The sequence below is a fragment of the Rhodophyticola sp. genome, from assembly GCF_965284195.1.
In the GTDB taxonomy this organism is placed as follows: Bacteria; Pseudomonadota; Alphaproteobacteria; order Rhodobacterales; family Rhodobacteraceae; genus Rhodophyticola.
Genome location: NZ_CBDIRM010000001.1, coordinates 2355467 through 2467502 on the forward strand (window position 1 = coordinate 2355467; position 112036 = coordinate 2467502).

The following is a 112036-nucleotide window of genomic DNA, read 5'->3' on the forward strand; positions in this document are numbered from 1 at the left end:
GTTCGCGGACCCAATCGCGGGGGTGATCGGGGCCGCCCATGCCGGGTGGAAAGGCGCCCTGGACGGTGTGCTTGAACGCACGATCGAGGTCATGGTGGAGACCGGCGCGCGGCGCGAGGATATTCGCGCGGTGATCGGCCCCACGATCAGCCAACGCGCCTATGAGGTCGGTCCGGAGTTCATCGACCGGTTTCTTGACGACGATCCGGAAACCGCGCGCTTCTTCATCAACGGGCCGGGCGACAGGTATCTGTTCGATCTTCCGGCCTACGGGCTGATGCGTCTGCGCGCGGCAGGCATTGCGCAGGCGGAATGGACGCGGCATTGCACCTATTCCGACCCCTCGCATTTCTACTCCTACCGCCGGGCGACCCATGAGGGCGCGGCCGATTACGGCCGCCTTATCTCGGCGATTCGGCTTTAGCCCTTAGTGACCTCATCGGCCCATCTCTTTTGGCGGCCAGGCATCGCCGATTTGGGCAAGGTATGGGCAGGCCCTGCCGCGGCTCTGCCTCAAACCGGCCAGAGCGATCCATCGAATTTCATGAAAACCGAGTTGAAACGCACGGCGACGGGGCCACATTTTCGCCACGGATTTTTACGGGGAATTAGGATAAAAGTCGCAAGACTGCCCCATTGAATGTGCAGATTGTTGCAAGACGGGCAGCGCGCCCGGGCAAGCCACAAGATCTGCACAAAGGAACTGGGACATGGAAACGCGGCGTTGGATGACATCGGTTCTGGCTGAAAGCCGGAAAGACCTGATCCGGATGCCCTGGGAACGACAGGTCCGGGCAGAAAAGCGGGCGGAGACGGGCGAATTGCTCGACAAAGCCAGCTGAAACCATCGAGCGGAATGCTTGCAAGAGAGGGCGGCTAGAATGGCCGCCTTTTCTCTGTTCTGCGGCCGGGTCAGAGCGTGATCTCTGTTTCCAGCGCCTTGATCAGAGGTTGCAGATCGTTCTCGAACCGTCGCCACGCCTGTACGGAGCCGCGATTGATCGGCTGACGGATCTGCGCCACGCTCAGGGTCTTGACGGCCCGCCCGGTCCGCTCGGGATTGAGACAGGCAGGGTCCCAGCTCAACCCGCAGAAATCCAGAAGCTCGCGGATCTGCGGCTCCGGATCGTCTGTCAGCGCCTCGTACGAAATCACTTTCACACGGCCCGGCAATCGCTCCTGCCAGGCGGCGGTTACCGTCTCGAAAAGCCGAATGTACCGGCCGATCTCGGCCAGATCATAGGCGTAACGATGCAACCCGTCGGGAAACAGGTTCTTGTAGATAGACAGGCCCACATCGCGCGGGTCGCGGTCCAGCAGAATGAATTTTGCGTTCGGAAGGGCGCGGGCCACATGGCCCATCTGCGCGAAGGTAGAGATGGATTTATCCGTCGGGCGCCTCGGGCCCAGCCTGGCCCGCACCTTCTCGGCCCAGGCTGCGCCCGCCTTTTCCCAGGCCTCCGGAGAGGGGTGTCGCCCGGCGCTCTGCGCCTCGACCAATGGCGTGATCGTATCCCTGAACAAAGCCATTTCCCCGCCCGGGGTGACACCGGGATGGGCACCCAGAATCGTCTCCACCAGCGTTGTCCCCGACCGGGGCAGGCCGGTCACGAAAATCGGTGCGATATCGGAATACCCGTCGAATCGATCGGGCCCAAAGCTCCGCAGCCGTGACCGCGCCGTTTTCAGATCGCTGTCAAATCCATACGGAAACTTCCTCGCCGTGATCCGGTTGGCGACATTGAGATGGGCGAAAACCTCGTCATAACGCCCCTGATCCTCCAGCGCCTTGGCCAGGGCAAAACACATCAGCCGCCTGGCTTCCGGATCGCTGACCCCGTCGGCCAGCCGCGCCTCCAGCTCGGTCACATCCGGGGCACCCTTTGCCTGCTTGCGCCCGCGCATGAGCGCCAGCCACGCGCCGCCATGGGCGGGTGCGGATTGCAGCGCCGCGCGCAGGTCGGCCTCGGCCCTGTCCAGTTGGCCCAGGGTCTGAAACAAGGCCGCGCGGGCAACCCTGGGCACCGCAGCCGTCGGGGCCAGCGCAATGGCTTCGGTGAGGACGGACAGGGCGCCGTCATGGTCATCGGCATCGCCAAGCCGTGTTCCCATATGGGTCAGAACCTGCAGGGCCGGCCCGCCCGCCTTGATCGCGGCGCGATAGGTCTGTCTGGCTTTCTCGCCCTGCCCGGCGGCCAGCAGATCGTCGGCCCTGGCCACCAGCTCCGCCGCGGTCGATCTGAGGGGCACCCCCGCCGCCTTCGCCTGACGCAAGACCTTTTCGCGTTCCCCCTCGCGGCTGACCCGCGCAGGAGCCTGCCAAAGCGCGGGCTCCCTTGGCTTCAGCTTGAGCGCGCGCCGATACCATTTGGCTGCACCGGGCAGATCGCCCGTTCTGGCGCTGATCTCGCCCATCTGGAACATCGGCTCGGCCAGCGGTTTCTGCTTGAGAATATCCAGATAGCCTTTTCGGGCGTCGGCGAGCCGCCCGGCCTGCTGCGCCTTGAGCGCGGCCTGATACGCCTCGGATATGGACGGTTGCTTCGGCGGGAGTACCGGCTTCTTCATGCCGACTGGCTCAACCGATCCTCCATGACGTCAAAAGGCACACCCGGGTCGTCCTTGGCACCGCGGATCACCAGTGACGTGCGGACCGATGCGACATTGGGCGCCGAGGTCAGATGCTCGGTCAGGAAGGTCTGGAAGCTGCTCAGATCAGGGGCCACGCATTTCAGGATGAAGTCGATCTCGCCATTCAGCATGTGGCATTCGCGCACCAGCGGCCAGGACCGGCACAGGCTTTCGAAGGCGACCAGATCGGCCTCCGCCTGGCTGTGCAGCCCGACCATCGCGAAGACCTGCACCTCGAAGCCCAGTTGACGGGCATCGACATCGGCGTGATACCCCTTGATGTACCCCGCCTCTTCCAGCGTGCGAACCCGGCGCAGACAGGGCGGCGCGGAGATGCCGACGCGCTTTGCTAGTTCCACATTGGTCATGCGGCCATCGTCCTGCAGCTCGGCCAGAATCTTCCTGTCGATCGGGTCGAGCTTGCTGCCTGCCATGGATAACGCCCCTTTTCGCTTCGCCGGATGTCAGAATCATCCCGATTCAAGACAGGTGACGCAACAATATTTCGCATCTGCGCAACATATGGAAGAGCCCAGACCCAATTGCAAGGCTTTCCACGGCGGCATTGGCAAACCCTTTATTCCACCCGCGGTGATCGTTATATCGCGGGAACCAAGGCTCGTGCCATCCTCTGTCGAAAGCTGCCATCCCATGTCCGACACCCGCCATTCCCCCGTTCTGATCATCGGTTCCGGCCCTGCAGGCTATACCGCCGCGGTCTATGCCTCCCGCGCGATGCTGAAGCCGGTACTTGTGCAGGGCATCCAGCCCGGCGGACAGCTGACGATCACGACGGATGTGGAAAACTGGCCCGGCGACAGCAGTGTGATGGGCCCCGATCTGATGGTGCGGATGGAAAACCACGCCAAGGAGATGGGAACCGAGATCGTCAGCGATCACATCATGTCTCTGGATCTGTCGGCCCGGCCCTTCACCGCCGTCGGCGACAGCGGCACGACCTACACCGCCGATGCGGTCATTCTGGCCACCGGCGCACAGGCGAAATGGCTTGGCCTCCCGTCTGAGGAGCATTTCAAGGGGTTCGGCGTGTCGGCTTGCGCCACCTGCGACGGGTTTTTCTACCGTGGGCAGGAGATCGTGGTGATCGGCGGCGGGAACACGGCGGTCGAAGAGGCTCTGTTTCTGACCAATTTCGCCTCCAAGGTGACCCTGATCCACCGCCGCGACAGCCTGCGCGCGGAAAAGATCATGCAGAACCGGCTGTTCAAGAACCCCAAGATCGAGGTGCTCTGGAACCATACCGTCGAGGAGATTGTCGGCACGGACGAGCCGCGGGGCGTCGAGGGCGTGCGCGCGAAACACGTGGAGACCGGCGAGATCACCGAGATCCCGTGCAAGGGCTTTTTCGTCGCCATCGGCCATTCGCCCGCGACCGAACTGGTCAAGGATCAGCTTGAGATGCACAATGGCGGCTACGTGAAGGTGGAGCCCGGCTCCACCCGCACCTCCATTCCCGGCGTGTTCGCCGCCGGGGATCTAACCGATCACATCTATCGTCAGGCGGTAACCAGCGCCGGGATGGGCTGCATGGCGGCCCTGGACGCCGAGAAATTTCTGGCCGAGCAGGATGGCGAGACCGTCACCGACGCCGGTGTCTACGCCGTTGCGACCGACGCGGCCGAATAGGCGAACGCACGTCCCCCCGGCGGGTTTAAAACAACACATTTCGTCCCGATTTCGCCGACGCGACACCGGATCGCTTGAATATGGCCATATTCCAGCACTAGAGAGCGGGGTCAGGGGCGGCTCCGGGGCCGTCTCACGTGTGTTGTCCCGTTCAAATTCGGAAGCCAGAGTATATGCCCATCCAACCGCTTGCCCCGATCCCCGAGCTTTTTGTCTCCTACGAGTCCGCCCTGAAACTGAAAAACGAGGCGGCCGATCTGCCAAGCTGGGATATGACGCCGCGCCAGATCTGCGATCTGGAACTGCTCATGAATGGCGGGTTCAGCCCGCTCAAGGGCTTTCTGACCGAGGAGGATTACACAAGCGTCGTGGAGACGATGCGCCTGGCCGATGGCACATTGTGGCCAATGCCGATCACCTTGGATGTCAGCCAGGGTTTCGCCGATGGCATCGAACCCGGGCAGGATATCGCGCTGCGCGATCAGGAAGGTGTGATCCTCGCCATCCTCTCTGTCGGCGACAAATACACGCCCGACAAGGCCCGCGAGGCCGAGATGGTCTTTGGAGCCGACGATATCGCGCATCCGGCCGTGAACTATCTGCACAACGTCGCGGGCCCGGTCTATCTGGGCGGCGCGATCACCGGCATCCAGCCGCCTGTGCATTACGATTTCCGCGCCCGCCGCGATACGCCGAACGAATTGCGCGCCTATTTCCGCAAGCTTGGCTGGCGCCGTGTCGTTGCCTTCCAGACCCGCAATCCGCTCCATCGCGCGCATCAGGAACTGACCTTCCGCGCGGCAAAGGAAGCGCAGGCAAACCTGTTGATCCACCCGGTCGTCGGCATGACCAAGCCGGGCGATATCGACCATTTCACGCGGGTCCGCTGTTACGAGGCGGTGCTGGATCAGTACCCCTCCGCGACCACGACGATGAGCCTTCTCAATCTGGCCATGCGCATGGCCGGCCCGCGGGAAGCCGTCTGGCACGGGCTGATCCGCAAGAACCACGGCTGTTCGCATTTCATCGTCGGGCGGGACCACGCGGGCCCCGGAAAGAACTCCCAGGGGGAGGACTTCTACGGGCCCTATGACGCGCAGGATCTGTTCAAGGAATATGCCGACGAAATCGGGATCGAGATGGTCCCCTTCAAGCACATGGTGTTTGTGCAGGAGCGTGCCGAGTATCAGCCCGCGGACGAAGTGGCCGAGGACTCCACGGTTCTCAACATCTCCGGCACCGAGTTGCGCCGTCGCCTTGCCGAGGGGCTGGAAATCCCCGACTGGTTCAGCTTCCCCGCCGTTGTGGCCGAATTGCGCCGCACCCGTCCGCCCCGATCGCAACAGGGTTTCACCGTGTTCTTCACCGGGCTTTCCGGGTCGGGCAAATCGACCATCGCCAACGCGATGATGGTGAAGCTGATGGAAATGGGCGGACGCCCGGTGACACTTCTCGACGGCGATGTGGTGCGCAAACACCTGTCTTCCGAACTGGGATTTTCGAAGGAGCACCGCGATATCAATATCCGCCGGATCGGCTATGTCGCGTCGGAGATTACCAAGAATGGCGGTATCGCGATCTGTGCGCCCATCGCGCCCTACACCGCAACGCGCCGCTCCGTCAGGGAAATGGTGGAAGCCTACGGCGCCTTTGTCGAGGTGCATGTGGCCACCAGCCTCGAAGAATGCGAACGCCGCGACCGCAAGGGGCTCTACAAGCTCGCGCGGGAAGGCAAGATCAAGGAATTCACCGGAATTTCAGACCCGTATGAAGCCCCCGAGGCCGCCGAACTTGTTGTCGACACCGAGGGGACGGAAGTCGATTTCTGCGCGCAGCAGGTTTTGCTGAAGCTGGAAAGCATGGGTCTGATCGCGGGCTGACCGCAGAAGGCGGGGGTGCCCCCCCAATCACCCTTCGGCACCTCCCGTGGGCCGCGCAATCCCAAACGGCAGACGGCGGACCGGGGGCTCCCCGCTACTGGTCTGCGGCGGGCTCGGTCGTGCCCTCCGGCGCGGCCTCGGTCGTGTCGGGCTCGGCGGCAGGTGCCGGTGCGGGCGTGGCGGCGTTTTCGGTTGCCTCCGACAACCTGCCATCCTGCCATTCGCCTTCGACCACCTGACCGGTTGCATAGGTCATCGTGCCGATCCCCTGACGCCGGCCATTCACGAACACGCCTTCATAGACATCGCCATTGGCATAGGTCGCGACACCGGTTCCGTTTATCTCTCCATCCGCCCATTCCCCGGTGTAGGAGAACCCGTCGGGCATCCGCAGGGTTCCCGTACCCGAACGCTGACCTTCGGCAAACCCGCCGTCATAAATGGTGCCGTCGCCATAGGTGGCGATCCCCTGCCCGTGGCGCAGGCCGTTTTCCCACGCGCCTTCGTAGCGGTAGAGAAACTCGGGCACGTCATACCCCGGCCCCGCCGCCGCGGCGGCCTCGGCATCATATTCGGGATTGGGCTGCGTCATCACGCCTTGCCCGTGCTGACGGGCGTTCAGGAACTGACCTTCGTAAACCAGCCCGTTGGCATAGCGTGCAATCCCGAACCCCTGGATGACGCCGTCGACCCAGTCTCCTTCATAGCTGGACCCGTCTTCATAGGTGATGGTGCCGCGCCCGTGTGCCAGATCGTTGCGGAACATACCCTGATAGATCGATCCGTCCGGGTAGGTAACCTGCCCTTCGCCTTCGATCCGGCCTTCGGTCCATTCACCCACGTAAAGATATCCGTCGGCCCCGGTAAACGTGCCCTGACCGTGGCGGCGGTCATCGGCAAACTCGCCTTCATAGACATCGCCGTTGGAATACCGCACCACGCCCCGGCCCTGTCGCTGGCCATTGATCAGCGTGCCTTCGTAGACATCTCCATTGGGTTGGGTCAGCACACCCTCGCCGTTGATCTGCCCGCCGGCCCATTCCCCTTCGTAAACGACACCATCGGCCATCTCCAACCGGCCGGTTCCTGCCCGCTGTCCGGCCTCGAACTCGCCTTCATAGACCGCGCCATCGGGATAGGTGATCGTTCCGCGGCCCTCCTTCAGGCCGTTGTTCCATTGACCCTCGAACCGGTAGCCATTGGGGCTTTCCATCACGCCCGTCCCGTGATGCAGCGCATTCTGAAATCCGCCCTCATAGCGCACGCCATTTGCATAAAGCGCCACACCCTGCCCGTTGATCAGGCCGTCCGACCACTCCCCCTCATAGGTGGACCCGTCGGCAAATGTGATCATCCCGAAGCCTTCGGGCCGTCCGGCGGCGAAGGTGCCCTGATAGATCGACCCGTCGGGAAAAACCGCGCGCCCCTGGCCGCGGATCTCGCCGTCGACCCATTCTCCGGTGTATTCATACCCGTTGGGCAGCCGATAGGTGCCCTGCCCGTGCTGAACGCCGTTGCGGAACTCGCCCTCGTAGATCCCGCCATTGTCGTAGATCTCGATATCCACCTGCGCGGCGGCGGCACCAGACAGCACCAGACCAAACGCTGCTGCCCCGGCCAAATGTCGGATCATGCCCCACCCCGGCTTATGCACGTTACGCTCTCCCCGTTTCGATCTTGTTGTCCTGATCCGTCCCAAACCTAGGTGAGGACCCGGGGCCTCGCAATGCATTTCACGGGCAAGAGCTGCACCATGGCTTGGCCCTGCGCGCCGTTCTGCTAAACCAGCCCCATAGAGATTGCCGAAAGTGTGACCCCGATGGCCCAGACCTTCCGCCTGACCCTGGCGCAACTGAACCCCACCGTGGGGGACCTTGACGGCAACGCCGCCAAGGCGCGCGCGGCATGGCAGGAGGCAAAGACGGCCGGCGCCGACATGATCGCCTTTCCCGAGATGTTCGTCACCGGCTACCAGTTGCAGGATCTGGTGCGCAAACCCGCCTTCGCCGCGGATGTGCAGCGCGTGCTGCAGCAGCTCGCCGAGGATTGCGCCGACGGCCCGGCGATCGGCATCGGCGGCCCGCTGCCGGCTGCCGACAAGCCTTTCAACGCCTACTTCATTCTGCAGGATGGGCAAATCAGCGCCCAAGTGCTCAAACATCACCTGCCGAATTCGAATGTCTTCGACGAGAAGCGGTATTACCACGCCGGCGACCCGGCGGGACCGGTCAGGATCGGTCCGGTGCGGATCGGCGTGCCCATATGCGAAGATGCGTGGTTCGAGGATGTCACCGAGACGCTCGCCGAAACCGGGGCCGAGATCCTGCTTGTCCCGAACGGCTCGCCCTACCACCGCGGCAAGTTCGCGCTCCGTCAGATGTTGATGGTGTCCCGCGTGGTCGAAACCGGGCTGCCGCTTGTCTATCTCAATCTGCTTGGTGGCCAGGATGATCAGGTCTTCGACGGCGCCAGTTTCGTGCTGAACCCCGGGGGCGTGCTGACCCATCAGATGCCCGCCTTCGAGGAAGGGCTCTTCCACGTCGATTTCGAAGAAACCGATGCAGGCTGGCGCGCACTGGATGCAGACAAGGCCAAGCTTCCCGATGCCTGGGAATCCGATTACCGCGTGATGGTGGAGGCGACGCGCGATTACCTCGCCAAGGCCGGGTTTTCCAAGGTCGTCCTCGGGCTCTCGGGCGGGATCGACAGTGCGATTGTCGCGACCATCGCCACCGATGCGCTTGGCGCGGAGAATGTGCGCTGCGTCATGCTGCCCTCGGAATACACCTCCGAAACCTCGCTGGAAGACGCCGCCGATCTGGCGAAACGGCTTGGCACCAAACTCGACACCGTTCCGATCTCGGGGCCCCGCGCCGCAGTGACCGAGGCCCTGGGCCCGCTTTTCAACGGGACACAGCCGGGCATCGCAGAGGAAAACATCCAATCCCGCCTGCGTGGCGTGATCCTGATGGCGCTGTCGAACAAGTTCGGCGAGATGCTGCTGACCACAGGCAACAAATCCGAGGTCGCGGTGGGCTATGCGACGATCTATGGCGACATGGCGGGCGGCTATAACCCGATCAAGGATCTCTACAAGACGCGGGTGTTCGAGACGTGCCGATGGCGCAACGCCAATCACCGGCCATGGATGAAGGGCCCCGAGGGCGAGGTGATCCCGCCACGCATCATCGAGAAGCCCCCAACGGCGGAGTTGCGCGAGAACCAGAAGGACGAGGACAGCCTGCCGCCCTACGAGGTGCTTGACGACATTCTGGAGATGCTGATCGACAAGGAAGCCTCCGTCGCCGATTGCGTGGCCAAGGGCCATGACCGGGAGACGGTGAAGAAAGTCGAACATCTGATTTATATCAGCGAATACAAGAGGTTCCAGTCCGCACCAGGCGCCCGCCTGACCGAGCGCGCCTTCTGGCTCGACCGGCGGTATCCGATCGTCAACCGGTGGCGCGACGACGGACAGGGCTAGGCTTGGGTCGGGAAACAGAGGCTGTTGGGGGCGGACCAATCGGTGCGGCCCACCCCGTTTTACTCTTCTTCAGGCTGCCGCGGGCAAGGGCTCGGGAGATCACGCCGCCCCGCAGCCGGTGTGATGGCCGCGGGGGGAAAGCCGGTTTCGCGCGCCTCGGGCGCGTTGGTCAGAAGGTGAAGGTTGCCGAGATCTCAAGCGTCCGTCCGGGCTGCGACAGGCCGTTGGGATAGATCTGATAGGTCTCGTCGAAGAGGTTGTCGACGCCGATGCGGAACGTGCCATTGGCCAGCGGGCCGCGGTCGGGAGAGAAGGTCGCATAGAGATCCAGCACCTCGTAGGAGGGTCCTACCGACCCGCCCGCCGGCACCCGGTCCTGCTCCGCGGCGAATGTCGCGCGCGCGCCGAGTTCCCAGGCATCATTCGGCCGGTAGCCGCCATGCAGCGTAAGCCGGTCCTGCGGGATCGAGCCGAGCCAGTCACCGTCATCGCCCTCGCCACGTGCGATGCCGATGCCCGCGCCAAGGAACCATGTTTCAGCGTCATACTCAGCCTCCGCCTCGAAGCCCCAAAGCTGGGCATCCACATTGCTGCTGCTGGTCGTGCCGCCAGGTACATCGACGATCTGCTCGATGTAGTTCTCCACATCCGCGAAGTAGACATTCGCCGCGAAACTCAGCCGGTCGTTTGACTGCCAGACGCCGCCACGCTCAAACCGGGCGCCAAGCTCCACTTGCGTGGACTCCTCCGGCTTCAGATCGGGGTTCGGCACGAAAAAGTTGTTCGGACGGCCCGGAAAATGCAGCCCCGAATTGTAAAGCTCGCTCAGCGACGGCGCACGGAAGGCCCGGGCAAGATTTCCGTAAACCTGCCAGTTTTCGACCGGCCGATAGCTGAACCCGATCCGCGGCGAGAAGAATGTCTCGGACACCTCGGCCAGCGCCGGATCATCCGGGTCGCGTTCGTACTGGTCGAATCGCAGGCCGGCGATCAGGTCGAATTGCGGGCTCAGTTCCATCGTGGCTTCGGTGAAGATGCCGATGGTCGTGGCCTCCGCATTGGGGAAGGACCCGCGCGGCGCGCCATCGCGGAGCCCCTCCTGCGTATCCCGGAACACTTCGAAACCGTAAACCAGATCGACGGGCACACCGAAATCAAGGCGCGATCGGTTGGTGACTTCCAGCCCGATCGTGTCATAGCGCGTTTCGTCCAGACGCGAGACGTCGACACGGTTTTCGGTGATATCGAGTTGTTCACCATAGAGCAGAACCGACAGGTCGACGGCATCCGAGCCGGAAGGTGCATAATCCCAGCTCAGCCGAAAACTCCGGACGCTTGCCTCCCGCTCTACGGTGGGGTTGCCAAGGCCCGGATTTCCACTGGAATTGGCCGGCGTCAGTCCCTCGTCCTCGAAGGCCGAGAAGCTCAGTTCGATCCGGCTGTCGGCGCTTGGCTCGAACCCGACCTTGATCAGGCCATTGACGAGGTCGATCTCCGAAAACGGGATCTCAACGCCGCCGCCGGACTCCATGTTTTCGCCAAGCTGGCGCGCACCAAGGAACAGCATCGCGTCCCATGCGCCCCAATCCGCGAAGACGGTCGAACTGGCGTTGACCGCATCCCCGTTCGACGAATAGCCAAGGCTGAGGCGGCCGCCCATGGTCTGCCCGGGCGCCAGCAGATCCGAGACATCGCGGGTTTCGACCGAGATGACGCCGCCAAGCGCCCCCGATCCGAACAGGGTCGAGCCCCCGCCGCGGATCACCTCGACCCGCTGCACCAGATCGGGGTCGATGAAGAACCGCCCCCGATGGGCCTGCCCGAAATTGAACCGCCCGCCATCGAAACGCAGCACGATCTGTTCGTCACGGAACCCGCGGATGTTCGGCTCCTGCGAGATGCCGCGCGGGCCACCATCTATCGACAGGCCGGGCACATCGCCGATCAGTTCCTGAAAATCGCCGGCCTGCCGGTTGTCCAGCGTCTCGCCTTCCACGACCGATACGGACACGGGCGTATCCAGAAGCGCGCGTTCGTCCCGGAAAGCGGAATTCAGCAGGATCGGATCGAGTGTGAAACCGTCGTCCTGCGCCTGTGCCTGCCAGGTGATCCCGGTTGCCACAAGTGCGGTGGTCATCGTCAATATGCCGCGATGCATCATATTCCCCCATGTGTTGACTGTCCCTGTCGCGGGACCTGCCATGGGGTGGGTCGCGAGCCTTGTCTGTCCTTTAAAGAATCCCGACAGATTAAGTCAAGTATTTGAGTGATGATATAGCCTACTCCGATCAACGCCTTCCGATCAGGACGTTAAATGTGCGTTGCGCCCCCGGCGGCGGGGCGGGAAAAGGGGTCACATTGCGCACAAGGTTCAGCGCCAGCCTGTCAAACTCCGCATTGCCGGAACTGTGCCGCACCGAGATAGCCGAGAGAGCGCCGGTATCGCCCACGGTGAAGACGATCATCGCTGTTCCTTCGAACCCCGTCGTGGGCCGGCGCAGTTGGCTCAGATGGCGGTTGATGAGGAGCGGATACTGAGCGGCCCCCTGGCCCGGCCGCGCGTTTTGGCCGGTGCCGGCTTCGCGACTTTGCGCGGAACGGCCCCGGGCTTCGCCGGCGGACTGACCGGCCCGGGCATTGGCGTCGGCATTACCTGGCGATGCCATTGCCGCGGGCGGCGGCGTGCGTGCAGGCTCCGGGGCCGCCGGGGCCGGTATGGGCGGGCGTTCGGCGCGCGGGATCGGACGCGGTGTGTCTGCGCCTGGGGTCTGTCCGACCGGCGCGATGCGGCCAGTCACCCGGTCCGGAACCGGCGCAGACGCCACCATCATCTCTGACGAAGGCGCAGCCGCCACCACCGTTTCCGGACGGGGGGCTGTGACCGGCGTGACGGGCAGAACCGGGATTGCCTCAGGGACAACCGGAGCAGAGCGTGCGCGCGCGACCTGTTCCGGCGCGGTCGGGCTTTGAGGGGTCGCTGACTGGACCGCGGCACGCGCAAGCGGCAAGGGAGCCGCCGCCCTGATACGATCCGCCACGGGTCCCATCGGGATCGTTTGCGCCCGATCCGGAGCGCGATGGGCCATCCCGGTTGCGGCATCCCTGAAATTGTCGCCGATCATGGCGATCTGTGCCGGGCCGCCGCCCGGCATGGAGACAGGTGCGGCCGGCGCGACAAGCAACCCCAGACCGTGGACAAAAACCGACGCGGCGCCCGCGAGCCCCGCCACCCAAAGCGTCCGGCCCCTCATCTGAGCCCCCGTTCGGTCACGATCCGGATATCCGATGCCCCGGCTGCGCGGAGTTCGCCCGCGATTTCGATCAGCCGGATGGCGGGCAGGTCGCGATCGGGGATCAGCCGCAGCGCGACCGCGTCTTCCTGCTCCGACAGGCGCGCGGCAAGATAGGCCTCCGAGGTGATTTCGGCGCCCCGGAACATCAGCGTGCCATCGGCCCGGATAACCGCCGCGTCGGGCGGTGAACGCCCCTCAAGCTGATCGGTTTTCGCCAGCCGGACCTCCCGGTCAAGGGGCGGCGCGACGGAGGCCGCGACGAGAAAGAAGATCAGCATCAGGAAGACGATATTGATCAGCGCAATCATCGGTTCGGCGCGGCGTCGTCTGCGGGGTGGGGCAAGGGCCATGGCCGCTATCCCAACACGCTGACGGCAAGCCAGGGTTCTGCCCGGAGCAGCACCAGAAGATCGACAAGACCTTGGGACGAGACCTCTTCGCTCACGGCCAGAAGCAGGGTGACGGTCTCGCCCGGCGGTCTGCGCTCGGACAGCGCGGCGGGCAACGTGTCCAATGTGACCGCATCACCGTTCAGGCTCAGCCTGTCGGGCTCCAGCCGCAGGAAAACCGGCGGTGATGCCCCCGGCTCGGCGCCGCCGCCTGCATTCTGCAACGGCAGTTCGGCAAAGCGGGTGAAGGTGGAACTGAGCATGAAGAACAGCAGGAGCAGAAAGATGACATCGATCAACGGGGTCAGCGCCGCCGGTCGCCGCCGGAACGCGGCCCCCCTAATGGGCATCGGCGAAGTCCATGCGCCCGTGATGGCCCTGCACCGCGGGTTGGGGGTTTCTGCGCGGGGATAGCGGCCTGAACAACGCCTCCAATGCCAGATCCGCGCGGGCCCGATCCCGCGCCGCGCGGCTTTCCAGCCAGGTGAGTGCCAGCGCCGTCGGCATGGCAAGAGCCAGACCCGCCGCCGTGGTCAGGAGCGCCACCCAGATCCCACCGGCCAGAACGGACGGGTCGACCGCATTGCCGGCGGCCTGCAGCGCACGGAACGCATCGATCATGCCAAGCACGGTTCCGAAAAGGCCCAGAAGCGGCGCGACCTGAGCGATGCTGTCGAGCAGACGGAAGCCGCTTTCGACCCTGGCCAGCCGCGCCTCCGCCATGGCGGCAAGCCGGGGTTTGAGCTCCGGGTCGCCCGCCAGTGCCTCGGCCAGAACGGGGGCAAGATGGTTGCGGCTTTCCGACAGCAGCATCGCGGCCTGTTCCCTCTGGCCCGCATCCCACGCGGCCATTGCCCCGTCTATCGCGCGATGCCGTCCGACACCCAATGTCATGAACTGCCACAGCTTGTAGAAGATCACCGCAAGAACCAGAACCGACAGGGCCAGCAGAAGCGCGATGACCGGCCCGCCCAGATCAAGCAGATCGGTCAGACGGTCGGTGGTGAATTGCAGGCCTGTCATCCGATCAGCTCCAGCTCGGTGCGTGTTTCGAACCGCAACCGTTCGGCGCAATCGGCAGGCCCGGCACATTCCGCGACACCGTTGATCAACACCCGGCCAAGCGTATCGCAGCGCAGCTCCGCCAGATCGAATTGCCGGACACGCGGCGTGCCGGCCGGCAGCGCCCCGAAATCGAACACCGTCAGTTGCGCCACCCGGCCCTCGGCATCGATCAGGACCGTTTCCAGCGCAAAGCTCCCGATATCCTCCGCAAGACCGTTCCGGGCCATGAAGGTCAACCGGCAGGCGCTGTCGATCTGGTCGACGCGGTTGAGCTCAAGCAGGACATCGGCGGCTGCGTCCTGTGCCTGCGCGGATGTCGCGGACGCAAACAGCGCCAGAGCGAACGATAAGGGAGAATAGGGTGAAAGCCGGGTGAGCATGTCCGCTCCTGCATCTGGAAACAGGGTTATGGTCAGGCTGGCACCAAACGGGCTTGCGCGATTTCGGGTCGATCGGGTCGGGGTTTTCATATCCCGACTTGATCCTCCTACGAAAACCGATAAAAACTGTCAAGAATAGCCAGGCCCGGTCTGCACAGACCGACACCCCGCATCTTTCGACTTTCATGCAAGAGGATACGGCCATGGCTTCCCCCGATACGATCGACGTCTCGATGTCTCCCGCAGCACTTCGCGACGCGATGGCTGAAAACACCGGCCTGCGCGCCCGCGATCTGGCAACAAAGCTGCGCGTCACGGAGGCGGAACTGGTCGCGGCGCAAGTTGGACACGGCGCAACCCGGATCGAGGCGCATCCCGACAGGTTGATGCCGGCGGTCTGCACCCTCGGGGAGGCTATGGCGCTCACCCGCAATGACAGCGCGGTGCACGAACGAACGGGCCGCTACGAAACATTTCATCCCGGCGCCCATGCCGCGATGGTTCTGGGCGCCGAAATCGACCTGCGGATCTTTCCATCAAGCTGGGTTCATGCCTTTGCCGTCACCAATCAAGGCGATACCGGCCCATCGCGAAGCCTGCAGGTGTTCGATGCAAGCGGCGACGCGGTTCACAAGATCTACCCGCGCGACGGGACCGATCTGGCCGCGTGGGACCGTCTGGTGACCGCGCTTGCCACCGGCGATCCCTCTGACCGGCTCATGCCGGTGGCACGTCAGGATGTCGAGCCTCCGCGCAGCCGACCGGAGAAGGCGGAGGAACTGCGCACTGCCTGGGCCAGAATGACCGACACACATCAATTCCTGCGTCTCGTTTCAAGGATGAAGATGAACCGTCTTGGCGCCTATCACATCGCGGGCGCGCCCTTTGCCGAAGCGCTGGCCCCCGGTGCCCTGAACGACGCGCTGATCGCGTGTTCCGAAAGCGCCATACCGGTCATGGTTTTTGTCGGAAACCGCGGCTGCATTCAGATCCACAGCGGCGGGATCGAGACGCTGAAAGCAATGGGGCCATGGCAAAACGTGCTTGATCCACGGTTCAATCTGCATCTGCGGCTGGATCATGTTGCCGAGACATGGCTGGTGGAAAAGCCCACGAAACGCGGGCCCGCTCTCAGCATCGAGGCATTTGATGCCAAGGGCGGCCTGATCCTGCAGCTTTTCGGGATGCGCAAGGAGGGCGCGGAAGATACTGACGCGTTTGGCGACATGACCCGCGCGCTTCCCCGCCTGCCGAAATCACCCGATAAGGCCTGAGGCGGCGGCGCCTCACGCAGGATGCGCCGTTTTGGCGCCGGCAAGCGGGACGTGCATGCCGGGATGGGCCCGCGGCCCGTCCCCTCAACTGAACTTCCGAAACAGCCGCGTCATGTCGAACAGTTCGTCCAGCTGGTCGAACCGCTTCTTCGTGTCGGGCCAGCAGTTTTCCTGCGTGGCGGCGATCAGGGCCTCCACAAGCATCATCGTTGCGATGTTGCTGTCCCATGCTGAGGGGATTTCGGCCCAGCAATTGAAGACGAGCTTCGCCCTTTTCGACACGGGCGAGGCCCACTGATCGGTGATCAGGATGATGTTCACATCGCGCGGCGCCACCAGTTCGGCCAGACGCTCGACATTTGTCTCGTAGCGGCGGACGTCGAAGACAAGCAACGTATCGCCGGGCTCCATATCCAGAACGTAGTGCGGCCATGTGGCCGAAGACGAGGTCATGTGGGTGACACGTTTTCGAATGGCCTGAAAATGGGTGAAGGCGTAATCGGCCAGGGCCCGCGTGATCCGCCCGCCCACCACATAGAGCCGGCCATCGGTATCCGACAGCATGTCGACCGCCTGATCGAACTGACCCAGATCCACATTGGCGAATGTATGTTCAAGATTATGGGTCACCGCTTCCGCGAAGCGGTTCAGAATATGGGAGTCGGGCGCGGCAGCCGCCCAGTTGGCACGGCGTTGCGTCGGGCCAGAGGCGCGCGCCTCAAGCTCGCGCAGAAGCGCCTTGTGGAACTGCGGAAATCCCTTGAAGCCCAGTTTCTGAACCATCCGCGTGACCGTTGGCGTTGAAACGCCTGCGTTTTCCGCCACGGCGGTGATCGAGGCCAGCCCGCCAGACGGATAGTTTTCAAGCAGCGCCTTGGCGAACTTCCGTTCCGATTGCGTCAGCGATGCATATTGCTCGTGGATCCGTTCACGCACTGTGACATCGGGTTTCGGCACCGATCCGTCATCCTTTCTCTGCTGTATTCTCAGGCAAACTGCCCCGGTCCAAGATGCTCTGCCCGGCCCGTCCGGTCACGACTGAAAATATATTGACACAAAGATATTGGTGAGGAAAGATTTTTCCAACTGCCGGGAATCCTCCATGTCCGCCCTCGTCGAAACAGAACAAGACAAGGTTGTCGAAACCTTCAACCCGACGCGGTCAGGGCCCGTCGTGCTGCTCTGTGAACATGCATCCCACCATATCCCCGCGCAATTTCAGGACCTTGGTCTTACCGAGGCGTCCCGCCACAGCCACGCGGCGTGGGATCCGGGCGCGGTTGGCGTGGCGCTGAACCTGTCCGAGCTCTTTGATGCGCCGCTGGTGGCCGGGCGGGTGTCGCGCCTTGTCTATGACTGCAATCGTCCGCCGGAGGCCGTCTCCGCGATGCCCGACCGGTCCGAAGCCATCGACATCCCCGGCAATCGCAACCTGACGCCCGAAGACAGATTGGCGCGCGAGCGGTCGATCTACCGCCCGTTTCTGGCGGCGGTGGACACCGTGCTTGACCGCAGGCGGCAGGCCGGAACCGATACGGCGCTGGTCACGGTGCACAGTTTCGCGCCCGTTTTCCACGGCCGGCCCCGCGATGTCGATATCGGGATCGTGCATGACGCCGACGCGCGGCTTGCCAATGCGGTGCTTGAGCGGGCGCCGTCGCTGTCACATCGCAAGATCGGCCGCAACGACCCCTATGGCCCCGAGGACGGGGTGACCCATTCGCTCAAACTCCACGGGATGGCCCGATCGCTGCCCAATGTCATGATCGAAATCCGAAATGACCTGATTGGCACCCCGGCGGAACAGCGCCGGATCGCCGCGGAGCTTCACAGCATCCTGGCCCCCGCCCTGACAGAGGTGGGGCTGCAAGCCGGGGGACCGCCCCATGCCTAGGATCATCCTGGCCTATATCCGCGCCATCGACGGCATGAACCGGTTTATCGGACGGATCGCGATGTATTTGATTTTCGTGCTGGCGGGCATCCTGCTCTGGAGTTCGATCTCCAAGACGTTCTTCACCCCCGTGCACTGGACGTTGGAGACGGCGCAATTCGTGATGGTCGCCTATTATGTGCTTGGCGGCCCCTACTCCGTACAGCTTGGCGCAAATGTCCGGATGGATCTGTTTTACGGCAACTGGTCGCTGCGCACCAAGGCCTGGGTCGATGCATTCACGGTGATGTTCCTGATCTTCTACCTCGGCGTCCTTTTCACCGGCGCGGTCAGCTCCACCGCTTACTCTCTTGGCTATTTCGGCACCGAGCCGTTCGGGTTCTTCCGGGATCTGCTGGTCGCCTTCGTGACCGGCGGGCCCGGTGCCGCGGCGGAGATGCTCGGCTTTCTGGAGCGCAGCCCGACGGCCTGGCGCCCTTATCTCTGGCCCATCAAAGTCACGCTTTGCATCGGTGTCTTCCTGATGCTGTTGCAGGCGCTGGCCGAATTCTTCCGCGATATCGGCCGCATTCGCGGGGTGGCGCTCTGATGTCCTACGAGATGATCGCCACACTCATGTTCGCATCGATGATGCTGATGCTGTTCACCGGGCAGCGTGTCTTTGCCGCGATCGGTTTCGTGGCGGCCCTGTCGAGCGTCCTGCTCTGGGGGACGGGTGGCGTCGAAATCCCGTTCTCCTCGGCCATGAAACTGATGCAATGGTATGTGCTGCTGACGCTGCCGATGTTCATCTTCATGGGCTATGTCCTCAGCGAAAGCCGGATCGCCGACGATCTCTACCGGATGTTCCATGTCTGGATGGGGCCGCTGAACGGCGGGCTGGCCATCGGCACCATCGGCCTGATGGTTCTGGTCTCGGCGATGAACGGGCTGAGCGTGGCGGGCATGGCGATCGGCACGACCATCGCCCTGCCCGAACTTCTGCGCCGGGGATATGACAAGATCATGGTCACCGGCGTAATCCAGGCCGGGTCGTCGCTTGGCATTCTGGTGCCGCCCTCGGTCGTGCTGGTGCTCTATGCGCTGATCGCCCGGCAGCCGGTGGGACAGCTCTGGCTCGCCGGTGTCCTTCCGGGGCTGATGATGGCAGGCATGTTCATACTCTACATCTATGTCCGCTGCCGGTTGCAGCCCGATCTGGGCCCGCCGATCGACAGGGAGGAACTGAGCAAGGTCACCCTGGCCGAAAAGCTCCGGCTTCTGCGCGCCGGCCTCCTGCCGCTTGGCATCTTCGTCGCGATGATGGTGCCTTTCGTGAATGGCTGGACGTCGCTGGTCGAAAGCGCCGCCGTGGGGGCGACGACGGCCTTTCTGGTGGCCGTGGTCAAGGGGCGCATGACGCGGGAGGTTTTCGAAAATTCGGTCCGCAAGACGCTGATGATTTCGTGCATGTTCATGTGGATCATCCTTGCCGCGACCGGCTTCGGCGCCGTTTTCGACGGGCTCGGCGCAGTTCGGGCCATTGATGCGCTCTTTACCGAACAGCTGCATCTGAGCCCCTGGACGATCCTGATCCTGATGCAGCTCAGCTTCATCATCATGGGCACGTTTCTGGACGACACGGCGATGCTGGTGATCGTGGCGCCGCTCTACGTGCCGCTGGTGGGCGAGCTTGGTTTCGACCTGATCTGGTATGGCGTGCTTTACACGATCACGACGCAGATCGCCTATATGACCCCGCCATTCGGCTACAACCTGTTCCTGATGCGCGCGATGGCCCCGCCCGAGATCAGCCTTGGCGACATCTATCGCTCGATCATTCCCTTCGTGCTCGTGATGGCGCTGGCGCTGACCCTCGTGATGGTCTTTCCGCAGATCGCACTGTGGCTGCCCGGATATGTATACGGCCAATAATTCGACAGATCCCGTGAACCGGGGCGCGATGTTCAACAAGGAGAAAACCAATGACCACCAGACGTAAGTTCCTCACCACAACCACGGTGGGCGCCGCCGCCGCAACCCTTGCGGCCCCGGCAATCGCGCAATCCACCATCCGCTGGCGCATGCAGACCTATGCCGGCGCGGCCCTGGCCGAGCATGTGATCACGCCTGCGATCGACATGTTCAACAAGATCGCCGGAGACCGGATGCAGATCGAGCTGTTCTACGCCGATCAGCTTGTCCCCACCGGGGAGCTGTTTCGCGCGATGCAGCAGGGCACGATCGATGCCGTGCAGTCCGATGACGACTCGATGGCCTCGCCAACCGAGGTGACCGTATTCGGCGGGTATTTTCCCTTCGCGTCGCGGTATTCGCTCGATGTGCCGGTGCTATTCAACCAGTACGGGCTGAATGAGATCTGGGACGAGGCCTATTCCGCCGTGGGTGTGAAGCATATCTCGGCTGGCGCTTGGGATCCCTGCCACTTCGCCACCGTCGACCCGATCCGGTCACTGGCCGATCTGCAGGGCAAGCGGGTCTTCACCTTCCCCACCGCGGGCCGCTTCCTGACCCAGTTCGGGGTCGTGCCGGTGACGCTGCCATGGGAGGATATCGAGGTGGCCGTGCAAACCGGCGAACTCGACGGCATCGCGTGGTCCGGCATCACCGAAGATTACACCGTCGGCTGGTCGAACGTGACCAACTATTTCCTGACCAACAACATCTCCGGCGCATGGGCCGGATCGTTCTTTGCCAATATGGACCGCTGGAACGAGTTGCCCGACGATCTGCAAACCCTGTTCCGGGTCTGCACCGATCAGTCGCACTACTACCGTCAGTGGTGGTACTGGGGCGGAGAGGCCCATCTGCGGGTTCATGGCGAAGACCTCGAACTGACCACGATACCGGACGAGGAATGGGCCCAGGTGGAAGCCGCGGCCCAGGTATTCTGGGAGGAGATCGCGGCGGAGTCGCCCACCAAGGCCCGTGTGGTCGAGATCATCCGCCAGTACAATGCCGATATGGAAGCCGCAGGCCGGCCCTATCGCTACACCTGATCCGGCGGCCCCGGCGCCAGGGTGCCGGGGCCACCCAATCCTCTGCAACGGAACACGTATCATGCAAGCGCCTTTGAGTTTTGACGATCTGAAATCGCGGGTTGCCGCAGGGGATATCGACACCGTGCTGGTCTGCCTTGTCGATATGCAGGGCCGGCTGATGGGCAAACGCTTTCACGCGGCGCATTTCATTGCCTCGGCCTGGGAGGAGACCCATTGCTGCAACTATCTTCTGGCAACCGATCTGGAGATGGCGACGCCGGGTGGCTATGCCGCCACCAGTTGGGAAAAGGGCTATGGCGATTACGTGATGAAGCCCGATCTGTCCTCGCTGCGGCCGGTGCCATGGCTTGACGGCACGGCGATGGTGCTTTGCGACGTGCTGGATCACCACACCCATGAGGAAGTCCCCCATTCCCCGCGCGCGGTTCTGAAGAAACAGGTCAAACGGCTTGAGGCGATGGGCTATCAGGCGATGATGGCGACCGAACTTGAGTTTTTCCTGTTCGAGAAAAGCTTCGACCAGATCCGCAAGGAGAAGTTCCGCGATCTGGAGCCGATTTCGGGCTATAACGAAGATTATCACATGCTTCAGACCACCAAGGAAGAACATGTGATGCGCCCGATCCGAAATCACCTGTTCGCCGCCGGCATTCCCGTCGAGAACTCCAAGGGCGAGGCCGAGACCGGACAGGAAGAGATCAACATCAGATACGCGTCCGCGATGGCAACGGCGGAGCACCACAGCATCGCGAAACACGCGATCAAGGAAATCGCCTTTCAGCAGGGCCATGCCGTGACCTTTCTGCCGAAATGGCACCATGACAAGGTCGGCAGTTCCTCCCACGTGCATCAATCGCTTCGGATGGATGGGCAGAACGCCTTCCACGATCCGAACGACGCGCTCGGCATGTCGGATCTGATGAAAAGCTACATGGCCGGGCTGATCGCCCATGCGGGTGACTACACCTATTTTCTGGCCCCCTATATCAACAGCTACAAGCGCTTCCAGAGGGGCAGCTTCGCGCCCACCCGCACGGTCTGGTCGGTGGACAATCGCACCGCGGGTTTCCGGCTCTGCGGCGAAGGGACCGGCTCGGTGCGCGTCGAGTGCCGGATCGGCGGATCCGACATGAACCCCTATCTTGCGATGGCCGCTTTGCTGGCGGCCGGGATATGGGGCATCGAACAGGGTTTGCCGCTCAGCCCGCCGTTCAAGGGCGATGCCTATGAAGGCGATCTCAGCCATATCCCCGGCACCCTCCGCGACGCGCGGTGCGCGCTCCACCGCTCCGCCATGCTCCGCGAGGCCTTGGGCGACGAGGTGGTCGACCATTATGTGCGCGCCGCCGATTGGGAGATCGAGGAGTTCGACCGTGTCGTGACCGATTACGAGATCGCGCGCGGGTTCGAACGCGCCTGAATGAAGGCACCGCATCGGGGCCGTCCGGAAGCCGCAAGCCAGTTTGAAAGCGCCAACATGACAAAGACACTCACCTGCCTATCGCCCATCGACGGGTCGGTCTTCGCCGAGCGGGAGACGCTCGACATGGACACGGCCCGCGCCCGCATCGCCCGCGCCCGCGCCGCGCAATCCGCCTGGGCGGCGCGCCCGCTGCAGGACCGTATCGATCTGGTCATGGCAGGCGTCGCCGCCGTGGGCGCGATGAATGACGATATCGTCCCGGAACTGGCATGGATGATGGGGCGCCCCGTTCGCTATGGCGGGGAGTTTGGCGGCTTCGACGAACGCGCGCGCCATATGGCCGGGATCGCCGAGGCGGCGCTTGGCGATATCCACGTGGGCGAGGATGCCGGTTTCAAGCGGTACATCCGGCGCATACCTCATGGGGTCGTCTTCGTCGTGGCGCCGTGGAACTATCCCTACATGACGGCCATCAACACCGTCGCCCCGGCGCTCATCGCGGGCAATACCGTTGTCCTGAAACACGCCACACAGACGCTTCTGGTTGGCGAACGAATGGTCCGCGCCTTCCGCGAGGCCGGTATGCCCGAAGACGTGTTCGTCAATGTCTTTCTTGATCATGACACGACGGCGGGCCTGATCGCGGAAAACGCCTTCGATTTCGTCAATTTCACCGGTTCGGTCGGCGGCGGGCGTGCGATGGAACGGGCGGCCGCGGGCACCTTCACCGGCCTTGGGCTGGAGCTTGGCGGCAAGGACCCCGGCTATGTCATGGAGGATGCAGATCTCGACGCGGCGGTCGACACACTGATCGACGGGGCAATGTTCAACTCCGGCCAATGCTGCTGCGGGATCGAACGGATCTATGTGCATGAAAACCTGTTCGACACTTTTCTGGAAAAGGCCAAGACGGTGGTGGAAGCCTATGTCCTCGGCAATCCGCTCGACCCGGCCACGACACTCGGGCCGATGGCCCATAGCCGCTTTGCCGACGTCGTGCGCGACCAGATCGCCGAGGCCGTGGCCCGCGGCGCGACCCCGGTCATCGACACCGGCCGGTTCGACGATGACGGCGGCGCCTATCTTGCGCCGCAGATCCTGATCGACGTGGATCACGCGATGACCGTGATGCGGGAGGAAAGCTTCGGGCCCGTCGTCGGGGTCATGAAAGTCTCCTCCGACGCCAAGGCCGTGGCCCTGATGAATGACAGCGCCTTCGGCCTGACCGCCAGCCTCTGGACCCGCGACCTCGACCGCGCGGTGCGGGTGGGCGACCGGATCGAAACCGGCACGGTCTTCATGAACCGCGCCGATTACCTCGATCCCGGCCTCTGCTGGACGGGGTGCAAGAACACCGGGCGCGGCGGCGGGCTGTCGATCATCGGATACCATAACCTGACGCGACCCAAGTCCTACCATCTGAAGAAGGTCACCTGAGATGAACCTGACAGGAAACTGGTCCTACCCCACGACGATCAAATTCGGTGCAGGGCGTATCGCCGAACTGCCTCAGGCCTGCCGTCAGGCTGGCATCTCCAAGCCGCTTCTCGTGACCGACAAGGGTCTTGCCCGTCTGCCGATCACGGCCGCTGCGCTGGACATCCTCGATGCTGCCGGGCTGGGGCGCGCGCTGTTCGCGGAGGTCGATCCGAACCCGAACGAAAAGAATCTGGATGCCGGCATCGCGGCCTACAATGCCGGGGCGCATGACGGTGTGATCGCCTTTGGCGGCGGCTCGGGGCTCGACCTTGGCAAGATGGTCGCCTTCATGGCGGGCCAGACCCGGCCGGTATGGGATTTCGAGGATGTGGGCGACTGGTGGACCCGCGCCGACACCAACGCCATCGCCCCGATCGTGGCCGTGCCCACCACCGCAGGCACCGGTTCCGAGGTCGGGCGCGCCAGCGTCATCACCAATTCCGAAACCCATGTGAAGAAGATCATCTTTCACCCGAAAGTGCTCCCGAGCGTGGTGATCGCCGACCCGGAACTGACCATCGGCATGCCCGGTTTCATCACCGCCGGGACCGGCCTCGATGCCTTCGCTCATTGCGTAGAGGCCTTCAGCAGCCCGCATTACCACCCGATGAGCCAGGGCATCGCTCTCGAAGGCATGCGTCTGGTCAAGGACTATCTGCCACGGGCCTATGCGGATGGCACCGATCTGGAGGCCCGCGCCAACATGATGAGCGCCGCCGCGATGGGCGCCACGGCCTTCCAGAAAGGATTGGGGGCGATCCACGCGCTGAGCCATCCGATCGGGGCGATCTACGACACCCATCACGGCACCACGAATGCGGTATGCATGCCCGCCGTTCTGGAATTCAACGCCCCCGCGATAGAGGCGCGTTTCGACATGGCCGCCGCATATCTGGGCATATCCGGCGGGTTTGCCGGGTTCTGTGCCTTCGTGCAGCAGATGAACGACAGCATGAACATCCCGCGCGGCCTGCGCGAACTCGGCGTCGACGACACCGAACTCGACAGGCTGACCGAGTTGGCGCTCGCGGATCCAAGCTGCGGCGGAAATCCGATCCCGCTCACGGCGGAGAACACGCGCCAGTTGCTGCTGAACTGCCTCTAGCAGGGCCGGCTGTGTCGCAAATGCCGCGACAGGCGCGCGCTGTGGCGCGGGGTCCTTGGAGGAGGATCGCGCGGAAACGCAGGATCCCGGCCCGCGCCCCCAACAGATCAGGGGGCGGGGCCGGGGTTCTGCCGGCAAAGGCGTTGTGGGCTGGGGGGTCCCGGTTTCAGCGCTCTGCCAGCAAGAAGCGTGCTTCGAAAGCCTTCAGGGTCTTGCGCGCCGCGTGGTAGCCCGACACTCCATCTTTCGTCGCAAGCTCGGGGAACAGCTCGAAAATCTCGTTCCGCTGGCTTTGGTCGATGCCCTTCAGCGTGTAGTCGCCGGGCTGGAAGCTCTCGGTCCATGCGCCGTTGGACAACACCACCTGATGCTGCTCGAACATGAAGTGCATATAGGTCGTTTCCGCGACGGGGACCTGTTTGATGCCATTGGCACCCACCATATGCTTTGCCGCCACCAGAACCTCGCGATTGTCGAAATGGACCTGTGCGATCTCGTTCGCGATGAGAAGCCGGTGGTTCGGGCTGACCAGCATGTCCCGCTCGGGCAGGTCGCCTCCCAGAGAGCCGGCCCTGATCAGGATCGGTCTGAGATGCGGATTGGCTGCAAGGGCTTTGCCGTTCAGACCCTTCTGCCCAACCCAGGAGATTTTCTGAATGCCGTTGTCACGGGTGATGACCCGGTCACCGACCTGCAACTCCTCCACCAGCCGTTCGCCGCACGGGGTCATGATGGTGGTGCCCGGCGTGAAGCAGGGAATGACCTTCTCGATCTCCTCGAAGGTCATGGTCGACCCGTCCGCGAAGAACACCGTCCCCTTTTCGGAATTGTTCGGATCGTACTCGATACGCTCCACGTTTTCGCCCGAGACGTCCAGCACATCGGTGTCGTCGGAAAAGCCGTCACCGTCCAGATCCGGGTCTTCACCGCCGACCACATGGTCGCCGCCGCTGCCGCCGACGAACAGATCGTTGCCCAGACCGCCGGAAAGCTGGTCGGCGTCCTGCCCGCCGGTGATCGTGTCGTCACCGGCGCCGCCTCTGATCGTGTCGGCGCCCTGACCGCCAAGCAACCGGTCGTCGCCCTCGCCGCCATCGATGCTGTCTTCGTCGACGCCGCCGTCGATCAAATCGTCGCCCGTGCCGCCAGACAGCACATCGTCGTCATCGCGGCCGAAAATCGTATCGTTGCCCGCGCCGCCGGTAATCGTATCGATATTGTTGCCGGGCAACAGGTCGCTATCATCGGGAATGTCGAACAGATCGTTGTCGAGACCGCCATAGATCAGATCGTGGCCCTCGCCCCCGTCGATAAGGTCGGACCCTTCACCGCCGGTGATTATGTCATCGCCGGTGCCGCCGGTTACCGTATCATCGTCGATCCCGGCGTCGATAACGTCGCTGCCCGCGCCACCATCGATGCTGTCGGCATCGTCGCCGGTCGTGATCGTGTCGTCGCCGGTGCCGCCGAAAACCGTGTCCTTGTCGTCATTCGGGTCGGCGTCGGGCGTGCCGAAGCCCGGATAGGGCGTGTCGAAGGCCGGGTCCACGTCATTGCCGGCATTGATCACATCGTTGCCGTCATCGCCCGCGATCTCGTCGCTGCCTTCCCCGCCGGTGATCTTGTCATCGCCCGCACCGCCCTGAAGCGCATCATCTCCGACATTGCCATCAATGGTATCGTTGCCCGTGCCGCCCTCGACCCGGTCATCGCCCGCGCCCGCATCGATCACGTCGTTCCCGCCGAAGCCCCGGATCAGATCGTCGTCGCCCGTATCGCCGGGCAGGATCGCGTCGTTGCCATCGGCGATGTCGCCATCGCTGTCGACGTAGCCGGGCACGATGGTGTCGGCGCTATCGGTGCCTTCGACGATACCGTTATTGATGCCTTTGACGGTGAAGCTCACCGTCGCGGTCGAGGTTGCGCCAGTCCCGTCGGCAACGGTGTAGGTGACGGAGGTCGTGGCCGTCTGGTTGAGGCCAAGACCGTCGAACTCTCCGTCGGCGGAGAAATCCACGCTGCCATCCGCATTGATGGTGAATAGGCCGCCATTGTCGCCCGCAACCGGCGCGCCCACATTGCCCGTGGGGGCGCCCACGCCGACGACGCTCAACACGTCACCTTCGGCGTCGCTGTCGATCCCGGCGCCCGTATCATCGGTCAGCGCGTTGCCGTCTACATCGCCCGCGCCCTCGCCCCGCTCCACGGTATAGGCATTGCCGACCGCGACCGGGCCGTCATTGGCCCCTTTGACCGTCACCACGACTGTGGCCGTATCGGTGCCGCCATTCCCGTCATCGACGGAATAGGTGACAGAGGTGGTGGCGGTCTCCCCTTCGCCCAGACCGTTGAAATCGTCCTTCGGGTCGAACCGCAGGGTTCCGTCGGCATTGACGGTGAAAACGCCGCCGTCACCACCGGCAATCTCGGCGCCCACACCATCGGCGGCGCCGTTCACCGCCGTCACGCTGAGCGAGGTGCTCAGCGGATTGCTGTCATTGCCCAGAATATTGCCCAGCACCGCGGCGGCATCATCCTCGCCCGTGCCGAACGCATCGTCGTTCGCATCGGGCCCGGTGCCGACATTTTCGTCTCGCACCTCCTCGATCTCGACGAAATCGATCTTCGCGCCGGTTGGCTTGCCCTCCGCATCGACGAAGATGACGCGCCCGTTCAGACCGTTGCCATTGGCATCCGCGACCGGCTGGCCGGTTCCGTCGGGGCCCGCGAGATAGAATTTGCCCTGACCGGTCAAGTCCAGCACATCGTGGTCGTTGCCGCCCGAACCGCCATCGATGTAATCGCCCTGGGCGCCATGGATCACGTCGCGGTCGTTGCCGCCGTAAACCCGGTCGGCCCCGCTGCCGCCGATCAGCGTATCGTCGCCGCTTCCGCCATAGAGCTTGTCATCGTGGTTATTGCCGTAGAGCCGGTCGTTGCCGCCGTCGCCATAAATCGTGTCATTGCCATCGCCGCCGTAAAGCGTGTCGTCGCCCGAGCGGGCCGTGCTGTAGGTGTATGTGTCATCGATGATCCGGTCGAACTTCACGTCCGAAATGTAGATCTTGGAGTTCGAGAAGAAGCCTGAATCGTCATCGGCATGCTGGATGTAGAGCGCGCGGATCGGGCCGTCGATGGTCACAACGGCGGTGCCGGGGCCCGAGGTGGAGCTTGTATCGTTGTCGTTATAGGCCCTGATCTGGTCGCCGTACCGATACAGGTTGCTGCCTAGGTTCAGATCGACTTCGACCCGGCTGCCATTGGCGGCCACCGCCCAGACTTTGACGAACTCCACGTCCTGGTCGATATCCGAGATGGTGAACTGAACGTTCGATACATCCTTCGAGAACGTCATCGTGTAGGTGCCGTTGTCACCGTTCGTCGCATCGGATTCGAGGCTGGAGTTGCCGCCAAGGCCCGAGATGCCGCCGGTATTGATCGATTGGCTTTCGAATTCCGTCTCGATGGAGGACCGCGACGGCGTCGACACCCAGACATCCACATCGCCCGTGTCCTGATGGACGGTCGTGCCTTCGATGGACTGCTCGTCGCGATATCCCAGATGGCTCCAGCGGAAGATCTCGGTTTTGGTGCTGCCCGGCGTGATATTGACGTCGGTCGTATCGCCTTTCAGCACGTCATTGCCGTCTTCGCCGTAGATGCGATCGTTCCCGGAACCGCCGATCAGCGAATCCTCCGAACTGCCGCCTCTGAGATCGTCATTGCCGCGCCCGCCATAGACCGTGTCATCGCCACTGCCGGCGCGGACGGTGTCATTGCCGTCTCCGGCAACCACCTTGTCGTCGTCGGAGCCGATGCGCCCGCTGATCGCATCGCGCCCGTCGATGCGGTCGCCGTTTCGATCCGTGTAATAGGAGGAGATGTAATCGCTGCCATTCGTCCCGCCGACGACGCCGTCTTTCTTGCCGCTCATACCAAGCCTACTTTCTACCATCTCGGGCCACGGGTGCACGCCGCAGACAGAGCTGTTACGCAGGCTCCGAAGATGCCCGCCACTACATGAGGCGCACGCCGCCCCGGTTCGTCACATGTGGTTGCAAGCCGAGGTATCGCCCCCGGAACCGCACCGTCGCCGGGCACCGTTCTGATGGCCGGCCATGCGCTCCACGGCAGTTGTCCCTCTAACCCTCAAGCGCACGAGACTTGGGTAAAACCGGAACCGTTTCCAGAAAAGCCCCCTTTTTCGACAGGTGCTATGGAAACCGCTGCGAAGCCGGAATTCGGAGGGTCGCAATACCCGCCGGGAAGCTCCGCGACCCCTCCGAATTGTTTCGGCGCGCGCAACCGCACAATGAAAACCGGAAAGGCAATCACCTGTAATGAAAAGACTTTTAGTCAAGTTTTCGAGTAATGCGCTTCAATCGCGCGACCACTGTCCCGAGAACGGAAACCAGTCGATCCAAGGCGAGCAAGGCGTTAACTTTTTTCCGCTGATCGCTCCGCCCCGCCGTCGTTCGTTTCCTGAAGCGCGACAATGATTTCAACGGCAAGTCACAGTCGAGATCCCCGAAACATCGTCCGGGCCATCGATTCGCGTCTTGAGCGGTCAGACGGGCCCCGGGGCCTGACAGGATGCGATACCCGGGTCAGATCGAGTAATCATCGATCAGCGGGCTTGGCTTGGCCAATTGCTCCAGATCCGCCAGATCGGTGATGGTGACCCTCTGGCCGTCAATCTCAACGCCATAGGGTCGCAGGGACTTGATGGCCCGAGACAGGTTTTCCGACGTCATGCCCAGAAAAGACGCAAGACGGCGCTTTTCAAGATTCAAATCGAATTGCATCGCGCGGTCATGGGTCATGTGAATGCGCAGGATGTAGTTCGCCAGCCGCTCGATGGAGCTGCGTAGCTTCAGATCCTTGGTGTTCTTCACGACCGAACGGTAGCATTGGGCCAGTTCGCTGACGACGGCGCGGGCAAAGCGGCTGTCGGTTTCGAACACGTCGCGCACATCCATCGACGGGATCAGCACCAGCCGGCTTTTCTCCATGGTACGCGCCGACATCAGGTAGGGCGCATCCTTGATCGTCGCTGCCAGTATGAAGGTGGAGATCGGGCGCACGGTCGCCATGGTCGTCTGTCGCCTGTTCCAGGCCGCGAACAGCTCCACACTGCCGGAAATCACCACATGCAGGAAATCCGCGGGATCGCCCTCGGTGATCAATTCGACCTGTGGCGGAAAGGTCTGGACATAGGCGCCGCGGATCAGCGCCTCGAAATTCTCGTCCTCCATCTCTTGGAACAGCGGCAGGGAGCGAATCTCCGGAACGTCGTTGTCGCGCATCGGTCCCCCAAAGGTGCCACATAACAATTGCTTTCAGCAAACTTGATAAATGTCAAACAGATCCCATGCAACTCTTTCGCCCGCAATTGATACGCGCATCCGGAGGGCATGAAGTATTTCCCTAGTCCATTTATTTTAAACGGAAAAATCCCCTTTCTTGATCTGCATCAAGCCGTAACGCAGAAATCCGGCGCCCTTGTGCCCCCCAGATACGGCGCTTGCGCATATGTGCCAGACGCTTGGAGGGACCGAGATGGAGCTACAGAACAAGGCCACGGCGTTATGGTCGAATTTCCTCAACGTGAAGATGGTGCAGATCAGGACCTTCCACATGACGTGGTTCGCCTTCTTCTCGTGCTTCTTCGCCTGGTTCGGCATCGCTCCGCTGATGAGCGTCGTGCGCGACGAGTTGCAACTGACCCCGGAACAGATCGGATGGGCGATCATCGGGTCGGTCTCGATGACCATCTTCGCGCGACTCTTCATCGGCTGGCTCTGCGACCGGATCGGACCGCGCAAGTCCTATACTTGGCTGTTGCTGGTTGGTTCGCTTCCGGTGATGGGCATCGGCCTTGCACAAAGCTTCGAGACCTTCCTGCTGTTCCGCGTGCTGATCGGCGGCATCGGAGCGGCCTTCGTGATCACGCAGTATCATACCTCCGTCATGTTCGCGCCCAACGTGGTCGGCCAGGCAAACGCCACCTCGGCGGGGTGGGGCAATCTGGGTGGCGGCGTCACGCAGTTCGTCATGCCGCTTCTCTTCTCCGTCATGGTCATCGGGTTCGGGTTTTCCGAAGCGGTCGGCTGGCGGCTGTCGATGGTCGTGGTCGGCGTGATCATCTTTTTGACCGGCATCGCCTATTACTTTCTGACGCAGGACGCACCTGACGGCAATTTCGACGACCTGCGCGCGCAGGGCCGGATGGAAGAGAAGAAGAAAGTCACCGGCAACTACATGCATGCGCTGAAGGACCCCCGCGTCTGGGTTCTCTTCGTGATCTATGGCGCCTGTTTCGGCATCGAACTGACGGTGAACAATGTCGCCGCCCTCTACTTCATGGATTACTTCGATCTGAACCTCGTGACTGCGGGCTTCGTTGCGGCCTCCTTCGGCTTGATGAACCTGTTCGCCCGGACCCTCGGCGGTATTTTCGGCGACAATTTCGGCTCGCTCTGGGGCCTGAGAGGGCGGGCGTTCTGGCTGTTCATCTGCCTGTTCTTCGAAGGCTGCGCTTTGATGGTCTTCAGCCAGATGAGCGTGCTGTTCCTGGCGCTGCCCTCGCTGATCGTTTTCTCTTTCTTCACGCAGATGGCCGAGGGCGCGACCTATTCGGTGGTCCCGTTCATCAACAAGAAGGCCCTTGGTGCCGTGGCCGGCGTCGTGGGCGCGGGCGGCAATGCGGGCGCGGTTCTGGCAGGGTTTCTGTTCAAGAACGTCATCGACTGGTCGGAGGCCTTCTTCATCCTCGGCGTGATCGTGACCTGCGCGTCTTTCCTGGCCTTCCTTGTGCGCTTTTCGACCCGGCAGGAAGACGAGGAGCGGGCGGCCTTTGCCGCGGCCAATATCGAAACCCTGCGCAGACGGGCCGAAAAAGCCAACGCCGCGCTGGATCAGGGCCTGATCGCCCTTGCCAGACGCGAGGGCCGGACACCCGCCCAGTAACACATCTTCCAAGGGGCCGTACCCGATGCGGCCTGCCCACCAACCGACAACCGCCGAAAGGACCTTTCCAATGGCGAGCACCTCGACACCAACAGCCAATCGCGGCCCAGTGCTGACCGACTGGCGCCCGGAGGATCCCCAGTTCTGGGAGACGACCGGCAAAGCCATCGCCACCCGAAATCTCTGGATCTCGATCCCGAACCTTCTTCTTGCCTTTTCGGTCTGGATGGTCTGGTCCGTCGTCGTCGCGAAGATGCCCGCCATCGGGTTCGATTTCTCGGTGGGGGAGAGGTTCTGGCTGGCCGCCCTGCCCGGCTTGTCCGGGGCCACGCTCAGGATCTTCTACAGCTTCATGGTGCCGATCTTCGGTGGTCGCAAATGGACGGCGATCTCCACCGCGTCGCTGCTCCTGCCCGCGCTTGGTATCGGTTTCGCGATCCAGAACCCGGACACCAGCTATGTCACCTTCCTGCTCCTGGCGCTGATGTGCGGCTTCGGCGGCGGCAACTTCGCCTCCTCCATGGCCAATATCGCCTATTTCTATCCGAAGAAAACCAAGGGCAACGCGCTGGCGCTGAATGCGGGGCTCGGCAATCTCGGCGTTTCGGTCATGCAGTTCGTGGTTCCGCTGGTCATCACCATGGGCGTGTTCGGCGCCATCGGCGGCGAACCGCAGCAACTCAGCGACGGCGGGCAGCTGTTCCTGCAGAATGCGGGCTTCATATGGGTCCCGTTCCTGGCGGTCAGCGCCATCGCCGCCTGGTTCGGCATGAACGATATCGCCGATGCCAAGGCCTCGCTCGGCGACCAGCTTTCGATCCTCAAGCGGTACCACAACTGGGTGATGTGCATCCTCTACACCGGCACGTTCGGGTCGTTCATCGGTTATGCGGCGGGCTTCCCTCTCTTGATGCGGACCCAGTTTCCGGAAGTCGACGCCTTGCAATTCGCCTTCCTCGGCCCGCTTGTCGGCGCGCTCAGCCGCGCGGCCACGGGCTGGGTGTCGGACAAGTTCGGCGGCGGACGGGTGACCTTCTGGGTGTTCCTCGGCATGATCGTCGCGGTCTTCGGCGTGCTGCAGTTCCTGCCGTCCGAGGCCTCGCCAAGCGGCAACTTCTGGGGCTTCTTCGCCTGCTTCATGGCGCTGTTCTTCCTGACGGGCGTCGGCAATGCGTCGACCTTCCAGATGATCCCCTCGATCATGAAACAGGAGATCCCGCGTGTTGAACCGCAACTCGATGCCACCGCGTCGCAGCGGATGATCGAGCGCGAGAGTGCCGCGATCATCGCCTTCACCTCGGCCATCGCCGCCTACGGCGCCTTCTTCATCCCCAAGCTCTACGGCACGTCGATCTCGATGACCGGGGCCCCGAACGGCGCGCTCTGGGCGTTCCTCGGCTTCTACGCGATCTGCGCGGTGATCTGCTGGATCTACTACAGCCGCAAGAACGCGCCGGTTCCCTGCTGAACCAATGAAACATCCGCTGCGCCGTTCAGGCGGCGCGGCCCCCGCTTCTAGGAGACAGCCAAATGAGCCACTTGCTCGACAGATTGAACTTCCTGCAATCCAAGGAACTGGAGCAGTTTTCGGACGGCCATGGACAGGTCACCCGCGAAAACCGCGATTGGGAGGAGACCTACCGGAACCGCTGGCGGCACGACAAGGTCGTCCGGTCGACCCATGGGGTAAACTGCACCGGGTCATGTTCCTGGAAGATCTACGTCAAATCCGGGATCGTCACCTGGGAGACGCAGCAAACCGATTATCCGCGCACCCGGCCCGATCTGCCCAATCACGAGCCGCGGGGTTGTGCGCGCGGCGCAAGCTACAGCTGGTATCTCTACTCCGCCAACCGGGTGAAAAACCCGCTGGTGCGCGGTCGGCTGATGAAGGTCTGGCGCAAGATGCGGGAGACGTTGAGCCCGATCGAAGCGTGGAGCAAACTGCAGGCCGATCCGATCCTGCGCGCCTCCTACGTGGAAACCCGCGGCAAGGGCGGGTTCGTCCGCGCAAGCTGGGACGAGGCGACCGAGATCACGGCGGCGGCCAACGCCTACACCGCCAAGACCTACGGGCCCGACCGGGTGTTCGGTTTCTCCCCGATCCCCGCGATGTCGATGATCTCCTACGCCGCGGGCTCGCGCTACCTGTCGCTTCTGGGTGGCGTCTGCATGTCGTTCTACGACTGGTATTGCGACCTTCCGCCAGCCTCGCCGATGACCTGGGGCGAGCAGACCGACGTGCCGGAATCGGCCGACTGGTACAACGCGGGCTACCTGCTGATCTGGGGCTCGAACGTGCCACAGACCCGGACGCCAGATGCCCATTTCTATACCGAGGCGCGCTATCGCGGCACCAAATCCGCGGTGATCTGCCCGGACTATTCCGAAGCCGCAAAGTTCGGCGATGTCTGGCTGAACGTGAAACAGGGCACCGATGCGGCCCTCGCCATGGCCTTCGGCCATGTGATCCTGCGCGAGTTCCATCTGGACCGTCAGGCCGAGTATTTCGAGGAATACACCCGAAGATACAGCGATTTCCCGATGCTGGTGAAGCTGGACCGGAAAGACGGCCGCCTGATCCCGGGCCGTTTCCTGCGCGCCGACGATCTGGACGGCAAGCTGGGCGAAGAGAACAACCCGGAATGGAAAACCGTCGCGCTGGACGCGATCTCCGGCAGGATGGTCGCGCCCAACGGCTCCATCGGCTACCGGTGGGGCGAAGACGGTGAATGGAACCTTGAGGAACGCGCCGGCGCGACGGAAACCGAACTGAAGATATCGCTGATCCTGGATGAGGATCATGACGATGTCGTGGGCGTCGATTTCCCCTATTTCGGGGGCGAGGCCACGCCGGAATTTGCCACCGACGCGGACCATCCCGATGTGCTGACCCGCAACATCCCGGTCCGCAAGGTGCAGACGGCGGACGGCGAGATGCTTGTGGCCACCGTATTCGACCTCTTCTGCGCCAATTACGGGCTTGACCGTGGACTTGGCGGGGACTGGGTCGCCGCAGACTACGCCGATGAGGTTCCGGGCACCCCGGCCTGGGCGGCGAAAATCACCGGTGTCCCTGCCGACAAGATCATCCATGTGGCCCGCGAGTTCGCCCTGAACGCCGAAAAGACGAGGGGCAAATCCATGGTCATCATCGGCGCGGCGATGAACCACTGGTATCACATGGACATGAACTATCGCGGCGTCATCAACATGCTGGTGATGTGCGGCTGCGTGGGCCAGTCCGGCGGGGGCTGGGCCCATTACGTGGGTCAGGAGAAACTGCGCCCGCAAACCGGCTGGCTGCCGCTCGCCTTCGCGCTGGACTGGGGACGCCCGCCCCGGCACATGAATTCCACCTCCGCATGGTACGCGCATACGGATCAGTGGCGCTACGAGCAACTGACGGCGAACGAGATCATCTCGCCCACGGCGCCGGATGGCGACTGGGATGTCACGATGATCGACTACAATATCCGCGCCGAGCGGATGGGCTGGCTGCCGTCTGCCCCGCAGCTCAAGACCAATCCGCTGGAGGTTGCGAAGGCGGCGAAGGACGCCGGCAAGGAGATCCCGGCCTATGTCAGCGAACAGCTGAAATCCGGCGCGCTTGAGATGTCCTGCGAAGATCCGGACGCGCCCGAGAACTGGCCGCGCAACCTGTTTGTCTGGCGCTCGAACCTTCTGGGGTCCTCCGGCAAGGGCCACGAATACTTTCTCAAGCACCTGCTTGGCACAGATCACGGCGTTCTGGGCAAGGATCTGGGCGAGGAAGGCAAGCAATTGCCGCGGGAGGCCAAATGGCACGAGGAGGCGCCGCGCGGAAAGCTCGACCTGCTGGTGACCATCGATTTCCGAATGTCCACCACGGCGGTCTATTCCGATATCGTTCTGCCCACGGCCAGCTGGTACGAGAAGAACGACCTCAACACTTCGGACATGCACCCGTTCATCCACCCTCTGCAGGCGGCGGTGGACCCGGCCTATGAAAGCAAATCGGACTGGGAGATCTTCAAGGCGATCGCCAGGAAGTTTCAGGAGGTGGCGCCCGAGGTTCTGGGCCGCGAGACCGATATCGTCGCGGTGCCGATCCTGCACGATACGCCGGGCGAGATCGCCCAGGACCAGGTGAAGGACTGGAAGGCGGGCGAATGCGACCTGATCCCCGGCAAGACCGCCCCGAACTTCGTGGCGGTGGAGCGGGACTACCCGGCGCTTTACGACCGTTTCGTCGCCCTTGGACCGCTAATGGACAAGATCGGCAACGGCGGCAAGGGCATCAGCTGGAACACCGAGACCGAGGTTCAGCATCTGCGCGAGCTCAACGGCGAATGGCAGGACGGCCCGGCGAAGGGCTGCGCGAAAATCCTCACCGATATCGACGCCAGCGAGGTCGTTCTGATGCTGGCCCCCGAAACCAATGGCGAGGTGGCGGTGAAGGCCTGGGAGGCGCTGTCGAAAGCCACGGGCCGCGAGCACGCGCATCTGGCGCTGCCCAAGGAGGATGAGAAAATCCGCTTCCGCGATATCGCGGCGCAACCGCGCAAGATCATCTCCTCGCCCACATGGTCCGGTCTTGAGAGCGAAAAGGTCTGCTACAACGCTGGCTACACCAACGTGCACGAGCTGATCCCGTGGCGCACGCTGACAGGGCGCCAGCAGCTCTATCAGGATCATCTCTGGATGCGGGCCTTCGGCGAGGGCTTCATGTCCTACCGCCCGCCGGTGGACCTCAAAACGATCACCGATGAGGTGAACACCGACACGGGCGAGCCGCATCTGGTGCTGAACTTCATCACCCCCCACCAGAAATGGGGGATCCATTCCACCTATTCCGACAACCTGCTGATGCTCACGCTGAACCGGGGCGGCCCGGTGGTCTGGATCAGCGAGGCGGACGCCAAAAGCGTGGGCATCGCCGATAACGACTGGGTCGAGGCCTACAACGTCAACGGCGCGCTGACGGCGCGGGCGGTCGTGTCTCAGCGCATGAAGAACGGCACGATCTTCATGTATCACGCCCAGGAGAAGATCGTGAACACGCCCGGCTCCGAAAAGACCGGAAACCGCGGCGGCATTCATAACTCCGTCACCCGCGCGACGCTGAAACCGACCCATATGATCGGCGCCTATGCGCAGCAATCCTACGGCTTCAACTACTACGGCACCGTCGGATCGAACCGCGATGAATTCGTGATTGTCAGAAAAATGCGGAAGGTCGACTGGCTCGACGCTCCCGCCACCGGAACGGAGGCAAAGGCATGAGGATCCGCGCACAAATCGGCATGGTCCTGAACCTGGACAAATGCATCGGGTGTCACACCTGTTCGGTCACCTGCAAGAACGTCTGGACCAGCCGCGAGGGCGTTGAATACGCCTGGTTCAACAATGTCGAAACCAAGCCGGGCACCGGATACCCCACCGACTGGGAAAATCAGGCCCGCTGGAACGGCGGTTGGGAACGGTCGAAATCGGGCAAGCTGCATCCCAAACAGGGCAGCAAATGGCGGATCCTGTCGAACGTCTTCGGCAATCCCGACCTGCCCGAGATCGACGATTACTACGAGCCGTTCGATTTCGACTATGACCACCTGAAATCCGCGCCCGAGATGAAGGCGTTTCCGACCGCGCGGCCGTTTTCGAAGATCACCGGCGAGCGGATCGAAAAGATCGAAAAGGGCCCCAACTGGGAGGAGATCCTTGGGGGCGAGTTCGCCAAACGGTCTCAGGATTACAATTTCGAGGGCATCCAGAAGGAGATCTACGGCGAGTACGAAAACACCTTCATGATGTATCTCCCGCGATTGTGCGAACATTGCCTCAACCCGACCTGCGCGGCCTCCTGCCCGTCCGGGGCGATCTACAAACGCGAGGAAGACGGCATCGTTCTGATCGATCAGGAGAAATGCCGGGGCTGGCGGATGTGCGTCTCCGGCTGTCCCTACAAGAAGGTCTATTACAACTGGGAAAGCGGCAAATCCGAGAAATGCACGCTCTGCTACCCGCGGATCGAAAGCGGCAACCCCACAGTCTGTTCGGAAACCTGCGTGGGGCGCATCCGCTATCTGGGCGTGATGCTCTACGACGCCGACAAGATCGAGGAAGCGGCGAATATGGAGGACACGCAGGATCTCTATGACGCGCAGCTTGGCGTCTTCCTCGACCCCAACGATCCGGTGGTGATCGAAACGGCCCGCGCCGACGGTATCCCCGAGGATTGGATCAAGGCCGCGCAGGAAAGCCCGATCTGGAAGATGGCGATGGAATGGAAAGTCGCCTTCCCGCTGCATCCGGAATACCGCACGCTGCCGATGGTCTGGTACATCCCGCCGCTCAGCCCGATCCAGAACGCCGCCGAGGCCGGAAAGATCGGCACCGATGGCGACATGCCGGATGTTCAGTCGCTCCGCATTCCGGTACGGTATCTCGCCAACATGCTGACCGCCGGAGATGAAGCGCCCGTGGTCACCGCGCTTGAACGGATGCTGGCGATGCGGGCCTATATGCGGGCCAAGACCGTGGACGGCGTGATCGACGAAGGCGTGGCCGCCCGTGTCGGCCTGTCCGGCCGGGTGATCGAAGACATGTATAAAATCATGGCTTTGGCCGATTACGAGGATCGTTTCGTGATCCCCACCACGCACCGCGAACAGGTCGAAGAGGCCTATGATCTGCGGGGCGGCTGCGGCTTCACCGACACCAATGGCTGCTCTCCGGGCATCAGCAAGGGCTCGCTGTTCGGCGGCAAGAAGAAACCCCTGAAAATGCCGGAGGCGATGTAATGGACCGGACGCTGAAATCTCTCTCGCTGATCCTCAGCTACCCCACCCGGGCGCTGCAGGAGGCCATGCCCGAGATCGGCGGCGTGCTCGCCTCCGACACCCGGCTGACCGCGGCCACCCGCAGGGCCCTTCGCCCGCTGGTGGAGGATATCGCGCAAAGCGACATCTACGATCTGGAAGAACGGTTCGTGATGCTGTTCGACCGCTCGCGCACCCTCTCGCTCAACCTCTTCGAGCATGTCCATGGCGAAAGCCGGGACCGGGGGGGCGCAATGGTCAGCCTTATGGAAACCTACCGCGACGCGGGTTTCGAACCGGTCACCTCCGAATTGCCCGATCACCTTCCGGTTTTGCTGGAATTCCTGGCCACCCAACCCTTCGCGGAGGCTCAGGATACCTTGGCGGACGCGGCGCATATCTTTCAGGCTCTGGCCAAACGGCTGGACCGCCGGGAAAGCCCATATGCCGCCGCGTTCGCCGCTCTTTTACAGCTTTCCGGCCGAACCGCCGATATCGAGGCGGTGCGCGACCTTCTGAACGAGCCCGAGACGGATCCGAACGATCTGGAGGCGCTCGATGCCGTCTGGGAAGAAAGCGAGGTCGTTTTCGGCCCAGACCCCAACGCCGGCTGCCCGCAAGTGCGCGAAATGCTGTCGCGCATCGATACGCCCGTCACCCCCGCCCCGCATCACGCGGCCGAATAGGGAGGAAGACCCATGTTTTCCAATCTCGATATCGACTTCATCATCTTCGGGATCATGCCCTACGCGGCGTTGACCATCCTCGTGGTGGGCTCCATCGCAAGGTATGAACGCGATCCCTTCACCTGGAAAAGCTCCTCCAGCCAGCTCTTGCGCCGCAAGCAGCTGATATGGGGGTCGATCCTGTTCCATGTCGGCATCATCACCGTGTTCCTCGGGCACCTGATCGGATTGTTCACGCCGGTCTGGGTGCTGGACGCGGTGGGCATTCCCTATTGGTTCAAGCAGTGGATGGCGGTTGTCATCGGCGGCCCGGCCGGGATTGCCGCGCTGATCGGCTCGACGATCCTTCTGCACCGGCGGCTGGTGGACCCCCGCATCCGTGCCACATCCAGCTTTGCCGATATCGGCATCATGGTGCTGATCTGGCTGCAGCTGGCGATCGGACTGCTGACCATCACGCAGACGCTGCAACATATGGACGGCTCCGAAATGGTCCGCTTCATGACCTGGTCCCAGAGCATCTTGACCTGGAACATCAACGCCTGGTCCACGATGATCGACGTTCACTGGCTTTACCGGGCGCATATCTTCCTGGGTCTCCTGATCACGGCGCTGTTCCCGTTCACACGGCTGGTGCATATGATCTCGGGCTTCGCCGCGCCATTCCGGTTCCTGCTCCGACCCGGTTATCAGATCGTGCGGTCGCGGCGGCGGGCTCCCCTGCCCAAGCGGGCCGGATCGACCCCGGCGGAGTAGGCGACATGGCAACAGCGCTCTTCCCCGATCTGGTCGTCAATGGCGAGGTGGTCCCCCAGATCCGCATCGCCGCCGAAGCGCAGAACCACGAGGCGCCGAAAGGCAAACCCGGCGTCGCATGGCGCAAGGCCGCCCAGGCCCTCGCGATCCGCACCCTGATGCTGCAGGAGGCCACGCGGCGGGGGCTGGTCGCGGATCCTGCCGAGATCGGGCCGGGCCGCTTCGAAACCGAGGAGGAGGCCCTGATCCGGGGCCTTCTCGACGCGGTCATCGCCGTCGCTCCGCCCGAAGAGGCCGCCATCGACGCGGAATGGCGCAAGGACCCGGCGCGGTTCCGGACCCCACCCCTTTGGGAGGTGTCCCACATCCTTGTGGCCTGCGACCCCCGCGACAAGGCGGCGCGCGAGAGCGCGCGAAGCCGCGCCACCGGCCTGACATCTCTGGCGCTGGAAACACCGGATAGTTTTGCCAAGCTCGCCCGCCACAACTCCGACTGCGGATCCAGATCGAACGGTGGCGCGCTCGGCCAGCTTGGCCCCGGCGACACCGTACCCGAGTTCGAAGCGGCCCTGCGCCGCCTTGCAGAGGCCGAGATCACGCCCGAGCCGGTTCTGACCCGCCATGGATATCATGTCATCCGGATGGATGCGCTTGGCCCGCGCCGGGTGCTGCCCTATTCGGCGGTCAGGCAGAAAATCTCCGACGCGATGGAGAAAGCCGCGTGGACCGAAGCAGCACGGGCGTTTGTCACCAACCTTGTCGAGGCCGCCCGCATCACCGGCACCGACATGCGTCCGGTCTGACCCATGCCGCCCGGTCCGTCTCCATCCCCGTCCGAACCGCCCCGCACATTCCGGCGGCTTGGAAACCCGCTGGATTTTCTGGAGCAGGATCACCGGCAGGCGAGGGAGATCTGCGATCAGATCGATGGGCTGGTGCGGATCGGGGCCGTGGACGGCCCGGCTGCGCAGAGGATCATCGCCTTTCTGACCCACATCTTCCCGCCGCATCTGGTCGACAGCGATGATGATCTGCACCCGCTCATGCGCCGCCGCTGCCCGCAGGAGGACGGGATCGCGCGCGTGCTTGACGGGCTGCAGGCCGATCACGGCGCGCTGCGGCAGATGATCCCGGGCGTCATCGACATCCTTGGCGGCGCCGGAGCGCGGACACGGCCCGCCCCCCTGTCGAAATCCGGGCGCGAGACCTTGAGCGCGTTCAGCAGGCAGGCACGGCGCGTTCTCATCGTGGAAACCGGGATCGTTCTGCCTATTGCCCGCGCGCGTCTTGGCGGGGGCGACCTTGGCTCGCTCCGCCTGCGGATGCTGCAACGGCGCGGGCTGGACCGGGTGATGGATACGCCGTGATGCTTGCCCGTCTCTTGACCCGAAAACGGCGCTGGTCGGATGACCGAAACGGCCGCGAGATCATCCTCTGCGGCCATTACGGCTGCGGCGGTGTCCGGGCCGCGACCGAGGATCTGCCCCATGGTCTGGCCGATCACTGGCTGGAGCCGATCCGGCGGCTGGCGCGGGCCTACACCATCGACCTGTCGCGGATCGCAACGATCGAAGGCCGGCGCGACAAGCTTGCCGAGCTGAACGTGATCGAAGGCGTCCGACGGGTCGCGGAAACGCCGATCCTGCACCGGGCCTGGCAACGGAGCGACGACATTGCGATCCACGGGCTGAAAGACGGGCTTTTGCGGGATCTCTCCTGCACGATCACGAAAGACCACGCCAGACCCAGAGGCGGGACATGACCGGCCCCATGCCCCCGCAACACCGCACGCAGCCGACATATCTTTCGCCATCCAACGGAACCCGGAACCGAGGCTTGAACATGAATATCGCGTACACAATGGCCGCCGGGCGCGGCGATACCGACCTGCTGCTTGCAGGCGTGGCCGAAACGCTTCTGGCCCGGGGTCGAACGCCCTGCGGCACCGTCCAGATCAATACCGGGCGCAAGGGTGATCATCGTTGCGACATGGATGTGCGCGTGCTGCCCGCGGGCCCGGTCATCCGTATCTCCCAGGCCCTGGGGCGCGCGTCCCGCGGGTGCCGGCTGGACCCCGCGGCATTGGAAGCGGCGGTGGCGCAGGTGCAGGCCGATCTGGCCACGGGCGCCGATCTGCTTGTCGTCAACAAGTTCGGCAAGCACGAGGCCGAGGGGCGCGGCTACCGCCCCGTCATTGCCGACGCGCTTGCGCTTGGGCTGCCCGTACTGGTTGGCGTCAACCGGCTGAACCGGCAGGCCTTTCTTGATTTCACCGATGGCCTTGCCGTACCGCTCGCCCCCGTGCAGGACACGATCCTGACCTGGATCGAGACCTACCTGCCCGCCCGGGCGGCCTAAAGGATACCGGGCAGCCGCAATCCGTTTTCGCGGGCGCAGTCCCGCGCGATATCATAGCCCGCGTCGGCGTGGCGCATGACACCGGTGGCCGGATCGTTCCAGAGCACCCGGGCGATCCGCCGGTCCGCGTCCGGCGACCCGTCGCAACAGATCACCATGCCGGAATGCTGGCTGAAGCCCATGCCCACGCCGCCCCCGTGATGGAGCGACACCCATGTCGCGCCCGAGGCGGTGTTCAGGAGCGCGTTGAGCAGCGGCCAGTCGCTGACCGCGTCCGAGCCATCCTTCATCGCCTCTGTCTCGCGATTGGGGGAGGCGACCGATCCGCTGTCCAGATGGTCGCGTCCGATCACGACCGGCGCCGAGAGTTTGCCCGTTCGCACCATCTCGTTGAAGGCCAGCCCCAGCTTGTCGCGGACCCCCAGCCCGACCCAGCAAATCCGAGCCGGCAAGCCCTGAAAACTGATCCGCTCCCGCGCCATGTCGAGCCAGTTGTGCAGATGCGGGTCGTCCACCAGTTCCTTCACCTTGGCGTCGGTCCTGTAGATATCCTCCGGATCGCCGGACAGGGCGCACCAGCGGAACGGGCCCACGCCACGGCAGAACAGCGGGCGGATATAGGCCGGCACGAACCCCGGAAAGGCAAATGCCGTCTCCAGCCCCTCCTCCAGCGCCACCTGTCTGATATTGTTCCCATAATCAAGCGTCGGCACGCCTGCGTTCCAGAAATCGACCATCGCGGCCACATGGATTTTCATGCTTGCCCGCGCCGCCCGCTCCACCGCTTTGGGGTCGCTTTCCTGCTGCGCGCGCCACTCAGCCACGCTCCAGCCCTGCGGCAGATAGCCATGGATCGGGTCATGGGCGCTTGTCTGGTCGGTGACGATGTCCGGTTGCACGCCACGCTTCACCAGTTCGGGGAAGACATCGGCGGCATTGGCGATAAGGGCCACGGATTTGGCCTCTCCCGCCTTGGTCCAGCGGTCGATCATCGCCAGCGCCTCGTCCAGATCACGGGTCTTTTCATCGACATAGCGGGTGCGCAGGCGAAAATCGGCGCGGGTCTCGTCGCATTCCACGGCCAGACAGCAGGCCCCCGCCATGACCGCGGCCAGCGGCTGCGCGCCGCCCATACCGCCAAGCCCTGCGGTCAGGATCCATCGACCGCTCAGATCGCCGCCGTAATGCTGGCGCCCGGCCTCGACAAAGGTCTCGTAGGTGCCCTGCACGATGCCTTGCGTGCCGATATAGATCCACGAGCCCGCCGTCATCTGGCCATACATCGCCAGCCCCCGCTTATCGAGTTCGTTGAAATGGTCCCATGTCGCCCAATGCGGCACCAGATTGGAATTTGCGATCAGGACGCGGGGCGCATCGGCATGGGTGCGGAAGACGCCCACGGGTTTGCCCGATTGCACCAGAAGCGTCTCATCCTCCTCCAGCTCTTTGAGGGACGCGACGATCGTATCGAAATCCTCCCATGTCCGCGCCGCGCGCCCGATCCCGCCATAGACCACAAGCTCATGCGGGTTTTCCGCCACATCCGGGTGCAGATTGTTCATCAGCATCCGCATCGGGGCTTCGGTCAGCCAGGATTTCGCGGTGATCTCCGGACCTGTGGGCGGGTAGATGTCGCGCGTGTTGTGGCGGGAATTGGTCATCGGGGTCAGCTCCTGAGCCTGGGGGCCAGATCGGCCAGGGTTTCAAGGATGTCTTGCAGGACAGGGCGCAACCGTGCGGCCCGGTCCCGATCGAAGATCCACGGCGGCGCCTCCTCGGCCAGATAGGTCGATTGGGCCAGTTCCATCTGGATTGCATGAACGCCGTGCCGGGGCCGCCCGTAGTGGCGCGTGGTCCAGCCGCCCTTGAAGCGGCCATTCACCACGCTGGAATACCCCCCGGCGGATGCGCAGATGCCCGCCACCGCGGCCTCCACCTGCGGGGCCGAGGACGCGCCGTCATAGGTTCCGATATTGAGATCCGGCAGGACGCCGCTGAAAAGATGCGGAATTGTCGTGCGGATCGAGTGGCAATCGTACAGAATGGCCACCCCGTGGATCGCCTTCACCCGCCCGATCTCGGTCGCCAATGCGTCATGATAAGCCGCGTGAAATCGGGCCACACGCCGGGCAATCTCCGGCTCGTCCGGGGGCCTGTCCCAAATTGCCTTCCCGTCGAAATCCGTCAGCGGCACCAGCCCGGTGGTGTTCCCCCCGGGATAGAGACTGCCGCCGGCCGGATCACGATTCGGGTCGACGACATAGCGGTGAAACACTGCGCGAACCGTTGTGACATCGGGCAGAAGGCCCTGATAAAGCTTATCGATATGCCAATCCGTATCGGACAGGGCGCGGCCGCGGGGGTTCAGCGCATCGGCCACGCCATCGGGCAGCCACGTTCCCGCATGCGGCATGCCGAGAACGACCGGCCCGTCGCCGCGCAGCACGTCGACCGGCGTCATTCCCGCCCCCGATCCGCATAGCCGGGCAGATCGGCCCCGTCGGCCAGCACCCCGTCGGCCACGAGGCCTGCGGCCCGGGCCAGATCATCTGCCAGATACCGGTCCTCGCCGATGGTCGGGATGACCGCGCGGGTTTTCGCCATCACCGCCTGCAACGCCGCACTGGTCCGCAGGGGCGCGCGAAACTCGATGCCCTGCGCCGCGCAAATCAGCTCCACACCCAGGATCGTGTTGAGATTGGCATTCATCCGGTCGAGCCGCCGCGCCGCATGGGCGGCCATGCTCACATGATCCTCCTGATTGGCGGAGGTCGGCGTGCTGTCGGTGGAACAGGGGTTCGCCAGATGCTTGTTCTCGCTCATCAGGGCGGCTGTAGTCACCTCGGCGATCATCAGGCCGGAATTCAACCCCGGCGCGGGCGTCAGGAAGGCCGGCAGATCGAAGCTGAGCGTCGGGTCGACCATGAGCGCCACCCGCCGCTGCGCGATGGCGCCGATTTCGGCAAGGGCCAGCGCGATCTGATCGGCGGCCAGTGCCACGGGTTCGGCGTGGAAGTTACCGCCCGACACGATCCGGCCCTGATCAAGCAGGATCAGCGGGTTGTCGGTCACGGCATTGGCTTCGATCTCCAGCGTTCGGCCCGCGAACCACAGCAGATCGAGCGCCGCGCCGGTCACCTGCGGCTGGCAGCGGATGCAGTACGGATCCTGCACCCGTGTGTCGCCGTCGCGATGGCTTTCGCGAATTTCCGAGCCCGCCATGAGCGCCCGCTGCGCCGCGGCCACCGCAATCTGCCCGGCATGGCCGCGCAGCGCGTGCAACTCGGCCAGCATCGGCGCGGTGGAGCCCATGATCGCATCGGTCGAAAGCGCCCCCGTCACGATCGACGCCGCCGCGTTGGTCCAGGCCTTGAACAGCCCGACAAGCGCGCAGGCCGTCGAAAACTGGGTGCCGTTGATCAGCGCCAGCCCTTCCTTCGCGCCCAGAGTCACGGGGCGCAGCCCCGCCGCGGCCAGCGCCTTGGCGCCCGGCATCCGCGTCCCGTCAAAAACCGCCTCGCCGCTGCCGATCATCACGGCGGCCATATGCGCCAGCGGCGCCAGATCGCCCGATGCCCCGACGGATCCCTGATCGGGGATCACGGGGGTGACGCCCGCATTCACCATGTCGCGGATCAGCGCGATGGTGCTCCAGGCCACACCCGATGCCCCGCGGCCCAGAGACAGCAGTTTCAGCACCATCATCAGCCGGGTTGTCGGCGCATCCAGCGGCGTGCCCACGCCGCAGCAGTGGGACAACACCAGATTGCGCTGCAATGTTGCGGTATCCTCAGGGGCGATCTTGATGCTGGCCAGTTTGCCAAAGCCGGTGTTGACGCCATATACAGCCGCGTCGCCCGCGGCCGCCTGCTCGACCATTCTTGCGGCGGCTTCCACCGGGGCGCGGGCGGTTTCCGCGATATCCACCGGTTCGCGCCCGCGCCAGATCCGCTCCAGATCGCCAAGACTGGCGGCGGCCGGTGTCAGAACCACGCTCACAGAATGCCCCCCACGATACGCCGGTGAAGCCGGTTGACCCCGATCCGGTAAGCCAGCTCCCCGGGGCTTTCCACATTCCAGACCGCCAGATCGGCCCGCATATCGGGCGCCAGAACGCCCATATCCGCGATGTCGAGCGCCCGGGCCGCGTTGCAGGTAACGCCGGCCAGCGCCTCCTCGGGGGTCAGCCGGAACAGGGTGCAGCCCATATTCATCGCTAGAAGCAGCGACACCATGGGCGACGAGCCCGGATTGGCATCCGTCGCAAGAGCCATCGGCACGCCATGCTCGCGGAACGCCTCCACCGGCGGGGTCTGAGTTTCGCGCAACGTGTAAAACGCACCCGGCAGCAGCACCGCAACCGTGCCCGCCGCGGCCATTGCCTGCGCATCTGCCTCGGTCGCGTGTTCCAGATGGTCCGCCGACAGGGCCCCGTAGCGCGCAGCCAGCGCCGCGCCGTCCTGATGGGACAGTTGTTCCGCGTGCAGCTTCACCGGCAGGCCAAGTGCCTGCGCCCGGTCGAACACCCGCGCCATCTGGCCCGTGTCGAAGGCGATGCCTTCGCAAAACCCGTCGACCGCATCGACCAGCCCTTCGGCCGCCGCGGCGTCCAGCACCGGCAGGCAGACCTCGTCCAGATAGGCATCCGCCCGGCCCTGATACTCCGCCGGGACCGCATGCGCGCCCAGATAGCTGGTGACGACGCGGATCCCGCGCAGATCCGACAGCGCGCGTGCCGCCCGCAGCATCCTCAACTCGGTCTCGCGGTCCAGACCATATCCCGATTTCACCTCGACCACTGTCACACCTTCGGCAATCATCGCATCAAGGCGGGGCAGCGCATCGGCCAGCAGATCGTCCATGCTGGCGGCGCGGGTGGCGGCCACGGTGGACACGATGCCGCCGCCTGCCCTTGCCACCTCGGCATAGCCGGCCCCGGTCAGCCGCATCTCGAACTCGCGGGCGCGGTTGCCCGCAAAAACCAGATGGGTGTGGCAATCGATCAGGCCGGGCGTAACCAGCCGCCCGCCCAGATCGTGCACCGGCCCGCCGCGATAGACCTCCGGTATCGCCTCTGCCGGGCCGACCCATTCGATCCGCCCGTTCGCGAGGGCCAGCGCGCCATCGGGGATCAGACCGTAGGGCGCATCGCCTGTCATGGTCGCCAGGGTCGCACGCGTCAGCAGCATCCGTATTATCCGCCCTTGTTTTCGTCGAGATCCTTGGCTTATTATGTCTGCACATAATATACTGTCAAGACAGGACACTGCCGTGACACAGATCTGGGCCGAACAGGCGTTGACCCCGGAGGGCTGGCAAAACCACGTCACCGTCACGATTGCCGATAGCGGGGCGATTACCGGCGTGAGGGCCGATACGCCGCCCGCCGGCACCCGCGTCGGCTGCCTGCTGCCGGCGCCTGTGAACGCGCATTCCCATGCATTTCAACGGGCCATGGCCGGGCTGACCGAAGCGCGCGGCCCCGACGGGGCAGACAGTTTCTGGACATGGCGCAAGCTGATGTTCCGGTTTCTGGACCAGCTTGACCCCGATCAGGTTCAGGCAATCGCCGCCTTCGTGCAGATGGAAATGCTGGAGGCCGGATATGCCACGAATGTGGAGTTTCACTACCTGCACCATCAGCCCGACGGGCACCCCTATCCGTTTCTGGGGGAAATGGCCTCCCGCATCGGGGCGGCGGCCGATCAAAGCGGGATCGGCCTGACGCTGTTGCCGACCTTCTACCAGCATGGCGGCTGCGACCAGCGCCCGCTTGGACGCGGGCAAATCCGTTTCGGCAACGATCTGGACGGGTTCGCGGCCCTGCACGATGCCAGCCATCACGCAATGGCGAGCGGGCCGGCGGACTGGCAGATGGGTGTGGCGCTGCACAGCCTTCGGGCCGTGGCGCGCGCGGATATTCCCTTTGCCTCGGGGCTCGGTGGCGGCGGGCCGATCCATATGCATCTGGCCGAACAGATCGCCGAGGTGGAGGAGGTCGAGGCCGAATGGGGCCAGCGGCCCGTGGAATGGGCGCTGGACCATCTTGATCTGGATGCCCGCTGGTCCTTGATCCACTGCACGCAGATGACCCGCACGGAAACCGCCGCTCTTGCGCGATCCGGAGCCACCGCCGTTCTGTGCCCGATCACGGAATCCAACTTGGGCGACGGCATTTTCGATTGCGTTCACTGGATGCAGAACGATGGCCGCCTCGCCATCGGGTCCGACAGCAACATCCGCATCGCCCTGGCCGAGGAGTTGCGGGTTCTGGAGTATTCCCAACGCCTTCGCGACCGGTCGCGCGCGGCATTGGCGACGCCCACGCACTCCACCGGCCGGCGGCTGTTCGATGCGATGCTGGCGGGCGGCGCAACAGCGGCGGGGCGCAAGACCGGGGCGCTTCGCTCCGGGGACTGGGCCGATCTGCTGGCGCTTGATTTGATCGCGCCGGATCTGGCCGGTCTTTCGGGGGACACGATCCTCGACAGCTATGTCTTCGCGGGCGGTGACGGGCTGGTGAGCGACGTCTGGTCCGCAGGCCGGCACATGGTGCGCGCGGGCCGGCATGTGGAGCGCGACCGGATCACCACCGCCTACATGCGGGCCATCAACGATCTGCGGGCCGCGTTGTGACCGGAACGGCGATGAATTCATGGCAGGAGATCCATGACGAGGTGCTGCGCCGCATTCACACCCGCCAGTGGAAACCAGGCGATCTGATCCCGAACGAGACCGATCTGGCCCGGGAGTTCGGCTGTGCGCGAGCGACGGTCAACCGGGCCCTGCGCACCCTGGCGGAAACCGGGCTTCTGGACCGGCGCCGAAAGGCCGGCACGCGGGTCACCCTGCATCCGGTCGGCAAGGCGTTGATCGAGATCCCGCTGATCCGCCGGGACATCGAAGACCGGGGCGCCCGGTACGGCTATCGCCTGATCTCGCGACAGATCGGCCCGGCGCCGCCCTCGATCCGCGCTGCGTTGCGGATCGAGACCGGCACGCCGCTTGTGCATCTGCTCGCGTGTCATCTGGCCGATGCGCGGCCCTATCTGCTTGAGGATCGCTGGATCAATCCGGCTGTCGTTCCAGGTGCGGAGACGGCCGATTTCACCCGGATCAGCGCGAATGAATGGCTGTTGACCCATGCGCCCTATACCCATGGCGATCTGACCATCGCGGCGGAACCCCTGCCGCCGCAGGCCGCGGCCGCCTTGCAGGTGGCTGCCGGCGAGGCTGGCCTTGTTCTGACCCGCACCACATGGGATCATACGGCGGCGGTGACCACAGTCCGGCTCAGCCACCGGCCCGGGCACCTCCTGCATTCCGCGCTGTGAGGTGGATACTGTTCAAATTGCAACCTTTTCGGCATCAGCGAAGACCTGCCCCTAGGCAGCGCGCCCGCGCCCACCTATAACCGCGCCGACACCGCAACCGGAGGCGCAGGATGCGCAGCGCAAAGATCACTCGCAAGACGGCGGAAACCGATATCAACGTCGAGATCAATCTCGACGGCAGCGGCGCCTATGACAATCAGACCGGCGTGGGCTTCTTCGATCACATGCTGGACCAGCTGGCGCGCCACGCGCTGATCGACATGAAGGTGCGCTGCGCGGGCGATCTGCATATCGACGACCACCACAGTGTGGAGGATGTGGGCATCGCACTTGGTCAGGCGCTGACGCAGGCGCTTGGCGACAAGCGCGGCATCCGGCGCTACGGCGCCTGTCTTCTGCCGATGGACGACGCGCTGGTGCGCGCGGCACTCGATCTCTCCGGGCGGCCCTATCTGGTCTGGAATCTGGAGATGCCGACGGCCAGGATCGGCACCTTCGATACCGAGCTCGTGCGCGAGTTCTTTCAGGCGCTGGCCACTCATGGCGGGATCACCCTGCATGTGGACGGCTTGCACGGGATCAACAGCCATCATATCGCGGAGGCCGCGTTCAAGGCAGTTGCCCGCGCGCTGCGTGAGGCCGTGGAGATCGATCCGCGCAAGGCCGATGCCGTGCCCTCCACCAAAGGCTCCCTGTGACCGGATGACCACCGTTCTGATCGATTACGACAGCGGCAATCTGCATTCGGCGGAGAAGGCGTTTCAGCGCATGGCGCGCGAGGGCAGTCATGCCCCGGTGATCGTCACGGACCGGCCCGAGGATGTGGCGGCCGCATCGCGGATCGTCTTGCCCGGTGACGGGGCATTTCCGGCCTGCCGCCGGGGGTTGCAGGCGATCGACGGTCTGGAGGAGGCAATTGTCGAGGCGGTGGAGACCCGCGGCGTGCCGTTCCTGGGCATCTGCGTCGGCATGCAGATGCTGGCCTCCTGGGGGCGCGAATACGAAGATGTGGCGGGTTTTGGCTGGGTGCCGGGCGAAGTTGTGCGGATTGCACCCGCAGAGCCGCGGATGAAGGTGCCGCATATGGGCTGGAACGATCTGGTGATCGACCGCGCTCACCCGGTCCTGTCCGGGCTTGCAACCGGCGATCACGCCTATTTCGTGCATTCCTACCATATGCAGGTGGCCGCCGCGGAGGATCTTCTGGCCCATGTCGATTATGGCGGTTCGGTAACGGCGATCGTGGGGCGCGGCAACGTGGTCGGAACCCAGTTTCACCCGGAAAAGAGCCAGCGCGCGGGCTTGCGCCTGATTTCCAACTTTCTGGGCTGGACGCCCTGACGGATTGCGCCCGGCTCTTGCAGAACCGTGGCACACCCGCCAACTACCCTCTTTGTGGAGGCTAGCCTACCAGGTCCGGAAGAGACGCCGGGCGTCGGCCGCAACTGCCTCCGCCGGGGATATTGCCGGGGCCAAGAAGGCCCCCGCCGTCAGTTCACCCGCTGCCAGCGTCCGCCTTCACGGCACACGGCCCCGCCCATGACACAGCCCGACACGACCAGTTGATCGCCGGAGAGCTGCAAGCGCGAGCGATAGGTGCGGTCGCGGTCCGGCGAATAGAGCCGCCCGCGATATTCGCCGCCACCCTCGGGCACCGTATCCCAGATGATCTGACGACCGACATTTTCCGAGGTCATCGTCGAACCCGAGGCATCAAAAGCCTCGATCAGCGTGCCGCAGAGCGCCGCGCCGCATTGCTGGACCTGGATGATCCCGGTATTTCCGTTGTCGTCCGGCGCCGTGCGCCAATTGCCGATCAAATCGTCCGCATGCGCCATTCCGGCAAGTGCAAGGCTCGCCACGGCGGCCAAAATCATATGTTTCATCATGGTTTCCTCCCGCAGATTGGCACGATGTTGGGGCAAGGCCGGGCCTCAAGGCAAGCCTGACGTAAGGGGCACTTGCCGGGCCGGCTTGGCAATCGGCGATGTCTGGGCCAAAAGGTGCCGATCCCGACCCGTGAAAGGCCGCACAGATGATCCTTTACCCCGCGATTGACCTGAAGGACGGCCAGGCCGTGCGCCTGCTGAAGGGGGATATGGACAAGACGACGGTGTTCAATGACGACCCCGCGGCTCAGGCCCGGGCCTTTCAGGATGCCGGATGTCAGTGGCTCCATCTGGTCGATCTGAATGGCGCGTTCGAAGGCCAGCCCGTGAATGGCGCGGCGGTCGAGAAGATCCTTGCGGAAACCACGGTGCCCGCGCAACTGGGCGGCGGCATCCGGGATATGGCGACCATCGAGATGTGGCTGGCGCGCGGGATTGCGCGGGTGATCCTGGGCACCGTGGCCGTGGAAGACCCCGATCTTGTCCGCGCCGCGGCGAAGGCCTTCCCGGGGCAGGTCGCGGTCGGTCTTGATGCGCGCGAGGGCCGTGTGGCCACGCGGGGCTGGGCCGAGGAGACGGACCTGATGGTGACCGATCTGGCGCGTAGTTTCGAAGATGCGGGCGTAGCCGCGATCATCTATACCGACATAAACCGCGATGGCGCGATGCAGGGCCCGAACGTGGCTGCCACCGCCGATCTGGCGCGCGCCACGACGATCCCGGTGATCGCGTCGGGCGGGGTCTCCTCCCTCGCCGATCTGGTGGCGTTGCGGGATACGGGCGTTATCGCCGGTGCCATCTCGGGCCGCGCGCTCTATGACGGGGCTCTGGATCTTGGTGCGGCACTGACGGCGCTGACCCATTAGGCCGGGCGAAGGCTCATACCGCCGATCCGGGGCCTTTCGCGGGGGGGTGCTGCGCCACATCTTCCTTGAACCTTTTCCGGGACCGACCCGTCCTACCGGTAGCGTTCCACGTCGCGAAAGGACATTCAGATGCGCAAACTGGCCTATATCCTGCTGAGCCTGCTGCTGGTCGCCTGCCTGCTGCCGATTGCCGGGCCGTTCTGGGCCGAGGCCTTCGCCGCGCGCCACGGCTGCACTGTCCATGGCGGTTTTGCCACATCCTGTATCGTGGACGGGGTGGATCGGGGACCGGACCTGACCAGAGCGTTCAACGCGGCCTGGATCCTGCTCCTGTCGTTGCCGGTGGGCATCGGTGCGGCCCTGGCGCTCATCTGGCTGGCGGTCTCCGGTCGCAGGCGGCCTCCGGGCCATTAGCGCCGCTTCGTCCCGCCCGGTCTCCACGCGCCTCTGGCCTGTGCCGCGCTTTGGCCATAAACAAAGCCGTGTCACTGACGGAAAGGCGCCTTCATGCTGAAAACCCGGATCATTCCCTGCCTGGACGTGGCCGACGGGCGCGTGGTCAAGGGCGTGAACTTCGTCGATCTGGTCGATGCGGGCGACCCGGTGGAAAGTGCGCGGGCCTATGACGCGGCGGGGGCCGATGAGCTCTGCTTTCTCGACATCCATGCGACCCATGAAAACCGCGGCACGATGTATGATCTGGCAACCCGCACGGCGGAGCAGTGTTTCATGCCCCTCACCATCGGCGGCGGGGTCCGCACGGTGGACGATGTACGCGCGCTGCTGCTGGCCGGCGCGGACAAGGTGAGTTTCAATTCGTCCGCTGTCGCGGACCCCGACGTCGTGGCGCGCGCGGCGGACAGGTTCGGCTCCCAATGCATCGTCGTGGCGATTGACGCGAAAACCGTCGCACCCGGCAAATGGGAGATCTTCACCCATGGCGGGCGCAAACCAACGGGCATCGACGCGGTCGAATTCGCCGGAACCGTCGCCGCAAAGGGCGCGGGCGAGATCCTGCTGACCTCGATGGATCGCGACGGGACACGGGCGGGTTTCAACCTGCCACTGACCCGCGCCATCGCCGATGCGGTCCCGATCCCGGTGATCGCCTCGGGCGGGGTCGGCACACTGGATCATCTTGTCGAAGGGGTGACCGAGGGCCATGCCAGCGCCGTTCTGGCCGCCTCGATCTTCCATTTCGGCGACTACACCATCGCCGAGGCCAAGGCCCATATGGCCAAGGCCGGCATTCCGATGAGGTTATCATGAGCGTACTGGACCGATTGGCCGAAACCGTCGCGGCCCGCAAGCTGGCCGATCCCGAAAAAAGCTGGACCGCGCAGCTTCTGTCGAAGGGGCCAGAGGCCTGCGCCCGGAAGTTCGGCGAGGAAGCGATAGAGGCGATCGTGGAGGCGGTGAAGGGCGACCGTGCCGCGCTGGCCAGCGAGGGGGCGGACGTCCTGTATCATTTTCTGGTGATGCTGGCGGCGTCGGACCTGACGCTAGCCGATGTGCTTGCCGAGCTGGAGCATCGGGAGGATCGCTCGGGCCTCGACGAAAAGGCCTCCCGGATCTGACATACCGCCGGCAGGCGAACCACGAGACCCTGAAACGGTGACCGAGCCGGCAAGTCCGCCCGCTTCATGGGGCATGCCGTCTGGCGCGGAAACCCGGCGGAGATCGCGCAGGCTCAACACGCAGATCCCGCCCCCAACGGAGATGCCCGGCTGCTGCGCAGGGGTGCGGCCTCACGCGGCTCAGAGTTTCGAACTGATGATGCCTGTCGCGAATCCACCCATCCGCAGCTCTCCGAACAAGCGCTGGTACTCGATCTTGGGGCAGCGGTTCTGGATCACCTGAATACCCGCCGCCTCTGCCCGCGCGGCGGCCTCCGGATGGGTCACCCCGATCTGCATCCAGATGGTTTTCGGGCGCGGCTCCATCGCCAGCGCAACCTCGACAATGGCCGGAACCGCTTCGGGTCTGCGAAAGATATCCACCACATCCACCGGTTCGGCGATGTCGGAAAGGTCGGCCACGACATCGGCCCCGAACAACACCTTGCCAAGCTGGCCGGGGTTCACCGGGATCACGTGATACCCCTTCAGCGACAGGTAGCGCGCCACGTAATGGCTTGGGCGCACCGGGTTCGGAGACACGCCGACACAGGCGAAGCTTTTGCTTTCCTTGAGAATTTTTCGCAACAGGTCGTCAGATGGCGTTTCGGTCATGGCCATGGGTTAGCACATGAAAAAAGCGCCCGCAGCAAAAACGCAGCGGGCGCAAGTCACGGAACGAGGGACAGTGATGGACGGGCGGTGTTCCGAACCGCCGCGTCATACGTTGTATTTAGGCAACGCTTGAAGCTTTTAAAGGCCAAGCACATTTTTGTGATGACGGCACCCTAGCCCAGAACCGCGGGCCAGTTCGCCTCACCTGCGGCGATGACGTCCGGCAACTCGGCCAGCCAGAGATCCCGGGCACGCAGATTGGCGTTCAGATACAGGCGGTCCTCGTAGACGGTCCAGGCCTCGGGAATGGTCGGTGCAAGATAGCCGCGGGAGGCGGCAAAGGCGCAATATCCGCCAAAGGCCGGAGCATAGCGTTCGGGATCGGCCGCAAACATGTCGCGATTGACCGCGCTGGAAAACTGCCAGCGCGCGCCCATCCAGTCATGGCTGTGATCGGCCGTGCCCGGTACGGGCGCATTCCGGGTGAAATACGCCACCGCGTCCGTCCCGTCGATGGCAATGCCCCCCTCCGCGTAGATCGGAGGCTCGCCGGCCATGGCGGCGGGGGCCATGGCGATCAGCGGTGTGGCGGCGAAAAGGCGCAGGGTGGTCCGTCGGGTCAGCATGGGAAATGGCTCCGTGTGCTCGGTCAATGGGTATATCTTCCCACTATGCCTGTCGGGCCCGGCGGCGAAATCCCCCCTGACGCAAGCGTGACCGACCGTGTCCGGACCGGTCTAGTCGAAGATATCCTCGACCAGATCGAACGCTTCCTCGAAAGCCTTCTTCCACATCGGCTTGCGGCGCTTGCGTTTCGTCTTCCGGCGGGGCGGGCCGTGCACATACTCCACATAAGGCCCGGCTTGCGAAGGGCTGCGTTTGACCGCGGGGCTTTCGGTCTGTTTCAACGCCTTCATCTCGTGCAGCGGTGCCCCGCAGGACCCGCAGGCAAGCTCATGCCCGCCACGCGCCGTCAGCTTCAGCATCGTGCGCGAACCGCAATAGCAGCAGGTCGCGATCTTGGTTCCGTTGGGCATGGCGCTATCCTCTCGCCACTGCATATAGGGAGACGGCCGCCGCATTTGAAACATTCAGCGACCCGAAATCGCCAACCGCCGGGATGCGGACCAGTTGGTCGCACAGCTCCCGCGTCCGCTCTCTCAGGCCCGGCCCCTCCGCGCCCAGAACAAGTGCGATGGGCCGGTCCCGGAACGTCGCCGCCGCGTCCCCGATCTCGACCTCGCCCGCGCCATCGAGCCCGAGCAGAACATATCCCAGCTTGCGCAGCTCCAGCATCGTGTCGCCCAGGTTCTTCACCCGCAAATAGGGCTGACGCTCCAACGCGCCCGACGCGGTCTTGGCCAGGGCCCCGGTTTCGGGCGCCGAGTGGCGGGCCGGTGCGATCACCGCCCGCGCGCCGAACACTTCTGCGGAGCGCAGGATCGCCCCGACATTGTGCGGATCGGTCACGCGGTCGAGCAAAAGCAGCCGCGCGGCCCCGTCCCCCGACACCGCGATGTCCGACAGCGGCCCCCAGTCGAGCTGTTTCACTTCCAGTGCCGCGCCCTGATGAACCGAGCCCGGATCGAGAGGTGCCGCGAACTTGCGCGGATCGGCCATTTCCGGCGTCACGCCGCTTGCCGCAATCGCCTCCGCCAGCTTGTCGGCCGCATTCTTGGTCACCACCAGCCGCAATTTGATCCGCGCCGGATTTGCAAGCGCGTCACGCACGGCATGCAGGCCGAAAAGCCATACGGTTTCCGCCGCCGCGGCCCGTCTCGCCTGCTCTTTCTCGATCACCCAGGTGGGTTTCTTGGCCATCCGCTCACCTCCGGCGCAGACCTTGCGTCGCGCCAAACGGGAGTGCAAGCTAAAGCGGCTCCCATGAAAGGGTCCCCCATGCTGTCGCTTGCGCTTCTGAAGATTCCGGTCACCGATCTGGACCGCGCCAAGGCGTTCTATTCCAAGCTGTTCGAGGCGACCCCGGTCTTTCACAGCGCGGAGTTCGGCTGGACCCAGTTCATGCTCGGAAGCCTGCCGGTCGCGCTGTATATCCCCGGCAAGGGCGGCGGCGCCGGCCTACCCGGCCATGACCTCGATTTTCAACTTTTCGCCCCTGACCTGCCGGCCCTGAAGGACCGTATCGAACAGGACGCAACTGGTGCGGAGATCCATGAAAACGCCGATGGCAGCCAATCTCTGGAGTTTCGCGACCCCGACGGGAACGGTGTGAAGATCATGGCGCGAGTTGACCCTTGACGCCCCCGTCCCCGCCCGATATTTCGCGCAACGTTGGGCGACAGGCCGCAAGGTGTGGCAGGGGACTGTAACTCCCTCGCGGAGACGCACGCCTGGTTCGATTCCAGGGTCGCCCACCATCCCGCACTTTGGGGTTGAAAATTCCGCTAACACCTTGAAGGGAAAGGTGGTTTTGGCGGTTCGATAACCTTCATTCCGGCTATAGAGAAGTGGCTCTGCGAAGGTCAGACGCAGCACTGTTTGCTGCATCGCAAAGTCGCCTTTCTTGTAAAGATTCCAAGGGTTTGTCAGGAACTGAATGGCCGGTTCGATAAATTCAGACAGGTGTCCCTTTGCAGGGAGCGCGGAATCGATCTTATCCTCCAGTTTCAGACGTTGAAGCTCCAGCTCTTCGATATGCGCTTCATAAGCGCTAATCACGGTCGGGCTGGATGATTGGACAATGCGCCCAAGCAGCGACTTCACTTCGCTATCCAGAGACTTGAGCTGCTTGTTGAGCGTCTCTTTCGCGTTCTTGGCCTCAGAGAGGCGCATCTCCCAAAGATCGGTGAACATTGCCCGTGCCATCGCCACAAGCTGCTTGGCTGGCTGAAGCGAGCGGAGAATGCCTTCTGCCCCATGCTCAATCTCGTCACGGCGGATCGACTTGCGCTTGGAGGCGCAACCTTTGGTATCGCAGAGATAGTATGGATAGAGCTTGTTGCGGCCTTTGGACCAACAGGAGGTCATGGGCTCGCCGCAATCATCGCAAGCAACAAAGCCGCGCAGCGGGAAGTCTTCGTTGATGTCCTTTCGCGCAGGCGCATACACCACGCCATTTAGGACGTTTTGAACGCGCTCAAAGGTCTCGAAGCTAATCAGAGCTTCATGATGCCCCTTGCGAATGGTGACGCCCCAATCCGGCGCTTCAACGCAGCCAGCATAGACAGCGCGCTGTAGAATGTCTTTGACCTTTGAAGGATGCACATAACCCGATGCCCCGCTTTTGGGGAAGTCGGGTTGGCTCTCAAGGAAGCGTTTGACCTCGACTTGCGAGCGGAAACGCCCACTGGCGAAGCCTTCGAGCGCTTCTTGAATAATCGAGGCCACAGGCTCATTGCGCACAAGGAGCTTTCCGTGCTCACGGTTCTTGGAATAGCGGTAGCCAACAGGCGGATGAAAGACATAGTAGCCTTTCTCCACGCGGGCTTTCATTTTCTGGACCACCTGACGGCGGTTTTGTTCGCGCTCAAGTTCACCTTGAGCGGCGATAATAGTTTCGATGAATTTGCCTTCCGGCGTATCTTCAAATTTGAAGTTTAGGCATTCGACAAGCGCACCGCGCGTCTTGAATGCCTGACGAAGTTTAATATGCATTTCGGTCTCACGCGCAAAGCGCTTGAGATCGTCAAAGATCACAACGTAATTCTTGTTGGGTTGCGCATCGAGATAGCTAATGAGCGCGACCATACCAGGGCGCTTCATGAAGTCGCCGCCGCCCGATGCGTCATCGGGGAAAACGGCTTCGACGTCATAGCCCTTGGCCACCGCATACTCGCGGCAGCGGTGCTCCTGGCTTTCCAGCCCGCTCCCTTCCAGCTTTTGTTTGGTCGAAGAGACCCGGCAGTAAATCACTGCTTTAAGCTGGGTCTCCTCTTTTTTGTTTGCAATGGCCATGAGGCCTCCTTTCAATCTCTGGCGGGCCGCGATCACGTATCATCGCTGGCGCGCTCAAATTTGTTGCTCAGTGTGTTTACAGGCTTGGATTCATTAGAATCCTTGTTGCCTTGTACATCAAGCTCTTGCTCAGTTTTTCCACAGGCTTCTTGGCCTAGCACCTCTTGGAGAGGGTGAACGCCGAAGCCGAGGTCCACAAAGGCAACGATGATACCCCAGAGCGCCTGCACGATCTCTTCTTTTTGATCATCTGTCAGAGCGGGATCATCGAGATAGGCTTGATACTTCGCCGTATCGATCCCGAGGCTGGGCTTGGCTGCCGCATTCAGCGCGAAGCGGAAGCCTTGGTCTTCATCGTGTTCATTCATGGCCGCACCCTCCTTTCCGATTTTAGGCGTGCGTGTGCTCGCATCCGCTCCAAGCGGATGTGCATCAATGCCGTCATGCCCTTGAGGTGCCGCGCGCTGAACAGCCGAGGCGGAAAGTGGTACGGCATAAGCCGAACCTTGCTCTACTTTCATTTTACCACTTTTCGGGCCAACCCCGCAAATTTCTGCGGTTTTTTGGCTTTTGATCATTTCCTGTTTCATGTCGTTTTCCTTTTGCTTGTTTCAGTTTTCAGTATTTGGGGCGGTGGCCTTCAATGAAGCTCCACATCCCGTTTTGGTATTGCGGCAGATCAGCGAGCGCCGAAGGCACGGCTTCCGTGATCACCTTGAGGGATCGCGTCCGCTTGAAGCGACCAGGCACTTTGACCGATCCGAGATCACGGTCGAAGTAAGGGTTCGGCCCGTAGAGGCCTGTGTATCGCGGCATGGCGAAGTACGGACTTTTGTCCGCAAGGAACGGCGGGATGCCGTATCCCGAAGCCATGACGAGAGATTGCTTGTGGCTCATCCCGAGAATTTCCTCGGGCGTCATGAGCGCGCGCGCCTGTTTACGTTTGTGTCCGCGCTCATAGTCCAGTGTCTTCATAGCCAGACCCGTGCGCGTAGCATTCCCGCGCCCGAAGAGCGCATCGTGCATCGCTTCGCGCATGGCGCGCTCGGCGCGGTGCTGGGTGAGATGATCCTCCAGCTCCAGCGTTTGGTTGCCCAGCTTGGCACTTAGGTGCCGCGCGGTTTCTAGGTCCGAGATACCGCCGCCGAGATAGACTTCGAGATCGGCGCTGGCCGAGAGCGTCATCGCGCCTGTGGGCCCCAGGTTGTTTCGAATTTGCCCGATGTCCTGATAGACGCAGACGGGGCAAAGTCCGAAGCCGCGCCCAATCGAGTAGAACTCGGCAATCTCGGGGAAGCGCCCGAGTTGGGCCGCTTCATCGATGACCAGATTGAGCGTTGGTGCATCAGGCCGCATTTGCTTGATCGTGCGCAGCGTCGAGAAGAACTGGCGAATGACCGCCGCGTTCTGCTGCGTCATCTCCGGCGGCATGACAAAGAAGACGAAGACGGGATCGGATGTGTTCTCGCAGAGCACATCCAGCGTGAAGTCGGCTTCCTGACTTCGAACGAGCGCAGCTTGCAGCCGTGGATCGTTCATAAAGGCTAGAGCGTTGCTGATGCCGCCCATGACAGAATCGAAGGTGCGGCGGCTTTCGGCTGCCATATCCAGCATCTCGTCAAAAGTTACGATGAGGTCTTGCTCGCCCAGCATCGCCATTTTGTAGGCCGTCTCTTCCCAGGCCTCCGGCTGCGAGCGAACCATGCCGATCAGCTCATAGAGAGAGGTTGGAGACACGCCCCCATCCATGTGGACGAGCCCGCGCATCATAGCATCCAGCCAATTTTGGCCTTTCTGGTCGAAGAACTGGGAATCGCCGCCGCCGCTTTCGGGCAGGAATGTCCGCGCCGCACGTCGCGCGTCAGCGACCAGACGCGGACTGTCGGGCGTCAGATGGCTCAGAAGCGAGAGCCGATTTCCTTGAACTCCATGGGTAAAGTACGGGTTGATCTCGTAGACCCGCGCTTTGATGGAGGCAAAGTATGGCTCCATGACGGCCCGCAGCTCGCGCTTGGGATCGAAGATGGCATAGCGTGCGGGCTCGCCGCCCCGGCCAGGGGCATCCATGAGATGTGCTAGGACGGATGTAAACTTGCCTGAGCCAGCGCCGCCGATCAGCAGCATGCCCGCATTCTTCGAGTGGAAGAGTTTGCGCCCACCCGCGAAGCCAAAGGGCACGCCGCCCTTGGCCTTGAAGGCGCGCTGGATTTCGAGGTCCTGTGCAAATCGCGCCGAGCCATAGGGGTATTGTTCCTCAAATCGCATGAGGGTCTCCTTTCATGTTTCAGTTTTGGTTTGGGGTGGGATGACCGCTTTTAAAGAGCGGCCATCCCGCTTCGATTATTGGCCACCGATAAAGAGGCCGATGAGCATCAGAACGAAGGCGACGGATGCGATCCCTTGCAGGACCTCCTTGACTTTGTCCCCGAAGGTTTTGACCTTACGGCGACGCATGATGGTTCCGACTTGTTCTTCAATGATCTTAGGCATTTGGTTTCCTTTCGTGTTGGTTTCAGATGAGGCGGTAGGCGATGTAGACGCCTGCCACAGTCAGTGCTGCGCTGATTGCTGCGCGTGCCGCGAAAAAAGTCAGCGGCCAGGTGAGAATCATCCACATCGCCATGATGAAGTTGACCATTTCGGGCCCGTAGCTTTTTGAAGACAGATGCCAGACATAGGGAGCTGTGAACTCGTGGAATGGCGGGCTGACCACGATGGAGACCATCGCAGCGGCGCATGTTGCAAAGCCGCCTTTCAGGTCTTCACCAGGTCCTCGGCCTCCTTGGCCTGGGTGTTGAGGTGGATACATTATATACGTCCTTTCTCTTTTCCTTCGCTGCGTCAGACACAGCTTTAGTGGCCGCTGAAAATTGGTTTTCAGCGCTTAGGGTGTTGGCTTCGTTTGTAGTTTTCGTCGTCTCAGCGCCATGATCTGCGCATGAACAGTGAATAACCTCGGGCCATAAATCTGTCACGGAGCCGACTTGGAACTTGTCAGGTTTAGGGAAGTCGGGCCAAGCTGAGCAACATGGACACCAGGGGCAAAAAACCTAAAAACCGTTTTCTTACGGGCACGCACGTCTCAGAAGATGTGCTTGTGCGAGTTCTGTTTTGTTGGCTCCATGGCATGACATACTCGGCCATCCCAAAGGCTGTGATTGAGGATGGCGGTTATGTTGATCTAGGCATGGCCAAGCTTCAGGAAACCTTAGGAACCCGGTTCAAACTCGCAAAAAGCAAAGATCGAAAAGTCTCCCGCCAAGCCGCGCATCGCATTATTAAGGATGTGTCTACCAAGATAATTGTGAGGGAGTTCTATGACCGACGAAACAGTCTCACCAAGATGATGGAAGGCGAAATTCCCGATGTCTTGAATGGACGAAAATGGCTTATGCCAGCCTTGGGAAAAACCACGACGCAGGCAGAAAAACTAAGGTTTGTAAAAAGTATGCGAGACACTAACATCAATGCATACGTAAAACCCATCGCCAACAGAGTATTAGAGATCAGCTCTAATACGATCCCTTACGATGACATCAGGAAGATTCCCGGAATGGTACCAGCCGATGTATTTGAAAACCACGTTGTAATAGAGAAGATGCGGGAGCGATATAGGCGCTTCAGAGGGTACAAGCCCTCAGGCATGAGTTCGCATGTGGCTCATCAGATGTCGATCCGCCAAGGCGCTGATATGTTGTTTATCCATGAAGGATACATCCACAACAAAGCCCTGCCCAAATATGATCAGATGGAAACGGCTGAATATTGGTTGCTTTGTGTCACGCATGCTTTGGCGGTACTGCTCATCCAGCTTGAAACAGGCCAGACCTATGATTTCATCAAGAGCAATGTGCTGGGGTCATCCTCAACCTCACAAAATACGCAGCCAACCTGACTGACAATCTTATCGTGTAATTGCAGCGTAAATAGAATGCCGACATATTCTTGAAAGCTGGTATTGCGTCCAACTAGTTCAGAAAGACAAATCGCACTTAGGTCAGCATTATTGACCATAGTATTTTTAATGTGCTAGCGTGCTTACTTTCTTAAAAGTGAGGGCTAAATGAAAAAATACGAATTGGTATTAGAAGATTGCATTAACGTCTCAGGTGAACCACTGTACAGAATTCGCGCACTTGTTGATTTTGCCAATGCAGCATCTGGTGATTTGGGAGGTTATGTTCAAAGTGAAACGAATTTGTCTCACGATGGTGAATGCTGGATTGCAGATGAAGCAATAGTTCAGCATGATTCAAGAATTGAAGACGATGCGCTCATTTACGGACATGCACATATTTTTGGTGGCGCAACAGTTAAAGATGGGGCAAAAATCGGCGGATTCGCACAAGTGTCGAGACAGATGGTAATTTCGGGCGACGGAATAATTGAGGCAGATCGCCCCACTGCCGGGCCGTCCCCATTTGAGTTGCTAGGGTAAGGCTAAGGCAGACTTTGCGTACAGCCATCCCTGCTCATCAAGACCAAACTTCAGTGTTCGTTGGATCGTAGTTCTGCCAATCAATGGCGTTCCAACAACCCCGAATAATGCATCAACTTTATTGCGATACCCCTTAATCGAAACTTGAATTGTCGCCAAAGAGTATTCCTCTTCACATCCATTTGCGAGAAGCATTTTCCGCTTTGGACATTGGTTTAAGTCGATATTCAAGTACTTTGCTTCTCCTGAATTTAGCATCAGGTGATCGGCCCCAGTATCTAGCAATCCCCATATTGGAATCGCGACGTTGCCGCTCCCGTGCAAGGTTATCATTGTAAAGGGTAGGAGCCTATTCTTCGTGAGCTGGGTTCCAAAATAGTCTTTTCCAGCATACCGAACATTGGCTGGAGCCATCATACTCGCTCCCGAAAATCAACAAAGGCGAACAGCGGAGCCTTTCCTTCAGAAATCGCATGCTCAAATTGTTCCAGTAAATATGCCTGGGAGTCGGCGGACGTAATGACGCCGTCGCTAGCTGTAAATGCTATCCATAGTCCCAAACAACTTTCGAGAGCTTCAGGGTGCCAGATTTCTGCGAGTGCTCTGCTGTCAGCTTCCGTCGCCACTAGAATCGTCTCCTTCGAGCACATTGGGGTCGGGATCAGTTCCACTAGTTTGCTCGCCAGCTCTCGCTGCGATACCTGGCTTCCCCGGGACCGGCCCAAATTTCAATGTGACTCGACTAACGCTTTCAAGGTTTCCTTTAGCACTCGTATCCACGACCCAAAACTTGATCCCGCCACCAGCTTCGGCACCAACAGTGACGGCCAGCTCTAGCTCGCAATCTGTAAGTTGGATTACTGTGTCATCAGGAGCTCTATCACGCACTGCCCGAAGCTCATTGGCAGTCGTTTCAATAAGTTGGGCGAGGGAGAATCCCGGATGTACCTGAGGCATCTTTCGTTTTCCAAACCACCGAATCAATTTCATTTGTTGACTATAACACCGCAATGGATTTTTTGCCGTAATTACTGAACCTCCTTGACCGCAAGCGAGATAGCTCCGCGTGGACCCGAATCTAACGTACAGACGTGTCTTAGCGAGGCTGAAACCTGATGTGCGAGATGTGTCCCAGCGAGGCTGAAACCTGATGTGCGAGATGTGTCCCAGCGAGGCTGAAACCTGATGTGCGAGATGTGTCCCAGCGAGGCTGAAACCTGATGTGCGAGATGTGTCCCAGCGAGGCTGAAACCTGATGTGCGAGATGTGTCCCAGCGAGGCTGAAACCTGATGTGCAAGATGTGTGCGTGGTAGTACCACACACATCTTGGCAAGGGGGCCCGCTCCAGAACTTCGTTCCTGCGCGCCCCCGTTGCATCCCCCCGGCCCCGTGGCTCAGATCAGGGCATTGAGCCCGTTCCAGAGCCAGTAGAACGTATCCCCGTTCAATCAGTCGCAGCGCTTGGAGACGTGCCTCTCCACCTGCACCGAACCATGCACAAACGGCTGTCCGTTTGATCACCAATCAGGGGAGCGTTCCTGCTCCCACCGATACCCCCATGAGGATGTCATCCTGACCATTTCATGGAGACCAACCTTCCTCAGATTGGATACGCGCCATGTCATGGAGACGGGCTTCACCCAAGACCAGGAAGGGAGCGGATCGCCGCATCCCTTGCCTTGGAACCATCCCACCGACCAACGGAGCGCTCAGCGCGCTTTGACGCCTTCACCACGCGCAGGGCTGAACCGCCCTGTAAGCTATTGCGGCGCATGATCTCTGGCGCACTGGGCCTCTGGACTGAATCTACCGCATCTTGTATCCCCCATCCCTAGAACACCAAGCAACGGGCAGTTTCCAACGATGCAGGCAGACCCCACGGAGGATACCGCTCGCGCGCCGAAGACGGAGCGAAAGAAAAGGGGGCATATTACACCCCTGATCCTGTTGTCCGCTCGCTGCTGAGCTGGGCCGTCCGCTCTCCCGATGACCGCCTTCCTGATCCCTCCTGCGGTGATGGACGCTTCCCAGATATTCGACCGCGACCTTCTCGCCGAACATGAAGCAGTACCGGAGCTGGATTATGAGCCGCGAATTAACTGGGAGGAGTAGCCAAGTTTGCGCCTAGCATACTGACGACGTATGCAGGATATGCCTTATCCCCAAGCATCAGCGCTTCCCGTGGCCCTTCTGCTTGCTTTGGAGCTTATAGCCTGCAACCGTATACTTAAGTCACTGGAATAACAGTTAGTGGATTTCCGCAATGAAAATATCAAGGATCGTCGTTAAGAATTTTCGTGCGCTGCGTGATGTTGACATGGCGGTCGAGGACGATCTGACTTGCATCATTGGCGAAAATAATACGGGCAAGACGGCTATCTTGCGCGCCATCCAAATGTGCGTCGATGTTACCCTGCCATCCGTCTTCCGCAACCTGATCCGCGAAGACATCCACACATCAGTTGATATCTCGCATCCAAGCCAAGTCCTCATAGGCATAGAACTCGTTGGCTTCCAAGGCATTGTCAACGAAGAGGCGCTGGTTGCGACCTGGAAGATGGAGGCCAACCGCGCACGCATCTTCTATCGCTTCCGGCCCAAGCCGAGCGTGCGCGAGCAACTTGAAAACGGAGAGATTGAACCTGGCACGCTCACCTTAGAAGACTATGCGTGGGAGCTTAAAGGCGGCGGTAATCCTGCCATCGATCTTGCCGATATTGCCTGGAATGATGAAAATGTTGGCGAGTCTGTGCGCTTCGCCGATCTTCAATCCTACCTCGTTGTAAACCTTCCCGCCTTGCGCGATGTTGAAACCGAGCTTCGGAATAGCCGGACATCTCCGCTTTCGCGCCTGATTGAGGCCTTTGATATCGATAAGGCCGAGCAGGATGCTCTGATCGACATCTTGGATGATGCGAACCAGAGGATCGCCGCCTCGGCGACGATTGCGGCAGTATCGAATGCGATTGATACATCCTTCAGGGGCGTCTCCGGTCCGGCCTTCGAGATGGGATCAAGGCTTGGCCTCTCGGCGGCAACGTTTCAGGCCATCATCCGGAACTTAAAAATCCTGCTCTCCGATCTCTCGCTTACCGACTTTGAGCCCGGACGGAACGGGCTTGGCATGAACAATATTCTATATATTGCGATCCTGCTTGAATATCTGGAACGCCGCCGCGCCAAGGCGCAATCGGCTGGCCAGCTTATTCTTCTGGAAGAGCCAGAGGCGCATCTTCACCCGCAGCTCCAGGCATCCTTGCTGATCGCGCTGCGCGATAAGGGCGTGCAAGTGATCCTGACCAGTCACTCCACGCAGATCACCTCGCTGGCCCCGTTCAACACGCTGATCTCCCTTACGAAACGCCATGATGCGAGCGTCGTATCCTCCAACCTTGCGAAGAACGACGCGCTGGATGCGGGCGCTATCGCCGATCTTGAGCGCTACCTGGATGCCACCAAGAGCAATCTGCTCTTCGCCCGGAAAGTCATGCTGGTCGAGGGTCCGGCTGAGCTCTTTCTCATCCCGGCGATGGTCAAGGCAGTGCACGGATCGGACCTGGAGCGGCGCGGCATCTCCGTGACTGCCATCTACGGTGTCCACTTCGATGTCTATGCCGCGCTCTTCAAGGAAGGCTCTCTTGAAAAGAAGTGCGCCATTGTTGCCGATGCCGATCTCAAGCCATCCGATGCGGGCGAAGAGTTCAACGTCGCAGGTGATGCGCCTGACCTTGCAGCGCTTGAAGGGGACTATGTCCGCGTCTTTGCAGGGGCGACCACATTTGAGCGTGAGCTTGTCAGCGAGGGCACGCTTCCCATGCTCATTGCCGCGACCGAGACGCTTGGCGCACCGCAAATTACCCAGCGGCTTCGGGATGGTCTGGCCAGCCTTCAAGGCGGTGCGCTAGGTGCCGACGAGCGCGCGGCCCTGCTGGTCGATCTGGGTGGAGCGGTGCTGAACACGGCAAAGCGCTTTGGAAAAGCGCGCTTTGCGCAAGTTGCTGCCCGCTATACGGACCAGTGCACCGAGCTTCCGCCCTATATTCAAGCCGCCATAGACTGGCTGGATGCATGATCTCGCTCACCCCGGATCAGCGCCGCGCCGTCGAACACCAGGGCAATATCATGCTCTCGGCATGCCCCGGCAGCGGCAAAACCCGTGTGATTATCACTAAGCTCCTCAAACTTGCAGAACAGGTGGAAGGCACGCCAAGATCAATCGGCTGCATCACCTACACCAACGCCGCCGTTGATGAGATCGAATACCGGATCAAGCAGTTCGGCACCAACGCTCTTGTTGATCGCTGCGAGATCGCGACCATCCACTCATTTTGCATCCGGTTTATCCTGCGACCTTTCGTCTGGATGCTGCCTGAACTTCCTCAAAACTTCAAAATCTTAACAAGGGAGATGCGCTTCTTTGACCGCCTGGTGCGCGCGGTCGAGGAAGAAGAAAACCGCGCCGTTCAGTTTCGTACCTTTGAAGATTATGCATCGCTTAGGATGGGAATTGGCGGAAACCCCGTCGGCGTCGGGATCGAAAGCGGCATTGTGAACGAGCGCTCAGCGCGGCGCTTTTGGGAGCTGATGCTGCGCAACGGCTTCATCGATTTTTCGATGATCCTTTATTATTCGCTGCGGATATTGGAAGAGCACCCCTTCGTCACCGCAGGACTTTCGGCGCGCTTCGCATGGCTTTTGGTTGATGAATTTCAGGATACAACCGACATTCAAATTGAGATTCTGCGAAGGTTGCAAGAGCAGATCAACTCGCAGTTCTTCCTGGTCGGTGATGAGAACCAATCGATTCACGCCTTCGCTGGCGCGCGGCCTGATCTGGCGCGCGGGTTTTCGAATGATATCGGGGCGCGGCAGGACATCGCTCTGAGCGGCAATTTTCGCTGTGCGCCGCAGATTATCGTCCCGGCAGAGGCGTTGATTGCGCGGGTTCCGCCAATGGTCTCTGCCGGAGATGCGGCTTTGATCGCAGGCAGGGTCGAGTACCGCCATGTTGCCAACCCGAGGGAAGCGATCACCGATCATTTCATCCCCATGCTAGAGGCAAGGGGCATCGCTCTCGGGAGTGCTGCCGTGCTTGCTCCATGGTGGCGGCATCTGATCCCCATCGCCAGAAGGCTGCGCGAGATGGATATCCCCGTCTTTGGTCCGGGTGCGCGGCCCTATCAGAGACGCCGGGTTTATGCCCATCTGGCCGAGCAGCTCGGCGCATGCGTGGCATCCGAGACACTGGATGCTCTGCCCGGCGTTGAGAAGGCCATCTTCCATGTGGCCAGCGAAGCCATGGGTACGCCGCGCTTTGATATCTTCACCTATACCGGGCGCTGCACGGCTCTGGCCCTTGTCTACGAGGCTCAGCGTCTGGCTCTCCTTCATCCTGGCGGGATGGACTGGCTGGAGGTGAGCGCGCAGGCGGTCGCTACTATATTGCGCGATGGCGAGTGGATCAATGAGCTGGCCGCGCAAGCCATCATCCGCTCCGTTGGCGAGATGCGCACCGATATGGAGCGCAACAATATCGATATCGCCAATCTCCAAATCTCTGATCTTGGCCTGTTCGCCGATCCGAAATCAGCAATCAAGCTTATCACGCTTCATAACTCCAAGGGGCGGGAGTTTGAAGCTGTGGCCATCGTTCACGCGAACCAAGGCCAAATCCCGCATTGGACGGCTGACACTCAAGAGGAATTCGATGAAGCGCGGCGCTTGTTCTACGTTGGCTTAACCCGCGCCAAGCAGCACTTGATGGTCTTCTCAGATCAGATGGACTACCGAAACGTGCGCACGCCATTCATTGCCGAGGCTGGCCTGATACAGGAGCCTGCATAAGATGAGTGAAGGGTACAATTTCAAGCAGCTTAGCCAGAAAATCCTCGCCCTAAGTGATGCGAGCGATTGGGAGACCGCGCGCAAAGAGTGGGTGCTTGTTGATATCATCGAAGCCGATGAGCCAGAAACCTGCCTATGCGGGCATTATCCGATTATTAAAATTTGTGAAATTCATAACCGCGTTACAGGGCACAGCGCGGAAGTCGGCAATGTTTGCGTCAAGCGGTTCTTGGGCTTCCGTTCGGATTTGATATTTGCAGGTGTGAAGCGTGTAAGGAAGGACCCGGAAAAAGGGTTGAACGCCGATTGCATTGCCTTCTTCCGCCAAAAAAACTTGCTGAGTGATTGGGAGTATGGATTTCTGCAAGATACAATGCGCAAGCGCAATTTGAGCGCGAAGCAGATGGCGACACGGGTCAAAATCAACCAGAAAATCCTGGCGGCAGTCTCGCGGCGCGGCTTGCAGGGACCCTGATTACAGGCTTGACGCGCCTCAGAATTTGGGGCATCTTTTAAGTCGGCCTTTGGTGCATGCCGGTGTGTCCGCCACGCAAAGCGATGCAGCACCCTCATACAAAATTTTATCAACTCCAGTCCACTTGTGGGATCTGGTTAGTAGCGGACACCTAGTCAGATCCCATTTTTGGAAATGGATCATGACCAATAATAACGCAATAATAGAATTGAAACACCTGGCAAAACGGTATGCGCACGCAAACCGTCTTCCAAAACATGAAGCACTCAACGAGATCGCCAAGCTGCTGGACTTTCCCCATTGGGCGGGCCTAGCAGTAAAGGAGAAACAAGGCTGGGTGCCAAGCGCTGAGCAATTGGCAACCGTCCGGGATTTTGTGAAGAAATCTCATCCGAGCTCAGGCGAAAACGCGGGCGGAATTGAGACTCTGATGTTACGGCATCTCGGTGAGCCGATACGTCAGGGTCGAATAGAGGGCCACGCATATCGCGTCTTCGAGTCGTTCGGCGACGTTCTCATGGAGGGTAACGGATGGCGTATCCTGATCGGGGAAGCGCAGTTCTCCCAGCCCATTGTTGAAGTTGAGAAAAGCCACTCCAGTAGACCGCCTGTATATGAGCGTAACTTCTTACACGAAGCGCTCGCAATCGCCGATGAAGAGGCGACAAAGATGCGGGCGCGGATTGCGTCAGACTGGCCGAGGCGCGCCACCAAGCCGGATGTGAACGGCGAAATTGTTCACCCCATACATGGTGATCGAGCTGCTAAATGGTACTGCCTGCATTGCGAAAGCAAGATCGGTGGCGTGCAGCTTGCTGAAAGCCTTTGGCATTGCCCAGGGTGCGGTGCATCCCCCATTGATATCTTCTCGTCGCCTTTTTGGCTAGGAGAGCGCGCTGATGAACCAAAACCTGTTGAGTGGTCAAAGACTCAGAAACGTCCCGAGCCGAGGATCGATGTTGTGGATTCAAGGCCCAGGCTTGCCTTGAGCAACGAGAACATTGTCCTGCTCCTCCGCGCAGCGCTGGTAGAAGATGCCAGTACCCCCGGCGAAAGGCTCGGCGCTTTGCTCGCGGAGATTTCCGTAGACGATGATAATGATGCCTGGATCACTCTTGATGAGGACCTTTGGCCGGAAGGCAAAGAGCTCGAAGAGGCAATAGCAGTGGCGAATATGCTGGGTGTGGAGCTTGAGTTGGAGGGCACCTGTATGACGGCACCCTTTGCTTGGCCGGATTTGGGACACATGACCTCCAGTACCAGAGAATACGTCCAAGCGTTGCTTGATGCGTACAAAGAGCACGGCAGCGTTGATCGTGAGGGTACGAGCGATTGATCTGGGAAGTTCTGGCGCGCCCTTCGGGCCGGGCTGTCGTGAACGGAGCCTGACAGGTCAGTCTCCGCCTTTCGGCGTCCATCCCTTGCGCGTGTCGAAGCCAGCCGTGAACGGCTGACATCCTTTTCTTTCATTGGGGCCTAACGGCCCATCACCCGTCAAGACCAAGCCCGTAGCAAAGCTACGGGCGAAGGCCATGGGACGTGGCTCGCCTGCGGCTGCGCCCGCACCACCCCCAGAGCCTTCGATCTGGACGGTCTCCCCCCTCTCTTCGCCAGAGGGGCAGTTCGGTTGCATGTGCAACCGAACATAGGAGAAAAAGTCATGAAAGCAGATGTTTATCAGAAAGTGACCGACAAGATCATCGCCGATCTGGAAGCCGGAGAGCTGAGCTGGCTAAAGCCGTGGAGCAGCGGCAACCTAGAAGGCAAGATCACCAAGCCGCTGCGCCACAATGGCATGCCATACAACGGAATCAACGTGCTGATGCTCTGGGGGGCGAGCGTTGAGGCGGGCTATCTCTCCCCGTATTGGATGACTTTCAAACAGGCCAAGGAGCTTGGCGCGCATGTGAAGAAGGGCGAGCGCGGCAATCTGGTGGTCTATGCCAACACCATCACCAAAACCGAAGAGCAGGACGACGGATCAGAGGAAGAGCGCAAAATCCCCTTCATGAAGGGGTATAGCGTCTTCAATGTCGAGCAGATCGAAGGCTTGCCCGAACATTACTACACCAGGCCCGAGCCTGTGATTGATCCCGCCTTGAGGATCAGCCACGCGGAAGAGTTTTTCGCCCATACTGGCGCAGACATTCGCCATGGCGGGAACAGCGCCCATTACAGCGGCGGCAGCGATCATGTGCAGATGCCAGCCTTCGAGACATTCCGCAGCCCCGAGAGCTACTACGCCACGCTTGCCCATGAGCTGACCCACTGGACAAAGCACAAAACCCGCCTTGATCGTGACTTTGACCGTAAGCGCTGGGGCGATGAAGGTTACGCCCGCGAAGAGCTGGTGGCCGAGCTTGGCGCGGCGTTCCTATGTGCTGATTTGGAACTGACCCCCGAGCCTGGCGTGGATCATGCCGCCTACATTCAAAGCTGGCTGAAAGTCTTGAAGGAGGATAAGCGCGCGATCTTTGCCGCCGCCGCGCATGCACAGCGCGCCGCCGACTTCCTGCACGGGCTCCAGCCTGTGATCCATGAACAAACTGAAGGAGCCGCCGCCTAGGCGGTTCCGATCACGGAAAATTCTTGGCTGGCCTGGCGGCCAGCCGATTAGCAGTACGCCTACTCAGTGATGAGTACGACCTCACTCGGTCCCTTGAACAGGTAGACACGATCAAAATCCGACTGAACAGGCCTTGAAATCTTGATATCCCCATAGCTTTTCGAAATTGTCGCTATCATGGTGTCGGGGCGCTCGTTTGGAAGCAAAATCGCCGGGATGACGCCGAAAGCCACCAATAACCAATGCTCATCGCACGGTCTGTAACCAGCAAGAGCTTTATGCTTCCGTTCAAGGATTGGCGTCAGATCGGCATCGGTGAAATTCTCTACAATGCACCCACGCGATCCGGTGACGAGCGTTTTCTTATGACCATCATTGAATAACTGGATGTGCTGTAGAAATGAAGGGATTTCAGGGCATATAACTTTTCGCTGCCGTGAATGTTCAAGATCACTTTCCGAGCGTACCAGCAGAACAACTGAGTGCGGCTCCATGGTCTCAGAAACTTCCTCAATACGCGCTATAATTTCTTCGAGCGCGGCATTTAATAAACGCTTATCAACAGGTACGTTATCTTCAAGTATCAATCCAATATCGATTGGGAGTTTCGGCTTTACGCGCTCATAAAGTGTTGTCGCAAATTCACACTGCGCTTCCTCAATCTGTTGCGCTTGAAAACGTCCTTCGACAGGCCGATGCGAACATGTGACTTCAACACCAATAGTCTTTCCATCTTGGGCAAAAATAAAATCTGGGCGCTCCGTCGAATATAGCTGATCATATTTTATGCCTGCCGCCACACTAAACCAATGAAAGGCTGCCAACTCTTCCAATTTCTTAGGATCATTTTTTGCTAGGTCTTCGAGCGTGCTCATTTGGTATTTTTGCATGCGGACTAAATTCTATCAATCGCAAAAAAAGGAAGCGGCCAGCCGGAGGGCTGACCGCTGATCGGTTAGAGCTTGGGCGCGCGTGTCGCCAGTTCAGCTTCGATGTTGCGCATACTCTGAAGAGCATCGCGGTGTTGCTGGCTGCCGCGCGGAGCGGCGGCGAAGGCATTGAAGGCTTCGCTCAGAAGGCCATGCAATTCTGCCGTGCTGCGGGATGCCGCTTCGAATCTGGAGACGAGTTTCATCGTTATCCTCCTTTGTTTCAAGGAGGCCCCGAACCGCTCAGGGCCTTTCGGCCCGCGCACACCATCATTGGCCCATGAAGGCCCCTGATCGGTCGGGAGACGGTCTTGAAGGGAAGGAGTGATGCGCTTGAAACGCCTGTTTCGGTATGAAGGTGGATCATCCGCGACGGCTTGAATGGTCTGGAGATTACGAGGCTGGCAAGGGTGAAAGCTATGAGCCGGTTGTCTTTTGACTATGGCCTGAAGACGTGACACGATAGCTGCGATGGATGATGACTACTCGGTTTCCCCGCAAGCCTATTTAGCACGCGTGAAAGAGCAGCTTGAGCAAGGGACACCTCAATCTCTTTTCTACGCAGCATTTGAGCTGCGCTGCTTTGTTGAGAGCAGGCAGAGCCTTTATCTTGAAGCCCAAGGCGAATACGCCCGTTCAATCCCCAAGGCTCATAAAATTGGCGCTCAAGGAAAGGCGCTTGAAGCGATTTTCGAGAGCAATCGCATTCAACACATTACTTGGAGCGCGCAACAGAAAGTTATTTTCGATGCGTATTACGTACCGCTGCATCCAGATTTGAGAAAATACGCCGAGCGCCTTGGTGATCTCCTGCACGCCAGAAATGCTTGGATCGCGCCAGACAATGAATGGTGGCATGATACATACTCTGGTCTATGTGACGCTTACGAACTTGCTTGGCAATGCTGCCAAGGCTCGCTTCTATCACCAATGTTTCTCATAGATGGAAAGACAATCGGCAGAGTGAGCCTCAGCGTGAGCGGAAGCAACCATAGAGAACTTCTCGCGGCCTTAAAGGAGGGAGAAGAAGGCATCCTTGGCGTGGATTATTTAGATAGAGTGCCGGAGTCTTGGAAGTCTGACCTAGAACCTGTCACAGCATTCCAGAACGCCGGACACTAGCACGGCCCATTGTCATCATCGTCTAGCCAGCGCGCTTTAGCAGCGCGCGGCTTGAACTCCGGCACTAGCACGTCCGGCTTTTCCTTATGCCGGGCATGGGTGAGCCGGATGGCCAGCCGCACCGTGTCTTCGGCGGCCAGATGAAAGTGCTGGCGCAGGTCTTCAAGAAGACGAGCATGGTTCTCGTCCAGGTTCAGCATGAGTGTGTGTCGCATGGCGACCTCCTTTCTACTCGTTAAAATCGTGGTCCCCGATCATGGTCGGACCCCCGCGTCCGCTCTCGCTGGCGGTCACGGGCGCGGGCTTCATCACCGCGCTCACGCGCCCGAAGCTTCATCTTCGCTTTGGCTTTTTCAGGGGATTGCTTGAGCGCAGACAAGCTCGGCACATCGCCGCGCTTCATGGCGATATAGGCCGCAATCTCTTTGTGAATCTTGACGATCTCTTCGGCGCGTTCCTTTCGCCGTTCGTGGATCAGCTTTTGAATTTTCACCCGCTCATCAAGCTGGCGGTGGTAGAGCGCGTTGCGCTCCTTCACATCACGCTGCCAACATTGCAGCGCTTCCATCTCGTTTGTCTTCTTGATCTTGGAGAACTTGCCTGTTATCCGGCTCCAGATGCCGCTAAAGCCCTTGGGTAAACGGGCGGCGCGGAGCTGCTTTTCGCGCAGGTCACGCTGTTCATGCCGAGCCCAGGTGGTCTTGCGCTCTTCGCGGTGGCGGGCAACCATCTGCTCCAGCTTGAAGGCGATTCCAGGCGGCAAGGTCTTCGCGCCAGCGCGCACCTCTTGCAGATACCCTTTGAGCGTATCGGTCATCCGGTCCGAGATGCGCTGCTTCGTCTGATCGACGCTCGGCAGGGTCTTGGTATCTCCGATCCGGGCGCGCACGTCTTTGACCTTCACCCCCGCCATACGGGAGAGCGAATAGGTCTCGCCCCGCACATCGATGGCGACCACGGCGCGGCGGTCGCCTTGGGCGAGGAAGAAGCCCTTGTCTTCAAGGGCGGCTTTGAGCGTGGCGTGGTTGTCTGAAGCCTTCCAGCAATGCTGGATCGCGGCCTTGATCAGACGCGGGTCCTGATTGGTCCGCTTGGATTGCTGCCACTGCGCATGGGTAAAGTTGAGAGGGTTGCGCAGGGAATGGTCGAGCATGCCCTTGGGCATGTCCCATCCGTGCTGGAGGAAGAGATCGCGCGAGACATCCATGAGCTTGTGCTTGTAAAAGCCCATATTCTTGGCGCGCATGGCCTCGCTATCGATCCGGCTCCAGACCGCATGAGCATGGCGGCGGCCTTCCTTCTCATGGAAGACAATCGCGCGCGGATGGCCGGAGAGGCCAACTTTGACCTCGATCTGATCTGCCGCCTGTTCGAAGGCTTCACGGCTCACATGCTGATCTTGCGGCGGGTTGAGACTGAGCGAGAAGAGATGCTTCTTGCACTTGGTCGCCGAGGCAATCGCTTCGGCTTCTGCAAAGGCTTCCTTCAGATCATCGCTGACAAAGCCGCGAACCTGGTAGAGCTCGACATGCTCGTTCTCCCGCATCGAGAGCAGATAGCTGGCAAGCTGGGGCGCGTTCCCGCGTTCTTTGGCTTTGATGATCATGACGGCCCCCGATCCGTGAGGGCGCGCATGAGATCAGCCCGCATTTCTGCGATGGCGCGGCAGGCCTCTTTGAGTTCGGCTTCCGTCTCCGGCGTCACGGGCAGCGTGCCCGTGTTCACCGCCTTGGCGAGCTGGTTGACGTTCTGTGACAGCCGCGAGGACCCGAGCGCGCCGAGCACACGGCCTAGCGCTTCGGGATCGCTCACCTTCGGAGTGCTGCGCCGCACTCCGGCCGTTGCCCCATCGAAGAGCACAGCCTTGATGTACGCCCCGAGGGGCATATCCCCGGCCATCTTCTTGAGCGCTGCCCGTTCCTCAAAGCTCAAGCGCAGCGAAAATGGCGCTTCGCGCTTGGGATTAGCGTCCGCCTTGCCAGCGGCTATATCGTTGAAATTATGGCGCGAAATTGTCATTGTCGCACCATTGATCGTCTAGATCATATGGTGCGAGATGGTGGCTCCAGTCTTCGAGAACCTGGAGAAGATGGTTCGATTCTTCTCCAGTTAGGTCCACCATTCCGCACTTCTGCGTTGAAAATTCCGCTAACACCTTGAATGGAAAGGTGGGTTTGGCGGTTCGATATCAGTTTCACGGTTATACCGAAGAGGCCCTGCGAAGGCCAGTTTCAGCACTATGCGTTTTTGGAGAATGCCTCACTTTTCGTAGATATCCCAAGGGTTTGCCAAAAATCCGAAAAGCGGTTCGATAAATCGTTCGCTCTGCCCTTCCGGCGGCATATCGTTCATGCAGACGATACATGCGTTGAACGCCGGACCGAACGCACCTACAACCTTTGCGGACAGTGTCAGGCCCGGCAATTTCGTCTGAGTAGTGGGATGTGCGTTGTATGCGGATTATCGATGACGCAGTGATTGTGCCCAATGCAAGGGGTGACGGCGGTCTGGGGGTTTTGGATGCGAAGGGACGTTTCGTCCCTGAAAGCACGATCTTTCGTGGAGACGTTGCTCTCTTTTCGCCGCCGGCTCCCATCGAGCCTGTAGAGCACATCGCCGGAACTCACCTTTTTGCCGGGATCATGTCTTGGCATTTCGGCCATTTTCTGGTCGAGAGCCTTTCCCGGCTTTGGCCGATTCACGCCCCACCCGAGTCGTTTGACTCACTGTTGTTCGTGCCAAAGGGGCCCGCTGATCGTGATCGAGTTGAAACAGGCTTTCAGGCAGAGTTTCTTGATATCCTGTCGCCGGGGGTGCGCAGACAGGTATTGACGCGGCCCACACGTGTCGATCGCCTGATCGTGCCGGAGCAGGGTTTTGGCACCGGCGCGCTGGAAACGGGCACTCCCGAATTCCGCCTTTTCCTGCAGAGCCGGACTTGGCCCGAACCCGAAGCGAACTCGCCAAAGCGACTGTATGTTTCCCGTGCAGGGCTCAGCAAAACGAAGAAGGGGCGCATTCTAGGCGATGTCGCACTTGAGCAATATCTCTCCGATCGCGGGTTTCGAGTTCTGCGGCCCGAACGGCTGAGCCTTACCGAGCAAATCAGCTTGTACAGAGGCGCCAAGCGGATCATCTTCGATGATGGTTCGGCTGTTCACTTGTTTGGCCTCGTCGCCCGACCCGGACAGGTTGCGGCCTCGATCCAGCGCCGTTTCAGACCGGGTTCCGTGGCCGTCGGTCAGCGCCAGCTTCGTGCCATGGCCGAGGTTGATTTGAAGGTGTTCGACGCAGTCCTGCGTGAATGGCGCCCAGAAAAACTCGATCGCGCGACATCAAAGAGTCATGGGGAGCTAGATCCAAAGCATCTTTTTGAGGCGCTTCGGGGGTTTGGTGCAGCTATGGATGGCGACACGCATGCCAGTCTTGGCCTGCCATCTTCAAAATCAATTGCTCAGGACATGAAAGGTCACGGCTACTTGCCAGTTAAACGTAGCGAACCACTGCGAAAACCAGCAGCCCTGGCGCATTACTGGGGCGTGGAAGTTCCGGCAGGTCCTCATCTCGACAGGAAAAAACTCAGATCACTCCGCGATGGCTTTTATGAGCGCCAGGAGGTTAGAAGTGCGTTCGGACACATTCGAAACAGCGACCGGTTGCTGGAACTTGGCGCAGGATCCGGAATCGTGGGAAGTGCAGTGGCTCTGAATTGCGATGTCGACGCACTTCTGAGTTTCGAAGCCAATTCGGATATGGTGCCGGTAGCCCGCAAGCTTTATGCACGCAACGGCCTGGAGGAAAGGGCTGAAATCCGCCACGGTATTGTCGTGGCAGGCAGTGACGCGCCGGCCGAAATGGCGTTTGCCGTCGCCGAAGACTACCTCGGCTCGATGGTCGTGGATGACGGAAGAGCCGCGATCCCCGGAATGCGGCTGGAAACTGTGCCGACTGTAGACTTTTCCAAGATCGTAGAAGAGTTTCGTCCAACTGCCCTCCTGATGGATATTGAGGGTGGGGAACTGACCTTGCTGGAGAGCGCGGACCTGTCCTGCTTTCGGGTCGTGGTTGTCGAGCTGCATCGCGACATTTACGGGCGCGATGGAATGAAGAGATGCCGGGCAGCGCTGAGCACAGCGGGTTTGCGTCCCGATCCCCTATACTGCCGTCGCGGCGTTGAAGCCTGGATACGCGATTGAACCCAAAGCAGTGACTTGGTCGCGTCCCTTTGCTTTCCCGCCAAACCGATCTTGGGCGGAAGTAAGGAACATGCATATGCTTTGCCGGAAGGCATCACAGAAAGTGGCAATTCCAGTTCAAAACGCCAAGGATTGATCTTAAGAGCCGGGGCGGCGGATTGCCAATTCCAGGCCGCCGCTCAGCGATCATGCAGTCTATCCGCACAAGTCTTTTTTCCGATCGGCTTCATTCTGGCGGCGCACATAACGCTTCGGCGCTCTTGCAGCCGCAACCGGGGCGCCACTTGCCGTTCCCCGCGATCTCGATCCATCGCACGCGATGCAGCACTCTCGTTCTTAAGGCGCCCCGGCCTTCAACGGGGCGGGGATCCAGCTCCGGAGGCCCTCTATCCCGATCGGCTGCCCCGGGCCTTTGCGGCCGTAGCGGCAGGGCGCAGTAACCCGGAGCCGGGGCGCGGCGCGGGTCAGACGGAGGGGGCGTGGGCGCCGCTTCTGATCAGCTTCAACAGCGCCATGAGCAAGGCATGGCCGACGGTCGGGCCCAGCCCTACGCCCACAAACGCGTCGTTGTCGCGCGATGACGTCTCCCGCAGGGAGCAGCGCCAATGCCCGTCCGGCTCGGTCGCCTTGCCGCGGAGGGAAATCGTCCAACCCGGAAGACAGGTATCGACCAGATGCAGCGCCGCATCGGTGCCTGCGTGACCTGTGTGATCGATCTGGGCGGCCATGGGGAACTCTGCCGCGATTCCCGCCGAGACCTCCTCCAGCAACGCTTCATCCACCGCGCCGGCCGTTTCGACACGGGCCAACAAGCTGTCTATCTGATCATTTCTGGTCATGCGCATCCTCGTCTTGCAAATCGGTCCGGGTCAGCCCCGGGGCTCCGGATTTCTATCTGAATTCATTGCAGGTGAAATTGACACACCTCAATTCGCGTGTCTCCACATCCGGCCATAGTACGCCGGACAGCACATTCAAAACGCCGAGGAGGGCGCAATGCAGACTGAACTCAAGACTGTGATCTGGTTCGAAACACTGTCCCGCGGAGATGTGGCACTGGTCGGGGGCAAGAACAGCTCCCTTGGCGAGATGGTGCAGCAGCTTGGCGCCAAGGGCATTCAGGTGCCGCCGGGATTTGCGACCACATCCGATGCCTTTCGCGAGTTCATCCGCGCCAACGAGCTGAATGCGCTCATCGCCAATACCATGGAGGATCTGGCCGCCCACAAGATCACGTTGCAGGAGGCCGGCTCCTCGATCCGCACCGCGATCGTCAAAGGCGACTGGCCCGAAGCGAGCCGCGCCGCGATTGTCGCGGCATATCACGAACTGTCGGAACGCTCCGGCCATTCGGACATTCCCGTTGCCGTCCGCTCCAGCGCCACAGCCGAGGACTTGCCGGACGCCAGTTTTGCCGGCCAGCAGGAAACCTTCCTGAACGTGCGCGGGGAAGCGGCGTTGCTGGCGGCGTGTTCGCGCTGCTATGCCTCGCTGTTTACCGACCGGGCGATCACCTATCGCCAGATCCAGGGGTTCGATCACAACCAGGTTGCGCTGTCGATCGGGGTGCAGCGCATGGTGCGCTCGGATATCGGCGGCTCCGGCGTGATGTTCTCGATCGATACGGAAACCGGCTTTGACAAGGTTGTGCTGATCAACGCGGCCTGGGGTCTTGGCGAAAACGTCGTTCAGGGCGCGGTGAACCCGGACGAATACATGGTCTACAAACCGCTTCTGGATCAGCCCGATCTGGTGCCCATCGTCGAAAAGACACTGGGCGCGAAGGAAAAGAAGATGATCTATGCGGGGCGGACCGGTGGCGACATCAAGAACGTTCCCACCTCCAGGGCGGAACGGGCCTCCTTCGTGCTGAGTGATGCGGAAATCCTCGAACTGGGTCGTCAGGCCGCCACGATCGAAGACCATTACGGTCAGCCGATGGACATGGAATGGGCCAAGGATGGCGAGACGGGCGAGCTTTTCATCGTTCAGGCCCGTCCGGAAACTGTGCAGTCGCGCGCGGACACCGGCGCGATGAAATCTTATACAATAAGAGAGGCCGGCCCGGTCATTCTGAAAGGCCTGAGTGTCGGGGCGGCAGTTGCGGCGGGCCGGATCTGCCTGATCGAACATGCCAGCGATATCGACCGCTTCGTCGATGGAGCCATTCTTGTCACGTCCACCACCGACCCGGACTGGGTGCCGATCATGAAGCGCGCCGCGGCGATCATCACCGATCACGGCGGGCGGACATCGCATGCGGCGATCGTCAGCCGTGAACTGGGCCTGCCCGCCATCGTCGGTACCGGCACCGCGACCCATGTGCTGCATGACGAACAGGAGGTGACGGTGGATTGCTCGGGCGGGGATGCGGGCCTGATCCATGCCGGCATCGCGGAGTATGAGGTGGAGGAGCTTCGTCTCGATCATGTGCCGGAAACCAGGACCCGGATCATGCTGAACCTCGCCAACCCGTCCGCCGCCTTCCGCTGGTGGCGGCTGCCGTCGGAGGGGGTGGGGCTCGCGCGGATGGAGTTTGTGGTCAACAGCGCCGTTCAGGTCCACCCCATGGCGCTGGTGAACTACGACACTTTGCCCGATGACGAGGTGAAGGCGCAGATCGAGGAGTTGACACAGGCCTACGATGTCAAGCCGGAGTTCTTTGTCGAGACACTGGCGCGCGGTCTGTCGCGGATATGCGCCGTTGCCTATCCGAAACCGGTCATCATCCGGATGAGCGATTTCAAAACCAATGAATACGCGGAGCTTCTGGGCGGGCATGCGTTTGAGCCCAAGGAAGAAAACCCGATGATCGGCTTTCGCGGCGCCTCCCGCTACTACTCGCCACGGTATCGGGAAGGTTTTGCGCTGGAATGCCGGGCCATCAAGATGCTGCGCGAGAAGATGGGGTTCGACAATGCCATCGTGATGATCCCGTTCTGCCGCACACCGGAGGAGGCCGACCGCGTGCTGGCGGTGATGGCCGAAAACGGGCTCGCGCGCGGCGAGAACGGTCTGCAGGTCTATGTCATGGGGGAGATCCCGTCCAATGTGATCCGGGCCGACGAATTTGCCGAACGGTTCGACGGGTTTTCCATCGGGTCCAATGACCTGACCCAGCTGACGCTTGGCATCGACCGTGACGGCGAAGAACTGGCCGATCTGTTCCGGGAGGATGACCCCGCCGTGATCTGGATGATCAAGACACTGATCGAACGCGCCCACGCCGCCGGAGCGAAGGTGGGACTTTGCGGTCAGGCGCCCAGCAACGACCCGGCCTTTGCCCGGCTGCTGGTGGAGGCGGGTATCGACACGATCTCGGTGACGCCGGACAGTTTCCTTGCGGTCAAGACCCATGTCGCCGAAGCGGAAAGCTGACGGCCACGGATATGCCGATCGGCGGTTGGAATGACACCTGCCGATCGGCTAGACTGCGCTGATGCCATAACGGCCAGCGAGCGGACATGCCTTCAGATCAGCCCTTCAACGTTATCGTCGTCGCGCAAGCGGGCCGGCTGCAATACGAGGCTGCGCTTTTTGCGGCGTCCCTTCGCCAGTACAGCCCGGGCTTCAGCGGCCGGCTTTTCGTGGCCGAACCGCAGCCGGGCGCGTTATGGCCGAGGGATCCGCGCATCAATGACGAGGCCGTGCGACAGCTGTTCACGCGGCTCGACGTGGAGATACTGCCCTTTGAAAGCCGGCATTTCGGCGACAGCTACCCCTATGGCAACAAGATCGAGGCATTGGCCGCGCTGCCCGGGGGGCAGCCGTTTGTCTTTTTCGACACGGATACACTGATCACCGGAGATCTCTCCGATGTGCCGTTCGATTTCACCAGACCCTCGGCCTCGCTCCGACGGGAGGGGACATGGCCGCAGATCGAGCTGTATGGTCCCGGCTACACACAGATCTGGAGAGCTCTTTACGAGAAATTCGGTCTCGACTTCGAAAGCTCTCTCGACCTGACGGAGCCCGATGAATACTGGCGGCGGTATCTCTATTTCAACGCGGGCTTTTTCTTCTATGAATGTCCGCACAAATTCGGTGACCGCTTTTTGGAATATGCGCTTGCCATACGGAACGACCCGCCCGGCGAACTGGTCTGCCAGTCACTCTGGCCCTGGCTCGATCAGGTGGCGCTGCCGCTTGTCATTCATGCGCTTGGCGGCGGGCGCGAGGCGCTTGAGCCGGGCTGGCTTGACGGCAGGACCAGCTGCCACTACCGGCTTCTGCCCCTTCTCTATGCGCGCGAGCCACAATTCGTCATCGACGCGCTGGAGGATGTCTCCGCCCCGAACTGGATCAAGAAGGTGCTGAAATCCTACGAGCCGATGAAACGGATGATCTATCAGGGCAAGGGACAGAAGGCGCGGGCGCTCTTCGACCGGGACAACCTGCCGCGCCGCGAACAGGCCATTCGCAACACGCTCAAGCGCGAGAATCTCTGGCTGCGCTGAGCGGCGCCTGGCTCGGCAAAACGGCCGTCACTTCGATCTCGATGCGATCCGCCGGGTCGATCAGTTTGGCCTCGATGATGGAGGCGGCGGGCGGATGCGCGCCAAAGGCGTCGCGCAGCAGCGGCGCGCAATGTTCGAGTTCCCGGATATCGGTCAGGTAATATACGACGCGCACCACATGCTGCAGGTCTGTCCCCGCGTCCCGAAGCGCCGCATCGACGACCCGCAACGCAGAGGCGCATTGCCCGACGATATCCGTCGGCATGTCGTCGCTATGGGCGCAGGATCCGGCAACGTAGACCGTGCCGCCGGCAACGACGGCACGGCAATAGGAGAACCTGTCTTCGAAGGCGCTTCCCGATCGGATCCGCCGGATCATCCGGCGCTGGCCGGCTCTTCCTTCGAGCGTTCCGCATAGATCAGCAAAGGCTGCGCGTCGGAGGTCACGGCCTCCTCATTCACCACAACCTCTTCGACCCCGTCGGCACCCGGCAGATCGAACATGGTATCAAGCAGAATATCCTCCATGATCGAGCGCAAACCCCGTGCACCGGTCTTGCGGGCAATCGCGCGTTTCGCAATCGCGCCAAGGGCGTCATCGGTGAATTTCAGCTTGGCGTCTTCCAGTTCGAACAGCCGCTGATACTGCTTCACAAGGGCATTCTTCGGCTGCGTCAGGATCGTGATCAGCGCATCCTCGTCCAGATCGGTCAGTGTGGCGATGACCGGCAGACGCCCCACGAATTCCGGGATCAGCCCGAATTTCAGAAGGTCTTCGGGTTCCAGCTCACCGAACATCTCTCCCACACCGCGGGTGTCGTTCTCCTTCACATCGGCGCCGAACCCGATGGCGGAGCCCTTGCCGCGTTGGGCGATGATCTTTTCAAGGCCGGCAAAGGCGCCGCCGCAGATGAACAGGATATTGGTCGTGTCGACCTGCAGGAACTCCTGCTGCGGATGCTTGCGGCCACCCTGCGGCGGTACGGAGGCCACGGTGCCTTCCATGATCTTCAGCAGCGCCTGCTGCACACCCTCGCCCGAGACGTCGCGGGTGATCGACGGGTTGTCGGACTTGCGGGTGATCTTGTCGACCTCGTCGATGTAGACGATGCCGCGCTGCGCGCGGTCCACATTGTATTCCGACGCCTGCAGCAGCTTCAGGATGATATTCTCCACATCCTCGCCCACATAGCCCGCTTCGGTCAGCGTGGTCGCATCGGCCATGGTGAAGGGAACGTCCAGAATCCGGGCCAGCGTCTGCGCCAGAAGCGTCTTGCCGCAGCCAGTGGGCCCGATCAGCAGGATGTTCGATTTGGCCAGTTCGATATCGGTTTTGCCGGCGTGGTTGAGACGCTTGTAGTGGTTGTGCACAGCGACCGACAAAACCCGTTTCGCGTGGCTTTGCCCGATCACGTAGTCATCGAGGACTTCGCAAATCTCCTTCGGGCTGGGCACGCCATCGGTGGCTTTCAATCCCGCCGATTTCGTCTCTTCCCGGATGATATCCATGCAAAGCTCGACGCACTCATCGCAGATGAAGACGGTCGGCCCGGCAATCAGCTTGCGCACCTCGTGCTGGCTCTTGCCGCAAAACGAACAGTAAAGCGTGTTCTTCGAGTCATTGCCGGAGGAATTCGCCATGTCATCTACCTCAACGGGTTGTGTCCGGAGGCCCGCCCAAACCCGGATATGGGCCCTGTCTGGGATGCCGTTCCAAGCAGCCTAGAACAGCCCCCCGGCAGCCACAACGCCAAAATGTCAGCCGCGGCGCTCACCCCGCGGCATTGTGATATTATCAACTCTTTGCGTCGTCGGTGGGACGATTTTCAAGAATTTCGTCGATATGGCCCCAGGCCTTGGCCTCTTCGGGAGACATGAACTTGTCGCGCTCAAGCGTGGCCTCGACGTCTTTCAGCGCGTTGCCGGTATGTTTGACATAGATGGCATTGATCTGATCCTTGATCTTCTGCGTCTCGGCGGCATGGATCATGATGTCGGTGGCCTGACCCTGATAACCGCCCGAGGGCTGGTGCACCATGATCCGCGCGTTGGGCAGGGCGAACCGCATCCCGGCCTCCCCGGCGACGGACAGGATCGATCCCATCGAGGCCGCCTGCCCGACAACAAGGGTCGACACCTTGGGCTTGATGTACTGCATCGTGTCGTAGATCGACAGGCCCGAGGTCACCACCCCGCCGGGGGAGTTGATATACATCGAGATTTCCTTGGACGGGTTCTCCGCCTCCAGATGCAGAAGCTGCGCCACCACCAGCTGGCTCATCCCGTCATGGACCGGGCCATTGACGAAGATGATCCGCTCTTTCAGGAGCCGCGAGAAGATATCATAGGCGCGTTCGCCCCGGCTGGTCTGTTCGACCACCATGGGCACGAGGTTGTTCTGGAAATAGTCTACGGGGTCTTGCATCGGGTCCTGCCTGTCTGATCTCGGAGATGTCTTATGTGCTTACGGTTAAGAGAGTCTTAGTTGTGGGCCACCTGGGCTTCAAGAGGCGCCTGGTTGACACGACTTCCGGCTTGGGGAAAAAGGCTCCCGAGTTTGGAGGGCCGCGACGTCCCCCGCCGTCAGATACCGGGATCTGATCCGCGCGAGGTTGCGGCAGCGCTTGTTCAAGCACGGGCGCAGCATTCGCAAGCGGATGGGTCGGAACCGCGCGGCCTGAGCGGCCATAGCCCGCGTTCTGCTGCATCACATCTGACATTCGCGTCCCTCTTCCGTGTTGCCGATGGTCATATCGACCGATTTGCCGGCCTGCCGGAAGCTCTCGGTTGACAGAATCGTAAGCAGATACTTACGGTAAGTTATGACTTACACAAGCCCCAACCCCGAAACCGCGATTGCCGCTCTTGGGGATCCGACCCGCCGGGCCATTGTCGAGCGGCTCCGCCATGGCGCCCTGCCCGTGGGCGAGTTGGCGCACGGATTGACCGTCAGCCGGCCGGCCGTATCGCAGCATCTCAAGGTACTCAGCGATGCGGGGCTTCTGGAGGTCATGCCGCAGGGCACACGCCGCGTCTATGCGCTTGCGCCGGAGGGCGTGGCCGCGTTGCGCCGCTATCTCGATGCCCTCTGGGACGACGCGCTCACCGCTTTCGCAGCGGAGGCCGGGCGCCGCACATCCCCCCCTGATACGGAGACACCCAAATGACCGACCCGATCCACAAGACCGTTCATGTCCCGCTTCCGCCCGACAAGGCCTTCGATCTCTTCACCGAAGACATGGCCAGCTGGTGGCCGCTGGACAGCCATTCCCTTTCCGCCCGAGACGGGAAACCCGCCGCGGATGTGGTGGTCGAGCCGCACGAAGGCGGCCGTATCCTCGAAACCCATCCCGATGGCCGAACCGACCCATGGGCGACCGTCACCGCATGGGAACCGGGCGCGAAGCTCGCGCTTGACTGGTATGTCGGCCGCGACCCGGCCGAGGCGACACAGATCACCGTCGTCTTCACCGCCGACGGGCCCGGCACGCGGGTCGATCTGACCCATGCCGGGTTCGAGATGCTGGCCAGTGCCGCGACCGAGACCATGCTTGGTTATCGCTCCGGATGGGACCATGTGCTTTGCGCCTGCTACGGCGACGCATGCCGGAAACGCGCAGCCTAGCCGCAGGAGGCGAAGCTTTCGGTCATGGCGCGCATCAGCGCCGGATAAAGCTCGGGGCCCGGTTCCAGCTGCGCCCCCAACGGGTCGATCACCGCCGTTCTGGCCGGTGTATCCTCTGTGACCGCCGCCACGATCCGGGGGTCGAATTGCGGCTCGGCAAAGACGCAGATCGCACCCAATCCGCCAATCCGGTCGCGGATCTCGGCCACCCGCGCGGCCGACGGCGCCTCCGCCTCGGACAGGGAAATCGCGCCGATCGGGGCAAGACCGAAGGCGGTCTCGAAATACTGATAGGCATCGTGGAAAACCACGAATTGCGGCTGCACGCCGGCGCCGAACCGCTCCGCGATCTCTGCCTGCAACTGTGTGAGTTCCGCTTCTGCCGCGCGGGCATTTGCCTGATAGACGGCGGCGTTGGCCGGATCCATGTCCGCCAGCCGGTCCGCGATCACACCGGTCCAGAGGATCGCGTTGGCCGGATCGAGCCAGCCATGGGGGTCCATGCCGGAATGGTCATGATCATGGTGATGGTCGTCATGGGCTGCAGTTTCATGGGCTGCAGTTTCATGGGCGTCGTGACCATGGTCGTCATGCGCGTGGCTGTCGTGGTCATGTGCGGTATCGTCACCGTGATCCGCTGCATGATCGTGGTCATGATCGTGGTCATGGTCATGGTCATGGTCATGATCGCCGCCCACGCTCTCGCGATAGGCATGCGTCACAGCCCCCTCCACAGCCATCAACTCCACTAACTCGGCCCGTTCTGCCAGTGCGCTCATCGAACCCGCCAAGGCCGGGGTCAACGCCTCCCCCACCCAGATCACAAGGTCCGCCTCCGCCAGAGCGGCGGCCTGGGATGGACGTAGCGCGAAGTCATGCGGCGAGGTGGCGCCATCCACCAGCAGATCGGGCGTTCCGACCCCCTCCATCACCCGCGCGGTGAGCGAATGCACAGGCGGAATATCGGTGACGATTCGGGGAGTATCCGCCCAAGCGGCACCGACGGAAACCGAAAGGACAACGGCGCAAAAGGGGAAGATTTGGATGGACATGGCATGGCTCTCCTGTCAGAAGTCGGAGAACTCCTATATGGTATGTTATAACATATCAATACCTCACGTGACGGATCCTGCCCGATGTCCCAGCCCGGCTTTCAAACCCATGACCACGCAAGCTGCATCCGGGACGCGATGCAGGCGGCGGAAAAGCGCTGCGCGGAGGAAAACCTGCGCCTGACGCCGGCCCGCCGGCGGGTTCTGGAACTGCTGCTGGAGGACCATCGCGCGCATGGCGCCTATGATATCCTCGCCCGGCTTCAGGCCGAAGGGTTGGGCGCGCAGCCCCCCATCGCCTATCGCGCGCTGGATTTTCTGGTGAGCCATGGTTTCGCCCATCGCGTCGAACGCCTGAACGCCTATATCGCCTGCACCCATCCGGGCGGCGCGCATCGTCCGACCTTTCTGATCTGCCGCAAATGCGAATCCGTCGCCGAAGCCGGGGCACGACCGGTGGAGCGATCGCTGGATCAGGAGGCCGAGGCCATGGGGTTTGCCATGGAACATGCCGTGGTCGAGTTGGAGGGGCTTTGCCCCGCCTGTGCAGGGGCGGAAAAATGAGCCTGATCGAAACCCGGGATCTGGCCCTGCGCCTGGGGCGGGAAACCGTGCTCCAGAATGTCGATTTCGCCATCGAACCGGGCGAAATCGTGACCATCGTCGGGCCCAACGGTTCGGGCAAGTCGAGCTTCCTGAAAGCGCTGATCGGCGTCCTGGAGCCGAGCGCAGGCAGTATCCACCGCGCGCCCCGGCTCAAAATCGGGTATGTGCCGCAGCAATTGCATATCGACCGGACCCTGCCGCTGACCGTGGCGCGGTTTCTGTCGCTGCCGCAACGCCAGACCCGGAAGGCGATGTGTGCAGCACTTGAAGAGGCCGGGGCCGCCGATCTGCTCTCCCGTCAGATGACCGATCTGTCCGGCGGCCAGCGTCAGCGGGTTCTTCTGGCCCGCGCCTTGCTGAACCACCCCGATCTCCTGATCCTCGACGAGGCAACCCAGGGCCTTGATCAGCCCGGCTCCGCAGCGTTCTACCGGCTGATCGAACAGGTCCGCCGCGACCTGGGCTGCGCTGTGCTGATGGTCAGCCACGAGCTTCATGTCGTAATGAGCGCCTCTGATCGGGTGATCTGTCTGAACGGGCATATCTGTTGCGAAGGCAAGCCCGAAATCGTGGCCTCCGCACCGGCCTATCGGGCGCTGTTCGGCACCGGGACGCAAGGCGCGCTTGCCCTTTACAGGCACGAACACAGTCACAGCCACGACCATGCACATGATCACGACCACGCCCATGAGGTTGCAGAGTGATGCTGGATGATTTCCTGATCCGCGCGGCATTGGCGGGCGTCGGCGTGGCCATCGCCGCGGCCCCCCTTGGCTGCTTCGTGGTCTGGCGGCGCATGGCCTATTTCGGCGATGCGACGGCCCATGCGGCATTGCTGGGCGTGGCGCTGAGCCTCAGTTTCTCGATCTCGATCTTCGCGGGCGTTCTGGCCGTATGCCTGGCCATGGCGCTTGCGGTTTCCACATTGTCCGAACGTGGGTACGGCATCGACACGTTTCTGGGGGTTCTTGCGCATTCTGCACTGGCCTTCGGCCTTGTCGCCGTGTCGCTTCTGAGCGGGGTGCGGGTTGACCTGTCGGCCTATCTTTTCGGCGATATCCTTGCCGTGACCCGTGCCGATCTGGCCGTGATATGGGGCGGCGCGCTGGCGGTTCTGATGCTGATCGGCTGGCGCTGGCAGCCACTGCTGACCGCAACGCTTTCCGCCGATCTGGCCAAGGCGGCGGGGGTGAACCCGCGGCGCGAACAGCTTGTCTTGACGCTTGCGCTGGCGGCGGTCGTGGCCGTGGCGATCAAGGTGGTCGGGGCGTTGCTGATCATCGCACTGATGCTGATCCCCGCCGCCGCGGCACGGCCTTTCAGCGGATCGCCGGAGGCGATGGCTCTGACCGCCGGCGGCATCGGCGCCGCGTCGGCGCTGGCCGGGCTGTGGGCGTCTTTCCAGTTCGACACCCCGACCGGACCCAGCATCGTCTGCGCCGCCGCGCTGGTCTTCCTTGCCTCGACGCTGATCAGCCTGACGCGCCGGGCCTAACCGCCGTGGTCGGGCGGGGTGACGCGGGCCAGATCCTCGATCAGGGCGCAAAACCCCGCGATCTGGCCGGCCACGTCGGCCGCGCCAAGCGCTGCGGTGGCGCGGGAGGCGTCGCCCACGGTGCCCGTGGGGTTCAGGTCATGGGCAAGCCAGGCCATGTTCGCCTCCGCCATGTGATAGCCCAGCCTGGCCGATCCCTGCCGAAGCGCCGTCTGGGCGGAGCCGAAATCCTCCGCATGCTCCATCGCCACAAGATCGGGCCAGAGCGCAAGCATCATCGATGTTTCCGACAGCCCGCCATGGATATCCACCATCGGCCCGTCGGGATAGTCGTAAACCGACGCATCGCGCAACCGGGTCCAGGCGGTGGTGACGACGGCCATGCCATGGCTCTGGCGCAATTCGCGCGCCACGATCTCCATCGGGGGGACATTCCCGCCGTGGCTGGTGATCAGGATCAGCTTGCGCGCGCCCGCGCGCGCTACACTCGCTCCGATCTGAAGCCATGACTTGATCGCCACCTCCCAGTCCAGCGTCAGCGTGCCGGGAAAGGCAGTGTGTTCGTTGGACTTGCAGATCTGCTGAACCGGCAGAAACGTGGCCGGGCTGTCTTCGGGCAGGGCGTCCGCCGCGCGCGCCACCATCGCCTCCGCGATCAGCGCATCCACCCCGACCGGCAGGTGCGGGCCGTGCTGCTCGATGGCCGCGACGGGAAGGACGGCAATCCAGTCGCCCGTCCCTGCCGCCGCAAAGTCCCGCGTGGTCATCTCGCGCCAGAAGCGTTTGGGTCGGGTCATGGGCGATCTCCGTTCGATCTTTGGCACATAGAAGCCAATCCCTGCGCGCTTGTCCAAGGAAGAGGCCGCGATCGCCCGGAATTCGGGCAGAAACGGGATAGGCCCCGGCGCCCGCCCTGCCCCCGGCCCGCTCCCCCGACATATAGCAGCAATCAGGCCGGGCGCAGGCCCAGGATTTCGCGGGCTTGGGACGGCGTGGCCACAGGACGGTCATGTTCTGCACAAATCTCGGCGACCCGTGTCACCAGCGCGGCGTTCGACGGGGCAAGCCTTTCGCGGTTCAGCCGCACATTGTCCTCCAGTCCCGTGCGCGCATGCCCGCCCGCGGCGACCGACCATTCGTTGACCTCGATCTGGTGGCGCCCGATCCCGGCGGCGCACCACTCGCTGTCGGGAAGAAGTCGCGCCATCGTGCGCACATAATAATCGAAGACATCCCGGTCTGCGGGCATTGCGTTCTTCACGCCCATGACGAATTGCACATAGGCGGGCGCGGCAAGGCGACCGTCAGCCTGCATTTTCGCGGCCTGATGGATATGGGACAGGTCGAAAGCCTCGATCTCCGGCTTGATCTGGTAGGTCAGCATTTCGGAGGCCAGCCAATCCACCAGATCGGGCGGATTTTCATAGACCCGCGTGGGGAAGTTGTTGGACCCGACCGAAAGCGACGCCATGTCCGGCCGCAGGGAGAGCATTCCGCCCCGCTCCTTGCCAGCGCCCGAGCGCCCGCCGGTGGAAAACTGAAGGATCATGCCGGGGCAATGCGCCTCCAGCCCCTCTTTCAGGCGCGCGAATTTCTCGGGGTCGGAACTGGGGGTTTCGTCGTCGTTGCGGACATGGGCGTGACAGATGCTCGCGCCGGCCTCATAGGCCGCATGTGTGCTTTCCACCTGTTCGGACATGGTGATCGGCACGGCCGGATTGTCGGATTTGCGCGGCACCGATCCGGTAATCGCCACGCAGATGATACAAGGTTTGCTCATGGGGCCCCTCCTCTTTGGCGGCAGACTGCCCCCGATCGGCGCAGAAGCGCAAGGCGAAGGATTTGTGCCCTGCCCGTCAAAGGCGTAGAGACCGCGACAGGACCACGCCGAAGGACCCGCACATGACCGATCCCGTTGCCGCACTTCTCGATCTTCTGGATATCGAACCACTGGAGATGAACCTCTATCGCGGCAAGGGTTCGGGCGGCGAAACCTCCAAACGCATCTTCGGCGGGCAGGTTGTGGGGCAGGCTTTGTCGGCGGCCTATCACACCGTGGATGGCCGCCGCTGCCATTCGCTTCATGCCTATTTCATGCGCCCCGGCGATCCGTCGCGCCCGGTGATCTACGAGGTCGACCGCGCCCGCGATGGCGGCAGTTTCACCACCCGCCGGGTGATCGCGATCCAGAATGGACGGCAAATCCTGAACATGTCGGCCTCGTTTCATATCGAGGAGACGGGGTTTCACCATCAGCACCCGATGCCGGCGGCGCCCGACCCCGAAACCCTGCCGTCCCGCGCCGAGGCCAAGGCCGGTCTTGCGGCCCGCGCGCCCGCCGCGCGGCGCGACGATATCCTGCGGCCCTCTCCCATCGAGCTTCGGCCGACCGACGAATATGACCTGATGGCGCCCACGCCCGCCCCGGATGGCCATGCCGTCTGGTTCCGGCTGACCCGCCCGGTGCCGGATGCGTCGGCATGGATGCAGCATTGCCTGCTCACCTATGCCAGCGATCTGCATCTTCTGGGCACGGGGCTGCGGCCCCATGGCCAGAGCTGGTTCACCGGCGACATCATGACCGCCAGTCTGGATCACGCGGTGTGGTTCCACGCGCCCGTCGATTTCGGAGCCTGGCATCTTTACGTGATGGACAGCCCATGGACCGGCGGCGGACGCGGCGTGAACCGCGGGCTGATCTATGCCGCCGACGGAACGCTGGTCGCCTCCACCGCGCAGGAGGGGCTGATGAGGCCGCTTGCCCGCGCCTGAGAGCGGGGCGCGGCGGACCTGTCCGCATCAAGCACCCCGGAGCCCGTCCGCATCATGGCGCACGCGGGGGAAACTGCCGGCCGATCACACCCGTTCCAGCCCAACGGCGATACCTTGCCCCACGCCGATGCACATGGTCGCAAGCCCGTACCGGCCGCCACGCGCCTGCAATTCAAGCGCCGCGGTGCCGGCAATCCGGGCCCCCGACATGCCCAGAGGGTGGCCAAGGGCGATCGCCCCGCCATTGGGGTTCACGTGCACCGCGTCATCCGGCAGATCAAGCGCCCTGAGGACGGCCAGCCCCTGAGCGGCAAAGGCCTCGTTCAGCTCGATCACGTCGAAATCCGAAGGGGCAAGACCCAGACGCGCGCAAAGCCTTTGCGTCGCCGGCGCCGGCCCCATCCCCATGATCCGGGGCGGCACGCCCGCCGTAGCCCCGCCCATGATGCGCGCAACGGGCGTCATCCCATGTCGGCGGGCCGCCTCCTCCGACGCGATGATCAACGCGGCCGCGCCGTCATTGACGCCAGAGGCGTTGCCGGCAGTCACGCTGCCATCGGCCCGGAAGGGCGTGGGAAGGGCGGCCAGTTTCTCCGCCGTGGTGGCGCGCGGATGCTCGTCCCGGTCCACAACCACGGGAGCGCCCTTGCGCTGCGGGATCGTCACGGGCGTGATTTCCCGCGCCAGACGCCCGTTATCCTGCGCCGCCGCCGCCCTGATCTGGGAGCGAAGCGCGAATTCATCCTGATCGCTGCGGGCAATGGCATAGTCGGCGGCCACGTTTTCGGCCGTCTCGGGCATGCTGTCGATCCCGTATTGCGCCTTGATCACGGGGTTGACGAAGCGCCAGCCGATTGTGGTGTCGTGGATCTCCGCCTTGCGCGAAAACGCGGTGTCGGCCTTGGGCATGACGAAAGGCGCGCGCGACATGCTTTCGACCCCGCCTGCGATCATCATCTCCGCCTCGCCCGCGCGGATCGCGCGCGCCGCCCCGATCACCGCATCCATCCCGGATCCGCATAACCGGTTGACGGTGACCCCCGGAACCTCCACCGGCAGCCCCGCCAGAAGCGTGCACATCCGCGCCACATTGCGGTTGTCTTCTCCGGCCTGATTGGCGCAGCCATAGATGACCTCGTCCACCGCCGCCCAGTCGACGCTCTCGTTCCGGGCCATCAGCGCGGCCAGCGGGACCGCACCGAGATCATCGGCTCTCACCCCGGAAAGGGCACCGCCGAACCGCCCGATGGGCGTGCGGATGTAATCGCAAATAAAGGCCTCTGGCATCCCGGTCTCCTCGCTGTGACTGATCAATGTCCTAGATTGCGACCGGTGGGTTGGCAATTCTTTCCCGACCAAGCGGTTGACAATTGTATGTCCCGCAGGCGGGATGGCGCGCAAAAGGGAGGGCGACATGAACGATGTGGTGCATCTGGAGCGGGTCGGCGCGACCGGATTGATCGGGTTGAACAACCCGCCCGTAAACGCCGCCAGCCACGCGCTGCGGCAGGCGATACTGGAGGCGGTGGAGGCGCTTGAGGCCGACCCGAAGATCGACGTCATCGCGCTTTACGGCAAGGGCCGCAGCTTCATCGCGGGCGCCGATATCCGCGAGTTCGGAAAGCCGCCGAAAGACCCTTGGCTGCCCGCGCTCTGCAACCGGCTGGAGGCCTGCGCCAAGCCGGTCATCTCGGTCCTCCACGGCGCGGCGTTGGGGGGCGGCCTGGAGGTTGCGCTTGCCACCCATGCGCGCATCGCGGTCCCCGGCGTCGCCATCGGCCTGCCAGAGGTAACCCTCGGCATCATCCCCGGTGCGGGCGGCACCCAACGGACCCCCCGCCTGACGGGGATAGCCGCCGCGCTGGACCTGATCACCACGGGCCGCCATATCGACGCGGAGCAGGCGCTGGCTCTGGGGCTGGTCGATCGCGTCGTCACGGGCGATCCGCGCGATCTGGCCCTGCAAGCGGCCAGCGACATGCGCCGCGGCGACCTGCCGACACGGCGCACGGGCGATCTGGACACGAAACCCGATGACGCCGCCCTCGCCAAGACGGCGGCCGAGCTGCGCAAGACCAGGGCCCATCTCTTTTCGCCGCATCGCTGCGTCGAGGCGGTGGCGGCCAGCACACTGCCTTTGCCGGAGGGCCTTGCGCGGGAACGCGCGCTCTTTCAGGACTGCCTCGACAGCCCGCAACGCGCCGGACTTATCCATGCCTTCTTCGCGGAACGCGCGGTCGCCAAGATCCCCGAAGCAGCGGCCCGGCCGCGTGATATCGGGCGCATCGGCGTGATCGGAGCGGGCACCATGGGCTCGGGCATCGCAACCGCATGCCTGCTGGCCGGATTTCCGGTCACGCTTGTGGAAAAGAATGCGGACGCCTTGGGAAGGGGGCAATCGGCGATCGTCGGCAATCTGGACGGCGCGGTCAGGCGCGGCAAGCTCACATCCGAAAAACGCGACACCCTTGACCTGATCGCCAGCACAGACATGGCCCGGCTTGATGGCGTCGATCTGGTTATCGAAGCGGCCTTCGAGGATATGGAGGTCAAGAAGCAGATCATCGAACAGGTGGAGAAGATCTGCCCCGGCGCGATCCTTGCGACCAACACCTCCTATCTGGATCTGAACGACATCGCCGCGACCGCCGCATCGCCGGGGGATGTGATCGGCCTGCATTTCTTCTCCCCCGCCCACGTGATGAGGCTGCTGGAGGTCGTGGTTGGCGATGCGACCCGGCCGGAGGTCGTGGCGACCGGTTTCGCATTGGCCAAACGGCTCCGCAAGATCGCGGTGCGCGCGGGCGTCTGCGACGGGTTCATCGGCAACCGGATCATGAACCACTATCGCAAGGCGGCCGATCACCTGATGCTGGACGGCGCAAGCCCCGAGCAGATCGACGCCGCGATCCGCGGTTTCGGGTTTGCCATGGGCCCGTTCGAGATGTCCGATCTGGCAGGTCTCGACATCGGCCATGCCAATCGCAGGCGGCTGGACGCCACCCGCCCCGAGGCCGAACGCTACGTGGCGGTCGCCGACCGGCTGGTCGAGGCCGGCTGGCTGGGGCGAAAGACGGGCAAGGGGTTCTACCTTCATGGCGCGGACACCGGCCCGAACCCGGATATCGCACCGATCATCGAGGCGGAGCGCGCCCGCCACGGGGTCAGCCCGCGACCGTTCACCGACGAGGACATCGTGGCGCGCTACATGACGGCAATGATCTCGGAGGCCGCGCGCGTTTACGACGAAGGTATTGCGCTCAGGCCGATCGACGTGGATGCGGTTCTGCTCTTCGGTTACGGCTTTCCGCGACACCATGGTGGCCCGCTGCACCACGCCGACACGCTTGGCGCCGCCCGGCTGGTGGAGCGGATCGAAACCTACGCAACGGAAGACGCGCATTTCTGGCAGGTTCCCGCTATCCTGCGGCGCATGGCGGCCGAGGAGACCACCTTCGCCGATCTGAACCGGGAGGGATAAATGGACCTGACCTATTCACCCGAGGAACAGGCGTTCGAGGCCGAGGTTCGGGCCTTTCTGAACGCGGAATTACCCGCGGAACTGGCCGAGAAGGTGCGCAAGCGCCGTGAACTGACCAAAGACGACATGGACCGCTGGCACGCGATCCTGAACGCCAAAGGCTGGCTTGCCGCGACATGGCCGGTGGAGGCGGGCGGCACCGGATGGTCGGCCGTCCAGCAGCATATCTTCGAAGAGGAATGCTGTCGCGCCAATGCGCCGCGGATCGTGCCGTTCGGGCTGAAGATGCTGGGGCCCGTCCTGCTCAAGTTCGGAACCAAGGCGCAGCAGGAGGAATACCTGCCGCGCATCCTCGACGGGCGCGACTGGTGGTGTCAGGGCTATTCCGAACCCGGCGCCGGCAGCGATCTGGCCTCGCTCAAGACGCGCGCCGTCCGCGACGGGGACGACTACATCATCAATGGCCAGAAAACCTGGACCACACTTGGCCAGCACGCCAATCGCATCTTCTGTCTGGTGCGCACGAAAACCGACGGCAAACCGCAGGAGGGCATCAGTTTCGTGCTGGTGGATCTCGATACGCCGGGGATCGAGATGCGTCCGATCCGCCTGATCGAAGGCGGATACGAGGTCAACGAGGTCTTTTTCACCGATGTGCGTGTACCGGTTTCAAATCTGGTGGGCGAAGAAAACATGGGCTGGACCATCGCCAAGTATCTGCTGCTGCATGAGCGCACGAATATCGCCGGCGTCGGGTTTTCGATCGAAGCGCTGGAACAGCTGAAATCGCTGGCCACACAGGTCAGACGCGGCGGCAAGCGCCTGATCGACACCCAGCTTTTCGCGGCCAGGCTGGCCGAGGTTGAGATCGATCTCGAAGCGATGAGGCTCACCAATCTCCGCATGTTGGCCGACGCCCAGAAAAAGGGCGCGCCGGGGCCCGAGACCTCGATGCTCAAGATCAAGGGCACGGTCATCCGGCAGGCGATCAACGATCTCGCCCGCCGGGCACTCGGCCCCGCCGCGGCACCCTTCCCGTCGGAGGCGCTGGACGGCAACGCGGCCCTCGTGCCCGAAGACCATGCCGCGAACGCGGCCAGCTATTTCAACAATCGCAAGATTTCGATCTATGGCGGGTCGAACGAGATCCAGAAGAACATTCTGGCCAAGGGGATGCTGGGCTGATGGATTTCGAGGTTTCCGAAGACCGCCGGATGCTGGCCGACAGTCTCGGCCGCTATCTGAGCGATCATTACGGGATCGAGCACCGGAATGCGGTTGCGTATGACGCTCCCTTTCACGATGCGCAGAAATGGCGCGACCTGGCCGAGTTGGGCGTTCTCTATGCGCTCGCGCCGGAAGACAGGGGCGGCTTCGGCGGCGCCGGCTTCGATGTGGTCACCGTCTTCGAACAGCTTGGCCGCGCGCTCTGTCCCGAACCGGTCCTGCCGCAATTGCTCGCAACGCGGCTGCTGATGGCAAGCGGCGCGGATCTGGAGCCGCTTTTGTCGGGCGCGACCAGTTACGCGGTAGCCATCGGCGAGATCGATGCGCCCTACGCGGTGGAGGATATCACCACCGAGGCAACGGATTCCGGCGGTGGATGGAGACTCACCGGCAGGAAATCAGTGGTCTACGGCGCCGAGGCCGCCGACAGGATCCTGATTGCGGCGCGCCATGCGGGTGGCATCGGCCTGTTCGAGATTGCCCCGGGCAACGCCGATATCACGGCCTATGGCATGATCGACGGGGGCGGCGCGGGCGAGATGTTCCTCGACAAGAGCGAGGCCATTCTCGTGGCCGGCGACGCCGGCGCGATGCTGCAGGACGCGCTCGACTGGGGCGCTCTCGCACTCGCCGCCGAAGCCGTCGGCGCAATGGACGCCGCAAATGCGATGCTCATCGATTATCTCAAGACCCGCAAACAGTTCGGGCGCCCCATCGGGGGCTTTCAGGCGCTGCAGCATCGCGCGGTCGACCTGGGGATCGAGATCGAACAGGCCCGGTCCATCACCATCCTCGCCGCCTCCCGCATGGGCACGCAGGCACAGTCACGCAGCGTCTCGATGGCCAAGAACCTGATCGGGCGGGCCGCCAGACTGGTCGCAGAAGAGTCGATCCAGATGCAGGGCGGCATCGCGATGACCTGGGAATACCCGGCTTCGCATTACGCCAAACGGCTCGTCATGATCGACCATCAACTGGGGGATACCGAATTCCACCTGGAACGCGTCATGGCCGATCTTCGACCGGCGCGGTAAGCATCGCCCGCCACACGGGCCGCACCCTTCATTGCCTTTCAAATATGCCGGGGTCCGGGGGCAGCGCCCCCGGTCCGTCATCCGCCCGGCAGACCCGCGGCCCGCAATCCGCCGCGCGCGAATTCGGGGACATATGCCCCCAGCATCAGCCCCCTCTTGGGATCCGACGCATTGCCGTCCAGGGCGCGCTTTTTCACGCCCTGCAGAATCGCGCCCATGCGGAAGAAGGAAAAGGCCAGATAGAAGCCGAAATCCGGGATGTCGGGGATGCCCGTTCGCGCGCAATAGGCCGCAATGAAGGCCTCGTCGCTCGGCAGGCCCTCGGCCTCCCGATCCACCCCCGCCAGACCACGCCCGACGGCGCCGGGCGGCATCTGCCACTGCATGATCACGGCGGCCAGATCCGCGAACGGATGCCCGATCGTGCTCAACTCCCAATCCAGAACCGCAAGGATATGCGCGCCGTCCGGCGCAAAGAGCAGATTGTCGATCCGATAGTCGCCATGCACGAGGCAGGCCCGTCCGTCATCCTCGGGACAGGCCTCGTCCAGCCAGCCGATCAGCCGGTTCATCTCGGCGATATCCTCGGTCTCGGACGCGCGATACTGCCCCGTCCAGCGGTCGATCTGGCGGCGATAGTAGTTGCTGCGCGGCCCGTAGTCGCCAAGTCCCGCCGCATCCAGATCGACGGAATGGATCGCTGCCAGAACCCGGCTCATCTCCTTGAACACCGCCGCCCGGTCCTGCACCGGCAGGCAGGTCAGACGCGGGTCATCGAAGATCCGGCCCTCCACATACGCCATCACGTAAAACGCCGATCCGATCACTGTGTCGTCCTCGCAGAGGGCCAGCATCCCGGCCACCGGCACCTGCGAGCCCGCCAGCGCCTGTTGCACCCGAAATTCCCGCTCCACCGCATGGGCCGATTTCAGCAGCTTTCCGGGCGGCTTGCGGCGCAGCACGAAGCGCCGGGCCGGCGTTTCCAGCAGATAGGTGGGGTTCGACTGCCCGCCCTCGATCTTCCGGGCGGTCAAGGGGCCGTCGACGCCCGCCACATGGGCGTGCATCCAGTCCGCGACCGCCTTGATGTCCAGCCCGCTCATCGCGCCTGATTGGAGTATTTGCGCAACTCCGCGCGTGCCACCTGCCGCCGGTGCACGGCATCGGGCCCGTCGGCAAGCCGCAGCGTTCTGAGCCGGGTCCACATGGCGGCGAGCGGAAAATCCTGCGAAATGCCCGAGGCGCCATGCATCTGCACCGCCTCATCCACGACCTTGAGCGCCATGATCGGCGCGACCACCTTGATCTGCGAGATCCAGGGCTGCGCCGCACGGACACCCTGCGTGTCCATGATCCATGCGGTTTTCAGACACAGCAGCCGCGCCATTTCGATTTCCATCCGCGCATTGGCGATGATGTCATGGTTCGCGCCCAGTTGCGCCAGCGGCTTGCCGAAGGCTTCCCGCGTCAGCGCCCGTCGGCACATGAGCTCCAGCGCGTATTCCGCCTGCCCGATCGCCCGCATGCAATGGTGGATGCGTCCCGGGCCCAACCGGCCTTGCGCCACCTCGAAGCCGCGCCCCTCGCCCAGAACCACATCCGCCGCCGGCACCCGCACATCGGTGAACCGGATGTGCATATGCCCATGGGGGGCATCATCGGTGTGGTAGACATGCATCGGGCGCAGAACCTCGATCCCGTCCGCGTCGGCGGGCACCAGCATCATGGTGTGGCGGGCGTGTTTCTCCCCCTGCGGGTCGGTGCAGGTCATCACGATGTAGAGCGCGCAACGCGGGTCGCCCGCGCCGGAGGCCCAGTGTTTCTCCCCGTTCAGCACATACGCGTCACCGTCGCGAACCGCCGACAGGCTGATTTGCGTCGCGTCGGATGAGGCGATGTCGGGCTCCGTCATCAGATAGGCGGAACGGGTCGCCCCGTCGAGAAGGTCGGGAAGCCAGCGCGCCTTTTGCGCCTCGGTCCCATAGCGCTCCAGCACTTCCATATTGCCCGTATCCGGCGCGTTGCAGTTGAAGATCTCCGCGGCGATCCCGACCTTGCCCATTTCCTCGGCCAGATAGGCATATTCCACCGTCGTCAGGCCGAAGCCCTTCTCGCTGTCGGTCAGCCAGAAATTCCAGAGACCCCGTGCCCTGGCGCTGGCTTTCAGGGAGGACAGGATTTCCAGTTGCCGCTCCGTATGCCGGAACCGGTCGCCGGACGGGTGCCGGCCCACCTCCGCCTCGTAGACGAGATCCAGCGGCGCGATCTCTTCCATGACCATCTGGCGGACCTGCTCCACCAGCGGGCGTACCCGGTCGCTCATTCCCAGATCCATCTACGATCTCCCCTTTGCGTAGGCCAGAACGCCCGCCAGCGCGGCGTCATATTCCCGGGCCAGCCTGTCGACCAGCCTGCCGGCGGGCTCGATGGCCTTCACCGCGCCGATCCCCTGCCCCGCCCCCCAGATTTCCTTCCAGGCCTTTGGCTTCGACGCGCCGCTGCCGAACGACATCGACGAGGCATCCGCTGCGGGCAGATTGTCGGGATCCATCCCGGCTCTGGACACGGACGGTTTCAGATAATTGCCGGACACGCCGGTAAAAAGCGAGGATGTGACGATATCCTCCGCTCCGGCCTCGACGATCATCTGCTTGTAATCGGGCACCGCATTTGCCTCTTCCGTCGCGATGAAGGGAGAGCCGATGTAGCCCAGATCGGCTCCCGCAACCTGCGCCGCCAGAAGTGCATGCCCGGTGGCGATGGAGCCCGAAAGCAGAAGCGGGCCGTCGAACCACCCCCGGATTTCTTCTACAAGAGCGAAGGGGTTCTGGGGCCCCGCATGCCCACCGGCGCCTGCGGACACCGCAATCAGCCCATCGGCGCCCTTGTCGATCGCCTTCCGCGCGAAGGTGTTGTTGATGATGTCATGCAGCGCGACGCCGCCGCAGCTATGAGCCGCCTCGTTCACCTCCACCCGCGCCCCGAGCGAGGTGATCCAGATCGGCACGCGCCACGCGGCACAAATCTCCAGATCCCGTTCCAGTCTCGCATTGGACCTGTGCACGATCTGGTTGACCGCGAAGGGCGCGGCGGGCCTGTCGGGGTTGGCCTGATTGAACGCATCCAATTCTTCGGTGATCCGTTTCAACCACGCCTCCAGCATCGGCGGCTCGCCGTCGGCCTCCCGTGCATTCAGCGCCGGGAAGCTGCCGATGATCCCCGCCTTGCACTGGGCAATCACGAGATCCGGCACCGAGACGATGAAAAGCGGCGCGGCCACGGCGGGAATGCGCAGACCCCGCAGGGCTGCCGGCAAATGGCTGTCATCACGCATCGGCGGATTGTGTTCGTCTGGACATGGGGCACGGCCCTCCGTTCAGCGGCAGAGCCTAGAGCCGCGCCCGGATGGCGGCAAGACGTACCGGAACACGGAACGCTGCGTCAGATGGGGGCTTGGGTTCGGCGCATCGATCTTGCACAATCGGTGCAAATGCGATGTTTTGCGCCCGATATCTTCTGGGAGAGAGTCCATGCCTGACGGTCACACACGCCATACCGGCCCTTCGCTCGCGCCATTCGACTGGGCGGATCCGTTTCAGCTGTCCAGCCAGTTGAGCGAGGAAGAACGGATGCTGGCGGAGGGCGCGCGGGCCTATGCCGCCGACAAGCTCGCCCCGCGGGTGACGGAGGCCTATCTGAACGAACTCGTCGCCCCCGAGGTCTTCGCCGAGATGGGGCAGATGGGATTGCTGGGCGTGACCATTCCCGAGGAATATGGCGGCATCGGAGCGGGCTACGTGAGCTATGGGCTGGTCGCCCGCGAGGTGGAGCGGATCGACAGCGGCTATCGCTCCATGATGTCGGTGCAATCGTCGCTGGTAATGTACCCGATCCACGCCTACGGCTCCGAAGAGCAGCGGCAGAAGTACCTGCCCGGGCTGGCGGCGGGCGAGTTGATCGGCTGCTTCGGCCTGACCGAACCGGATGCGGGCAGCGACCCGGCCGGAATGAAAACCGTCGCGAAAAAGACCGCCGACGGCTATGTTCTGAACGGCGCGAAGATGTGGATCTCGAACTCTCCGATCGCGGATGTGTTCGTGGTCTGGGCCAAGTCCGAGGCGCATGGCGGCAAGATCCGCGGCTTCGTGCTGGAAAAGGGCATGAAGGGTCTTTCCGCCCCCAAGATCGGCGGGAAACTGTCGCTCCGCGCCTCCGTCACCGGTGAAATCGTGATGAAGGACGTGGCGGTGGGTGAAGAGGCGCTTCTGCCCGGTGTCGAAGGCCTGAAGGGGCCGTTTGGCTGCCTGAACCGGGCGCGGTACGGCATCGCCTGGGGCGTGATGGGCGCCGCCGAGGATTGCTGGCACCGGGCGCGCAGCTACGGGCTGCAGCGGGTGCAGTTCAACCGGCCGCTGGCGCAGACGCAGTTGTTCCAGAAAAAGCTGGCCGACATGCAGACCGACATCGCGCTCGGCCTGCAAGGGGCCCTTCGTGCCGGGCGGATGCTGGACGACGGCAGTTGCGCGCCCGAGGTCATCAGCCTGATCAAGCGCAACAATTGCGGCAAGGCGCTCGATATCGCGCGGGCGGCGCGCGACATGCATGGCGGCAACGGCATCATGGCGGAGTACCATGTGATGCGACACGCGCAGAATCTCGAAACGGTGAACACCTATGAAGGCACGCATGATGTGCATGCCCTGATCCTGGGCCGCGCCCAGACCGGGTTGCAGGCGTTTTTCTGATGCTCTGAAAACCGGCCCCGCACCGGGCTGACATCCAACCGCGCGCTCAGGCGGTGACCGCGCCCGACTGGATCGGATCGCGCTTGCGGCGCTGGCGATACTGCCGGGGAGTCGTGCCGTAGATCTCCCGGAACAGCCGGTGAAAATGGCTGAGGTTTTCCAGGCCGCATTCCTGCGCCACCTCCTGCATCGTGAGCCGGGTCGTGCCCAGAAGCATCGCGGCATGCTGCATCCGCACGCGATTGACGTATTCGGTGGGCGAGACGCCCAGATACCGGCGCGCCTGCCGGCAGACATGTTCGTGACCGCGACCGGCGGAGGCGACGAAACCGGCGGCCCCGCGCCGGAAAATCTCGGGCCGGCGGGCCTCCTGGCAGGCGGTCACCAGCCAGGTGGGCGCGCGGTCATGGATGGTGGCCGCTTCGTCCAGCACATGGGTCATGACCGACAGCAGGAAATGCTCGATCCGGGCAAGGCTGCGCCGCGTGTTGCGCATGGACTGGATCGAGTTGATCGCGCGCTCCCGCTGCGCGCCCGTCATGTGAACCGTCACCGGCAGATCCCCGTCGGACCAGAACAACCGCCCGGCAAAATCCTCCGCGTAGCGGGTCACGATATGTTCGGCGGTCTCCACCCGGAACATCACATTCATGATCCGGCAGCCAAGCTCCGCATCCGCCTGAAAGGCGTGGATATCGGCGGGCCGGATGAACACCATGTCTCCGACGCCGAGCGTTTCCTCCACCCCGTTTATCGCGTGCCGCGTGCGCCCCTGCTCGACCAGAAACAGCTCGAAATAGTCATGGGTATGCACGATCTCCGGCGGGGACGGATCAAGGTCCTTGCGGGCATAATGGAAGGCCTCGTCCGGTTTGAGATATGTATCAATTCTGAACAGTGATTTTCGCATGAAATGCCAAAATCCCTTGTTTGCAAGTGCAGAAATCTTAACAAGAATATCAAATTCCCACATAAAAATGTCAAGTTGGGGTCTGCCACAACCGCCGCCTTGCTGCCTATGCTGGGGGATGGGGAGGTTGGATATGGTGTTGGATCTGCGGTTTTGCCCGGCTGCGGCCATGGGTCTGTCACGGCTGAGCGCAACCGATATCGCGGCCTATAACCGCGACGGGTTCGTGCAGCCCTTCGACATTTTCACCGGCCCCGAGATCGCCCGCATCCGCGCCTATTTCGACCGGCTCATGACCCGGCTGGGCGATGCGGGCGCCTATGGCATCAACTGCTATCAGGCCCGGATGGCCGGGATCTGGGACATCGCCACCGACACCCGCATCCTGGACCATGTCGCCGACATCATCGGGCCCGACATCATCTGCTGGGCCAGCGCCATCCTGTCGAAAAAACCTCATGATCCCAAGGAAGTACCTTGGCACCAGGATGCGAGCTTCTGGAGCCTGAGCCCGGCCCGTACGGTCACCGTCTGGCTGGCCATCGACGATGCGGACGCCGCGAATTCCGCGATGCGGTTCATTCCCGGCAGCCATGACAAGGGCGCGCTGGAAACGACGCAGACCGGGGCCACGGCCGTGTTCCACAAAGGGATCGCGGATGCCGACAGGCTGGGCCAGCCTTTCACCAACACGTTGAAAGCCGGGCAGATTTCGCTTCATGCGGATATGCTGGTCCATGGTTCGGAGGCCAACAGATCGGACCGCCGCCGCTGCGGGCTGACATTGCGCTACTGCCCGCCGGAGGTGCGGATCACCGACCCGGACTGGGCCCGCGGGGTGGAAGCGATCATCTGCCGGGGACGCGACCCGTCGGGCCACTGGCGCCACCATGCGAGACCCGACAACGACGATATCACGAAGACGCAAAGCCCCCATGTGGTGGGCAATAACTAACAGAAAGTTAACGGAAAATCGGCGCCCCGATCCGGCGCCACCTATAACAATGGTATATCAATTCGCAAATTCCACAAACGCGGAACCCCGCCGCCGCCCGCGCGGCGAAGATCAAATCCGCACATGTGTTTCGAAAGGGTAAATGACCGGATGCAGATCACATGGTACGGCCATGCGGCCTTCAGGCTGACCCCGGACACCACGGGCCCGAGCGTCATCTGCGACCCCTACACGCCCGAGGGCGTCGGCTATCGGCCGATCGGGGAAAGCGCCGATCTGGTGATCATCTCGTCGGATGATGACAGCGCCCATTGCCGGGCCGATCTGATCCCCGGCGCGCCTGCGGTGCTGAACGCGCTGACGGTCGCGCAGACGGGCGGCGCGGCGGAGGCCGCGGGCCTGCACGTCCGCGCCATCGAGGCGGCGGAATGGGACCACCACCCGGAGCATGAGGTGCCCGGGCAGAACGGCATGTACCGGTTCGAGATGGACGGCATTCGCGTGGCCCATATGGGCGATGTGGGCAACCCGCTGACCCCCGCGCAGATGGCGTTTTTCGAGGATGTGGACGTTCTTCTGGCGCTGGCGGGCGGATATCTGACCATCGAGTTGCCGGATCTCATGGCGCTGATCGGCAAGGTGCGGCCGAAACTGATCATTCCGATGCATTTCCGCACGCTCACCTACAAACCCCGCAACACGATGTGGATCGAGAGTTTCCTGAGCTATTTCGAGGAAAAGGACGTGGATTTCGCCTGCGCCAGCACGATCAGGCTGGACAGGGAGGATATCCCGGAAAATCCCCGCGTGCTGGTGATGACCCATGCCCGCTAGGCCCCGCATGCCCCAGGATACGCAACCGTTGCACCGACAACAGGGAGAAGACGAATGAAACCAACCACGAGACTTTTGCTGTCCTCCGCCGCGATGGCGCTGGCGCTGACCGGCATGGCGCCCGCGCAGGAGGTGGCCCGGGAGGATACGGTGATTTTCGATCTGGACCGGACCATCCGAGACCCGGAGAATTTCAACTGGTTCACCTCGGGCACCAAACGCCAGCACGGCGCGCATCAGGCGATGTGGGAGCCGCTGTTCATCCTGAATTACGAAACCGGCGAGATGGACCCGTGGCTGGCGACGGCGATGGAGCCGAATGAGGATTTCAGCGAGTGGACGCTGAGCCTGCGGGAGGGCGTGGAATGGTCCGACGGGGAGGCGTTCAATGCCGATGACGTGGTGTTCACCGTCGGCATGGTTCTGGAGAACGAGGAGCTGAGCGAGCGGGAAGCGGCCACGATGCGCGCGCAGGTCGCCACCGTGGAGAAGATCGACGATCTGACCGTGCGCTTCACGCTGAACAGCCCCAACCCGCGGTTCCATGTGGAGAATTTCGGGGTGCGGATCTTCGGCTCCTTCCTGATCATGCCCGAGCATGTCTGGGCCGGAGAGGACCCCGCCACCTTCGCCTTCTATCCACCGATCGGCACCGGGCCCTATACCTACAGTTCGGCCGACACCAACCGCGCGATCTGGGACCGGAACGACAACTGGTGGGGTGCGGCGACCGGCTTCATGGACCTGCCCGAGCCCGCGCGGCTGATCTGGCTGGAGACCGGCGGCGAGGAAAGCCGGGCACAGCTGATGCTGGCCAACCAGATGGATATCGCCCATTCGGTCTCCATCGGGACGTTCGAGGCGATCCAGGCGCAGAACCCCAACGTGATCTCGTGGCATGACGGCTATCCGTTCGCGTGGCCGGACCCCTGCGCGCGGCAGTTGGAGATCAACACCACCGTCGCCCCGTGGGACGACCCGGCGATGCGCCGCGCCGTGGGGCTGATCATCGACCGGACGCAGATCGTCAACATCGCCTATGAGGGCACCACCGTGCCGTCATCGACCATGTTCGCCGAATACGGCTCCATGCGGCCCTTCATCGACGCCGTGGTGGCGGCCGGGCACGGCCTGCCCGCAACCGGCGATGCGGAGGCCGCGCAGGCCCTGATCGAGGCTGCGGGCTACACGATGGGATCCGACGGGATCTACGAGAGGGACGGCGAGGATCTGGCCGTGTCGATCCATGTGAACTCGGCCTCCACCGAATACACGCGGACCATCGACATGGTGGTGGAGCAACTGAACCGGGCGGGCATCAACGCCCGATCGGTGCCGGTGGAAAACGGCGTGTTCTGGGGCGAGGTGCTGCCGTTCGGCGCCTTTGAGATGTCCTATAGCTGGCTGTCCTGCGGGTCGGTGAACGAGCCATGGACCTCGATGAGCCGGTACACCACCGCCTCGGTCGTGCCGGTGGGCGAGCGCAGCCCCGGGTTCAACAACACCGCCCGGTGGGATGGCGACGCCGCCGCGGCCTATACCGCGATCGTGGACGAGATGGGCACGATGGCGCTGGACGATCCGGCGCTGCCGGGGATGGTGGCCGAGGCCTATGGCCATCTGGCCGGGGAACTGCCGTTCATCCCGCTGGTGCAGGCGGCCAAGCTGATCCCGATGAACACCACCTACTGGACGGGCTGGCCCACGGCGGAGAACAACTACAACCATCCGGCCTTCTGGTGGAACCACACCCATCAGATCATCCACAATCTGGAACGCGCGGAGTAACGCGCCGAGCGTGCCGCGCGCCTGCCCCCCCGGCGGGCGCGCGGCCACCCCCCGCAATCCGGGAAGGAGCCATATGATGGGCCGAATACCCGCCAGCTATCTGATGAACCGCGCGATCACGCTGGTGCTGACGATCGTGATCGCGGCGACGCTGATCTGGCTGATCCCGCGGCTGTCGCCGGTCGACCCTGCCGAGATCATGCTGGGCCGGATGACCGCCGGGGCCGGTACGGTGGAAGGATCGGAGCAGATCCTCGCCACGCTGCAGGAGCGGTTCGGGCTGAACGATCCGCTGCTCGTTCAATATGCGAAATACATGCGCAACATCCTGTTTCTGGATTTCGGTCTGTCGACCGCCTCGTTTCCCACGCCGGTTTCCACGCTGATCGCCAATGCGCTGCCATGGACCATCGGGCTGATGCTGATCTCCATCGTGATCACCTTCGTGATCGGCAATCTGCTGGGCGCGCTGATGGTGTGGGAGCACACCCCGCGGCTGTGGAAGGTGGCGATCCCGGCGGCGATGGTGTTCACCTCGATCCCGCCGATCCTGTCGGGGCTGCTTCTGATGTGGATCTTCTCGGCGCAGCTTCAGTGGTTCCCGCTGACCGGCGCCTACGGGCTGACGGTGGAGCCCGGCTGGAGCTGGGATTTCGCGGGTTCGGTGCTTCATCACGGGTTTCTGCCCGCGCTGTCGATCGTCGTGGTGACGTTCGGGTTCTGGGCGCTGGGCATGCGCGGGCTGATGATCACCGTGCAGGGCGAGGATTACACGACACTTGCCAAGGCCAAGGGCTTGCGGCCGCGCTATATCCTCTACCGCTACATGATCCGCAACGCGATCCTGCCGCAGATCACCGCCTTCGCGCTGAAGATCGGGCTGTTGATCGCGGGACAGGTGCTGGTGGAGCGCATCTTTGCCTACAATGGCATGGGCAAGCTGCTTTACGACGCGATCCTCGATCAGGATTTCCCGGTCATCCAGGGGGTCAGTTTCGTGATCATCCTGATGACGGCGCTGGCGGTCTTCATCGTCGATCTGGTCTATCCGCTGATCGATCCGCGCATCCGGCACGAGGCGGCATGAGACATGGCTGATCATTCCACACCCAATGCCGCCGGCGCGCAGACGCCCGACCTGACAGCCCGGCAGATCCGGCGGATGAAGCGCTTCGACAACCCGTGGCGGAACCCCAAGCTGATCTGGGGCGCCGGTCTGCTGCTTGGCATCGTCGCCATGGGCATTCTGGGGCGGATCTTCTGGGATCCCGATCTGGTCTTCACCGGGTCGGGGCTTACGCGGCAACCGCCGGTGGGGCTGGAGAACCTGCGCGGGCAGGTCGGCACATGGGCGCATCCGCTCGGCACCGACGGGGCGGGGCGGGACGTGCTGGCGCTGCTGATCATCGGCGCGCCCAATTCGCTGTTCGTGGGTGTGCTGGCCTCGCTGATCGGGATGAGCATCGGGATTTTCCTCGGCTTCTCGGCGGGCTTCATCCGGGGCCGCGTGGATGACGTGATCCGGGTTCTGTCGGACGTGATGATCACCATCCCCCCGCTTCTGATCCTTGTCGTCTTTCAGGCGGCCTATGGAGACATATCGCTGACCATGATGGCGATCCTGATCGCCTGCTTCGTCTGGCAGTCGCCCACGCGCCTGATCCGCGCGCAGGTGCTGTCGATGCGGGAAAGCGGCTATGTGCAGATGGCGCGGCTGTCGGGTGCGTCTACCATGCATATCATGTTCCGCGAGATGATGCCGAACCTCGTGCCCTATCTCTTCGGCTCCTTCATCGCCAATGTCACCACCTCCATCGTGACGGCCGTCGGGCTGGAGGTTCTGGGCCTTGGCCCGCAGCGCATTCCGACCCTTGGCCGCACGATCTACGAGGCGATCAATTCCGGCGCGCTGATCCAGAACCTCTATTGGTGGTGGGGCATCCCGACGATCCTGCTGGCGCTGATGTTCATCGGGCTTCTGCTGATCAATCTGGGCCTCGACGAGGTGTCCAATCCGCGCCTGCGGAAACTGTGAGGGAGACGGTCATGAACGTGCTCGACATCAACGATCTCTCCATCGACTTTCCCACCTCCAAGGGGGTGGTTCACGCGGTCTCGCATTTCTCGCTGTCGGTCCCGAAGGGCCGCCGCGTGGGGTTCATCGGCGAATCCGGATCGGGCAAGACGACCACCGCGCTGGCCGCGATGCGGATGCTGGCGGCGCCGGGGTTCGTCGCGGGCGGATCGATCCGGCTGAACGGGGTCGGCGGCACCGATCTGCTGGGCCTGAGCGACGAGGAGATGCGCCGCGTGCGCCTGCGCAAGATCAGCTATATCCCGCAAGGCGCGATGAATTCGCTGAACCCGGTGATGCGGGTCGAGACCCAGATCTGGGACGGGATCGTCGCCCATGAGGGCCATGTGGAGCCGGGCGAGCTGCAACGCCGGTCGCGCGAGGTTCTGGCCGGTGTGGGGCTGGAGCCCCATGTGGGCCAGCTTTACCCCCATGAGCTTTCGGGCGGCATGAAGCAGCGGGTCTGCATCGCCATCGGCGTTTGCCTGCAACCCGATCTGATCATCGCCGACGAGCCCACCAGCGCGCTGGACGTGATCACCCAGCGCCATGTGATGCAGACCCTGCGCGAGGTGCAGGACAAGATCGGCGCCGGGCTGATCCTGATCGGTCACGACATGGGGCTGATGGCGCAATCGGTGGACGATCTGGCCGTGATGCGGCTGGGCGAACTGGTGGAGTTCGGAGATGTGCGCCAGATCCTTGAAAACCCGCGCCATCCCTATACCAGAGAGCTGATTTCAAGCGTTCCGCTGGTGGGCGGCGACAGCTTTCTGGACAGCACGCCGCGCGCACCGGAGGTGCAGACCGACACCGGCGCGCCGCCGCTTCTGGAATTCCGGAACGTCTCCCGCCGCTATGGGGCGGTGACGGCGCTGCATCCGATGTCGTTCCGGCTGGACGGGGCGGTGCCGCAGATCATCTCCATCGTGGGCCAGTCGGGTTCGGGCAAATCGACGATGGGCGGGCTGATGCTGGGGTTCAACACGCCGTCCACCGGGGAGGTTCTGTTCAAGGGGCAGGATATCAACGCGCTGGGCGGGGCGGCGGCGCTGACCTTCCGCAAGGAGGTTCAGGCGGTCTTTCAGGACCCCTATGCCTGTTTCAACCCGTTCTACCGGGTCAACCACGCGCTGAAATTCCCCTTCAAGCGCTTCGGGCTTGCCCGCGACGAGGCCCATGTGACCACCGCGATGGAGGAGGCCTGCGTTGCGGTGGGGCTTGATCCGTCGCTGGTGCTGAACCGCTATCCGCACCAGTTGTCGGGCGGGCAGCGGCAGCGGCTGATCGTGGCCCGGGCGCTGATGCTGTCGCCCAAGCTGCTGATCGCGGACGAGCCGGTATCGATGGTCGATGCCAGCCTGCGCGCGACGATCCTGAAAAACATCCATGACCTGAAGGACAAGCACGGCATCTCGATCCTGTATATCACCCATGATCTGGCCACGGCCTATCATGTGAGCGATTACGTGATGGTGCTTTATCACGGCCATGTGGTGGAGGCGGGCCCGCCGAAGGAGGTGATCGGCCACCCGCAGCATGCCTATACGCGGCTGCTGATCGACTCGATCCCCTGGCCGGACATGGATCGCGACTGGGGCTCGGCCGCCGATGCGCGCGCCGATCTGGAAGAGCTGGACCGGATCAGCCAGCGGCCCGAAACCGTGTATCGCGGCGATGTGCCGGGATTTCATCTGGCGCAGGCCTAGGCGGATGACCCACAGCCTGCGCCTGACCGCAGACAAGATCGCGCAGCGGCTGCGCCTGATCCGGGCCAAGGAGGCGCGCGCGCGGGTGCCGATCGACCGGTTCGTGATGGAAACCCTGCCCGATGCGGCGGCAATGCCCGATACCGGCGTGATGGCCTGCGCGGCGGAGGGGCCGGTGCTGGACTGGCACAGCTACTGGGGCGGGCAGGATCTGCATTTCGTGCTGCGCTCGCGGTTCACCGTGCCGGAGGGCTGGACGCATCCGGCGCTGCATCTGCCGCTGGGCGTTGCGGGCGATATCTTCACCCATCCCGAGGCGCTGGTGTACGTGGACGGGCGGCCCGTCGCCTCGGCCGACCGGTATCACCATACGATCGATCTGGCCCCCGGGCTGGCCGACGGGCAGCCTCACGACCTGCTCTTGCATGGCTGGACCGGGCTGACCGGGTGGCCGCCCGACCCCACGGACCGGTCGCAACTGTTCATGCGCGACTGCGCGGTTGTGGATCTGGACCCGGCCCTGCAGGAGTTCGTGACCCTGGCGGAGGTGGCGCTGGAGGTGGCGCGCGAGCTGCATGACGACCGACCCGAGAAACACGGGCTGCTGAGCACGCTGGACGGCGCGTTTCTGGAGCTGGACACGCGCGACCCGATGGCGGAGGCGTTTCGCGCCTCGGTCCCCGCCGCGCTAGCCCGGCTTGCCGAGGGGATCGCGCGGGCGGGCGCGCCGCTCGATGTCCGCCTGCACGGGATCGGGCATGCGCATATGGATGTGGCCTATCTGTGGCCCATCGACCAGATCCGGCAGAAGAATGCCCGCACCTATGCCAATGTGCTGCGCCTGATTGAGAAGCATCCGGAGTTCATCTTCTCCCACTCGCAGCCGCAGCTTTACGCGTGGACCGAGACCGATTTCCCCGAGATGTTCGCCGCGATCAAGGCCCGCGTGGC

General features: G+C 62.4%; 104 protein-coding genes, 1 tRNA gene and 1 pseudogene (2 of these 106 cut by a window edge). 61 read left to right on the forward strand and 45 right to left on the reverse strand.

What is annotated here, in order from left to right:
• Together pgeF and ACQ651_RS11745 are read left to right on the forward strand one after the other, a co-directional pair.
• Positions 1-424, forward strand: the 3' portion of a protein-coding gene (gene pgeF / locus ACQ651_RS11740) for a peptidoglycan editing factor PgeF (protein ID WP_430449359.1). Its footprint begins 350 nt before the window's first position; 424 of the gene's 774 nt are visible here — the last part of the coding sequence; its start codon lies off the left edge, out of view; its stop codon occupies positions 422-424.
• A gap of 286 nt (positions 425-710) precedes the next feature.
• Positions 711-842 (forward strand): hypothetical protein, encoded by a 132-nt coding sequence (locus ACQ651_RS11745; protein WP_267898159.1) that lies wholly within the window; start codon positions 711-713, stop codon positions 840-842.
• Positions 843-912: 70 nt separating this feature from the next.
• Here the strand turns inward: ACQ651_RS11745 and ACQ651_RS11750 are convergent, their stop codons facing one another.
• Together ACQ651_RS11750 and ACQ651_RS11755 are read right to left on the reverse strand one after the other, a co-directional pair.
• Positions 913-2568: a sulfotransferase gene (locus ACQ651_RS11750; protein WP_430449360.1), complete on the reverse strand. Its 1656-nt coding sequence runs from the start codon at positions 2566-2568 to the stop codon at positions 913-915.
• Positions 2565-3065: an Lrp/AsnC family transcriptional regulator gene (locus tag ACQ651_RS11755; RefSeq protein ID WP_121899172.1), complete on the reverse strand. Its 501-nt coding sequence runs from the start codon at positions 3063-3065 to the stop codon at positions 2565-2567. The genes ACQ651_RS11750 and ACQ651_RS11755 overlap by 4 nt, the downstream gene beginning before the upstream one ends.
• A gap of 217 nt (positions 3066-3282) precedes the next feature.
• On the opposite strand from ACQ651_RS11755, the gene trxB reads away from it, so the two are divergent.
• Both trxB and ACQ651_RS11765 read left to right on the forward strand, forming a co-directional pair.
• On the forward strand, positions 3283-4278 hold the full coding sequence (gene trxB / locus ACQ651_RS11760) for a thioredoxin-disulfide reductase (RefSeq protein ID WP_227285113.1): 996 nt from the start codon (positions 3283-3285) through the stop codon (positions 4276-4278).
• A gap of 173 nt (positions 4279-4451) precedes the next feature.
• The gene (locus tag ACQ651_RS11765; RefSeq protein ID WP_430449361.1) at positions 4452-6158 is read left to right on the forward strand and encodes a bifunctional sulfate adenylyltransferase/adenylylsulfate kinase; all 1707 of its coding nucleotides are present in this window, start codon (positions 4452-4454) and stop codon (positions 6156-6158) included.
• A gap of 94 nt (positions 6159-6252) precedes the next feature.
• On the opposite strand, the gene ACQ651_RS11770 is transcribed toward ACQ651_RS11765, so the two are convergent.
• Positions 6253-7791, reverse strand: a complete 1539-nt coding sequence (locus tag ACQ651_RS11770; protein ID WP_227285115.1) for an MORN repeat-containing protein — start codon at positions 7789-7791, stop codon at positions 6253-6255.
• 186 nt (positions 7792-7977) lie between these two features.
• Here ACQ651_RS11770 and ACQ651_RS11775 point away from each other — a divergent pair, with 186 nt between their 5' ends.
• Positions 7978-9642, forward strand: coding sequence for an NAD+ synthase (locus ACQ651_RS11775; protein ID WP_375551674.1), 1665 nt, complete (start codon positions 7978-7980; stop codon positions 9640-9642).
• 169 nt (positions 9643-9811) lie between these two features.
• Here ACQ651_RS11775 and ACQ651_RS11780 read toward each other — a convergent pair whose 3' ends face one another.
• The 6 genes from ACQ651_RS11780 to ACQ651_RS11805 form a co-directional block, all read right to left on the reverse strand.
• Positions 9812-11779, reverse strand: a complete 1968-nt coding sequence (locus ACQ651_RS11780; protein ID WP_430449362.1) for a TonB-dependent hemoglobin/transferrin/lactoferrin family receptor — start codon at positions 11777-11779, stop codon at positions 9812-9814.
• A 151-nt stretch (positions 11780-11930) separates the two neighbouring features.
• Entirely contained in the window at positions 11931-12893 is a 963-nt protein-coding gene (locus ACQ651_RS11785; protein ID WP_430449363.1) for a TonB family protein, read from the reverse strand.
• Positions 12890-13285: an ExbD/TolR family protein gene (locus tag ACQ651_RS11790; RefSeq protein ID WP_227285119.1), complete on the reverse strand. Its 396-nt coding sequence runs from the start codon at positions 13283-13285 to the stop codon at positions 12890-12892. The genes ACQ651_RS11785 and ACQ651_RS11790 overlap by 4 nt, the downstream gene beginning before the upstream one ends.
• 5 nt (positions 13286-13290) lie before the next feature.
• Entirely contained in the window at positions 13291-13674 is a 384-nt protein-coding gene (locus ACQ651_RS11795) for an ExbD/TolR family protein (RefSeq protein ID WP_430449364.1), read from the reverse strand.
• Positions 13664-14347, reverse strand: a complete 684-nt coding sequence (locus ACQ651_RS11800) for a MotA/TolQ/ExbB proton channel family protein (RefSeq protein WP_227285121.1) — start codon at positions 14345-14347, stop codon at positions 13664-13666. The genes ACQ651_RS11795 and ACQ651_RS11800 overlap by 11 nt, the downstream gene beginning before the upstream one ends.
• The gene (locus tag ACQ651_RS11805; RefSeq protein WP_430449365.1) at positions 14344-14769 is read right to left on the reverse strand and encodes a hypothetical protein; all 426 of its coding nucleotides are present in this window, start codon (positions 14767-14769) and stop codon (positions 14344-14346) included. The genes ACQ651_RS11800 and ACQ651_RS11805 overlap by 4 nt, the downstream gene beginning before the upstream one ends.
• Positions 14770-14972: 203 nt before the next feature.
• Here ACQ651_RS11805 and ACQ651_RS11810 point away from each other — a divergent pair, with 203 nt between their 5' ends.
• Positions 14973-16043 (forward strand): hemin-degrading factor, encoded by a 1071-nt coding sequence (locus ACQ651_RS11810; protein ID WP_430449366.1) that lies wholly within the window; start codon positions 14973-14975, stop codon positions 16041-16043.
• Positions 16044-16127: 84 nt separating this feature from the next.
• On the opposite strand, the gene ACQ651_RS11815 is transcribed toward ACQ651_RS11810, so the two are convergent.
• The gene (locus ACQ651_RS11815; protein ID WP_430449367.1) at positions 16128-17000 is read right to left on the reverse strand and encodes a MurR/RpiR family transcriptional regulator; all 873 of its coding nucleotides are present in this window, start codon (positions 16998-17000) and stop codon (positions 16128-16130) included.
• A gap of 145 nt (positions 17001-17145) precedes the next feature.
• On the opposite strand from ACQ651_RS11815, the gene ACQ651_RS11820 reads away from it, so the two are divergent.
• From ACQ651_RS11820 to ACQ651_RS11850, 7 genes are all read left to right on the forward strand, one after another.
• Complete coding sequence (locus ACQ651_RS11820; protein WP_430449368.1) at positions 17146-17937, forward strand: N-formylglutamate amidohydrolase; 792 nt, start codon at positions 17146-17148, stop codon at positions 17935-17937.
• A complete protein-coding gene (locus ACQ651_RS11825) occupies positions 17930-18526 on the forward strand; it encodes a TRAP transporter small permease subunit (RefSeq protein ID WP_375551669.1) in 597 nt (198 codons plus the stop codon). The genes ACQ651_RS11820 and ACQ651_RS11825 overlap by 8 nt, the downstream gene beginning before the upstream one ends.
• Positions 18526-19851, forward strand: coding sequence for a TRAP transporter large permease (locus ACQ651_RS11830; protein WP_430449369.1), 1326 nt, complete (start codon positions 18526-18528; stop codon positions 19849-19851). Before ACQ651_RS11825 ends, ACQ651_RS11830 begins: the two co-directional genes overlap by 1 nt.
• Before the next feature lie 50 nt (positions 19852-19901).
• Positions 19902-20936, forward strand: a complete 1035-nt coding sequence (locus ACQ651_RS11835) for a TRAP transporter substrate-binding protein (RefSeq protein WP_227285128.1) — start codon at positions 19902-19904, stop codon at positions 20934-20936.
• 61 nt (positions 20937-20997) lie between these two features.
• On the forward strand, positions 20998-22359 hold the full coding sequence (locus tag ACQ651_RS11840) for a glutamine synthetase family protein (RefSeq protein WP_430449370.1): 1362 nt from the start codon (positions 20998-21000) through the stop codon (positions 22357-22359).
• 57 nt (positions 22360-22416) lie between these two features.
• On the forward strand, positions 22417-23799 hold the full coding sequence (locus ACQ651_RS11845) for an aldehyde dehydrogenase family protein (protein WP_430449371.1): 1383 nt from the start codon (positions 22417-22419) through the stop codon (positions 23797-23799).
• Between the two features lies 1 nt (position 23800).
• Entirely contained in the window at positions 23801-24946 is a 1146-nt protein-coding gene (locus ACQ651_RS11850) for an iron-containing alcohol dehydrogenase (protein WP_430449372.1), read from the forward strand.
• 166 nt (positions 24947-25112) lie between these two features.
• Here the strand turns inward: ACQ651_RS11850 and ACQ651_RS11855 are convergent, their stop codons facing one another.
• Positions 25113-28880 carry a Hint domain-containing protein gene (locus ACQ651_RS11855; protein WP_430449373.1) on the reverse strand — a complete coding sequence of 1256 codons (3768 nt, stop codon included), beginning with the start codon at positions 28878-28880 and terminating at the stop codon, positions 25113-25115.
• A gap of 673 nt (positions 28881-29553) precedes the next feature.
• Positions 29554-30252: a helix-turn-helix domain-containing protein gene (locus ACQ651_RS11860; protein ID WP_227285132.1), complete on the reverse strand. Its 699-nt coding sequence runs from the start codon at positions 30250-30252 to the stop codon at positions 29554-29556.
• Between the two features lie 253 nt (positions 30253-30505).
• Here ACQ651_RS11860 and ACQ651_RS11865 point away from each other — a divergent pair, with 253 nt between their 5' ends.
• The 10 genes from ACQ651_RS11865 to ACQ651_RS11910 all read left to right on the forward strand — a co-directional run bounded on the left by ACQ651_RS11865 (position 30506) and on the right by ACQ651_RS11910 (position 42515).
• Positions 30506-31915: an MFS transporter gene (locus tag ACQ651_RS11865; RefSeq protein WP_227285133.1), complete on the forward strand. Its 1410-nt coding sequence runs from the start codon at positions 30506-30508 to the stop codon at positions 31913-31915.
• 70 nt (positions 31916-31985) lie between these two features.
• A complete protein-coding gene (locus tag ACQ651_RS11870) occupies positions 31986-33383 on the forward strand; it encodes a NarK family nitrate/nitrite MFS transporter (RefSeq protein WP_227285134.1) in 1398 nt (465 codons plus the stop codon).
• A gap of 62 nt (positions 33384-33445) precedes the next feature.
• Entirely contained in the window at positions 33446-37180 is a 3735-nt protein-coding gene (locus tag ACQ651_RS11875; protein ID WP_430449374.1) for a nitrate reductase subunit alpha, read from the forward strand.
• Positions 37177-38697, forward strand: coding sequence for a nitrate reductase subunit beta (narH, locus tag ACQ651_RS11880; protein WP_430449375.1), 1521 nt, complete (start codon positions 37177-37179; stop codon positions 38695-38697). The genes ACQ651_RS11875 and narH overlap by 4 nt, the downstream gene beginning before the upstream one ends.
• Positions 38697-39401: a nitrate reductase molybdenum cofactor assembly chaperone gene (narJ, locus tag ACQ651_RS11885; RefSeq protein ID WP_375551659.1), complete on the forward strand. Its 705-nt coding sequence runs from the start codon at positions 38697-38699 to the stop codon at positions 39399-39401. Before narH ends, narJ begins: the two co-directional genes overlap by 1 nt.
• Positions 39402-39413: 12 nt before the next feature.
• Complete coding sequence (narI, locus tag ACQ651_RS11890; RefSeq protein ID WP_227285138.1) at positions 39414-40157, forward strand: respiratory nitrate reductase subunit gamma; 744 nt, start codon at positions 39414-39416, stop codon at positions 40155-40157.
• A gap of 5 nt (positions 40158-40162) precedes the next feature.
• The gene (locus tag ACQ651_RS11895) at positions 40163-40960 is read left to right on the forward strand and encodes a peptidylprolyl isomerase (RefSeq protein WP_430449376.1); all 798 of its coding nucleotides are present in this window, start codon (positions 40163-40165) and stop codon (positions 40958-40960) included.
• 3 nt (positions 40961-40963) lie between these two features.
• Positions 40964-41524 carry a hemerythrin domain-containing protein gene (locus tag ACQ651_RS11900; RefSeq protein WP_227285140.1) on the forward strand — a complete coding sequence of 187 codons (561 nt, stop codon included), beginning with the start codon at positions 40964-40966 and terminating at the stop codon, positions 41522-41524.
• Positions 41524-41919 (forward strand): carbonic anhydrase, encoded by a 396-nt coding sequence (locus ACQ651_RS11905; protein WP_430449377.1) that lies wholly within the window; start codon positions 41524-41526, stop codon positions 41917-41919. The genes ACQ651_RS11900 and ACQ651_RS11905 overlap by 1 nt, the downstream gene beginning before the upstream one ends.
• 80 nt (positions 41920-41999) lie before the next feature.
• The gene (locus ACQ651_RS11910; RefSeq protein WP_430449378.1) at positions 42000-42515 is read left to right on the forward strand and encodes a DUF2478 domain-containing protein; all 516 of its coding nucleotides are present in this window, start codon (positions 42000-42002) and stop codon (positions 42513-42515) included.
• On the opposite strand, the gene hutU is transcribed toward ACQ651_RS11910, so the two are convergent.
• Genes hutU through hutI form a run of 4 tightly spaced genes read right to left on the reverse strand, consistent with a single transcriptional unit; the run spans position 42512 to position 47704 of the window.
• Entirely contained in the window at positions 42512-44176 is a 1665-nt protein-coding gene (gene hutU / locus ACQ651_RS11915; RefSeq protein WP_430449379.1) for a urocanate hydratase, read from the reverse strand. The two genes, ACQ651_RS11910 and hutU, sit on opposite strands and share 4 nt — an antisense overlap.
• 5 nt (positions 44177-44181) lie before the next feature.
• Positions 44182-44976: an N-formylglutamate deformylase gene (hutG, locus tag ACQ651_RS11920; protein WP_430449380.1), complete on the reverse strand. Its 795-nt coding sequence runs from the start codon at positions 44974-44976 to the stop codon at positions 44182-44184.
• Positions 44973-46514, reverse strand: coding sequence for a histidine ammonia-lyase (gene hutH, locus ACQ651_RS11925; RefSeq protein WP_227285145.1), 1542 nt, complete (start codon positions 46512-46514; stop codon positions 44973-44975). The genes hutG and hutH overlap by 4 nt, the downstream gene beginning before the upstream one ends.
• Positions 46511-47704 (reverse strand): imidazolonepropionase, encoded by a 1194-nt coding sequence (hutI, locus tag ACQ651_RS11930; RefSeq protein WP_430449381.1) that lies wholly within the window; start codon positions 47702-47704, stop codon positions 46511-46513. The genes hutH and hutI overlap by 4 nt, the downstream gene beginning before the upstream one ends.
• Positions 47705-47786: 82 nt before the next feature.
• Between hutI and ACQ651_RS11935 the strand changes: the two genes are divergently transcribed.
• From ACQ651_RS11935 to hisH, 4 genes are all read left to right on the forward strand, one after another.
• Entirely contained in the window at positions 47787-49151 is a 1365-nt protein-coding gene (locus tag ACQ651_RS11935; protein ID WP_430449382.1) for a formimidoylglutamate deiminase, read from the forward strand.
• Positions 49152-49162: 11 nt separating this feature from the next.
• A complete protein-coding gene (locus tag ACQ651_RS11940; RefSeq protein ID WP_430449383.1) occupies positions 49163-49849 on the forward strand; it encodes a GntR family transcriptional regulator in 687 nt (228 codons plus the stop codon).
• Positions 49850-49959: 110 nt separating this feature from the next.
• Positions 49960-50547, forward strand: a complete 588-nt coding sequence (hisB, locus tag ACQ651_RS11945) for an imidazoleglycerol-phosphate dehydratase HisB (RefSeq protein WP_375551648.1) — start codon at positions 49960-49962, stop codon at positions 50545-50547.
• Positions 50548-50551: 4 nt separating this feature from the next.
• On the forward strand, positions 50552-51190 hold the full coding sequence (hisH, locus tag ACQ651_RS11950; protein WP_430449384.1) for an imidazole glycerol phosphate synthase subunit HisH: 639 nt from the start codon (positions 50552-50554) through the stop codon (positions 51188-51190).
• 149 nt (positions 51191-51339) lie between these two features.
• Here hisH and ACQ651_RS11955 read toward each other — a convergent pair whose 3' ends face one another.
• A complete protein-coding gene (locus ACQ651_RS11955; RefSeq protein ID WP_227285151.1) occupies positions 51340-51735 on the reverse strand; it encodes a DUF2147 domain-containing protein in 396 nt (131 codons plus the stop codon).
• Positions 51736-51884: 149 nt separating this feature from the next.
• Here ACQ651_RS11955 and hisA point away from each other — a divergent pair, with 149 nt between their 5' ends.
• From hisA to ACQ651_RS11975, 4 genes are all read left to right on the forward strand, one after another.
• Positions 51885-52604 (forward strand): 1-(5-phosphoribosyl)-5-[(5-phosphoribosylamino)methylideneamino]imidazole-4-carboxamide isomerase, encoded by a 720-nt coding sequence (hisA, locus tag ACQ651_RS11960; RefSeq protein ID WP_227285152.1) that lies wholly within the window; start codon positions 51885-51887, stop codon positions 52602-52604.
• A 129-nt stretch (positions 52605-52733) separates the two neighbouring features.
• Positions 52734-53018, forward strand: coding sequence for a hypothetical protein (locus tag ACQ651_RS11965; RefSeq protein ID WP_227285153.1), 285 nt, complete (start codon positions 52734-52736; stop codon positions 53016-53018).
• Positions 53019-53111: 93 nt separating this feature from the next.
• Positions 53112-53873: an imidazole glycerol phosphate synthase subunit HisF gene (gene hisF / locus ACQ651_RS11970; RefSeq protein WP_375551647.1), complete on the forward strand. Its 762-nt coding sequence runs from the start codon at positions 53112-53114 to the stop codon at positions 53871-53873.
• The gene (locus ACQ651_RS11975; protein ID WP_121899133.1) at positions 53870-54181 is read left to right on the forward strand and encodes a phosphoribosyl-ATP diphosphatase; all 312 of its coding nucleotides are present in this window, start codon (positions 53870-53872) and stop codon (positions 54179-54181) included. Before hisF ends, ACQ651_RS11975 begins: the two co-directional genes overlap by 4 nt.
• Before the next feature lie 180 nt (positions 54182-54361).
• Here ACQ651_RS11975 and ACQ651_RS11980 read toward each other — a convergent pair whose 3' ends face one another.
• From ACQ651_RS11980 to rlmB, 4 genes are all read right to left on the reverse strand, one after another.
• Entirely contained in the window at positions 54362-54835 is a 474-nt protein-coding gene (locus ACQ651_RS11980; RefSeq protein ID WP_227285217.1) for a CoA-binding protein, read from the reverse strand.
• Positions 54836-55008: 173 nt separating this feature from the next.
• A complete protein-coding gene (locus tag ACQ651_RS11985; protein WP_430449385.1) occupies positions 55009-55461 on the reverse strand; it encodes a YHS domain-containing (seleno)protein in 453 nt (150 codons plus the stop codon).
• A 111-nt stretch (positions 55462-55572) separates the two neighbouring features.
• Entirely contained in the window at positions 55573-55872 is a 300-nt protein-coding gene (locus ACQ651_RS11990) for a hypothetical protein (protein WP_375551645.1), read from the reverse strand.
• A gap of 4 nt (positions 55873-55876) precedes the next feature.
• Positions 55877-56656, reverse strand: a complete 780-nt coding sequence (gene rlmB / locus ACQ651_RS11995) for a 23S rRNA (guanosine(2251)-2'-O)-methyltransferase RlmB (protein WP_375551644.1) — start codon at positions 56654-56656, stop codon at positions 55877-55879.
• Between the two features lie 63 nt (positions 56657-56719).
• Between rlmB and ACQ651_RS12000 the strand changes: the two genes are divergently transcribed.
• Both ACQ651_RS12000 and ACQ651_RS12005 read left to right on the forward strand, forming a co-directional pair.
• On the forward strand, positions 56720-57094 hold the full coding sequence (locus ACQ651_RS12000) for a VOC family protein (protein ID WP_375551643.1): 375 nt from the start codon (positions 56720-56722) through the stop codon (positions 57092-57094).
• A 35-nt stretch (positions 57095-57129) separates the two neighbouring features.
• Positions 57130-57213: transfer RNA gene (locus ACQ651_RS12005), tRNA-Tyr, on the forward strand.
• 559 nt (positions 57214-57772) lie between these two features.
• Here the strand turns inward: ACQ651_RS12005 and ACQ651_RS12010 are convergent.
• The 5 genes and pseudogenes from ACQ651_RS12010 to ACQ651_RS12030 form a co-directional block, all read right to left on the reverse strand.
• Positions 57773-58750 (reverse strand): annotated as a pseudogene (locus ACQ651_RS12010) (recombinase family protein); the annotation flags it as partial.
• Between the two features lie 32 nt (positions 58751-58782).
• Positions 58783-59340, reverse strand: a complete 558-nt coding sequence (locus ACQ651_RS12015) for a hypothetical protein (protein ID WP_430449386.1) — start codon at positions 59338-59340, stop codon at positions 58783-58785.
• A 28-nt stretch (positions 59341-59368) separates the two neighbouring features.
• Positions 59369-61015 carry a type IV secretory system conjugative DNA transfer family protein gene (locus ACQ651_RS12020; RefSeq protein WP_430449387.1) on the reverse strand — a complete coding sequence of 549 codons (1647 nt, stop codon included), beginning with the start codon at positions 61013-61015 and terminating at the stop codon, positions 59369-59371.
• 75 nt (positions 61016-61090) lie between these two features.
• Complete coding sequence (locus tag ACQ651_RS12025) at positions 61091-61240, reverse strand: hypothetical protein (protein WP_430449388.1); 150 nt, start codon at positions 61238-61240, stop codon at positions 61091-61093.
• A gap of 22 nt (positions 61241-61262) precedes the next feature.
• On the reverse strand, positions 61263-61559 hold the full coding sequence (locus tag ACQ651_RS12030) for a hypothetical protein (RefSeq protein WP_430449389.1): 297 nt from the start codon (positions 61557-61559) through the stop codon (positions 61263-61265).
• 219 nt (positions 61560-61778) lie between these two features.
• Here ACQ651_RS12030 and ACQ651_RS12035 point away from each other — a divergent pair, with 219 nt between their 5' ends.
• Both ACQ651_RS12035 and ACQ651_RS12040 read left to right on the forward strand, forming a co-directional pair.
• Entirely contained in the window at positions 61779-62645 is an 867-nt protein-coding gene (locus ACQ651_RS12035) for a hypothetical protein (RefSeq protein ID WP_430449390.1), read from the forward strand.
• A 168-nt stretch (positions 62646-62813) separates the two neighbouring features.
• Positions 62814-63188 carry a hypothetical protein gene (locus tag ACQ651_RS12040; RefSeq protein WP_111550827.1) on the forward strand — a complete coding sequence of 125 codons (375 nt, stop codon included), beginning with the start codon at positions 62814-62816 and terminating at the stop codon, positions 63186-63188.
• Here ACQ651_RS12040 and ACQ651_RS12045 read toward each other — a convergent pair.
• Together ACQ651_RS12045 and ACQ651_RS12050 are read right to left on the reverse strand one after the other, a co-directional pair.
• Positions 63180-63605 carry an aspartyl protease family protein gene (locus ACQ651_RS12045; protein WP_430449391.1) on the reverse strand — a complete coding sequence of 142 codons (426 nt, stop codon included), beginning with the start codon at positions 63603-63605 and terminating at the stop codon, positions 63180-63182. The genes ACQ651_RS12040 and ACQ651_RS12045 overlap by 9 nt on opposite strands.
• A 192-nt stretch (positions 63606-63797) precedes the next feature.
• Positions 63798-64514 (reverse strand): trypco2 family protein, encoded by a 717-nt coding sequence (locus ACQ651_RS12050; RefSeq protein WP_430449392.1) that lies wholly within the window; start codon positions 64512-64514, stop codon positions 63798-63800.
• A gap of 938 nt (positions 64515-65452) precedes the next feature.
• Here ACQ651_RS12050 and ACQ651_RS12055 point away from each other — a divergent pair.
• The 5 genes from ACQ651_RS12055 to ACQ651_RS12075 all read left to right on the forward strand — a co-directional run bounded on the left by ACQ651_RS12055 (position 65453) and on the right by ACQ651_RS12075 (position 72074).
• On the forward strand, positions 65453-67261 hold the full coding sequence (locus ACQ651_RS12055) for an ATP-dependent nuclease (protein WP_430449393.1): 1809 nt from the start codon (positions 65453-65455) through the stop codon (positions 67259-67261).
• Positions 67258-69033, forward strand: coding sequence for a UvrD-helicase domain-containing protein (locus tag ACQ651_RS12060; protein WP_430449394.1), 1776 nt, complete (start codon positions 67258-67260; stop codon positions 69031-69033). Before ACQ651_RS12055 ends, ACQ651_RS12060 begins: the two co-directional genes overlap by 4 nt.
• Position 69034: 1 nt before the next feature.
• Complete coding sequence (locus ACQ651_RS12065; RefSeq protein ID WP_430449395.1) at positions 69035-69508, forward strand: hypothetical protein; 474 nt, start codon at positions 69035-69037, stop codon at positions 69506-69508.
• A gap of 181 nt (positions 69509-69689) precedes the next feature.
• A complete protein-coding gene (locus tag ACQ651_RS12070; RefSeq protein ID WP_430449396.1) occupies positions 69690-70844 on the forward strand; it encodes a hypothetical protein in 1155 nt (384 codons plus the stop codon).
• Positions 70845-71168: 324 nt separating this feature from the next.
• Positions 71169-72074 (forward strand): ArdC family protein, encoded by a 906-nt coding sequence (locus tag ACQ651_RS12075; protein ID WP_430449397.1) that lies wholly within the window; start codon positions 71169-71171, stop codon positions 72072-72074.
• Between the two features lie 59 nt (positions 72075-72133).
• Here ACQ651_RS12075 and ACQ651_RS12080 read toward each other — a convergent pair whose 3' ends face one another.
• A complete protein-coding gene (locus ACQ651_RS12080; protein WP_430449398.1) occupies positions 72134-72949 on the reverse strand; it encodes a hypothetical protein in 816 nt (271 codons plus the stop codon).
• An 80-nt stretch (positions 72950-73029) separates the two neighbouring features.
• Positions 73030-73209 (reverse strand): hypothetical protein, encoded by a 180-nt coding sequence (locus ACQ651_RS12085; RefSeq protein WP_430449399.1) that lies wholly within the window; start codon positions 73207-73209, stop codon positions 73030-73032.
• A gap of 265 nt (positions 73210-73474) precedes the next feature.
• Between ACQ651_RS12085 and ACQ651_RS12090 the strand changes: the two genes are divergently transcribed.
• Positions 73475-74125 (forward strand): hypothetical protein, encoded by a 651-nt coding sequence (locus ACQ651_RS12090; protein ID WP_430449400.1) that lies wholly within the window; start codon positions 73475-73477, stop codon positions 74123-74125.
• On the opposite strand, the gene ACQ651_RS12095 is transcribed toward ACQ651_RS12090, so the two are convergent.
• The 3 genes from ACQ651_RS12095 to ACQ651_RS12105 are packed head-to-tail and all read right to left on the reverse strand — an operon-like array spanning position 74122 to position 76144.
• Positions 74122-74340: a hypothetical protein gene (locus ACQ651_RS12095; RefSeq protein WP_430449401.1), complete on the reverse strand. Its 219-nt coding sequence runs from the start codon at positions 74338-74340 to the stop codon at positions 74122-74124. The genes ACQ651_RS12090 and ACQ651_RS12095 overlap by 4 nt on opposite strands.
• Before the next feature lie 20 nt (positions 74341-74360).
• Positions 74361-75731, reverse strand: a complete 1371-nt coding sequence (locus ACQ651_RS12100) for a relaxase/mobilization nuclease domain-containing protein (protein WP_430449402.1) — start codon at positions 75729-75731, stop codon at positions 74361-74363.
• The gene (locus tag ACQ651_RS12105; protein WP_430449403.1) at positions 75728-76144 is read right to left on the reverse strand and encodes a hypothetical protein; all 417 of its coding nucleotides are present in this window, start codon (positions 76142-76144) and stop codon (positions 75728-75730) included. Before ACQ651_RS12105 ends, ACQ651_RS12100 begins: the two co-directional genes overlap by 4 nt.
• 434 nt (positions 76145-76578) lie before the next feature.
• Here ACQ651_RS12105 and ACQ651_RS12110 point away from each other — a divergent pair, with 434 nt between their 5' ends.
• Entirely contained in the window at positions 76579-78321 is a 1743-nt protein-coding gene (locus tag ACQ651_RS12110; RefSeq protein WP_227285160.1) for a glycosyltransferase 61 family protein, read from the forward strand.
• Between the two features lie 464 nt (positions 78322-78785).
• On the opposite strand, the gene ACQ651_RS12115 is transcribed toward ACQ651_RS12110, so the two are convergent.
• A complete protein-coding gene (locus ACQ651_RS12115; RefSeq protein ID WP_227285161.1) occupies positions 78786-79160 on the reverse strand; it encodes a hypothetical protein in 375 nt (124 codons plus the stop codon).
• 157 nt (positions 79161-79317) lie between these two features.
• Between ACQ651_RS12115 and ppsA the strand changes: the two genes are divergently transcribed.
• Together ppsA and ACQ651_RS12125 are read left to right on the forward strand one after the other, a co-directional pair.
• The gene (gene ppsA, locus ACQ651_RS12120) at positions 79318-81699 is read left to right on the forward strand and encodes a phosphoenolpyruvate synthase (protein WP_430449404.1); all 2382 of its coding nucleotides are present in this window, start codon (positions 79318-79320) and stop codon (positions 81697-81699) included.
• An 86-nt stretch (positions 81700-81785) separates the two neighbouring features.
• Positions 81786-82778 carry a hypothetical protein gene (locus tag ACQ651_RS12125; protein WP_430449405.1) on the forward strand — a complete coding sequence of 331 codons (993 nt, stop codon included), beginning with the start codon at positions 81786-81788 and terminating at the stop codon, positions 82776-82778.
• Here ACQ651_RS12125 and ACQ651_RS12130 read toward each other — a convergent pair.
• The 3 genes from ACQ651_RS12130 to ACQ651_RS12140 all read right to left on the reverse strand — a co-directional run bounded on the left by ACQ651_RS12130 (position 82750) and on the right by ACQ651_RS12140 (position 85203).
• Entirely contained in the window at positions 82750-83157 is a 408-nt protein-coding gene (locus ACQ651_RS12130) for a Rid family hydrolase (RefSeq protein ID WP_430449406.1), read from the reverse strand. The two genes, ACQ651_RS12125 and ACQ651_RS12130, sit on opposite strands and share 29 nt — an antisense overlap.
• Positions 83154-84419: an ATP-dependent Clp protease ATP-binding subunit ClpX gene (gene clpX, locus ACQ651_RS12135; protein ID WP_121899123.1), complete on the reverse strand. Its 1266-nt coding sequence runs from the start codon at positions 84417-84419 to the stop codon at positions 83154-83156. Before clpX ends, ACQ651_RS12130 begins: the two co-directional genes overlap by 4 nt.
• A gap of 154 nt (positions 84420-84573) precedes the next feature.
• Entirely contained in the window at positions 84574-85203 is a 630-nt protein-coding gene (locus ACQ651_RS12140; RefSeq protein ID WP_121899122.1) for an ATP-dependent Clp protease proteolytic subunit, read from the reverse strand.
• 397 nt (positions 85204-85600) lie between these two features.
• On the opposite strand from ACQ651_RS12140, the gene ACQ651_RS12145 reads away from it, so the two are divergent.
• Together ACQ651_RS12145 and ACQ651_RS12150 are read left to right on the forward strand one after the other, a co-directional pair.
• Positions 85601-85945, forward strand: a complete 345-nt coding sequence (locus ACQ651_RS12145; RefSeq protein ID WP_430449407.1) for an ArsR/SmtB family transcription factor — start codon at positions 85601-85603, stop codon at positions 85943-85945.
• Positions 85942-86403 (forward strand): SRPBCC family protein, encoded by a 462-nt coding sequence (locus tag ACQ651_RS12150; RefSeq protein WP_227285167.1) that lies wholly within the window; start codon positions 85942-85944, stop codon positions 86401-86403. The genes ACQ651_RS12145 and ACQ651_RS12150 overlap by 4 nt, the downstream gene beginning before the upstream one ends.
• Here the strand turns inward: ACQ651_RS12150 and ACQ651_RS12155 are convergent.
• A complete protein-coding gene (locus tag ACQ651_RS12155; protein ID WP_430449408.1) occupies positions 86400-87455 on the reverse strand; it encodes a zinc ABC transporter substrate-binding protein in 1056 nt (351 codons plus the stop codon). The two genes, ACQ651_RS12150 and ACQ651_RS12155, sit on opposite strands and share 4 nt — an antisense overlap.
• 84 nt (positions 87456-87539) lie before the next feature.
• Here ACQ651_RS12155 and ACQ651_RS12160 point away from each other — a divergent pair, with 84 nt between their 5' ends.
• The 3 genes from ACQ651_RS12160 to ACQ651_RS12170 are packed head-to-tail and all read left to right on the forward strand — an operon-like array spanning position 87540 to position 89556.
• Positions 87540-88019, forward strand: coding sequence for a transcriptional repressor (locus ACQ651_RS12160; RefSeq protein WP_430449409.1), 480 nt, complete (start codon positions 87540-87542; stop codon positions 88017-88019).
• A complete protein-coding gene (locus ACQ651_RS12165) occupies positions 88016-88765 on the forward strand; it encodes a metal ABC transporter ATP-binding protein (protein ID WP_430449411.1) in 750 nt (249 codons plus the stop codon). The genes ACQ651_RS12160 and ACQ651_RS12165 overlap by 4 nt, the downstream gene beginning before the upstream one ends.
• A complete protein-coding gene (locus ACQ651_RS12170; RefSeq protein ID WP_227285171.1) occupies positions 88765-89556 on the forward strand; it encodes a metal ABC transporter permease in 792 nt (263 codons plus the stop codon). The genes ACQ651_RS12165 and ACQ651_RS12170 overlap by 1 nt, the downstream gene beginning before the upstream one ends.
• Here ACQ651_RS12170 and ACQ651_RS12175 read toward each other — a convergent pair.
• Both ACQ651_RS12175 and ACQ651_RS12180 read right to left on the reverse strand, forming a co-directional pair.
• Complete coding sequence (locus ACQ651_RS12175) at positions 89553-90353, reverse strand: creatininase family protein (protein WP_430449412.1); 801 nt, start codon at positions 90351-90353, stop codon at positions 89553-89555. The two genes, ACQ651_RS12170 and ACQ651_RS12175, sit on opposite strands and share 4 nt — an antisense overlap.
• 152 nt (positions 90354-90505) lie before the next feature.
• A complete protein-coding gene (locus tag ACQ651_RS12180) occupies positions 90506-91336 on the reverse strand; it encodes a 3-keto-5-aminohexanoate cleavage protein (protein ID WP_430449413.1) in 831 nt (276 codons plus the stop codon).
• Positions 91337-91458: 122 nt separating this feature from the next.
• On the opposite strand from ACQ651_RS12180, the gene ACQ651_RS12185 reads away from it, so the two are divergent.
• Entirely contained in the window at positions 91459-92328 is an 870-nt protein-coding gene (locus tag ACQ651_RS12185) for an acyl-CoA thioesterase (RefSeq protein ID WP_375551632.1), read from the forward strand.
• A gap of 84 nt (positions 92329-92412) precedes the next feature.
• Here the strand turns inward: ACQ651_RS12185 and pcaF are convergent, their stop codons facing one another.
• Positions 92413-93615 (reverse strand): 3-oxoadipyl-CoA thiolase, encoded by a 1203-nt coding sequence (pcaF, locus tag ACQ651_RS12190; protein ID WP_227285175.1) that lies wholly within the window; start codon positions 93613-93615, stop codon positions 92413-92415.
• Between the two features lie 127 nt (positions 93616-93742).
• Between pcaF and ACQ651_RS12195 the strand changes: the two genes are divergently transcribed.
• From ACQ651_RS12195 to ACQ651_RS12205, 3 genes are read left to right on the forward strand one after another with little or no spacing between them, the layout of a single operon-like run.
• Positions 93743-95809, forward strand: a complete 2067-nt coding sequence (locus tag ACQ651_RS12195; RefSeq protein ID WP_430449414.1) for a 3-hydroxyacyl-CoA dehydrogenase NAD-binding domain-containing protein — start codon at positions 93743-93745, stop codon at positions 95807-95809.
• Positions 95810-96994, forward strand: a complete 1185-nt coding sequence (locus ACQ651_RS12200) for an acyl-CoA dehydrogenase family protein (protein WP_430449415.1) — start codon at positions 95810-95812, stop codon at positions 96992-96994.
• Positions 96994-98070 carry an acyl-CoA dehydrogenase family protein gene (locus ACQ651_RS12205; RefSeq protein ID WP_430449416.1) on the forward strand — a complete coding sequence of 359 codons (1077 nt, stop codon included), beginning with the start codon at positions 96994-96996 and terminating at the stop codon, positions 98068-98070. The genes ACQ651_RS12200 and ACQ651_RS12205 overlap by 1 nt, the downstream gene beginning before the upstream one ends.
• A gap of 77 nt (positions 98071-98147) precedes the next feature.
• Here ACQ651_RS12205 and ACQ651_RS12210 read toward each other — a convergent pair whose 3' ends face one another.
• Genes ACQ651_RS12210 through ACQ651_RS12220 form a run of 3 tightly spaced genes read right to left on the reverse strand, consistent with a single transcriptional unit; the run spans position 98148 to position 101404 of the window.
• Positions 98148-99173: a phosphotransferase family protein gene (locus ACQ651_RS12210; RefSeq protein ID WP_375551627.1), complete on the reverse strand. Its 1026-nt coding sequence runs from the start codon at positions 99171-99173 to the stop codon at positions 98148-98150.
• Positions 99170-100405, reverse strand: a complete 1236-nt coding sequence (locus tag ACQ651_RS12215; protein WP_430449417.1) for an acyl-CoA dehydrogenase family protein — start codon at positions 100403-100405, stop codon at positions 99170-99172. Before ACQ651_RS12215 ends, ACQ651_RS12210 begins: the two co-directional genes overlap by 4 nt.
• Positions 100406-101404, reverse strand: coding sequence for an NAD(P)H-dependent flavin oxidoreductase (locus ACQ651_RS12220; RefSeq protein WP_375551625.1), 999 nt, complete (start codon positions 101402-101404; stop codon positions 100406-100408). It abuts the gene before it with no gap.
• A 196-nt stretch (positions 101405-101600) separates the two neighbouring features.
• Here ACQ651_RS12220 and ACQ651_RS12225 point away from each other — a divergent pair, with 196 nt between their 5' ends.
• Positions 101601-102815: an acyl-CoA dehydrogenase gene (locus ACQ651_RS12225; protein ID WP_227285182.1), complete on the forward strand. Its 1215-nt coding sequence runs from the start codon at positions 101601-101603 to the stop codon at positions 102813-102815.
• A 46-nt stretch (positions 102816-102861) separates the two neighbouring features.
• On the opposite strand, the gene ACQ651_RS12230 is transcribed toward ACQ651_RS12225, so the two are convergent.
• Positions 102862-103725 carry a helix-turn-helix transcriptional regulator gene (locus ACQ651_RS12230; protein ID WP_227285183.1) on the reverse strand — a complete coding sequence of 288 codons (864 nt, stop codon included), beginning with the start codon at positions 103723-103725 and terminating at the stop codon, positions 102862-102864.
• A 133-nt stretch (positions 103726-103858) separates the two neighbouring features.
• On the opposite strand from ACQ651_RS12230, the gene ACQ651_RS12235 reads away from it, so the two are divergent.
• The 7 genes from ACQ651_RS12235 to ACQ651_RS12265 all read left to right on the forward strand — a co-directional run.
• Entirely contained in the window at positions 103859-104680 is an 822-nt protein-coding gene (locus ACQ651_RS12235) for a phytanoyl-CoA dioxygenase family protein (protein WP_430449418.1), read from the forward strand.
• Between the two features lie 150 nt (positions 104681-104830).
• The gene (locus ACQ651_RS12240; RefSeq protein ID WP_227285185.1) at positions 104831-105514 is read left to right on the forward strand and encodes an MBL fold metallo-hydrolase; all 684 of its coding nucleotides are present in this window, start codon (positions 104831-104833) and stop codon (positions 105512-105514) included.
• A gap of 54 nt (positions 105515-105568) precedes the next feature.
• The gene (locus ACQ651_RS12245; protein WP_430449419.1) at positions 105569-107302 is read left to right on the forward strand and encodes an ABC transporter substrate-binding protein; all 1734 of its coding nucleotides are present in this window, start codon (positions 105569-105571) and stop codon (positions 107300-107302) included.
• Positions 107303-107378: 76 nt separating this feature from the next.
• Positions 107379-108389, forward strand: a complete 1011-nt coding sequence (locus tag ACQ651_RS12250) for an ABC transporter permease (protein WP_375551623.1) — start codon at positions 107379-107381, stop codon at positions 108387-108389.
• Positions 108390-108392: 3 nt separating this feature from the next.
• Positions 108393-109337 carry an ABC transporter permease gene (locus ACQ651_RS12255; protein WP_121899104.1) on the forward strand — a complete coding sequence of 315 codons (945 nt, stop codon included), beginning with the start codon at positions 108393-108395 and terminating at the stop codon, positions 109335-109337.
• Positions 109338-109348: 11 nt separating this feature from the next.
• A complete protein-coding gene (locus tag ACQ651_RS12260; protein WP_430449420.1) occupies positions 109349-111085 on the forward strand; it encodes an ABC transporter ATP-binding protein in 1737 nt (578 codons plus the stop codon).
• 4 nt (positions 111086-111089) lie between these two features.
• On the forward strand, positions 111090-112036 hold the 5' end (the start) of the coding sequence (locus ACQ651_RS12265; protein ID WP_430449422.1) for an alpha-mannosidase. The gene runs 2191 nt beyond the window's last position; the window shows 947 of its 3138 coding nt (coding positions 1-947); it begins with the start codon at positions 111090-111092; its stop codon lies off the right edge, out of view.

What these genes read in the sequence shown, in the direction of transcription:
- ACQ651_RS11745 (WP_267898159.1), top strand. Translation starts at nt 711, where the DNA reads ATGGAAACGCGGCGTTGGATGACATCGGTTCTGGCTGAAAGCCGGAAA.
- ACQ651_RS11750 (WP_430449360.1), bottom strand. Translation starts at nt 2,568, where the DNA reads ATGAAGAAGCCGGTACTCCCGCCGAAGCAACCGTCCATATCCGAGGCG.
- ACQ651_RS11755 (WP_121899172.1), bottom strand. Translation starts at nt 3,065, where the DNA reads ATGGCAGGCAGCAAGCTCGACCCGATCGACAGGAAGATTCTGGCCGAG.
- trxB (WP_227285113.1), top strand. Translation starts at nt 3,283, where the DNA reads ATGTCCGACACCCGCCATTCCCCCGTTCTGATCATCGGTTCCGGCCCT.
- ACQ651_RS11765 (WP_430449361.1), top strand. Translation starts at nt 4,452, where the DNA reads ATGCCCATCCAACCGCTTGCCCCGATCCCCGAGCTTTTTGTCTCCTAC.
- ACQ651_RS11770 (WP_227285115.1), bottom strand. Translation starts at nt 7,791, where the DNA reads ATGATCCGACATTTGGCCGGGGCAGCAGCGTTTGGTCTGGTGCTGTCT.
- ACQ651_RS11775 (WP_375551674.1), top strand. Translation starts at nt 7,978, where the DNA reads ATGGCCCAGACCTTCCGCCTGACCCTGGCGCAACTGAACCCCACCGTG.
- ACQ651_RS11780 (WP_430449362.1), bottom strand. Translation starts at nt 11,779, where the DNA reads ATGACCACCGCACTTGTGGCAACCGGGATCACCTGGCAGGCACAGGCG.
- ACQ651_RS11785 (WP_430449363.1), bottom strand. Translation starts at nt 12,893, where the DNA reads ATGAGGGGCCGGACGCTTTGGGTGGCGGGGCTCGCGGGCGCCGCGTCG.
- ACQ651_RS11790 (WP_227285119.1), bottom strand. Translation starts at nt 13,285, where the DNA reads ATGGCCCTTGCCCCACCCCGCAGACGACGCCGCGCCGAACCGATGATT.
- ACQ651_RS11795 (WP_430449364.1), bottom strand. Translation starts at nt 13,674, where the DNA reads ATGCCCATTAGGGGGGCCGCGTTCCGGCGGCGACCGGCGGCGCTGACC.
- ACQ651_RS11800 (WP_227285121.1), bottom strand. Translation starts at nt 14,347, where the DNA reads ATGACAGGCCTGCAATTCACCACCGACCGTCTGACCGATCTGCTTGAT.
- ACQ651_RS11805 (WP_430449365.1), bottom strand. Translation starts at nt 14,769, where the DNA reads ATGCTCACCCGGCTTTCACCCTATTCTCCCTTATCGTTCGCTCTGGCG.
- ACQ651_RS11810 (WP_430449366.1), top strand. Translation starts at nt 14,973, where the DNA reads ATGGCTTCCCCCGATACGATCGACGTCTCGATGTCTCCCGCAGCACTT.
- ACQ651_RS11820 (WP_430449368.1), top strand. Translation starts at nt 17,146, where the DNA reads ATGTCCGCCCTCGTCGAAACAGAACAAGACAAGGTTGTCGAAACCTTC.
- ACQ651_RS11825 (WP_375551669.1), top strand. Translation starts at nt 17,930, where the DNA reads ATGCCTAGGATCATCCTGGCCTATATCCGCGCCATCGACGGCATGAAC.
- ACQ651_RS11830 (WP_430449369.1), top strand. Translation starts at nt 18,526, where the DNA reads ATGTCCTACGAGATGATCGCCACACTCATGTTCGCATCGATGATGCTG.
- ACQ651_RS11835 (WP_227285128.1), top strand. Translation starts at nt 19,902, where the DNA reads ATGACCACCAGACGTAAGTTCCTCACCACAACCACGGTGGGCGCCGCC.
- ACQ651_RS11840 (WP_430449370.1), top strand. Translation starts at nt 20,998, where the DNA reads ATGCAAGCGCCTTTGAGTTTTGACGATCTGAAATCGCGGGTTGCCGCA.
- ACQ651_RS11845 (WP_430449371.1), top strand. Translation starts at nt 22,417, where the DNA reads ATGACAAAGACACTCACCTGCCTATCGCCCATCGACGGGTCGGTCTTC.
- ACQ651_RS11850 (WP_430449372.1), top strand. Translation starts at nt 23,801, where the DNA reads ATGAACCTGACAGGAAACTGGTCCTACCCCACGACGATCAAATTCGGT.
- ACQ651_RS11855 (WP_430449373.1), bottom strand. Translation starts at nt 28,880, where the DNA reads ATGAGCGGCAAGAAAGACGGCGTCGTCGGCGGGACGAATGGCAGCGAT.
- ACQ651_RS11860 (WP_227285132.1), bottom strand. Translation starts at nt 30,252, where the DNA reads ATGCGCGACAACGACGTTCCGGAGATTCGCTCCCTGCCGCTGTTCCAA.
- ACQ651_RS11865 (WP_227285133.1), top strand. Translation starts at nt 30,506, where the DNA reads ATGGAGCTACAGAACAAGGCCACGGCGTTATGGTCGAATTTCCTCAAC.
- ACQ651_RS11870 (WP_227285134.1), top strand. Translation starts at nt 31,986, where the DNA reads ATGGCGAGCACCTCGACACCAACAGCCAATCGCGGCCCAGTGCTGACC.
- ACQ651_RS11875 (WP_430449374.1), top strand. Translation starts at nt 33,446, where the DNA reads ATGAGCCACTTGCTCGACAGATTGAACTTCCTGCAATCCAAGGAACTG.
- narH (WP_430449375.1), top strand. Translation starts at nt 37,177, where the DNA reads ATGAGGATCCGCGCACAAATCGGCATGGTCCTGAACCTGGACAAATGC.
- narJ (WP_375551659.1), top strand. Translation starts at nt 38,697, where the DNA reads ATGGACCGGACGCTGAAATCTCTCTCGCTGATCCTCAGCTACCCCACC.
- narI (WP_227285138.1), top strand. Translation starts at nt 39,414, where the DNA reads ATGTTTTCCAATCTCGATATCGACTTCATCATCTTCGGGATCATGCCC.
- ACQ651_RS11895 (WP_430449376.1), top strand. Translation starts at nt 40,163, where the DNA reads ATGGCAACAGCGCTCTTCCCCGATCTGGTCGTCAATGGCGAGGTGGTC.
- ACQ651_RS11900 (WP_227285140.1), top strand. Translation starts at nt 40,964, where the DNA reads ATGCCGCCCGGTCCGTCTCCATCCCCGTCCGAACCGCCCCGCACATTC.
- ACQ651_RS11905 (WP_430449377.1), top strand. Translation starts at nt 41,524, where the DNA reads ATGCTTGCCCGTCTCTTGACCCGAAAACGGCGCTGGTCGGATGACCGA.
- ACQ651_RS11910 (WP_430449378.1), top strand. Translation starts at nt 42,000, where the DNA reads ATGAATATCGCGTACACAATGGCCGCCGGGCGCGGCGATACCGACCTG.
- hutU (WP_430449379.1), bottom strand. Translation starts at nt 44,176, where the DNA reads ATGACCAATTCCCGCCACAACACGCGCGACATCTACCCGCCCACAGGT.
- hutG (WP_430449380.1), bottom strand. Translation starts at nt 44,976, where the DNA reads ATGACGCCGGTCGACGTGCTGCGCGGCGACGGGCCGGTCGTTCTCGGC.
- hutI (WP_430449381.1), bottom strand. Translation starts at nt 47,704, where the DNA reads ATGCTGCTGACGCGTGCGACCCTGGCGACCATGACAGGCGATGCGCCC.
- ACQ651_RS11940 (WP_430449383.1), top strand. Translation starts at nt 49,163, where the DNA reads ATGAATTCATGGCAGGAGATCCATGACGAGGTGCTGCGCCGCATTCAC.
- hisB (WP_375551648.1), top strand. Translation starts at nt 49,960, where the DNA reads ATGCGCAGCGCAAAGATCACTCGCAAGACGGCGGAAACCGATATCAAC.
- hisH (WP_430449384.1), top strand. Translation starts at nt 50,552, where the DNA reads ATGACCACCGTTCTGATCGATTACGACAGCGGCAATCTGCATTCGGCG.
- ACQ651_RS11955 (WP_227285151.1), bottom strand. Translation starts at nt 51,735, where the DNA reads ATGAAACATATGATTTTGGCCGCCGTGGCGAGCCTTGCACTTGCCGGA.
- hisA (WP_227285152.1), top strand. Translation starts at nt 51,885, where the DNA reads ATGATCCTTTACCCCGCGATTGACCTGAAGGACGGCCAGGCCGTGCGC.
- ACQ651_RS11965 (WP_227285153.1), top strand. Translation starts at nt 52,734, where the DNA reads ATGCGCAAACTGGCCTATATCCTGCTGAGCCTGCTGCTGGTCGCCTGC.
- hisF (WP_375551647.1), top strand. Translation starts at nt 53,112, where the DNA reads ATGCTGAAAACCCGGATCATTCCCTGCCTGGACGTGGCCGACGGGCGC.
- ACQ651_RS11975 (WP_121899133.1), top strand. Translation starts at nt 53,870, where the DNA reads ATGAGCGTACTGGACCGATTGGCCGAAACCGTCGCGGCCCGCAAGCTG.
- ACQ651_RS11980 (WP_227285217.1), bottom strand. Translation starts at nt 54,835, where the DNA reads ATGACCGAAACGCCATCTGACGACCTGTTGCGAAAAATTCTCAAGGAA.
- ACQ651_RS11985 (WP_430449385.1), bottom strand. Translation starts at nt 55,461, where the DNA reads ATGCTGACCCGACGGACCACCCTGCGCCTTTTCGCCGCCACACCGCTG.
- ACQ651_RS11990 (WP_375551645.1), bottom strand. Translation starts at nt 55,872, where the DNA reads ATGCCCAACGGAACCAAGATCGCGACCTGCTGCTATTGCGGTTCGCGC.
- rlmB (WP_375551644.1), bottom strand. Translation starts at nt 56,656, where the DNA reads ATGGCCAAGAAACCCACCTGGGTGATCGAGAAAGAGCAGGCGAGACGG.
- ACQ651_RS12000 (WP_375551643.1), top strand. Translation starts at nt 56,720, where the DNA reads ATGAAAGGGTCCCCCATGCTGTCGCTTGCGCTTCTGAAGATTCCGGTC.
- ACQ651_RS12015 (WP_430449386.1), bottom strand. Translation starts at nt 59,340, where the DNA reads ATGAAACAGGAAATGATCAAAAGCCAAAAAACCGCAGAAATTTGCGGG.
- ACQ651_RS12020 (WP_430449387.1), bottom strand. Translation starts at nt 61,015, where the DNA reads ATGCGATTTGAGGAACAATACCCCTATGGCTCGGCGCGATTTGCACAG.
- ACQ651_RS12025 (WP_430449388.1), bottom strand. Translation starts at nt 61,240, where the DNA reads ATGCCTAAGATCATTGAAGAACAAGTCGGAACCATCATGCGTCGCCGT.
- ACQ651_RS12030 (WP_430449389.1), bottom strand. Translation starts at nt 61,559, where the DNA reads ATGTATCCACCTCAACACCCAGGCCAAGGAGGCCGAGGACCTGGTGAA.
- ACQ651_RS12035 (WP_430449390.1), top strand. Translation starts at nt 61,779, where the DNA reads ATGGACACCAGGGGCAAAAAACCTAAAAACCGTTTTCTTACGGGCACG.
- ACQ651_RS12040 (WP_111550827.1), top strand. Translation starts at nt 62,814, where the DNA reads ATGAAAAAATACGAATTGGTATTAGAAGATTGCATTAACGTCTCAGGT.
- ACQ651_RS12045 (WP_430449391.1), bottom strand. Translation starts at nt 63,605, where the DNA reads ATGATGGCTCCAGCCAATGTTCGGTATGCTGGAAAAGACTATTTTGGA.
- ACQ651_RS12050 (WP_430449392.1), bottom strand. Translation starts at nt 64,514, where the DNA reads ATGTGTGTGGTACTACCACGCACACATCTTGCACATCAGGTTTCAGCC.
- ACQ651_RS12055 (WP_430449393.1), top strand. Translation starts at nt 65,453, where the DNA reads ATGAAAATATCAAGGATCGTCGTTAAGAATTTTCGTGCGCTGCGTGAT.
- ACQ651_RS12060 (WP_430449394.1), top strand. Translation starts at nt 67,258, where the DNA reads ATGATCTCGCTCACCCCGGATCAGCGCCGCGCCGTCGAACACCAGGGC.
- ACQ651_RS12065 (WP_430449395.1), top strand. Translation starts at nt 69,035, where the DNA reads ATGAGTGAAGGGTACAATTTCAAGCAGCTTAGCCAGAAAATCCTCGCC.
- ACQ651_RS12070 (WP_430449396.1), top strand. Translation starts at nt 69,690, where the DNA reads ATGACCAATAATAACGCAATAATAGAATTGAAACACCTGGCAAAACGG.
- ACQ651_RS12075 (WP_430449397.1), top strand. Translation starts at nt 71,169, where the DNA reads ATGAAAGCAGATGTTTATCAGAAAGTGACCGACAAGATCATCGCCGAT.
- ACQ651_RS12080 (WP_430449398.1), bottom strand. Translation starts at nt 72,949, where the DNA reads ATGAGCACGCTCGAAGACCTAGCAAAAAATGATCCTAAGAAATTGGAA.
- ACQ651_RS12085 (WP_430449399.1), bottom strand. Translation starts at nt 73,209, where the DNA reads ATGAAACTCGTCTCCAGATTCGAAGCGGCATCCCGCAGCACGGCAGAA.
- ACQ651_RS12090 (WP_430449400.1), top strand. Translation starts at nt 73,475, where the DNA reads ATGGATGATGACTACTCGGTTTCCCCGCAAGCCTATTTAGCACGCGTG.
- ACQ651_RS12095 (WP_430449401.1), bottom strand. Translation starts at nt 74,340, where the DNA reads ATGCGACACACACTCATGCTGAACCTGGACGAGAACCATGCTCGTCTT.
- ACQ651_RS12100 (WP_430449402.1), bottom strand. Translation starts at nt 75,731, where the DNA reads ATGATCATCAAAGCCAAAGAACGCGGGAACGCGCCCCAGCTTGCCAGC.
- ACQ651_RS12105 (WP_430449403.1), bottom strand. Translation starts at nt 76,144, where the DNA reads ATGACAATTTCGCGCCATAATTTCAACGATATAGCCGCTGGCAAGGCG.
- ACQ651_RS12110 (WP_227285160.1), top strand. Translation starts at nt 76,579, where the DNA reads ATGCGGATTATCGATGACGCAGTGATTGTGCCCAATGCAAGGGGTGAC.
- ACQ651_RS12115 (WP_227285161.1), bottom strand. Translation starts at nt 79,160, where the DNA reads ATGACCAGAAATGATCAGATAGACAGCTTGTTGGCCCGTGTCGAAACG.
- ppsA (WP_430449404.1), top strand. Translation starts at nt 79,318, where the DNA reads ATGCAGACTGAACTCAAGACTGTGATCTGGTTCGAAACACTGTCCCGC.
- ACQ651_RS12125 (WP_430449405.1), top strand. Translation starts at nt 81,786, where the DNA reads ATGCCTTCAGATCAGCCCTTCAACGTTATCGTCGTCGCGCAAGCGGGC.
- ACQ651_RS12130 (WP_430449406.1), bottom strand. Translation starts at nt 83,157, where the DNA reads ATGATCCGGCGGATCCGATCGGGAAGCGCCTTCGAAGACAGGTTCTCC.
- clpX (WP_121899123.1), bottom strand. Translation starts at nt 84,419, where the DNA reads ATGGCGAATTCCTCCGGCAATGACTCGAAGAACACGCTTTACTGTTCG.
- ACQ651_RS12140 (WP_121899122.1), bottom strand. Translation starts at nt 85,203, where the DNA reads ATGCAAGACCCCGTAGACTATTTCCAGAACAACCTCGTGCCCATGGTG.
- ACQ651_RS12145 (WP_430449407.1), top strand. Translation starts at nt 85,601, where the DNA reads ATGACTTACACAAGCCCCAACCCCGAAACCGCGATTGCCGCTCTTGGG.
- ACQ651_RS12150 (WP_227285167.1), top strand. Translation starts at nt 85,942, where the DNA reads ATGACCGACCCGATCCACAAGACCGTTCATGTCCCGCTTCCGCCCGAC.
- ACQ651_RS12155 (WP_430449408.1), bottom strand. Translation starts at nt 87,455, where the DNA reads ATGTCCATCCAAATCTTCCCCTTTTGCGCCGTTGTCCTTTCGGTTTCC.
- ACQ651_RS12160 (WP_430449409.1), top strand. Translation starts at nt 87,540, where the DNA reads ATGTCCCAGCCCGGCTTTCAAACCCATGACCACGCAAGCTGCATCCGG.
- ACQ651_RS12165 (WP_430449411.1), top strand. Translation starts at nt 88,016, where the DNA reads ATGAGCCTGATCGAAACCCGGGATCTGGCCCTGCGCCTGGGGCGGGAA.
- ACQ651_RS12170 (WP_227285171.1), top strand. Translation starts at nt 88,765, where the DNA reads ATGCTGGATGATTTCCTGATCCGCGCGGCATTGGCGGGCGTCGGCGTG.
- ACQ651_RS12175 (WP_430449412.1), bottom strand. Translation starts at nt 90,353, where the DNA reads ATGACCCGACCCAAACGCTTCTGGCGCGAGATGACCACGCGGGACTTT.
- ACQ651_RS12180 (WP_430449413.1), bottom strand. Translation starts at nt 91,336, where the DNA reads ATGAGCAAACCTTGTATCATCTGCGTGGCGATTACCGGATCGGTGCCG.
- ACQ651_RS12185 (WP_375551632.1), top strand. Translation starts at nt 91,459, where the DNA reads ATGACCGATCCCGTTGCCGCACTTCTCGATCTTCTGGATATCGAACCA.
- pcaF (WP_227285175.1), bottom strand. Translation starts at nt 93,615, where the DNA reads ATGCCAGAGGCCTTTATTTGCGATTACATCCGCACGCCCATCGGGCGG.
- ACQ651_RS12195 (WP_430449414.1), top strand. Translation starts at nt 93,743, where the DNA reads ATGAACGATGTGGTGCATCTGGAGCGGGTCGGCGCGACCGGATTGATC.
- ACQ651_RS12200 (WP_430449415.1), top strand. Translation starts at nt 95,810, where the DNA reads ATGGACCTGACCTATTCACCCGAGGAACAGGCGTTCGAGGCCGAGGTT.
- ACQ651_RS12205 (WP_430449416.1), top strand. Translation starts at nt 96,994, where the DNA reads ATGGATTTCGAGGTTTCCGAAGACCGCCGGATGCTGGCCGACAGTCTC.
- ACQ651_RS12210 (WP_375551627.1), bottom strand. Translation starts at nt 99,173, where the DNA reads ATGAGCGGGCTGGACATCAAGGCGGTCGCGGACTGGATGCACGCCCAT.
- ACQ651_RS12215 (WP_430449417.1), bottom strand. Translation starts at nt 100,405, where the DNA reads ATGGATCTGGGAATGAGCGACCGGGTACGCCCGCTGGTGGAGCAGGTC.
- ACQ651_RS12220 (WP_375551625.1), bottom strand. Translation starts at nt 101,404, where the DNA reads ATGCGTGATGACAGCCATTTGCCGGCAGCCCTGCGGGGTCTGCGCATT.
- ACQ651_RS12225 (WP_227285182.1), top strand. Translation starts at nt 101,601, where the DNA reads ATGCCTGACGGTCACACACGCCATACCGGCCCTTCGCTCGCGCCATTC.
- ACQ651_RS12230 (WP_227285183.1), bottom strand. Translation starts at nt 103,725, where the DNA reads ATGCGAAAATCACTGTTCAGAATTGATACATATCTCAAACCGGACGAG.
- ACQ651_RS12235 (WP_430449418.1), top strand. Translation starts at nt 103,859, where the DNA reads ATGGTGTTGGATCTGCGGTTTTGCCCGGCTGCGGCCATGGGTCTGTCA.
- ACQ651_RS12240 (WP_227285185.1), top strand. Translation starts at nt 104,831, where the DNA reads ATGCAGATCACATGGTACGGCCATGCGGCCTTCAGGCTGACCCCGGAC.
- ACQ651_RS12245 (WP_430449419.1), top strand. Translation starts at nt 105,569, where the DNA reads ATGAAACCAACCACGAGACTTTTGCTGTCCTCCGCCGCGATGGCGCTG.
- ACQ651_RS12250 (WP_375551623.1), top strand. Translation starts at nt 107,379, where the DNA reads ATGGGCCGAATACCCGCCAGCTATCTGATGAACCGCGCGATCACGCTG.
- ACQ651_RS12255 (WP_121899104.1), top strand. Translation starts at nt 108,393, where the DNA reads ATGGCTGATCATTCCACACCCAATGCCGCCGGCGCGCAGACGCCCGAC.
- ACQ651_RS12260 (WP_430449420.1), top strand. Translation starts at nt 109,349, where the DNA reads ATGAACGTGCTCGACATCAACGATCTCTCCATCGACTTTCCCACCTCC.